The organism is Streptomyces sp. RK9 (genome assembly GCF_045070545.1).
Classification (GTDB): Bacteria; Actinomycetota; Actinomycetes; order Streptomycetales; family Streptomycetaceae; genus Streptomyces; species Streptomyces alboflavus.
In genome coordinates this window covers 4,483,028-4,593,408 of the sequence record NZ_CP173703.1, presented here as the reverse complement: position 1 = coordinate 4,593,408, position 110,381 = coordinate 4,483,028, and the positions used below count along the sequence as shown (strand labels likewise).

The following is a 110,381-nucleotide window of genomic DNA, read 5'->3' as shown; positions in this document are numbered from 1 at the left end:
GGAGCAGGACCTGCTTCAGGGTGGTCATCGCCGCGCGGGCGGGGGCCGTGGACGCCGTCCCGGTCACGGTCACCGGGCCCTCGCTGGTCTCGATCACCTCCTGGACCACCACCTTGCCCTCGCGCATCTTCGGCATGTCCTCGTCGTAGCCCTCACCGTCGCCCTTGGAGCCGTACTTCGACGGCTTGTCCTGGTACGTGACACCGGCGTCCGGCGGCGCCGCCACAGATCCGGCCTTCGCCTTCGCGTCCTGCGCCGCGACCTGCCGGGTGGACGCGGCCAGGCTGGAGTCGAGCGCGAGGAACAGCGCGAACGAGGCCAGGCACAGGGCCACCGCGACCGCGACCGTGGCGGTCAGCGTCGTCCGCAGTCGTACGCCCATGTCAGGCCTCCAGCCGGTATCCGGCGCCGCGCACGGTGCGCAGCGTGGTCCTGCCGAACGGCTTGTCGATCTTGCGGCGCAGCGCGCTGATGTAGACCTCGACGACGTTGGAGTCGCCGTCGTAGGCGAAGTCCCAGGCCTGGGCCAGCAGTTCGGACTTGGGGACGACTTCACCGGTGCGCCGGGCCAGGCAGTGCAGGATCGCGAACTCCTTGGGGGTGAGGGCGATCCGTACGTCGCCGCGGGCACAGGTCAGGCGTGCCGGGTCGACGCTGAGGTCGCCCACCCTGAGGACGGTGGGCCGTTGCCGGACGGCGCGGCGGGTCAGGGCGCGCAGCCGGGCGAGCAGCACGACGAAGGAGAAGGGCTTGGTCAGGTAGTCGTCGGCGCCGGTGTCCAGCGCCTCCGCCTCGTCGTACTCCCCGTCCTTCGACGTGAGCATCAGGATCGGGGTCCAACTCCCCCTGTCCCGCAGCTCTTTGCAGACCGCGTAGCCGCTCAGCGACGGCAGCATCACATCGAGGACGATCGCGTCGTAGAGCTGCTCGGTCGCGAGCCACAGGCCGTCGCGGCCGTCATGGGCGAGGTCGACGGCGAATCCCTCCTTGGCCAGGCCGACCTTGAGCAGCTCCGCCAACTGGACTTCGTCCTCCACCACGAGTATGCGCACGTCCCCAGGATGCCGTCGGCACATGAGACCAACCTGAAGATCCTTTACGGCGTCTTCAGGTTGGCCTCATGTGCCGCGGGCGAGTCTGTGCGCCGTCCGATCAACCCACCACCGGCAGCCCGCCCTCGGGCCGCCGGTCCACGGAAGGAATCCGACCGTGCGCACAACACGCGTCCTGGCGGCCACCGTCCTCACGGCGGGCCTCGGCCTGTCCGGAGTGGCCACCGCTTCGGCGAGCGGCACCGGCCACTCCCCCGACTCGCCGTCCCAGCAGGCGACCTCCGTCGCGAGCCGGAGTGACGGCGCGCCTGTCCACTGCATGACGACCGGCCGCCCGGCGAAGGACGGGCCGTCGAAGACGACCGTCAAGCTCGTCGACGGCAAGCTCCACGCCGGGGACCCGACCGCGCAGCGCACCTGGGACGCGCGCGCCACGTCGCGCACCGAGTGCGGCGAGCTGCCCCCGCTGCCCGGCCACGGCGTCGGCAAGGGCGAGATGATCACCTGCGTCGTCCTCGACGGCAAGGGCGTCCCCGCGCCGGGTGGCAAGCCCGGCAAGTCCACGGTCAGGGCCGAGAAGGGGAAGGTGTACGTCGACGGCAAGCTCGCCCCGAAGGGCAAGTTCAAGGCCGACTGCCCCGCCGAGCCGCCCGTCCTGGGCAAGGGCGGCAAGCCCGCCAAGGAAGTGACGGCGGGCAGCGCAGCCGCCGAGCGGAGTTTCGCGACGGGCACGACCCGCAGCGAGTGACACCTGGGGTCCACCCGCGTTCCCGACGTGGACCCGCACCTGGGGCATGCCCTGTCCTGACCGCCGCCGGGGGGCGGTCAGGACGGGCCCGCCCCGCTGCTCAGCCCGTCTCCTGGCCGAGTACCGCGTCGATCTCCACCTCGACGAGCCAAGCGGGGTCGATGAAGCGGGAGACCTCGACGACCGTGCAGGCGGGACGGATCGCGGCGAACCGCTCGCCGTGCGCGCGAGCGGCCTCCTTCCACTGCGTCACGTCCGTCAGCAGGAGGCGCGTGCGTACGACGTCGTCGAGCGACGCCCCCGCCTCCCGCAGCGCCCGCTCGGCGATGTCCAGGCACCGTACGGTCTGGGCGTAGACGTCACCGGGTCCGACGGTGGAGCCGTCGTCCCCGATCGGGGCGGTTCCCGCGACGACGACGTACGGTCCCGAGCGCACCGCGCGGGAGAAGCCGATCTGCGGCTCCAACGGCGAGCCTGAGCTGACGATCCGGCGCACATGTTCCATCGCGTCATCGTGTCAGACCGGCGCCGGACGGCCGGGCGGGGGGCGCGGACGGCGCTCAGCGGGTGAGGGTGGCGGGCGGGGTCGTGCCGCAGAATTCCGCGAGGAGCACGTACGCGGCCGCGTCGCTGTCGCCCGCCCAGTCGGTGTTGAAGTTGACCACCAGGCGGTGGCGTCCGTCGCGGGTGGTGTACGCCATGGACTGCGAACCGGGGAGGAATCCGGTGTGCCCCCAGACCACCTTTCCGCAGGGCAGCTCGGCGCGGAAGATTCCGAGGCCGTCGTCCTGGCCGTCGCCGAAGTCGGGTGAGGGGACGGTGGTCGTCATCTTCTGGAGCTGGGCCTCGGGGAGCAGTTCGCCGCGCATCAGGGCGGTGAGGAAGCGGTCGAGGTCGCCGGTGGTGGAGATGATCTCTCCGGCGGACCAGCCCCAGGAGGGGTTGAACTCCGTGATGTCGTGGACGGTGTGCTGCGGGTCGTCGGGGAACGTGGTGTACATCCGCCCGCTCGGCGCGGGAATCCGGACGCCGGTGCCGGGCAGGCTGGTGGCGTGCAGCCCGAGCGGCTCGAAGATCCGCCGCTCGGCCTCGGCGGCGTAGCTGCGGCCCGTGGCCCGTTCGACGACCATCGCGGCGAGGACGTACTCGGTGGTGGTGTAGTTCCAGCCGGACCCTGGCGCGAACTTGGGCTTGTGGCGCATGGCGAGCGCCACGAGCTGTTCGGGCCGCCAGGTGTCGTAGCGGTGGTCCAGGAAGACCTTGCCACCGAGGTGCAGGTCGGGGTCCTCGGTGTAGTCGTAGATGCCGCTGGTGTGGTTGAGGAGCTGGCGGAGGCTGACCTTGCGGCCGTCGTGGCCGTTGCCGCGGACCAGGCCGGGCAGCCATTCCTCCACCGTGTCCGACATGCTGAGCCTGCCCTCGGCCTCCAGTTGGAGCAGGACCGTGGCGATGAACACCTTGGAGATACTGCCCGCCCGGAACCGGTCGGCCGGCAGCGGCGGACGCCCCGTGCGCAGGTCGGCGACGCCCGCGCCCCCGTGCCAGGCACCCCGTGTGTCGTGCGCCCGCACCAGGACGCCGGGCACTCCCGCCTTCACCGCGGCGCCCATCGCGGCCCGGGTCGCCTCGTGCCCCCGGCCCGACGGCTGCTCCGCCTCGGCCGCCGCGGACGGGGCGCTCAGCCCGGCCCCGGCGACCATCGCGGCCGCCGCGACCAGGGTGGTCAGTGTGGTCCGTACCGTACGCAGCGTCATGCGAACCTCCCTCTCACCGACAGGGACCCATGCTTCCTGGGAAACGGTTGGCTCCGGGGCAGGGCGCGAGGAAGGCAACCCGTTCGGATCGGGGCCGCCCGCGGCCTCGCCGTGCGCCTCCGCGCCCCTCGCCCGGCGCGGCCTCGTCCGGCTCATCGAAGCGACTCGGCCGAGAGCCGCGCGGTGTCGTGCGTGGCGGTGAGGGCGTCGAGCATGGTGGTGAACTTGGCCTGGGTCTCGGCGAGTTCGGCGACCGGGTCGGACTGCGCGACGATCCCTGCGCCCGCGTACAGCCGAAGATGGGTGGCATCGAGGCGGCCGCAGCGCAGAGCGATCACCCAGTGCCCGTCGCCCGCCCGGTCCATCCACCCGACGAGACCGGTGTAGTAGTCGCGCGGCACGGGTTCGAGACGGCGGATCAGGCTACGGGCGTACGTCGTGGGGGTGCCGCAGACGGCCGGGGTGGGGTGGAGCAGCGCCGCCAGGCTCAGGGCGTCGGGGGGCGGATGGTGCAGGCGGGCCCGGATGACGGTGCCGAGGTGCCAGAGGCGGGTGGTGGCGTGAAGGGTCGGCGACGGCGGAACGTCCAGGCGGCTGCAGAGCGGGGCGAGGCGGGTGCGCAGCGCGTCGACGACGATCCGGTGCTCGTGGCGGTCCTTGGCCGAGCCGAGCAGGGAGCGGGCGGCTGCCCGGTCGCGGCCGGGGTGGCGATGGCGTGCGGCGGTGCCGGCGAGGGGGTGCAGGACCACGGTGTCGCCACGACGCGTGAGCAGCGTCTCCGGTGTGGCGCCGATGAGCACGTCGGGGCCCGCGCCGCCCGGGTGTCCTGGCAGGGTCGCCGCGAAGAGGTGGGCCCGGCGGTCCTGTGCGGCGAGGCGGGACAAGAGGGCGGGCGCGGCCTCAAGAGGCGGTGCGCCGACGGGGATGCGCAGCGTGCGGGCGAGGACGACCTTGGCCAGCGGCCCGTGGGCCATTGCCCCGCGGGCGGCTTCGACGAGCGCGGCGTAGACGTCCGGCGGCGGTTCGGGGGCGCCGGGGCCCGCGTCCGGGAGGCACGGGAGGCACGGAAGGCACGGGAGCCCGGGCCGCGTCGGGCTTCCGTGGCGCGGCTCGTTCCCGCTGTCCGTGGGGTGGCCGCCGTGGCGGGGCCATCGCTCGGGTCGGGCGAGGGAGAGGTGGGCGGGGGTGTCCTCGTCGAAGGGGATGAGTCCGGCGACGATCGTCCCGTCGGGGTGGCCTGCCAGGTGCCGCGCCGCGGTGCGGGCGAGGCGGGTGAACTGGCCGGGGCCCGGCGTGGTGGGCAGCGGCGTGCCGTCGTGTGCGGTGAGCGTGCGGCCCGGGGTCGACAGGAGCCAGCGGGTGGTGGCCCGCCCGGGGGTGGTGGGGGGCCAGGTGGAGTGGTCGGGCACGGTGGCTCCTGGCTTGGCGGTCAGGCGCGCAGGGCGGCGCCGCCGTCGACGTACAGGCTGTGGAGGGTGATGTGGCGGGCCTGGTCGGAGGCGAGGAACAGCACGGCGTCGGCCACGTCGGCCGGGGCGGCGACGCGTCCCAGCGGGATGCCGGTGCGGAAGGCCGCCGGGTCCCCGTCGACGACCGCGCGGAAGTCGGGGCCGTCGGTGAGCTCGCGGAGCATCGCGGTGTCCGTCGAGCCGGGGCACACGACGTTGCAGCGCACGCCGCGCGGGGCGACCTCCACACCGAGGCCGAGGGTGAAGGCGTGGGCGGCGGCCTTGGACGCGGTGTAGGCGGCAAGGCCCGCTCGGGGCACCCCGACAGCGTTCGAGGCGATGGTCACGATGGAGCCGCTGCCACGGCGCGTCATGCGCTCGGCTGCGGCACCCGCCCAGACGAAGACGCCCGTCGCGTTGGCGTGGAGCAGCGCGTGCCAGTCCTGGTCCGTGCAGTCGGCCGCGGGTCCGTGGCGCAGGACGCCCGCCGCGCTCACGAGCAGCCCGACGGGTCCGAGGGAGCGCTCGGTCTCGTCGAGGAGTTCACCGGCGGCTTCCCTGTCCGCGACGTCCGCCGTCCGTTCCCGGACCAGGGGGCGCAGGTCCGCCGGGACGCGCTCGCGCAGACGGCCGGGGGCGGCGCGGTCGACGGCGACCACCTGGGCGCCCGCCCGCGCCAACGCGAGCACGATCGCAGAACCGATGCCTCCGGCCGCGCCGGTCACCACCGCGGTGAGGCCGTCGATGCCGTGCAGCCGCACATCCAACCTCCGCCGTCGCGGCGCTCACCGGGGGTGTCGCCGACTGCTTGCCGTGCCTTCGCCCAGGCAAGCACACCGCCCGGAGTGCGGCATTCCGGGCAAGCGTGCCGAGCCACCGCGTTCCGATTGCGCGTGCAGGGGGCGCCGGAAGCGGAGCCGGTGCACGGCGGATTCAGCCCGCGTCACCCGAAGAGCCGACGCCCGCGCGCACCTCGGCCCAGGCCGCCCTAGCGTGGGCAACTGGGCCGTGTGGGGCCCGCGCACGGCGCTCGCGCCGACAGCCAGGCGCGCCCCGCCGCGCGGAGCCGACTCTCACGGGCGGCTTCGGCAGGCCTCCCCGCACACCGCCCCTCCACCAACCGAGGCCGTCGCCCTGGCGCGCCTCGCCCTGCCCCGGAGGAAGACCACATGATCCAGCTGTCCGAGACCCTGGCCCTGCACTCCGTCGAGGAGGCCCTCAGCCCCGAGGAGCTGCGACAGCTCCGCAAGATCGCCGACAACGAACCGCGGCCCGACTCCTCCTTCACCCCGGCCCCCGCTCTGGCCCGCGACATCCTCGACGCGGCCGTCGAGCGCGCCCTGCCCTCGATCCAGCGCCACATGCCCTCCGTCCGACGGGCCGCCTCCTGGATGTACGTGGAGCTGCGCGCCGGCCTGCACGTGGCCACGCACGTCGACGGCATACCCGACCCCGCCGCCCCGCTCCGACGCCTGGCCAGGATCGCCGTCACGCTGGAACAGGCGGACGCGGGCGGCGACTTCTACGTCGAGACCACCAGCAGCCCCCGCCTGTGGACCGGGGCCGTGGCGGGGGAACGCGAGGGCTTCGCCCCCGGCACCCCGCTCACCCACGCGCTGCCCCACTCGAACGAGCACAACTACGAAGCGAGTTGGCTCGCGAGCACCCCGCGCACCCGCTGGACCACCGACGCGGCCCCCGGCGCCTTCCTCGTCTACGGCGCCCAGATCCTGCACGGCGTCACACCCGTCCGCTCCGGCACCCTGCGCAAGTTCGTCGCCGACCTGGTCGACGCGTCCGACTGAACCCGGCGCGAGGGCTTCAGTCCCAGCCGACGCGGAATCAGTCCCAGCTGACGCGGAAGTCCAGCGGCAGCGCGCGCAGCGCGCTCAGCTCGGCGGCCAGCTCCGGCGCCGTTTGTTCGAGCTTCTCGCCGTCCACCAGCGGCGCCGAGCTGTAGATCTTCCGCAGGGAGAACCGCCACCCGGGGTGTTCGCCGGGCTCACCCTCGGGGGTGAGGGGCGTGTGGTCGAGGAGACGGCGGACGAGGCGCTGGACCACCGAGGTGGGGCCGACGTTGTCCCAGGACATGTGCAGGCGTGCTTCCGCGCGGATCAGGGCGACCAGCGCCGCGGCCGTCCCGGCGTCCGCCGACACCGTGTGGTCGCGGATGTCGAGGCGGCTCAGGAGTACCGCCGGATCGGTGTCGAGGCGGCCCGCGGAGCGCCCGCTGCGTACGTACGAGTCGAGGTGGTCGAGGTTCAGGAGGCCGGGGTGACCGGTGAGGGGTGAGGGGTGGCGACCGCGGAGTCGGTCGACGATGGCCTCGGCTTCGATCCCGTGGTCGCGCAGCACCGACCTGATCGGGTCGGAGCGCACCAACCGCAGCCCGATCTCGTGGTGATCGAGACCGGCGAGACCCTCGAAGGTATGACTCAGGGGCAGATGGCCGACGTCGTGCAGCAGCGCCGCGACTCGGAGGCTCGCGTCGTCGGGGGCGAAGTGCGCGGCCAACGAGAGCACGCCGAGGCTGTGTTCGAGCCGGGAGTATGTCTGAAGGGTGGCGAGTGTGGAGCTCCCGCCGTGTGTGACGAAGTGCAGGCGGCGGAGCGGTCGCGTGCGCAGCAGGTCCGCTTCCACGGGGTTCAGGCGGACGGGGGCGCGCCAGAGGGGGTCGGTGAACTCCCCGGTCAGGCCTGTCACGTTGGTCGGGACGGGTGGTGCGGTCGCGTACTCGGAACCGCTCGGCGAGGTCGGGTCCCTCCGGCTGTCCATCAGGAAACCCTAGGGGTGCGGTGCACGCGTGGGGACAGGTTCGTTGATCCGCGCCGGTCGCGTGCAGGCACCGCCGGTCGCTCGCCACCGCGCAGCCACGGGGGCTGTCCCCCACCACCGCCCTGAGGGCAGCGGGTCGACGCGTCCGGGGGAAAGCCGGATGGGCCGCTCCCCGCCCCGCTGGTGGGATGGTCGCCGACCACCGGCCGGGGGACGAAGCAGAGATGGGGATCACCATGCATGCGTTACGAAGGCGTCGGCGCGGCCTGCTCGTCCTGACAGGCTCGGTCGCCCTCCTCGTCGTCGCGTCGACCGGACCGACGGCGGTGGCGAAGCCGCAGCGGGCCGATCCGCTGCAGGAGCGGGTGAACGCGATCCGTGACAGCGGGGCCCTCGGCGTGTTCGCCGAGACAGCGGCACCGGGCACACGCGACAAGGCGCGCGCCGGGACCGCCGAGAGGGGCACCACGAGGCCGATGCCCCGGAACGGCAGGTTTCGGATCGGCAGCGCCACCAAGACCTTCACCGCCACGGTCGTGCTGCAACTCGTCGGCGAGGGGCGCCTGTCCCTGGACGACACCGTCGAGAAGTGGCTGCCGGGACTGGTCCAGGGCAACGGCTACGACGGCGGCGCCATCACCGTGCGGCAGTTGTTGCGGCACACCAGCGGCATCCGGGACACCCAGCCGGAGATTCCCGCGCTGAACAGTGCGCGGGGGTATCGGGCCGAGCGGTTCCGTACGTACGGCCCAAAGGAGTTGGTGGGGCTCGCGATGCGGACGTCGCCCGCGTTCCGCCCGGGCAAGGGCTGGTCGTACTCCAACACCAACTACGTGCTCGCAGCGATGATCATTCACAAGGTCACGGGCCGGAGTTGGGCACGGGAGGTCGACGCCCGGATCATCCGCCCTCTGGGCCTGAAGGACACCAGCACGCCCGGCGTCTTCCCGTTCGTCCTGGGCCCGCACGCCCAGGCCTACGCCTCGTTCGGCACCGGCACCGGCACCGGCACCGGCGTGGACGTCACCACGCTCAACCCGAGCATGGCCGTCGGCTCCGGGTCGATCATCAGCACCACGGGCGACCTGACGCGGTTCTACAGCGCCCTGCTCCGGGGTCGGCTCCTCGATCCGGCGCAGTTGGACCAGATGACGGCCACCGTGCCCGCGCCCGAGCTGGGTGTGAGGTACGGACTCGGCCTGGGCGAGCTGCCGTTGCCCTGCGGCGGCAGCTACTTCGGGCACCCGGGCGAACTGCTCGGCTATCACACCTGGAGCGGCGTCACCCGGGACGGCTCACGGACCGCCGTGGTGTACGTCAACAGTGACGGCGGCAAGGACACCCAGAAGGCCATGCGCGCACTCGTGGACGAGGAGCTGTGCCGGGCGCGTCCCTAGATCCCGGCAGCAGGTCCTCGTCCCGGCGTCGGCCCCTCGTCCCGGCCGCAGCGCTCGCTCCCGGGTGCTGCGGCCGGTGACGTCCTACTTCCAGGGGTCGGTGAACGCCCGGCCAGGCACCGGCTTGGCGATGAGCGCCGCCGCGGTGAAGAAGTTGACCTGGCCGATCGCGAACATCAAGGTGGCGAGCGCCTTGGGCTCGTAGTGCTCGGCGACCTCGGCGTACAGCGCGTCGGGGACCCGCTCACCGGACGTGGACGGCTGCAGCACGGCCTCCACGAGGGCGAGCGCGGCCCGCTCGGGGCCGGTGAAGTACGGCGAGTCCTGCCAGGACGCCACCGAGGTGATCCGCTCCTCCGACTGCCCCGCCGCGCGCAGGAATCCGGTGTGCAGCACCGTCAGATAGGTGCTGCCGACGATCTGTCCGGCCCGCAGGTGGACCAGGCTGATCGTGGGGCGCGGCACCGAGCCGTTGCCGACGACCTTGAACAGGGCCGCCGACACCTCCGCGACCTCAGGGACGAGCTGCGCGGGGTCCTCCGCCATGCGCGGGGCGAGCGGGATCTCAGCGGTGATCGAACGTGTTGCCATGGTCTTCTCCCTAGGTATCAGTCAGCCGTCGTGCGTTGTTCTCACTCAGCTGACGAATCCCGGCGGGGAAGTGTGACCGGTCGGCGGCAGAAAGTTCCGGGAGGGCTCAAGAGCTCTGCTCAAGGGCTCCGCTCAAGGGCTCTTCGGATAGAACTCCACGGCTTCCGGGATGACGGCGACGAGGTGTTCCTGCCAGCAGTCCGTCTTCCGCGTGGCGACTTCGGCGCCACAGCCGGCGCACACGAGGTTGGGGCCGTCGAGGCCGTCGGGTGCGCAGCAGCCGTTCTGCCGCCCGGGACCGCGGTGCTGGCGGGTGCCAGGGGCACCGTCGGGGTGCAGGGTGATCGCCCCCGTCTCAGGGTCGATCGCGTAGGTCCCCTGCTGCAACAGGGGCAGGCCCAGGCGCTCCCCCGTGAACTTCTCCGGGGTGGGCGGGAAGGGGACTTGGCTGAGTATGTCGGTCAGAAGCTCGCCGCAGTTCACGCAGGTGATGATGGACACCGGAGAATTTTCCCGCGCTCGGGCCGCGCCCGCCCAGGCTCTGGCGGCTACGGCTGAGTGCCCGTTGCCACAAGTGGGTCCCGGCGGCAACAACTGGGTCTCAGGGGTCTCCGTCCCGGCTCCCGCGGTTACGAGCGCTGCGGCGCCGGTGCGCGTTCGGGAGCGGCAGCGGCAGCGGGTACGACGGCGGGGGCGACGACCGGCGCCGCGGCACCCCCGCGTCCCGCCAGGCGGCAGCCCAGGCAGTCGGGATGGCCGCCGCGCGCCGCCGTGTCGCGTGCCCGCCAGGGCTGCTCCGCGACCGGCCGCGGCCCGCTGGGCTTGCCCCACCCGGTGAGGTGGAGGAACCAGGTGACGAGTGCGGCGAGGACGACCACCGCGGCGCCCGCCACCTGCACCACGGTCGAGCCCGCGGCGAGCCCCACCCCCATCACCACGCTGCCGAGCACGGCCGTGCAGGTGCCCGTCCAGCCCGCGACCGTGTGACCCATGTCGTGGTCTCCGTGCATGCTCATGGCCGTCTCCTCGGGAAATGGGATGCTGTGACGGGTGATCGGGACGCACCCGCGCGAATATGTCTTATCTCGCGAGATAATTTACTTAGATGCTAAGGGGATCTGTGGTGCAGGGCAAGACGCGTCCGGCGGCGACGGCCGACCAGGCGCTGTACGCGATGGACCGGATGATCGCCACGGCCCAGTTCGGGCAGCAGGACATCGCCCGGCGCATGGGCCTCAACGTCACGGACCTCACCTGTCTCGGCTTCCTCATCGAGGCGGCCAACGCCGGCGAGTCCCTGGTGGCGGGCGACCTCGCCGGGCGGGCCCGGCTGACCACCGGGGCGGTGACCGGTGTCCTCAACCGCCTGGAGAAGGCCGGCTACGTACGGCGCGAGGCCGACCCGAAGGACCGCCGACGCGTCCACGTGACCATGGAGGAGGCCGCGCGGAGCCGCATCCTGGAGGTCTACGGCCCCTTCTACGAGCGCCTGGGCCTGCTGTTCGCCGACTACGGCCCGGACGAGATCGCCGTACTCGCGGACTGGTTCACCCGCGCCAAGGCGCTGCTCCAGGACTCCCTGGACGAGATCCGCCAGGACGACGCCGAACCGTCCAAGGCCGAGGGCTGAGTCCTCCCGCCGCGCGCCCCCGTCAGTCCTTCCGGCCGCTCAGGTAGCGGTCGAGGCGGCAAGGGCCAGGAGTGCGGTCCCGGGCCCGGCCGCACGCACGGTCGTACGCATGCTGCTGTTCATGCGCGTCACTGTGGCGCTTGCGCGTGGTGGTGGCTCTATCGGCTCATGATGGGTGCGTAACAGCGGTACGCGACCCAGGACGTGACGCTCCCTCAGTCAGCGCTGCGCCCGAGCCGACGACGTCCGCCGCCTCGGGCGCGGCGACAGGGCGGCGCCGCCTACCGAGAAGCGCTCAGCCAGTCCTCGTAGCGGGTGGCGGCCAGGCGCGCGCCGGAGCGCGGGACCAGGACGTCGCCCTCGACGGCGGCGAACATGCCCGCCTTGTCGTCGGTGACGACGGTGCGCGGGTCCTTCTGGCGCTCCAGCGTGAGGCGGCCCAGGTCGTCCAGCGAGAAGGCGTCGGGGCCCGCGACGTCCAGCGTGCCGTTCAGGGGCGGGGCGGTGGCGACGTCGGCGAGGGCGGCGACCACGTCGGCCGAGGCGATGGGCTGGACGGGGGTGGCGGGAAGGCGGACGGTCTCGTCGTCGGACGTCCAGGACATGACCGCGTCCATGAACTCGTAGAACTGGGTGGCACGCACGATCGAGTACGGCGTGGGCCCGCCGCGCAGCAGCTCCTCCTGGAGCGTCTTCGCGCGGTAGTAGTCCAGCTGCGGCACCTGGTCGACGCCCACGATGGAGAGGATGACCTGGTGGGTGACGCCCGCGCGCTCCCCCGCGGCCAGCAGGTTCTCCATGGTGGTGCGGAAGAACGCCGGGGACGCCTCGTCGAACGTGGGCGAGTTCGACACGTTCACGACCGTGTCCGCGCCGTCGAGCGCCTCGTCGAGACCCGCGCCGGTGAGCAGGTCGAGCCCGGTCGACAGGGACGAGGCGACCACCTCGTGCCCGGCCTCGCGGAGCCTCGCGACCAGTTGCGAACCGATGAGGCCGGTGCCGCCGATGACGGTGATCTTCATGATCCTGCCCTTCCGTGAACCGAGCGCCACGCTCCTGTCACACGACGTAGCTAACTCGGATATTCGATGTCCGAGATAATACTCGGATACTCTGTGTCCGAGTCAAGCGGGCGAGCGCGTCACACGGGGAGAGCACATGAAGATGTCGGGCGGCGTGGAGTGGGCGGTGCACTGCTGCGTGGTGCTGACCGCCGCGAGCGAACCGGTCCCGGCCGCCCGGCTCGCGCAGCTGCACGACGTCTCGCCCAGCTACCTGGCCAAGCAGATGCAGGCCCTGTCCCGCGCGGGCCTCGTCAAGTCCGTCCAGGGCAAGACCGGCGGCTACGTACTGACCAGGCCTGCCACCGAGATCACGGTCCTGGACGTGGTCCGGGCGGTCGACGGGGCGGGCCCGGCGTTCGTGTGCACCGAGATCCGCCAGCGGGGCCCGTTCGGGACCCCACCCGAGGACTGCGCCAAGGCATGCCCCGTCGCCCGCACCATGGCCGCCGCCGAGGCGGCCTGGCAGGCGTCCCTGCGGGGCGTCTCCATCGCCGACCTCGTCGGCACCGTGGAGCAGGACAGCGGACCCGACGCCCTGCCCACGATCGGCGCGTGGCTCAACACGGCGAACAGCTCCGGCGACTGAGCGGCGACACGGTCGCGGGGGGGGGCGTCACGGCCGCGGTCCCTTCAGATCTGCGGCGCCTCCGGTGGCCGGTCCTCGTCGGTGGCGGGTGCGGCGCGGTCGTCGATGACGATGTGGACCGGTTCGGCGCCGGGGTGCGGTGAAGCGGTCAGGGAGCGCACGGTGTCGGCGACGCGCTCGTACAGGTGGCGGGCGATGGCCGCGGTGCCGGGGTCGACGCCTGGGGCGTGCTCGACACCGCGCAGGCTGGTGAGGGCGGCGACCAGGCTGAGGCCGGAGACGTCGACCGCGACGGTGCCCCGGTCCTCCGCGACGGCGCCGGGAATGTGGAAGTGCCGGTCCTGCCCCGCGTGTTCGACGAGGAAGGCCCAGGTGTCGCGGTGCACCGTGAGCCGGGCGGCGGAGACTCCGGCGGCCTTGCGGAGCAGGCCGAGGTGGTCGCGGTGGTCGCTGTCGGGTTCGTCCTGACGCACGCGCCCTGCCTCCTTGTGTCCGGGCTTCTCGGCCTCGGACGGCGGTTCCTCGTGGTCGGATGGTGACCCGTCAGCTCCCGGCCGCCCGCGGCCGATGTCGTCGAGCACGGCGCGGATGGCTTCCAGTTCCGTGCCGAGGGTCGCGAGCGGGTCGCGGAGCGTGTCGTGGCCACGGTCGAGGCCGTCGCGGACGACGGCCCGGATCTCGGCGAGACCGGTGGTGATGGCGGCGTTGGCGTCCTGGCGTGCCTGGTCGACTGCGTGGCGCTGGTCGTCGACGCGCTGCCGCAGCTCGGCGAGGTCGACGCGGATCCGGTTGAGGTGTTCGGTCATGTCGGGCCGCTTGTCGAAGATCGTCACATGCCCCCCTGCCTGGCGGAAACGGCCAGCGTGGCGAGAGGGCGACTTGTCGACAAGCGCGCGAACCGGACACATGGGCAGGACTCCGGCAGTGCCCTCCGGCGGCGCCCGAGCGCTTCACCGACCCCGCATTCCGTACAACTTCCGGGAGCAGAGGCTTTGTTGGCCGTGGGGCCGCTGTTCGCGCAGAGGTTCAGCGCTGTACCGTCTGGCACGACCCACAGCAGCAAGGAACGGAGCCCCGCATGTCCGGCCCCCTGGACCGAGTCGACACCTCCACCGCGCACTCCGCTCGGGTGTACGACTACATCCTCGGCGGCAAGGACCACTACCTCGTGGACATCGAGGCGGGCGACGCCATGTGCGGGCACTGGCCGTCGCTGCCGGTGCACATGCGGGAGAACCGCCGGTTCATGCACCGCGCCGGGCGCTTCCTGGCGCGGGAGAAGGGCATCCGGCAGTTCCTGGACATCGGCACCGGGCTGCCCACCGCCCCGAACCTGCACGAGGTGGTGCAGGAGGTGGCCCCGGAGTCGCACGTGGTCTACGTGGACAACGACCCCATCGTCCTCACCCACGCCCGTGCCCTGCTGCAGAGCTCCCCCGAGGGCGCGACCGCGTACGTCGACGCCGACATGCACGACCCCGACGCCATCCTCGACAGCCCGGAGACGCGCGCGCTCATCGACCTGGACCAGCCGGTCGGCCTGATGGTCATCGGCATGCTGCACTTCATCCTGCCGCCCGACGACGGGCAGTTGGTGCGGCGCCTCCTCGACCCGCTCCCCTCCGGCAGCTATCTGGCGATGACCATCGGCACCGCCGACTTCGCGCCCGATGAGGTCGGTCGGGTCGCCGAGGAGTACGCCCGGCAGAACATGCCCATGGTGCTCCGCGACCTGCCGACCACCACCTCGTTCTTGGACGGGCTCGACCTGGTCGAGCCCGGAGTGACGCAAGTCCACAAGTGGCGGCCGGGCAGCGGGCAACGGGACGTCCGCGACCGGGACATCGCCATGTACGGGGCGGTGGCGCGCAAGCCCTGAGACCCGCCGCCGCACCCTCTCCCCACACTCTCGGCCCCGCACGGGACCGAGGCCCCCCACAAGTGAAGGGACAGCAATGGTGCACTACATACGGCTAGGAATAGCCGGCACCGCCGCAGCGGTCGCCCTGACCCTGGCGCCCGCCGCGAACGCCTTGTCCGCGCCCGAACAGGACGCGGCGAAGAAAGCGTCGGCCGTCGTGACGCTCCGCTACGACGACAGCCGCGCCGCCGGCTGGGAGTCGGCCATCGCGGCCGGAGTCGCCACGTGGAACTCCAACGTCGACAACGTCAAGCTCGTCGAGGCCGCACCCGGCACCCGGGCGGAGATCCAGATCGTGGCCACCAGCGGCTGGCCGCAGGCCACCCTCGGCCCGGTACGCCCCGGCGGCAGGGCCCAGGTCCAGCTCGGCCAGCAGGCGGTCACGCAGGGCCACGACAAGACCCGCATCGCCGCCCACGAGATCGGCCACAACCTGGGCCTGCCGGACACCAAGCCCGGCCCGTGCTCCCAGCTGATGTCGGGCTCAAGCGCCGGCACAAGCTGCAAGAACGCGGTGCCCGACGCGGCCGAACAGGCCCGCGTCGAGGCCGCCTACCGCAATGGCGCCGCATCGCGCATCCCGACCGACGGCCGCACGCTGGTCGACGCGCGGTAGTCGACTCCCGTCGGTACAAAGGCTCGTAGCGCCCCGCACCATCACAGCACCACGCACCATCACAGCACCACGGTGCCTGGCCGCGCGCACGCGCGGCCAGGCACCTCGCCGTCGGCCACCTCGCGGTCGGCCCGAAGAACGGCTACGGCGCCATCTCGTACGCCCCTGCAAGCGCCTCCACGCGCTCCCAGACCCGCGCCGAGCGGGCCTCGTCGACGACCGGACGGCGGACCGCGCCGAGGGCCCAGGCCTGCTGCGCCTCGGTGGCGGAGTCCTTGCCGTGCAGCTCGACGGCGTACGCGGAGAAGTCCCGTACGAGCACGGCGAACAGCTCGTCGAGGACGTCCTGATCCAGACCGGTCAGGCGGGCCTGCTCCAGGATGAGCTGGCCGTGCACGACGAGCGCGAACAGCTGGCCGATGGCGAGCAGCAGGTCGAGGTCGCGGCTCTGCTTCTCGTCGGGGGCCGCGGTGGTGACGAACTCGCAGAGCGCGTCGGCCTGTTCGCGGAGCCGGGCGACGTTCGGCACCTCGGCGTACGCGTCGTAGGCCGTGCGCCAGTCGTGGAACCGGATGGCGCCGAGGCCGCGGGCGGGGCCCTGGCGGAAGAGGAAGTCGTCGTCGGTCGCGTCCAGGCGGGTGGGCACGGGCGCGTACTCGGCCGGGTTCAGGAGGTGGTTGCCCATGAACTTCAGGATCAGGGCGAGGTTGACGTGGACCGTGCCCTCCAGCTTCGGCAGGCCGCGGATCTCGGTGGCGGCCTGGGCGAAGTAGGTGTCCTTCTCGAAGCCCTTGGCCGCGATGACGTCCCACATCAGGTCGATGACCTTCTCGCCCTCCGTGGTCACCTTCATCTTCGTCATGGGGTTGAAGAGGAGGTAGCGGCGGTCGTCGGGGCCGGCGGAGCGGAAGTAGTCCACGGCGCGGTCGCTGAACAGCTTCATGCCGACGAGGCGGACGTAGGCGTCGGTCAACTCCCGGCGCACGTGCGGGAACGCGGTGACGGGGCGGCCGTAGAGGATGCGGTTGTGGGCGTGCGTGACGGCCTCGTACATCGCGTGCTCGCAGATGCCGATCGCGCCGGTGCAGAGGTTGAACTTGCCGACGTTGACGGTGTTCAGGGCGGCGTCGAAGGCGGCGCGGCCGGTGTGCAGGACGTCCTCGGCGCGGACCGGATAGTTCTCCAGGCGGAACTCGCTGACGTACTTCGAGGAGTCGACGACGTTCTTGACCAGGTGGTACGCCTCGTGACGGCTGTCGGCGGCGAAGAAGACGTAGCCGTCGGGGCCCTCGGCGTCGGTGCGGCGGCCGAAGACGGAGACGAGCCCGGCGGCGTTGCCGTTGCCGATGTAGTACTTGGAGCCGCTGGCCCGGAAGCCGCCGTCGCCGTCCGGCTCCAGGAGCATGTCGGTGGAGTAGATGTCGGCGCCGTGGGCCTTCTCGGACAGGCCGAACGCGAACACCTCGCCCTGGGAAAGGAGTTCGGCCGCACGGGCGCGGGCCGCGGCGTTGTCGCTCTGCCAGACCGGGCCGAGGCCGAGGATGGTGACCTGCCAGGCGTACCAGTAGTCGAGGCCGTAGAACCCGAAGATCTCGTTGAGGGCGGCGATCCGGGCGGTGTCCCAGCGCTTGTCGCCGTGGCCCTCCTGGGCGTCCGCCGCCGGGGTGAGGAAGGTCGCGAAGAGGCCCTCCTTCGCGGAGAACGCGAGGAAGTCCGCCAGCCAGGCGCGCGAGCGGTAGTCCTCGATCAGCTTGCGCTTGCCGCGCGCCTCGAACCAGTCGACGGTCGCGCGAAGGAGCCTGCGCGTCTCGGCGTCGAAGTGGGTCGGGTCGTACGTGCGCGGATTGAACAGCAGCGGGTCGGCCATGGCATTTCGCCTTTCCGGCTCGGGAGTTGAGAGAGCCCCGGGAGTTGAGGGACGCTCGGGAGTTGAGGGAGAGAGGACTTCGGGCATGGGAGGGCGCTCGGCCCGGTTCAGCGCTCGGGGCCGAGCCTCTGGAGGGTGGCGATCACGTCGTCGAGCCAGGCGAGCGTCATGCGTTCGTACGCGATGCCGCCGCGCAGCACGACGTGCTGGAGCTCCTGACCGGCGTCGGGCGTCCCGGGGGCGTCGGGTCCGGTGAAGTCGCGCCGCTCCCCCGCGAGATAGTGCGCGAGCCGGTCGGCGTGCGCCCGGCGGTGGCGCTCCACCTCGTCGATCAGGGCGACCGGGTCGTCGAAGGCGGCGCCGCGGATCTTCACGGCCAGCTCGTGCCGCACGCTCTCCGGCTCGATCGGCTCGTGCAGCCACCGCGAGAGCGCCGTCCGGCCCGGCGCGGCGACGGAGTACTCCTTCTTGTCCGGCCGGTCCGGCTGCGCGACCTCACGGACGTCGATCCAGCCGTCGCCCTCCATGCGCTTGAGGACGCGGTAGATCTGCTGGTGGGTCGCGGCCCAGAAGTAGCCGATCGACCGGTCGAAACGCCGGGCAAGCTCATAGCCGGAGCCCGGCTTCTCGAGGAGGGAGACGAGGATCGCGTGCTCGAGCGCCATGCCCGAATCCTTCTATGCAACTCGTTGCATAGACAAGTGGCCCTGCCCAGGTGAGACACGGCTCACCTGGGCAGGGCGGTATCCGGCCGGGCCGGGTCAGAGCACGGTCACGTACCCCGGGGCCGGGAGGCGGGTGGCCATCGTCGGCTCGTGGATGTCGGCGAGGGCCACGAAGAGCAGGGCGACGGCGAGCGCGCCCGGGTCCGGCACGCCGAGCGCGTGGTCGCCGACGTAGCTCGCGCGGCCGCGCCGGGGGCGCAGGGACGCGGTCGAGAGGGCACCGCGGATCGCGGCCTGCGCGGCGGTCGTGAGCGGGGCCTCCGCGCCCTCGGAACCGGCCTCGGCCCCGGCCGCGGCGGCCAGCGACTCGGCGGCGGGCGCCAGCGCGTCGACGATCGTGCAGTCGCCGACCCGCGCACCGCCCACGCGGTGGATGGCAGCGTGCGCGCCGGCCGTGGCCTCGGCGAGGGCCGCGATCGACGGCGCCTGCTCCGTGCCGGTCCCGGCGGCCGCCAGGTGCTTGAAGAGAAGGCCGAACAGCGGGCCGCTGGTGCCGCCGACGTCGTTGAGGAACGCCTCGGCGAGGGCGGCCACGCCGTCGGCGCCCGAGGTGTCGGCGAGCTTCACGGCGCGCCGGACGCCGCCGGAGAGGTTGTCGCCGAAGTCGCCGTCGCCGACGAGCTGGTCGAGCTTGGTGAGGTTGTCGCGGACCTGCGCCACGATGTCCGCGTAGCGGTCGAGCACGACGCGGCTGCCGGTGGCGAGGGCGGGCGCGGCGGCCGACGCGGCGGGCGCGGGCCGCTCGGGCGCGCTGTCCCCCGCCGTGGCGGCGCCGTCCGCGCTCATCGGCCGGGGCAGGACGAGCGGCGTCTCGGCCGGCGCCTGCCACAGATCGACCCAGCCCTCGTCGAGGCGGGTGAGGGTGAGCGAGAACCCGGACATGTCCAGGGCGGAGGTGTACGTCCCGGCGACGGTCACCACGGGACGCAGGCCGCGCTCGGCGAGCCGCTCGGTCAGCAGGACGCCGATGGCGTGCAGCTCGAGGTCGGTGGTGGCGCCGAGGCCGTTGACGAGGGCGAGCACCTCGTCGGGGCCCGGCGGCAGCGCGTCGAGGAGGTCGTCGGTCATCCGCCGGACGAGGTCGTCGACCGGGGGCCTGGCGATGGTGCGGGTGCCGCGCTCTCCGTGAATGCCGACGCCGTAGTCGAGGACTCCGGCATCCAGGGTGAAGGCGGGGGCCGACGTCGTGGGCGAGGTCTGGGCGCGGGCCGCGACGGCGATGCTGCGGGACTGGGCCACGACGCGGGTGCCGAGCTCCTGGAGTTCCGCCAGGGAGGCGCCCCGGTCGGCGGCGGCGCCGAGCAGCTTCTCCACGACGACCGTGGCGGCGGTGCCGCGGCGGCCGGTGGCGCTGTCGGCGGCGTCGGTGGCCAGGTCGTCGTCGACGAGGACGGTCGCGACCGGGATGCCGTCGTGCCGCAGGCGCTCGGCCGCGATCTGGAAGTTGATCACGTCGCCCGTGTAGTTCTTGACGACCAGGAGCACGCCCTCGCTCTTCGCGGCGGCGACGCCTGCCTCGTAGATCTGCCGGTTGTGCGGGGAGGCGAACACCTCGCCGGGGCACACCGCGTCCAGGCCGCCGCGCCCGAGCAGACCGGTGTGCAGCGGCTCGTGCCCGGAGCCGCCGCCCGACACCAGCGCCACCCGCCGGTCGGGGTGCGGGGCGCGCGCCCGCAGGAACAGCGGAGCGGCGTTGACCTCGACCTTGTCGGGGTGGACGAGGGCTAGACCGCGGGCGGCGGTCAGTACGGGAGCGGTTTCCGGCAGGAAGTAGGTCATCGGTCGTTCTCCATAGGTCAGGGCGCGGGGTCGGGGGCGGAGCGTCGTTGGCGCCGCCGGCCGTGCCGACCGGGCCCACCCTGGACGTCGTATCGCGCCCAAGATCGGAACTCCGGCGTTCCGGAACCGGGAGGTTCCGGTGCGGGCGTCCGGCATGCGATCCTGCCACCTGCGCCGAAAGGCCGCGAATCCACCATCGACACCGAGAAACCCCTGATCAGCCCAGTCATCTTTGCGAGGTCTTTACCCGTGACGAACGCGCGACGCGAGGACCTCGGCCGCATGCTCCGCGCCTGGCGCATGGCCCGCGACCCCGCACAGGTGCCCGGCATCGCCCCCACGCGCGGCCATCGCAGCTACCTGACACAACTCGACGTGGCACTGCTGCTCGGCGTCTCCGAGCGCTGGTATCGGGCCCTGGAGAAGGGCGAGGACCGGCGGTACAGCCGCGAGATGATCGCCGGGATCGCCCGGATCCTGGACCTGTCCCCGCGCCGGACGGCCGCGCTGCACCGGGGCACCGGCCACGAGCCCCCGGCGCGACCGGGAACGGGCGGCAACGGTGTCGGCGTCGACCCCGCGCTGGCCCGGCTCATGCGGGAGCAGCGCCACATCAGCTTCCTCTGCGACCAGGCCTGGGACGTGGTCGACGCCAACACCGTCGCCGCCCGCCACTGCCCCTGGCTGGTGCGCCCCGGCGCGAACGTCATGACCTGGGCGTTCTCGCACGAGGCCCGCTATCAGCTGCGCGACTGGGAGAGCCGCTGGGCCGTGCCTCTCCTCACCCGGCTGCGCCTGGCCTGGCAGCGCTGGCCGGACAACGCCCGGCTCGGCGAGGTCGTCGACGCGGTCCGCGCCGAGCCGGGTGTCGCCGCGTTCTGGGACGCCCCCGCGCCCGCCCCGCCGGAGCCGGACCCGTCCGGCGACGTCCGCCCGATGTACTTCCCGCTGCTCGCGCCGGACCCCGTGGACGTCCGCGTTCTCGCCTGCGGCCCGTACGACGACACGTCGCTGCGCTGGTACCTGGTGATCCCGGTCGACGGGACGCTCACGTTCCCGTGAGCCGCCGGTGCCGACCGTGCCGCCGTCGGCCTGTCACCCGGCGTCGCGGCACAGGGCGTTGTCGACCAGTTCGCGCATGAGGTCCTCGTGGCGGGCCGCGGCCTTCGGGTCGGCGGAGCGGCTGTGCGCGGAGACGGTGACGGTGCGTTCGCCGTCGGTGGTGGTGGCGGTCCGCATGACGTAGCCGAAGCCGCTGCCGCCGTGCGTGAGGTAGCTTCCGCCGCAGGACAGCGGGGTGGCGAAGAGACCGAGACCGTCCCCGGTCCCCGCCGGGTGGCCGCTCCCCTGCGGCACGGGGACGGTGGTCCGCATGGCGGCCAGCTCGGCGGGCTTCAGGAGCCGTCCGTCGGCGAGCGCGGCGAAGAAGCGGTTGGCCTCGTGTGCCGTGCCGGTCATCGCGCCGTCGGCTCCGCTGTCGAAGGGCCGGTAGGGGATCGTGGTGTCGACCCTCGGGCCGCCCTCGGCGAACTGCTGGTAGTTCACGGTGTGCGGGGCCGGCAGGAACGGTACGGCGCCGGTGTGCGTGCGGCGCAGTCCGAGGGGGCGCAGGACGCGGTCATCGACCTGCTGCTCCCAGGTCCGGCCCGTCAGCTTCTCGATGATCATTCCGGCGAGTACGTAGTTGGTGTTGGAGTACGCCCAGCCCTTGCCCGCCGCGAAGTCCGGCTTGTGGCGCATGGCCAGGGCGACCAACTGCTCGGGACGGTAGGACTGCCAGCGCTTGGCGAAGTACGTCCGGGCGCTGGGGTCGGGGAAAACGTCGCGCGTGTAGTCGTACAGGCCGCTGGTGTGCCGCAGCAGATCGCGAACGGTAATGGTCCGCCCGTCGTTTCCGTTGCCGGAGACGACACCGGGGAGGAGTTCCTCCACCGGCTGGTCGAGGGAGAGGCGGCGCTCGCCCACGAGTTGCATCACGACGGTGGCGACGTATGTCTTCGTGATGCTGCCGAGCCGCAGGTGGCCGTCCCGCGGGACCGGCCGCCCGCTCTTCAGGTCGCGGACGCCGGAGCGGGCCTTGACGGTCCCGCGCGGGGTTTCGAGGCGGACGGCCACGCCCGTGACCCCGGCGTCGCGCAGGGCGTCGGCGTCCCGTTGCAGGGCTTCGCGCGGACCGGCGTCGCGCTGCGCGGACCGGTCATCGGCGGCGGGGCGGGGCAGGGCCGAGGCCGCGGCGGACGGCAGGGCCGAAGCGGCCAGTGTCAACGCGCCGACCGACAGCCACAAACGACGAATGATCATGCCCCGAGGCTAGGAACCGCGCGGGCCCCGGCCCATCCGGCCGGCCCCCTGACGGAACGGGGGCCAGCCGGATGGACACCGTGGTCCGGGGCTACGACTGCGCTTGTGCGCCGGTGTGTTGGTACAGCTCGGGCACCGAGACCTTGATCGGCTCCTGGGTGGTGCGCGCGATCACGACGACCACGGGCTCGACCGGGTCGGGGTTCTCCTCCCGGTGCGGGACGAACGGCGGCACGAGCACGAAGTCGCCGGGATCGGCGGTGATCCGCACCTCCTGCGTGCCGTCGTGGAAGACGAACACGGGGTGGCCGCTGACCACGAAGATCCCCGCCTCCGACGCGCCGTGGTGGTGGTTGTCCGTCGAGCTCAGCGGCGGGTTCTCCACCCGGCCCATCCAGAGCTTCTTCGAGCCGACCGTGCCGCCGCTGATGGCGGCGTAGCCGTCGAGCTCGTCGGAACGGACGTGGTGGACCCGGTTGTTGAGCGGCGCGTCGCCGCCCGTGCCGAGCGCGGATCCGATGTCTTCGCGGGTGGTCATCGCCTGCCTCCTGATGGTGTACGAGGGCCCGTTGGCCGGACACCAGGTTGCGACGACCTTGGCCGGGATGACAACTAATGTTGCTGGTACGGCAAATCGCGCCGGGCGCAGAGTTCCCGGGTGACCATGCGGATCGCGGCGCGGTGCTGGGGCAGGGTGTCCGCGGCGGACGTGCTCCACTCGGTGGACATCGAGGCGGTGACGGCGACGCGCCCGTCGTCGGTGACGGCGTTGCGGCTCATGTAGCCGATCTCGTCGCCGCCGTGGCTCCAGTACCAGCCCCCGCACGGCAGCTTGTTCTTCATCAGGCCGAGGCCGTAGCGCGCCCCGGGGTAGGGCACTTGGAACTCCTTGTTCAGCGGGACGGTGCGCTTCATCTCCTTGAGCTGGGCGGGCTTCAAGACCTTCCCGCCGAGCAGGGCGCGGAAGAAGCGGTTCAGGTCGGCGGTGGTGCCGATGAGGCCGCCCGCGGCGTTGGCGTCCTTGAGGAGAGTGACGTCCACCAGCTTGGGCGCGGTGGCGAAGCGCTGGTAGCCGCGGGCGTGCGGCGTCCTGACGGAGGGTGAGCCGCCCGGGTGGTACGTGTGCCGCAGCCCGAGCGGCTTCAGGAGCCGCGCACGCACCTCGGCGTGCCAGGTGCGGCCGGTCGCCTTCTCGATGACCATGCCGAGCAGCATGTAGCCGACGTTGGAGTACGCCCAGCCCTTGCCGGGCCGGAAGTCGGGGCGGTGCCGCATGGCCCGCTCGACGAGCTGACGCGGGGTGTAGGGGTCGAAGCGCTTCTCGTAGTACCGCGCCGCGCTGTCGAAGCCGGGGTAGTCGTCGTGGATGCCGCTGGTGTGCTGAAGCAGGTGGCGCAGGGTGATGCGGCGGCCGTCGTTGCCGTTGCCGCGCACCAGACCGGGCAGCCAGCGTTCGACGGTGTCGTCCAGCGAGAGCTTCCGCTCGGCGGAGAGTTGCAGGACGACGGTGGCCACGAACGTCTTGGTGTTGCTCGCGATGCGGAAGTAGCCGTCGGCGGGGACCGCGCGGCCGGTGCGGATGTCGGCGGTGCCGCTGGTGACGGTGCGGGGGCCGGACGTGGGGGTGGTGCGTCCGCCGGTGACCCGGGCCTGGACGCCGACGGCTCCGGTGGCGCGCACGGCGTCGGCGTCGCGCTGGAAGTCCGCGTCCACGGCACGCGCGGGGCCTTGCGGGCCGGGGCGTCCCGTCCCGGCCGTCCCGCCCGGGCTCGCCGAGGCGAGGGCGGGCGGGAGAGCGACGGCCGCCGCGGCGAGGGTGGCCGTGACGGCCAGGGCGGTTCGGTGGCGTCGGGCGGTGGGCTGGTTCCGGGGCGGGTGTGCGGGCATGCGGAATCCTCCGGATCGTCTTCGTGGGGTCGCCGCCGACCGTTTTCCGGTCGTCTCGTCGGCTGTGGTCCGACGCTACGGACGGGGGCCTCGGCCCGACGTCCTGCGTGGGGAGGGGACGGCCGGGCAACTTTGGTTGGCCGCGCGTGCCGGGTGGGGAGGCCGGCCGTACGCTGACGCGAGGTTCCGGAAGCGCGGGGCGGAGGACGGGGGCTGCTCGTGACGGAGACAGGGATGGCGCCGGTACGGAAGGGGCCCGCTCCCCCACACGGCACGGACTCGCCTGTGCCGCCGGTCCGCGAGGGGCGGCGGGCCCGGAAGGGCGGCGCGGGGGCCATGGCATGGGCGGCAGCGGCATGGACAGGAGCATGGGCCCGGTGCGCACCGCTGCGGCGCAGGCTCTCCGGGCGCACCGGCGACGTACTGCTCGCGGCCGGGCTGACCGTCCTCGCGGTGCTGCTGCGCCTGGATCACCCGCTGCCGGCCGGTGTTGGGGCGTCGGTGCTCGTCGTGGGGCTGCTGGTGGGCGCGTCCGTGCCGTTGGCGTGGGGGCGCAGTCGACCGGGGCCCGTCCTCGCCGTGAGCGTGGGCTGCTATCTGCTCGGCGAACTGCTCGACCCGGCCGGTGACAACGCGCAGTCCCCGCTCCTGGCCTGCTACCTGGTGGCCCGCCGCACACCCGCACCGTGGAGCCTCCTCGCCCCCGCCGCCATGACCGTGGCCTTCCTCGCCCCCGAGCGCATCGGCGACCGCCTCCACCTGCTGCCGTCGCCCGCGCCCGAAGTGCCGCTGGCCTTCGCCGACATGGTGGTGGCCGCCGGGATCTCGACGGCCGTGTGGCTCCTCGGCGCCTCCCGGCGGCGGCTGTACGCGGACGCGGAGCGGCTGCGCGACCTGGCGGCCCGGCTCCGCGCCGAGCAACAGGTGAGCGCCCGCCGTGCGGTGACGGCCGAGCGCACCCGCATCGCCCGCGAACTGCACGACCTGGTGGCCCATCACATCAGCGCGATCGCCCTCCAGGCGCGCGCCGCGGGCGTCGTCCTGCCCGACGACCCGCACGCCGCGGGGCAGGGCGTGACGGCCATCGGCGAGGCCGCCGACATCGCCCTGGAGGAGATGCGCGGCCTGGTGTGCCTGCTCGCCGACCCGCCGCCGCCCGCCGACGGGGTGGCCCCCGGCGCGGGGGCCGACGCGTGCGGGGAGCGGTCGCCGGAGTTCGGCGGGGGCCCGCTGCCGGAGCCGTCCCTGCGCCACCTGGACCGGCTCGCTGCCGATTCCTCCGCCGTGGGCTGCCCCGTCGACCTCAAGGTGACCGGACCGGTCGCGAGCCTGGCGCCCGCCGTGCAGATGTCCGCGTACCGCGTGGTCCAAGAGGCGCTGTCCAACGTCCGCAAGCACGCCGGCGCGGTGCGCGTGCGCGTCGAACTGACCTGGCGGGACGGCCTGTTGACGGTCACCGTGGTCAACGCGGCGCCGACGGCAGCGGACCCGCCGCCCCTACTGCCCGGCTCCGGGCTCGGCCTGATCGGGATGCGCGAGCGCACCGCGCTGTTCGGGGGCAGGCTGCGCGCGGGGCCCGACGAGGGCGGCGGCTGGTGCGTCGTGGCGACGTTCCGTGCCGCGGCGCCGGACGCGGCGCGGGAACGTACCGGAACGGGGTCGGGCTGATGGGGGCGGCGGTCCGCGTCCTCACGGTGGACGACCAGGAGTTGGTCAGGACCGCGCTGCGGGCGATGCTCCGGCGCACCGAGGTGGACGTGGTGGGCGAGGCGGCGGACGGAGAGCGGGCCGTCGAGGCGGCGTTCGCGCTGCGCCCGGACGTGATCCTGATGGATGTGCGGATGCCCGGCATGACCGGGGTGGAGGCGACCCGGCGGATCCTCGACGGCTGGCCGCACCCGGGCCCGCGTCCGCGCGTGCTGATGCTCACCACGTTCGACCTGGACGAGTACGTGCACGCCGCGCTGCGCGCCGGGGCGAGCGGGTTCCTGCTGAAGAACACGACGCCGCAGGCGCTGGTCGAGGCGATCGGCGTGGTGGCGGCCGGTGAGGCGATGCTCGCGCCCACGGTGACCCGGCGCCTCATCCGCGCCTTCTCCGACCTGCCGCCCCCGCTGCTGCCCGGCGCCGCACGCCCCGCCCCGGCCCCGGGGACGGAAGGACCGCTCGGCGCCCTCACCGCCCGGGAGCGGGAGGTCGCCCGGCTCGTGGCGCAGGGCCTGTCGAACGCGCGGATCGGGGCGGTACTCGGCCTCGCGCAGCCTGCCGTCAAGAGCACGGTCAACCGGATCCTCACGCGCCTCGGGCTGGAGAACCGCGTGCAGATCGCCGTGCTGGTCCTCACGGCCGAGCCGGAGGGCGCGCCGGACGCCGAGGGTGCGGCGGGCACCCGGGGCGTGGCGCAAGCCGAGGGCACAGCGGGCGCTTAGGACGTTACTTGCGCACGTGGAAGCGCAGCATCGTGACCCCGCCCGACTGCATGGTGCTGAACAGCTCCAGGTCGATCGGGTCGAGGCCCGGCGGTGTGAAGCGGACGCCGTCGCCGAGCAGCACCGGCAGCACGTACACCAGGATCTCGTCGACGAGGCCGCGCCGCAGGCACTGGGCGGCCACGTCGGCGCCGAGGATCTCCAGGTTCTTGTCGCCGGCGGCGCGCCGCGCCGTGGCCACGGCCTCCTCGATGTCGCAGGTGAGGAAGGTGACGCCGGGGTCAGGATCGTCGGGCGGACGGTGGGTGAGGACGAACTGCGCACCGCCGTCGTAGCCGCCGTTCTCGTCGGACATGCGCTTGCCGACCTCGTACGTGCCCCGGCCGATGAGCATGGCGCCCGTGGCCGCCATGACCTCGGGGAACGTCGCCGACGTCATGTGCTCGAAGATCCAGTCCATCGTGTGGCCGGGTCCGGCGATGAAACCGTCCAGGGACATCGCCCTGTTCACGACCACTTTGCCGGTGCTCGCATCCGTCATGCGTCTTCTCCAAGCAGGTCACGGGCCGGGATCGCATCATAGGCCGGTGAGCGACATCTTCTCCGGCGGCAGCCACGACCTGGACCTGTCCAACGGCGCCGGCGCGGGTCCGCACTCCGCCCGGAATACCCTCCAGGCACCCGCAGTTGCAGGCGGCATGAGAGCCATAGGTGCCCATGACTTCGGCGGCCCGGAAGCACTGCGGGTCCTTGATCTGCCCGAGCCGCAGGCGGGCCCCGGCGAGGTCCGTATCCGGGTGCACGCCGCCGCCGTCAACCCCACCGACGTGATGCTGCGCACCGGCGGCCACGCCGTCCGCATGGCCGGTCGGCGGCCCCCGTTCGTGCCCGGCATGGACGCCGCCGGGGTGATCGACCAGCTCGGGCCGGGAGCCGACGGTCGGCTCGCCGTGGGCCAACGGGTGGTCGCCATGGTCCTGTTCACCGGACCGCACGGCGGGGCCTACGCCGAGCAGGTCGTCGTACCCGCCGCGTCGGTGGTACCTGCCCCCGAGGGCGCGGACTTCCCCGCCGCGTCCACCCTCCTCATGAACGCCATGACCGCACGCCTCGCCCTGGACGCGCTGGCCGTGCCGCGCGGCGGGACCGTCGCCGTGACGGGTGCCGCGGGGGCCGTCGGCGGGTACGCGGTCGAGCTGGCCAAGGCGGACGGGCTGACCGTGATCGCCGATGCCGCCGCGTCGGACGTCGAGGTGGTGCGCGGGTTCGGCGCCGACCACGTCGTCGGGCGCGGCGCCGATGTGGCCGCCCGGATCCGCGCGCTGGTCCCGGGAGGTGTCCCCGGTCTCGTGGACGGTTCGCTGCAGACCACCGAGGTGGTGCCCGCCATCGCCGACGGCGGGGCGATGGCCGAGCTGCGGGGCTGGTCCGGCCCGGCCGAGCGTGGCGTCCGGGTGCACCCGGTGATGGTGGCGGACGGCATCACTGACACCACCGGCCTCGACATGCTGCGCCGCCGGGCCGAGGACGGCACCCTGACGCTGCGCGTGGCCGAGGTGCTGCCCGCCGAGGAGGCGGCCAAGGCCCACCGCATGCTGGAGACGGGCGGGCTGCGGGGCCGGTTGGTCCTCGACTTCTCCTGAGGGCGGCGGCTTCTCCTGAGGGCGGCGGCTTCTCCTGAGGGCGTCGGGGCCCGGCCGGGCCGGCGTGTTCGGCCGGGCCCCGACGCCCGTCGTAGGGTGAGTCCCGCCCGTGACGGACAGGAGGCCGCCGTGCCCGAGACGACGCCGACCGGAACGACGGTCGCCGAGGTCCTTGCCGAGCTGGCCGAGTTGGAGGACCCCAAGGCACGCGCGGTGAACGAGAAGCACGGCGACGACCACGGCGTGAACCTCAGCAAGCTGCGCGCCCTCGCCGAACGGCTCAAGACACAGCAGGACCTCGTGAACCACGCGGTGAAGAAGAGCCCGCACGCCGAGCAGCCGCGCCTGGCCCGGATCGGCATCGACCACGCCGGGCACCGCGCCCGCGCCCTCACCATCGGCGAGCGCCTGGAGGTGCTCAAGGACCACCCGACGCCCCGGGCTGCACGTCCCCGTACGCCCCCGTCTGGATCGCGGAACCGGTGCGCCGGCAGGACGGCAAGGACCAGGCGTGACCGGCCATCACGCACAGGCCCACCCGGGGCGCGCTTGACCTTGACACGGTGACAAGGTCTTCACTGCGGTCAAGGTCATCACTGCGCCAAGGAGGTGGTCCCGATGACCCTGCCAGTACAGGACACCGATGCGATGCGGGCCCTGCGAGGGCTGGAGGACGGCCATGCGTCCGTGCGGCTGCGGGCGGCCCTCGCGGTCGGCACGAGGCCCGACCCGCGTTTCCTCGACGCCCTCGTCGAACGGTGCGCGGTCGAGCCCGAGTTCTCCGTACGGGAGATGCTGACGTGGGCCCTCACGCGCCACGCGGCGTCGGCGACGGTCCCGGCGCTGCTCGTCGAACTCCGCTCGGAGCGCGCGCAGGCACGGAGCCAGGCGCTGCACACGCTGTCCAAGATCGGCGATCGGCGGGCGTGGCCGGACATCACGCGGGAGCTGCTGTCCGACCCCGACGACGAAGTGGCGCGCAGCGCCTGGCGGGCGGCGGTCGTGCTCGTGCCGGAAGGTGCGGAGCCGGAGCTGACGGCGGTGTTGGCGACGCAGTTGGGCCGCGGCGGGCGCGAGACGCGGCTCAGCCTCAGCCGGGCGCTCATCGCGCTCGGTGCGGCGGACTCGCCGCCCCTGCGCGCCGCCATGACGGACCCCGACCCGCGTGTGCGTGAGCACGCGATCGCCACGGAGCGGCTTTCGCGCGACCCGGACGCCGGGTTCGAGTCCGCGATCGAGGAGGCCAAGCGCGTCATGGTCATGGGCGCGGGCCAGGAGGAGTGAGGGGTGAGGCGCAGTGCTGATCGGTGAGGTGGCCCGGCGGTCCGGGGTCAGCGCCCGCATGCTCCGGCACTACGAGTCGCTGGGACTGCTGCGGCCGACAGGGCGTACCGGTGGCGGCTATCGGGAGTACGCCGACGAGGACATCCGGCGCATCTTCCACATCGAGAGCCTGCGGGCGCTGGGCCTCTCGCTGCGCGAGGTCGGGTCCGCGCTGGACGACCCCGGCTTCACGCCCTCCGCCCTCATCGCCGACCTCGTGCGCCAGACACGCGAACGCATCACCCGTGAGACGGCGCTGCTCACGCGGCTCCGCCGGATCGGTGCGGCGGAGCCCACGGGCTGGGAGGACGTCCTGCAGACCGTCGCGCTCCTCCAGGCGTTGGGGTCGGAGAGCGCGGACAGGCGTCAGCGCGCCGCCCTGTCCTCGGTCGACGAGGTCCCGGTGCCCGTGGAGGCGCTGGTCGAAGCGGTACTCGGCGAGGCGGACACGAACGTCGCCGGAGCCCTGCGCTGGGCGCTGGCGCAGTCGGGCGACGGCGGCGTGCCGCTCCTCGCGGAAGGACTCGGCTCACCGGTCGCCGAGGTGCGCAAGCGTGCCGTGCAGTCCCTCGCCGAGATCCCGTACGACGAGGCCACCGCGGTCCTGCGGGACGCCCTCGCGCACGCCGACCTCGTGGTCCGCAGGTGTGCGGCGCTGGCGCTCGGCGCCCGGGAAGTCGCCGACGCGGTCCCCACGCTCATCGACATGGTCGTCGAGGAGGCGAACGACGTCGACGCGGCCGAGGCCCTGAGCGCGCTGGCGAGCGGTCCCGCGTCGGCGGACCGGATCACGGACGGGCTGGTCGCGTTCCTGGCCGACGGCGCCGTCGACGCGTCCACGCGGCTCCGCCTGACCCAGGCGCTCGCGGAGATCCCGGGCGCCGCGGCGTCGCGTGCCCTCGCGGACCTGTCCCGGGACGAGGACCGGACCATCGCCCTCACCGCCGCGTACGTCCTCAAGCTGCGTGAGGCCTCCTAGCGTTACGCAGCCGGGGTGCTGGGCAAGCGGGCGCACACCGAGTGGCACATCTTCCACCGACCGCAGGATTCCTGCCGCCCGTGGCACACTGCTGCGGTGCCGCCCTTCCAGAGCATCGCCGCGTACGCCCCGCCCGGAGTCGGCATGCTCGCCGTCGGCGTCGTCTGCGAGGTGTTCGCGCCTCGCGGGTCGGGCTTCCCCCGTTTCGACTTCGCCCTGTGCGCCGACCGGCCGGGCCGGCTGGCGACGGACTCGAACGTGCCGCTCACCGTCGAGCACGGCCTGGACCGGTTCGCCTCCGCGGACCTGCTGATCGCCCTGCCGGGCACCGACTTCCGCACGCCTCCCCCGCCCGCCGTGCTCGACGCGCTGACGGCCGCGCACGCGCGCGGCGCCCTGGTGGCGGCCCACTGCGTCGGCGCGTTCGCGCTGGCGGCCGCCGGGCTCCTGGACGGCCGTCGGGCGACCACGCACTGGCGGTTCGCGGAACTCCTCGCCGGCCGGCACCCGGACGTCACGGTGGAACCCGACGCCCTCTACATCGACGAAGGGCACATCGTCACGGGCGCGGGAGCTGCCGCGGGCTTCGACATGTGCCTCCATCTGCTGCGCCGGGAGTACGGCGCGGCGACGGCCAACGCCATCGCCCGCGACATGGTGCTGCCGTCCCACCGCGACGGCGGGCAGGCCCAGTACCTGTCCGCACCCGTCCCCGAGGACGGCCACGACGAACGCCTCGCCGACGTCCTGGCCTGGGCCCGCGAACACCTCCACGAGCCGCTCCCCGTCGCCGACCTGGCCCGCCGCGCCATGATGAGCAAACGCTCCTTCGCCCGCCGCTTCACCGCCGCGACCGGCACCACCCCGCACGCCTGGCTCCGCAACCTCCGGCTGAGCAGCGCCGAGGAACTCCTGGAGACCACCGACCTCCCGGTCGAGGAGATCGCCCACCGCGTGGGCTACGGCAGCGCGGCCGTCCTGCGCGAACAGTTCGTCCGCCGCCGGGGAGTGCCGCCGCGGTCGTACCGGCGCTCCTTCACCAGCGCGCTGTAGTTCCCCTCGGCACGGTCCGCACGCCCCCGACCTACGATGCGCCCATGACGATCACGTACGAATGGCGCGGTGGTTTCGACAACGCGGACGTCAACGCGCTGCACGCCGAGGCCTTCGAGCACGCCGTGTTGCCCATCGACTGGTTGGCGCAGGTGCGGCGGCACAGTCTCGGGTGGGTCTGTGCCCGTCGGGGCGGGGTGCTTGTGGGGTTCGTCAACGTCGCCTGGGACGGGGGTGTGCACGCGTTCGTGCTCGACACGATGGTCGTCCGGGACCTGCGCCGGGCCGGTGTCGGGACCCGGCTCGTGGCGGTCGCGGCGCGCGAGGCCCGTGCGGCGCACTGTGAGTGGCTGCACGTCGATTTCGACGAGGATCTGCGCGGGTTCTACGTCGACGCGTGCGGCTTCAGGCCGACGGACGCGGGGCTCGTCGCGCTGCGTTGAGGCGTCCCCGGACCGCGCGTGCCGTGCGAGGAACGGACCGCTCCCGCCCGGTGCGGGACCGGGCGGGAGCGGGCGGCTGTCCGTCAGTTCTTGCCCCACGGGCTCGGGACCGGCTCGCAGGCTGCGGCCTTGCCCCGGATGCCGTAGAAGCTCGTGTAGCGCATGTCGTCGCCGGGGTGGAAGCCGGTGCCGCGCTCCATCACCATGGTGTCGCCCCGGTGGAAGACCAGTTGCCACACCTTGCCCTTCGGGCCGGGCCTGCCCGGGCGCTTCTGGGCCTGGTCGGGCTGCTTCTCGCCCGCCTGTCCGCCCGCGCTGTCGCCGTCGTCCCCCTGGGCGGGGTTCAGCAGGCTGAGGACGGTGTCGCTGATCATCTCGCCACGCGGCATGCGGCACGCCTTGCCCTGGGGCGTCTCGTCCACCGACACCCGGACCCCGGCCGCGCGCAGCTTGTCGGCCAGAGCCTCCTGCTCGCCGGTGTCGAGCGTCAGGTCCTTGACGGTGACGCGCACCGCACCGCCGGAGAGCCGGTCCACGGCGTACGCCGACGAACCCCCTTCCTCGCCCGGCACGACGATCGCCGTCACGGTCGCCGCCGCGCAGGCCACCAGGACCGCGCCGACCCGCACCGGCGTCACGATCCTGCGGCGCACCGGCACCACCACCGGCCGCGGTGCGGCCCCGTCGGCCTGGAGCCGTGCTTCGTGCTGCAGTTCCTCAAGGAGCCGGTCCTCGAATGTCCGGGTGCTCATGACTCTCCCCCCGCGTAGACGATGTTGGTGGTACGCGACTCGGCCTGCCGCGTGTGCTCGACGTGCCCCGTGCGTTCGTCCTGCCGTGTGCGCGCGACCGGCTCGCCGTGCCCGTCCTGCCCGAACTCCGGCCGCAATGCCGCGAGTTCACCCGCGCCGCGCAGCTTCCTGCGCGCACGGTGCAGCCGTACGCGCGCCGCGACCTGCGTGGTCCCCAGGGCCGCCGCGGCCTCGCCGACCGTCAGCTGGTCGACCGCGACGAGTTCGAGCACGGCCCGCTCGCTCTCGGGCAGGTCCGCGAGGAGTTCCAGGGCGCGTCGGCCGCCCTGCTCGGCGTCGAGCTTCTCCTCCAGGCGCGCGATGTCGTCGTCGTCGAGCAACCGCCGCCCCGCGATCCGCGCCCCGAGTCCGGCCTGCCGCGAACTGCGCCGGTACTCGGCGGAGACGACGTTGCGGCCTATGCCGAACAGCCACGCCGCCTCGCTCCCGAGCCCGGGACGGTACCGGTCCGCGGAGTCGATCACCGCGAGAAAGACATCGGCGGTCAGATCGGCGACGGTGTGCGGATCACTCACCCGCCGCGCCACGAACCGCGTGACGGCGTCCACATGCCGCCGGTAGAACGCCTCGAACACCTGAGGATCCCGCAACCCGCCTCCGGCCGGCCCGCCTCTGCTTCTGCTCTCCGTCCCCATCACTCTCCTCGTCGCCCTGATCGATCTCATCCCTCGTGCGTACGACTGTTCTTGGCCGGAGGGGGCACGGGCGTTACATCCCCGCGGGCGCGGGATCTCTCGGCAGCGCCGACGGCGGGCGCTTCAGTCGGTGTAAGTGAAGCCGATGGACGCCGTCATCGCGTTGCCGCGGGCGGTGGCGATCTTGACGGGTCCGGCGTCCGGGTACGCGGGCGCGGTGAACGTGACCCGGGCGTCGTCGACGACCCGTACGTCCGTGGCCGCGACCCCGCGGAAGCCGCCCGCGGTCGGGGTGCCCACGAGGATCTGGGTGGTGCCGGTGAGTCCGCCGCCGGTGAGGGTGACGGTGAAGCCGCCGTCGACGGAGCCGGTGTCGGGGCTGACGGCGGTGAGCGCGGCCGGGATCGGGCTGAGGGGCGCGGTGCTCCTGACGAACTTCACGGCCACGTAGTGGTTGCTGTCCATCGTCACGCTCAGGGACGCCGCACGGGTCGGCTGCACCTTGCCGTCGACGATCCACCGGTCGATCTTGTGGCCGGAGTCCGGCGTCGCGGTGATCGTGACCTGGTCACCGGCGGCGAACAGGCCGGTGGATGCGGTGGTGACGGTGCCGCCCGTGCCGTCCTGCGGCACCGCCGTGAGGGCGTGGCGCTTGGGGGCGGTGCTGTCGGCGGGCGTGCGGTAGTTGGCGAGCACCGGGCCCGTGAGGTTCATGACGCGGGTGGAGTCGGCGGGTTCCGGCGATCCGAGGGCCACGCCGCGCGGCTTCCCGTCGTGGTCCTGGCGGGGGTTGGAGAACCACATCTTGTTCTCGCACTTGTCCTCGCTGGCGCAGCTCATGTCGTAGCCCATGATGTCGACCCAGGTGCGGTCCGCGGGCAGGAAGCCGTGGTTGTCGGGGTAGTACGGGTTGTAGTTGCCCTCGCGGTAGTTGGCGGCCGACGGGTCGACGGGGTCGGTGACGTAGTCGTGGTTGAGGCCGAAGTTGTGGCCGATCTCGTGGGCGAGGTGGTGGGTGCCGAAGGTGTCGGCCTGCTGCGCCCCGAAGCCGGTGCCGTCCGTGCTGTACCGGGCGTTGTCGCCGGGGACGAGCCGGGGCAGGGAGGGCGTCATGCCGGTTCCGGCCGTGTACGTGCCGGCGCCGGGGGTGAACCTGGACAGGACGTGCACGAGGTCGGCGCCCTTGGCGTCCCGGGTGGCGCGGACACCGGTGGCCCACTCGTCGGCGTACTCCGGGTCGTCCGGATCAGCGAGCGCGCCCGTCATGCCGTCCAGGTCGGCGGTGCTCCCCGACCACTCCGGCGTCTCGAACGTGCCGAGCAGGTTGAGCCGGGCCTTGACCTGGCTGTCGGCGTACGCCTGATTGGTGCCCTCGACGGCCGCCTTGGCCTGGAGCACGAGGGCGTCCGCGCCGCCCTCGGTGTCCTTCGCGGTCGCGGGCGTGTAGCCGATGAGCACGTCGATGACCGGATCCGCGGGTTCGGCACGTCTGCTGGGTGGCGCCGCCGGCCGCACCGTCCGCTCCAGGCGCAGCCCGTCGCGTACGAGGGGTGTCTGGCGCGCGGTGTCGAACGACCGGATGCGGGACACCCCGGGCCGCACGGCTTCCAGCGCGTACCGCACCTGGCCGGCCGTGATCTCACCGGCGACCCGCGGCCTGCCCCCGGCGCAGGCGCCGTCGACCGCGAGCGTGACGGGCCGGTCGGGGTGTCCGGCGAGGTGCCCGCTCCACAGCAGGGTGCCCTCACGGTCGCGGGTCACCTTCTCGGCGTGGGCGGTGACGCTCCTGCCGTCGAACAGCGGGAGGGCCCGCCGGTCGGGAGCCGCGACCGTGCCGCGGCGGCACAGGGCGCCGAAGGCGTTCGCGGCCCAGGTGACCTCGCCCGAGCGGAGCTGGCCGGGGAGGCCGGGCGTCGGCGCGGCGGCGGGGCCGGGGGCCGCGGGGCTCGGGGCGGCGGTCAAGGTGGCGGTGAGGGCGGCGACGGCGCCGATGACGATGAACCTGACGGGGACCAAGGAAGTGCTCCTTCACATACACATGCGAACAACTCGGACATGAGTACGGTCTCCCGGAGTGGGTGGGGGCGCGGGAGGAGCGGGGCCGAATGGCCGCCCGAGCGGGGTGAAGGCAGGGCGGAAAGCGGCGGTACCGGAGACGTGGAGTGGGCCTTTACCGGTCGAGAATCGGGCCTCTGGGCGGAACCGTCTGGTTCCCGGTTCCCCGGTGGGGCAGCATCGCGGGATGTCCACTCTCGACGAGACGTCAGAGCAGCAGGGGGACGTGGCGGGACCGGTGCTGAAGGTGAGTACCGACAGCATCCCGGCACCTGACCGGTTCGACTGGTGGGTCGAGATGGTCGGCAACGAGGTCATGCCCGTGACCGTGCGCAGCGCGCACGCGGCCGTCTTCCAGGGCCGGGCGAACGCCGTCGAACTCCCCGACAGCCAGGTGGCGTTCTTCGGTTTCTCCCCGATGACGGCCCATCGCTCCGCGGTGCAGATCCGCCGCTCCGATCCCGAGGTGTACTACCTCGTCCTGGTGCACGGCACTCCGATCCGCCTCGAGCAGGAGCGTGGCGTGGTCTGTCTCGGGCCGGGCGACATGGCCTTGTTCTCCACCTCGCACCCCCTGGCGTGCGACTTTCCCGACCGCGGCCGGCAGATCCGGCTCACCCTGATGAGGCTGTCCCGGTCGCTGCTTCCGCTGGCGGGCGGCAAGGCGGACCGGTTGCTGGCCGAACCCCTGTCCACCCGGGCCGGTTCGGCGCGGCTCCTTGGCTCCTACCTCGCGGGGCTGCCCGACGCCGCCCGCGACGGCGGCCCGCAGGAGCGGGCCCGGCTCGGCCGCATCGGTGTGGACCTGGCGGCCGCCGTCCTGGCGGGGCGCCTCGGCGCGCAGGGCAGCCTCCCCGCCGAGAGCCGCACGTCGGTGCTCCTTGCCCGCGTCAACGCGTTCATCGACGACCACCTCGGCGACCCCGAGTTACGCCCTGCCGCCATCGCCGCCCACCACCACATCTCCGTACGGACCCTCCATCTCCTCTTCCGCGACGAGCCGGACACCGTGGCCGCCACGATCCGGCGCCGCCGCCTGGAGCGCTGCCACGCCGACCTGACCGATCCCCATCAGCGCCGCCGCACGATCACCGAGATCGCCGCCCGCTGGGGCTTCCTCCGCCCCGCCGACTTCAGCCGGGCGTTCCGCAAAGCCTATGGACTGCCTCCGAACGAGGTGCGGGCGCTTGCGCTGGATGCGAAGGACTCGTGCGCTGAACGCTGAGGACTCCCCGGCCGCGCCGGGCCACAGTGGGCCCAGGCGCGGAACATCCGTTCGCCGGAGCATCGCGACATCCGGATCCGCGCCCCAACTCGCAGTCGAGGAAGGGAAGTTTCCTGTGCGTGCGACTCGTTCACTGTTCGTCGCCTCCATGGCCCTGGCGGCCACGCTCGGCACCGTTCCACTCGCGTCGGCGTCCCCGGCCCCCGCCCCGGCGGCGTACAACTGCCCCGCCGCGTACTTCTGCATCTACAGCGGCTGGAACGGCACCGGCGAGCGCTGTATCTGGCTGAGTGCGCAGCGCGCCAACACGGCCGATGACTGCGGCTTCATCCAGCGGGGGGTGAACGTGTTGTCGGTGGCGAACAAGGCCACCCATCGGAAGCAGTACTACAAGGCCACGAACTACAACCAGCGTGTGGGCTCCACTCCGGCGAACGCGGAGGGAAACCTGATGGGCAACTACCAGATCCGTTCCTTCAGGCCGCAGTAGCCCTCGGCACCAGGGCCCCTCACACCCTCATCAGTGTGGGGGGCTCGCTGTCGTCCGCCGCCCCTCCAGAGCCAGCACCCCCGCCACCACCCCCGCCAGCATCACGAGCGCGACCAGCGCCGGAATCGTCGCGACCACCGCCCCCGCGCAGAGGCAGAGCGCGCCGCCGGCGATCAGCGGCACCGACCGTTGCCCGGCGGTGCGCAGCAAGATCGCCGCGGCGGCGGCCAGGAACACTCCCACGCCGCCGGGCAGCGCCCAGGCCACCACTCCGTACAACGGCTCGGACAGGTCGTAGTGCCCGGTGTCGGCGACCTGCTTGAGCACCTTCTTCATCCCCAGCGCGGTGAGCACGACCCCACCGACGAGCGGCAGATGCAGGAAGGTGTAGACGTCACGTGCGAAGCGGATCTGGTCGTCACCGTCCAAGGCCTCGAGCCGATGCTCGGCCGCGGCGCTCACCCGCCCGAAGTAGACCCGCCACAGCCCCGCCACCACGAGCAGGCCCACCGCGGCCGCTCCCAGTACGGGCCAGGTCAGGGTGAACCCGGACACGCCCACGCCGATGGCGACGATCGACTCACCGAGGGCGATGATGACGATCAGGCCGTGCCGTTCGGAGAAGTGCCCGGGTGAGGCCACGCGCCAGCCGGAGCCGCCGACGAGGTAGATCCCGAAGTAGTCGACCGCGACGGCGCCGAGCCAGAGCAGCACCTGCGTCAGGCCGCTGAAGGCGCTGCCGGCCAGGAGCAGGACGAACGGCGGCGCCACGGACAGCAGCGCGGTCCGCCGCAAGGTGGCCCGGAGCACCGCGTCGTCCGGGGCGGACATCCAGTACGTGACGAGATGCAGCACCCGCACGGCCCCGTAGCACAGGACGAAGACGAGCGGCACCGGCAGCCCGCCGGCGGCGTCGGTGTACACCTCGGGCACGGTCAGCGAGACGACCATGACCACGGCCATGACCGCGACGAGCACCCCGAACACCGCCCCGGAGTCGGCTCGCACCACGTTCCCCAGCCAGGCGAAACAGCACCAGCACCACCACAGCAACGCGAGCACGACGCCCGCGCCGAGCAGCCGCAGCGGGGTCGGGTCGGCCGCCATAAGCGCGGTGACCTGTGTGATGGCGTACACGAAGACCAGGTCGAAGAACAGCTCTGCGGGTGTGACGCGATGCCCGTCCTCCGTCGGAACTATCCGCGCACGCTCACCACTTGTGGCCACGACTCCCCCTCCTGACCGGACCCGCCGCCCGGTCGAACCCGGCGGAACAATACCCAGTGCCGCGCAGCCTGGCTCTCACCGGCCGAGCAGTGGCAGGGCCGCGAAGGGATGGTCCTGCCACAGCAGGCGGGAGGTTCTCTCCGGGTCGGGGGCGACGGCCGGGTGGGTGTCGAAGAGCCGGGTGAGGCGGCGCTCGCTGTCGTACGCGGGCCAGCCCGGGTCGCCGTGGGCGGCGAACGCCGTCCAGGCGGCTCGGAGTTGCGCCGAGACCGGCTCGGCCTCCGGGGTGGGCCCTTCACCGAGGAGGGCGGCGGTCTGACCGCGGGTCAGGTTGCCGAAGACGAGCGGCACGTCGAGGCCGTGGCAGGCACCGAGTGCGCCGCCCATGCCCGGCGCGGACCAGGTCAGTTCGTAGACGTGCGCGCGGCCACCGGCCCGGATGTGGGCCTCGGCGAGGTGGAGCGACGGCATGCGGAACAGCCAGTCTGCGTGGACGCGTTCGTACAGTTCGTCCGGGCCCGCGTCGGGGAGCGCGTCGCGGTAGCGCCGGGGGCCGTCGGGGCCGGGGGCGAAGATCCGCAGGGCGGTCTCGGCCTGCTCCTCGGTGATCTGGCCGAGCGTGCCGTCGATCGCGCCGAACAGCCGGTGTTCGTCGCGCGTGTGACCGGCGATCAGCTCGATGTCCCGGGCGGCGCCCTCGGCCAGCGCCTGCCAGGGCGTGGCGGGCAGGACGTCGCCGTCGACGACGGGCGCGAACGGGATCGTGCGGTGTGCGGGACGGCCCCAGCGCCCCGCCCACTGGGCGATCTTCGCGGTGACGGCGTCGCCGGTGGCGGCCAGCCGGGCCGGGTCCACGGTGGCCAGGTCCGCCGCCGTGGTCCGGAGGGCCACCTCGGCGGCGCAGGCGGCCGTCACGTCGGCGGCGAGTTCCGGCGAGAAGCAGGTGCCCTGGACGCTCTGCGCGACGGCCCGGTGGAACAGCCCCCTCGCCCGGTCCATCGCCAGCAGCGCGGCGACCGAGCCGCCGCCCGCCGACTGCCCGAAGACGGTGACCCGGTCCGGGTCCCCGCCGAACGCGCGGATGTTGTCGCGCACCCACTCCAGCGCGGCGACCTGGTCGAGCAGGCCCCGGTTGGCCGGCGCCCCCTCGATCTGCGCGAAGCCCTCGACGCCGACCCGGTAGTTGAACGTCACGACCACGACGCCGCCCTCACGCGCGAGGCGGCCGCCGTCGTACTCGGGCAGCCCGGACATGCCGATCACATAGGCGCCGCCCTGGATCCACACCATCACCGGCAGCCCCGCGCCCGCGCCCGGGTCGGGCGACCAGACGTTCACCGTCAGCCAGTCGTCCCCGGGAGAATCCTGCGCGAGCCCGTCCATCCCGAACACCCCGGCCTGGGGCGGCGGCGGCCCGTAGGCGAGGGCCGGCCGCTCCCCGTCCCACCCGCGCGCCGGCCGGGGCGCGGCGAACCGCAGCTCCCCGACGGGCGGTTCGGCGAACGGGATGCCCCGGAACACCGCCACGCCCTCCTCGCTGCCGCCGCGCACCGCCCCGGCCTCCGTGCGGACCAGCGGAGCGGAGGGGGACCCGGACGACGGGGACGCGGCAACGGACATCACAGCCACCTCTCGGAAGGAAGCGAGTCGGGCAGGCAAGCCGAGCAAGCGAGTCGGGCAAGCGAGTCGGGAAATGAGGGGGAGGAACTCCGCATACCTCGCGGATCGCCTCACTCGATGCCTCGCGGATCGTCCCACTCGGCTGCCGACGGGCGCGAACGATTTAGGGGCCTCCTCAGCCGGGCCCGCCCGGGCCCCACCTGTCCACGTCGTGGGCACCGAAGTGGCGGATCTTCACCCTCGGTCGCCGATGTCCCAGGTCAGCGCGGCGCTCCAGGGGTTTCCAGGTGGCGCAATGCTGCCGCAACACCACCGTCGCGGGTGCGCCGGTACGTTTCCTGCCATGCCAGCCGAACGCATCCCCGCCTCGCTCCCCGTCGCCGCCGCGCGGCGCCGGCGGCTGCGTGCGGACCAGGCCCGGCAACTCGCCGACCTGCTGCGCCACCAGATCCTGACGGGCGGGTTCCCCCGCGGCGTGCTGCCCCTGGAGGACGTCATCGCCGCCGACTACCGGGCCAGCCGCAACACCGTCCGGCAGGCCCTGGACCTGCTGCGCGGCGAGCAGCTCGTCGACCGGAAGGCCGGTGTCGGCACCGTCGTGGTCTGCGAGAAGTTCCCGCACGGCCTCGACCGGCTGCAGGGCCTCGCCGAGACCCTGCACGAGCACGGCCGGGTCACCAACGAGGTCCGCACGGTCGGCCCCGTCAGCGCCCCCGGCCCGGTGGCGCACCGGCTCGGCCTGCCCGACCACACCGACGTGCTCTGTATCGAGCGGCTGCGGCACCTGAACGGTCTTCCGCTCTCCCTGGACCTCTCCTATCTGCCCATGGACGTGGGCGGTGAACTGCTCGGCTGCGACCTGGAGAACACGGACGTGTTCCGGCTCCTGGAGGCGCTGACCGGCGGGCCCCTCGGCCATGCCGAGATCACCCTCGAGGCCGTGAACGCCGACGCGCACTCCGCCGCCGTTCTCCAGGCCCCGCGCGGAAGTGCCGTGCTGATGCTGGAGCGGCTGACCCATCTGCCCGACGGGCGCCCGGTGGACCTGGAGTTCATCCGCTTCCGCGGCGACCGCATCACCATGAGCGGCGTCCTGCGCCGCCACTCCGTCTGACCCGAAGTCCTCTCCTCCGACCCGGAGTCTTCCCCTCCTCCGCCCGTACGTCCCCCGTACACGCCCTCCCTGGAGACAGCCATGCCTGTTGTCCCGCAGCGCGCCGACGTGCCCGTGACCATCGACGAGTCCCGCTGCATCGACGGCTGCACGCTCTGCGTCGACATGTGTCCGCTCGACTCGCTCGCGATCCGTGCGGACGACGGCAAGGCCTACATGCACGTCGACGAGTGCTGGTACTGCGGCCCCTGCGCGGCCCGGTGTCCCACCGGCGCGGTGACCGTCAACATGCCCTACCTGCTCCGGTGAAAGGCCCCGCCTCCATGACTCGCACGCTCCCCGCCCGACAACACACCCTCGCCCTGGCCCTGCCGATCGCCCTCCTGCTGCCCCTGGCCACCGCATGCGGCGGCGCGGCCGGTGCCGACGACTCCGACGCCGTCACGGTGACCGTCGGCTACCAGTCGAAGACGATCAACACCGTGACCGCGGGCACCCTGCTGCGCTCCCTCGGCTACTTCGAGGAGGAGCTCGCCGCCCGCGGCAAGAGGGACGGCAAGACGTACAAGGTGAAGTGGCAGGACTACGCGACGGGCGCGCCGATCACCGCGCAGATGACCGCGGGGAAGATCGACATCGGGTCGATGGGCGACTTCCCGCTGCTCATCAACGCGGCCCGCGGCAAGCAGCTAGGGCAACCGACCCGGCTCGTCTCAGTGACCGGCTACAACCTGCGCGGCGGCCTCAACACCGTGGTCACCAGGCCCGATTCGGCGCTGCGCACGCTGGCCGACCTGCGTGGCAAGAAGGTGTCGACCAGCGTCGGCTCCGCCGCCGACGGCACCCTGGTGCGGGCCCTGAAGAAGGCCGGGATCGATCCGGTCGACGACGTCAGGAAACTCAATCAGCAGCCCAGTGTCGGCGCGTCCGCCCTCTCCGGGGGCAGCGTCGACGCGCTGTCCCAATTCGTGGCCTGGCCCGGCCAGTTGGTCCACGCGGGCAAGGCGAGGGTCCTGTACGACGGGGCCGACCTGAACCTGCCGACATTCCACGGCGTCACCGTCCGGGAGAAGTTCGCCGAGGAGCGCCCCGGAGTCCTCGACGCCTTCCTCCAGGCGCAGCGGCGCGCCACCGACCACCTGCGCAAGCGGCCGGTCGCCGCCGCCGAGGCGGTGGCAGAGGAGACGGGGCTGCCCGCCGAAGCGGTCTATCTCTACAACGGCGCCCACGGCATCGCCACCTTCGACCCGGCGCTGCGCCCGGAGTTGATCGGCGCGCTCAAGAAGGACGTGCCGATCCTCAAGGCGGCCAAGCTGGTGGGCGACGTCGATGTGGACGCCTTCGTCGATCCGGCGCCGCTGGAGCGGGCCGTGCGGGCGCCCTCGTACCCGAAGGCGGGCGCTGCCCGCTCCGAGCTGTGGCTGAAGGGGCGCGACACCACCCGTGCGTTCGACAGCCCCAAGGAGCTTCTGAAGGCGGTCGCGGCGGCGAAGGGCGGCCAGGTGCGGGCTGCGTACGTACCGGACGCGCTGACCGGCACGCTGTGGTTCGCCGACAAGGCCGTGTGGGTCGCGGACGGCTCTGACCTGCGCGCCTTCGTCACCCGGAGCCATGCGGCGACGTACGTCGAGCGACACGCCGGGGCCCGGGTCGTCAGCTACGCGGACGCACTGGGGCGCGCATCATGAGCGCGGGCCGCCGGCTGGTCCGGGTGGCCTCGCTCGCCGCGGCGCTCGGCCTGTGGCAGCTCCTGACCGCCCAGGACGTCGAACTGTGGCTGCGGTTCGGGCAGTTCCCCACGGTCGGCGAGGTGGCGTCCGCGTTCGGCGACCGGCTCGGGACCGCCCCGTACTGGCAGGACCTCGGCCACAGCCTGCGCCGCATCGTGATCGGCTTCGTGCTCGCCGCGGTCCTCGGTGTCGCGGCGGGCACGGCCATCGCCCGGTCGCGGTGGGCGGCCGACCTCCTTGGCCCGCTGGTGGAGGTGGCCCGGCCGGTCCCGGCGATCGCCCTGGTGCCGGTCGCGATCCTGCTGCTTCCCACCAACGAGCAGGGCATCGTGTTCATCACCTGCGCCGCGGCGTTCTTCCCGGTCCTGGTGTCGACGCGGCACGCGGTGCGCGCGCTCACGCCGGTGTGGGAGGAGGCCGTGCTCACCCTGGGCGGCGGGCGGCTCCGGGTGCTGTTCTCGGTGGTGCTGCCGGGCGCCCTTCCAGGCATCTTCGGCGGGCTCTCGGTGGGGATCGGCGTCGGGTGGATCTGTGTGATCTCCGCGGAGATGATCTCCGGTGAGTACGGCGTCGGCTATCGCACGTGGCAGGACTACACGGTCGTCGACTATCCGGGGGTCTTCGTCGGCATGGCCACCATCGGCGCCCTCGGCTGGCTGACCTCGACCGCGGTGGAGTTCCTCGGCCGGCGCGCCACCGCCTGGCTGCCGCGTCCGCCCGAGCGGGCACCCTCACGCGCCGCGCGCCGGGCCGTCCGCGCGGCCACACCCCCGGCCACCCCCGCCCCGGCTCCCCTGCCCGCTCCCGCCCGCGACAAGGAGCCCGTCTCATGAGCCCCGCACGTTCCGTGGTCCCCGCACATTCCGTGAGCCCTGCACAGGCAACGAGCCCCGCACCTTCCGTGATCCCCGCATCGTCCGTGAACCCCGCCGCGAGCACCGCTCCCGCCCGCCACGGCGCCGAGCTGGCCCTGGACCACGTACGGCTCGGCCACCGCGAGGGCCAGGCGCTCCCCGGCACCGTGCGGCTGCGCGTCGCCCCCGGCGAACTCGTCGCCGTGCTCGGCCCGTCCGGCTGCGGCAAGTCCACGCTCCTGCGCACCCTCGCCGGGCTGCTGCCCCCGCTCGCCGGGCAGGTCACCCAGGACGGGGTGCCGGTCGGCGGGCCCGCGGCCGACCGGGCGCTCGTCTTCCAGGAGGACGCCCTGCTCCCGTGGCGGAGCGTGCGCGCCAACGTCGAACTCCCCCTGGCGATCCGCCGGGTGGCCAGGGCCGAGCGGCGGCGCACCGCCGAGGACTGGCTGGAGCGGGTCGGCCTCGCCGGGCACGCCCGCAAGCTGCCCCGGCAGCTGTCCGGCGGGCAGCGGCAGCGTGTCCAGCTGGCCCGGGCGCTGGCGGGGCGGCCCCGTGCGGTGCTGATGGACGAGCCGTTCGGCGCACTCGACCCGCGCACCCGCGCCGGGATGCAGGACCTGCTCGTGGACATCCTGCGCGGCACCGGCGCGACCGTCGTCTTCGTCACCCACGACGTCGACGAGGCCCTGTACCTCGGCGACCGGATCGCGCTGCTCGCGTCCGGCGAGGTCCTGGACGTCCCGCATCCCCGGCAGCGGGACGCGCGCAACGCGCCCGCCACGACCGGCCTGCGCCGCCGCGTCCTCTCTTCCCTCTGACCACCCGCATCCCCCGTGAAAGGCGCGCCCGTGGACACCCCCCTGGCCATCCCCGCCCTCGCCGACGCGACCGAACTCTCCTGCGACGTCCTCGTCATCGGCGGCGGCACCGCGGGCACCATGGCCGCCCTGACCGCAGCCGAGCACGGCGCGGACGTCCTGCTCCTGGAGAAGGCGCACGTGCGGCACTCCGGTGCGCTCGCGATGGGCATGGACGGCGTCAACAACGCGATCATCCCGGGCCGGGCCGAACCCGACGACTACGTCGCGGAGATCACCCGCGCCAACGACGGCGTCGTCGACCAGTCCACGGTCCGGCAGACCGCGACCCGCGGCTTCGCGATGGTCAAGCGCCTGGAGTCGTACGGCGTGAAGTTCGAGAAGGACGAGCACGGCGAGTACGCGGTCCGCCAGGTGCACCGCTCCGGGTCGTACGTCCTTCCGATGCCGGAGGGCAAGGACGTCAAGAAGGTCCTCTACCGGCAGCTGCGGCGCCGCGAGATGCGGGAGCGGATCCGCATCGAGAACCGGGTGATGCCGGTGCGCGTGCTCACGCGTCCAGGCGACGGCCGGGCCGTCGGCGCGGCCGGTTTCCACACCCGCACCGGCGAGTTCGTGACCGTCCGCGCGGGCGCGGTGATCCTCGCCACGGGCGCCTGCGGACGCCTCGGCCTGCCCGCGTCGGGCTATCTGTACGGGACGTACGAGAACCCGACGAACGCGGGCGACGGCTACGCCATGGCGTACCACGCGGGCGCCGCCCTGACCGGCATCGAGTGCTTCCAGATCAATCCGCTCATCAAGGACTACAACGGCCCGGCCTGCGCGTACGTCGCGAACCCGTTCGGCGGCTACCAGGTGAACCGGCACGGCGAGCGCTTCGTCGAGTCCGACTACTGGTCGGGGCAGATGATGTCCGAGTTCGCGGCGGAACTCGCCTCCGACCGGGGCCCGGTGTATCTGAAGCTCAGCCATCTTCCCGAGGAGACCATCAGCGCCGTCGAGTCGATCCTGCACACGACGGAGCGGCCCACGCGCGCCGCGTTCCACGAGGGCCGGGGCCACGACTACCGCACCCACGACATCGAGATGCACATCTCGGAGATCGGCCTGTGCGGCGGCCACTCGGCGTCCGGCGTACGCGTCGACGCACAGGCCCGCACGACCGTGCCGCGCCTGTACGCGGCCGGCGACCTGGCCTGCGTGCCGCACAACTACATGATCGGCGCGTTCGTCTTCGGGGACCTGGCGGGCGCGGACGCGTCCCGGTTCCCGGTGTACGAGGGCGAGTTGCCGAGGGAGCAGCTGGTGGCCGCGCACGAGCTGATCTACCGGCCGCTGCGCAACCCCGACGGGCCGCCGCAGCCCCAGGTCGAGTACAAGCTGCGGCGGTTCGTGAACGACTACGTGGCGCCGCCGAAGACCGGGGCGAAGCTGTCCCTGGCGGTGGAGGCGTTCGAGCGGATGACGGGAGAGATCGCCGGGATGGGGGCGCGCACCGCCCATGAGCTGATGCGGTGCGCCGAGGTGTCGTTCATCCGGGACTGCGCGGAGATGGCGGCGCGGGCCTCGCTGGCCAGGACGGAGTCGCGCTGGGGCCTGTACCACGAACGGCTCGACCACCCGGAGCGGGACGACGCGGGCTGGCTGCACCACCTCGACCTGTACAAGTCGCCTGCGGGCGGCATGGAGTTCAGGGCGCGGCCGGTCGAGCCGTACGTGGTGCCGGTGCCGGAGTTCGACCCGGTGGGCGGGGCGGAGCGGGTGCTCGGCGAGGTGGCGCTGGTGGCGGTGGCGACGGCGGGGCGACGGGACGCGGCTCCGGCGGCGCGCCCCGCGGCGGTGCCCGCGCCGACGCCCACGACGCCTACGACGCCCGCCGCCCCGAGCCCCACCCTCCTGCGCCTCCTCGCCCTCGCCGAGGAGTCCCCCGACCTGGACGCGCTCGCCCCCTACCTCGCGGACGACGACCCTGCGGTGCGCGCGGCCGCCGTCACCGTCGTCTCCGAGACGGTGCCCGCCGGGGCCGGACCGGCGCTCGCCGCCCGGCTCCGGGACAGCTCCCCCCAGGTCAGGTCGGCCGCCGCAGCCGTACTGCGGGAGCTGGTCGGAGTACTGCCCCCTGACGCCGACTTGAGGTCCGGTCTGCGGGCGGCGCTCGACGTGGCCGACCCGGCGGTGCGCGCCGCGGCGCTGGACGTGCTGCGGGCGCTGCGGCTCGGCGAGGCGCCCCTGTTCGCGGCCGCGCTGGCCGACGCCGACCTCGACGTCCGCATCCACGCCGTGCGGGCGCTGGTCTCGGTGGACGCGGCCGTCGACCTGGCGGCTGCCGCGGCCGACCCGGCCCGTGAGGTGAGGGTCGCGGTGGCCCGTGGTCTCGCCGCGGTCGGCGCCCCGGCCCCCGCTCCACTCGCACCCCTCCTCGACGACCCCGACCCGCTGGTGCGGGCGGCCGCCCTGACCGCGCTCCGCGACACGGGCTGCCCGCCCCCGTACGCCGACCGGGCCGTGGCCGCGCTCGACGACCCCGCCTGGCAGGTCCGCGCCGGAGCGGCGACCGCACTCCGCGCGGCCTCGCCGGAACTTGCCGTCCCCGCCCTGGCCAAGGCGTCGTCCGACCCCGACGCGGACGTCCGCAAGGCCACCGTCCTGTCCCTCCTCGCCCACCGCGCCGAGCCGGACGCCCGCACGGCCCTGGCGGCGGCGACCGCCGACACCGACGCGGACGTCCGCGCGTACGCGGCCCGCGCCGCGTCCTGAGGCCGCGGGCGGGGCCCGGTCCCGGCTCGTGCCTGTCGCAGCGGAGGGCGTACCTACTTCAGAGGTAATCGTCGTGCCGTGCCCGCGCCGACAGGATGGGTGATCTCACCGCGCCTGAGGGCGCGGACAAGGACGGAGGGATCAGTCATGGCGGAGAGGTCGGAGAGGTCCGCAGCCGTAGCCACGAGCACGCGCGGTGTGGTGGAGGAGTTGCTGCGCAGGATCGGCGAGGGCGACCCCGAGCGCATCGCCGAGCTGTACGCCGAGCAGGGCGACTGGAAGCTGTCCTGGCCGGAGGCCGAGCACGGCCGCGCCGCCACGCCGTGGATCCGGCACCGGTCCTCCCGGGCCGACGCGGCCGCCCACTATCGGGAGCTCGCCGAGCAGCACGTGCCGGAGCGTGTGGCGACCGAGGTCGAGCGCATCCTCGTCGACGGGAGCGACGCGGTCGTGCTCGGTGAGATCCGGCAGACCGCCCGGCCCACCGGACGTGCGTATCAGGCACGGTTCGCGCTGCATCTCACCGTCGAGGACGGCCTGGTCACGCGGCACCACGTCTACGAGGACAGCCTGGCCGTCACGCAGGCGTTCGCGCCGGAGGATCACTGACGCGGCCCGAACCGTTGCCCCCCGCGGATCGGGTCAGGCGGCTGCCCAGGCCGCCTCGACCATCTGGAAGATCTCGTCCACGGCGGCCTGCGGGTCCGCCGCGTCGCGGGCCAGCGCGTAGGCGTCGATCACGAATCTCGCGAGCGTCCGGCAGGCCGTCGCGCTCTGCGGCAGGCCGGGGTCGGCGACGAGGGCCGCCGCGAGGGACTCCGCGTGGCGCAGCCTCATCGACTCCTCGTACTCCCGCAGGGCGCGTGACTCGTCGATCATGCGGTAGATCGGGGCGCTGCCGTCCGCCGTGCAGTGCAGGACCATGGCGTGGATCTCGCGGCGCAGCGCGGGGACGAGTGGTTCGTCCGGGGCGCGGTCGGTGACCGCACGGGTGAGGCGCTCCTCGAAGTCGTCGTCCCGCTCGAAGACGAGGGCCTCCTTGGCGGCGAAGTGGGAGAAGAGCGTGGTGACGGCCACGTCGGCCTCGGCGGCGACGTCGCGGATGCCCACCTCGTCGTACCCGCGCTCCAGGAAGAGCCGCAGAGCGGTGTCGGCGATCTTCTGACGGGTCGCGGCCTTCTTGCGCTCACGGCGTCCGGTCGGCACGGTCATGCCCTGACGCTATCAGGTGCGAAACCGTAGCCGTCCCAAAACACTAACCGTTAGTGTTACGTTCGTCGGCATGAAGAGAGTGAGCTTCGCCGAGTTCGGCGGTCCGGATGTCCTGCACCTCATGGATGCCGAGGAGCCCCACGCGGGCCCCGGCCAGATACGCGTCGCCGTGCGGGCGGCGGGCGTGAACCCCGTCGACTGGCGGATCAGGGAAGGGCAGTTCCAGCAGGTCCGTCCGGTCGCGCTGCCCGCGGGCGTCGGGCAGGACGCCGCCGGGGTGGTGGACGAGGTCGGCGCGGGCGTCGAGGGGGTCGAGGTCGGCGACCGCGTGTTCGGGCGCGGCTCGGCCGCCTATGCCGAGTTCGCCGTGCTCGCGGCCTGGGCGCGAATGCCCGGGGGGCTGACGTTCGAGGAGGCCGCCGGGTATCCCTCGGTGGTGGAGACGGCGCTGCGCGTCATCGAGCAGGTCGGTGTGCGGCCCGGGGAGACGCTGCTGGTCAGCGGCGCCTCCGGAGGAGTCGGTTCGGCGGTCCTGCAGATCGCCCGCGACCGCGGGATCACGGTGATCGGCACGGCCGGTGCGGCGAACCAGGAGTATCTGCGCGGCCTCGGCGCGCTCGCCACGACGTACGGCGAGGGCTGGGTCGAGCGGGTGCGCGGGCTCGGGCGCGTCGACGCGGCGCTCGACCTGGCGGGTTCGGGCGTGATCCGCGAACTCGTCGGGCTGACCGGGGACCCGGGCAAGGTGATCTCCATCGCCGACCTCGGCGCGCCGGACCTCGGCGCCCGGTTCTCCGGCGTGACCGGGGACGTGCCGAAGGCCCTCGCGGAGGCCGTCGGCCTCATCGAGCGGGGCAGGCTGCACATCCCGGTCGAGAAGACGTACGCGCTCGCCGACGCCGCGGCGGCCCACGCCGACAGCCAGGCCGGTCACACGCGAGGGCGCAGGGTCATCGTCGTCTGAGCCGTAGCCCACCCGGGCGGGCCCGGCGTTTCGCCTCCCCTCCAGCGATCCCGCCGGGCCCGCCCGGCCGTCGACGCGACACACAAGGAGCACCATGCACACCCCTGTCACCATCATCGGCGCCGGACTCGGCGGCCTCTTACTGGCCCGCGTCCTGCACGTCCACGGCATCCCCGCCACGGTCCACGAGGCGGAGCCCTCGCCGACGTCACGCACGCAGGGCGGGATGCTCGACATCCACGAGCACAGCGGTCAACTAGCCCTCAGCGCCGCCGACTTGATGGACGAGTTCCGCGGCATCGTCCTAGCGGGCCGCCAAGCGACACGGCTCCTGGACCGTGCCGGGACCGTCCTGTCCGACCAGGCCGACGACGGCTCGGGCACGAGCCCCGAGGTGCAGCGCGGCGAACTGCGCCGGCTCCTGCTCGACGCGCTCCCCGACGGAACCGTCCGCTGGGGCCACAAGGCCACCGGCGCCCGCGCGCTCGCCGACGGCCGCCACGAGGTGACGTTCGCCGACGGCACCACCGCCGTCACGAGCGTGCTGGTCGGCGCGGACGGCGCCTGGTCGCGCGTCCGGCCGCTGCTCTCCACCGCCGTACCCGCCTACATCGGCCGGTCCTTCGTCGAGACCTTCCTGCACGACGCCGACACCCGCCATCCGGCCACGTCGAAGGCGGTCGGCGCCGGGACGCTCGCCGCGTTCGACCCGGACGGGCACGGCAAGTGGCTCGTGGCCCACCGGGAGAAGGACGGGACCCTGCACGCCCACCTCTCCCTGACGAAGCCTCAGGACTGGTTCGCCGACATCGACTTCACCGACGCCGTCGCGGCCTCCGCGCGGATCGCGCAGGAGTACGACGGCTGGGCGCCGGAACTCACCGCCCTGATCACCGCGTCCGGGCCGGTCCTTCGCCCCCTCTACGCCCTGCCGGTCGGGCACCGCTGGGACCGGGTGCCGGGAGTGACCCTGCTCGGCGACGCCGCCCACCTCTCGCCCCCCGACGGCGCGGGCGCCAACCTGGCCATGCAGGACGGCGCCGACCTCGGCCTGGCCCTCGCCGCGCACCCCGACGACGTCGAGGCCGCCCTCGCGGCGTACGAGCAGACGCTGTTCCCGCGCGGTGCGGCGGCCGCCGCCGTGGCACCCCGCGACCCCACACCCCAGGAGATCATCGACTTCTTCGCGCCCCCTGCACGGTAGGAACCACCATCGGGGTGTCCGTCACCGGATCCGGGATCACGACGCTCGGCAGGTCGAAGACGTCCTTGATCAGGGCGGCGTCGACGACCGTGCCGGGCTCGCCCTCGGCCACCACGCGGCCGTTCTTCATGGCGATCAGATGGTCGGCGAACCGGCAGGCCTGGTTGATGTCGTGCAGCACGGCGACGATCGTGCGGCCTTCGTCGCGCAACCCGGCGAGGAGGCCGAGGAGTTGGTACTGGTGCGTGATGTCAAGGAACGACGTCGGCTCGTCCAGGAGCAGGCAGGGCGTCTCCTGGGCGAGGACCATGGCCATCCAGACCCGCTGGCGCTGACCGCCGGACAGCTCCTGCACCGGCCGGTCGGCGAGGTCGTCGACACCGGCGGCGGCCATCGCGTCGACGACGGCGTCCTCGTCCCGCTGCGACCACAGGGCAAGGAGCGACTGGTGCGGGAAGCGGCCGCGGCCGACGAGCTGGCGGACCTTGATGTCGTCGGGGGCGAGGGGGTCCTGCGGCAGGAAGCCGAGTTGCTTGGCCAGTGCCTTGGTGGCGCAGGAGCCGATGTCGCGGCCGTCGAGCCGCACCTCCCCCGTGTCCGGGCGAAGCAGCCGGACGAGTGCGCGCAGCAGGGTGGACTTCCCGCAGGCGTTGGGGCCGACGATGGCGGTGAAGGCGCCGTCGGGCACGTCGAGGCTCAGCCGGGTGGACACCACCCGGTCTCCGTAGCGCAGGGTGATGTCCCGCGCGGTCAGGCGTGCGGTCACGCGCGCGCCACCTCCTTGGTGAGCAGCCAGATCAGATAGCAGCCGCCGATCGCGGTGCTGACCACTCCGACCGGCAGGGCGACGGGGGCGAGGAGCATCTGCGCGATCAGGTCGGCGCCCTGGAACAGGACGGCCCCGGTGAGCGCGGCGGGCAGCAGCGGTACGCCCGCCGCGCCCGCGAGCCTGCGGCCGATCTGCGGTGCGGCGAGCGCGATGAACGCGACCGGTCCGGCGACCGCGGTCACCGTGGCCGTGCAGCCGACGCCGACGAGGACCATCACCAGGCGCAGCCGGTCGAGGCTCACGCCGGTGGTCACGGCGACGGCGTCGCCGAGTGCCGCCTGGTGCATGGCGTGCGCGCGGGCGGCCATCAGGGCGAGGAGCACGCCGATCACCGTGAACGGGATGCCGAGGTCGCCCCAGCCGACACCGTTGAGCGAGCCCGCGCTCCAGCCGACGGCGGCGATCGCGACCTCCAGGTCGGCGCGCAGCACGATCCACGAGTTGAGCGCGGTCACCATCGCGTTGACGGCAACACCGATCACCACCAGGCGCAGCCCGGAGAACCCCCGGTCGTACGCGAGGACGTAGATCACGGCCGCGACGACGAGCCCGCCGAGCACCGAGCCGACGGCCAGTTGCGCGGACGTGCCCGAGAGGACGGTCAGGGCGACCAGGGCGCCGGTGTAGGCACCGGCGTCGAGGCCGATGACGTCCGGGCTGCCCATGGGGTTGCGGGTGAGGTTCTGGAAGAGGGCGCCGGCGACGCCGAGTGCCGCGCCGAAGACCAGGGCGGCGAGCACGCGCGGCAGCCGCCAGTCCTGGATCACGACGGAGGGCTCCGACCCGCTCAGCGCGGCGAACACCTCGCCGGGGCTCTTCCAGGACGCGCCGTAGCAGAGTCCGAGCAGGCCGAGCCCGACGATCAGGGCGGTGAGGACCAGGGTGAGGATCACCGTGCGGCGCTCGGGCCGCAGTCCGAGCGCGGTCAGGGGGCCGCGGCGCCGCGCGGGAGCGGCGACGGCCTCGCGCGCGGTCACAGCGCCCCCGCCCCGTGGCGGCGGACGGCCCAGATCAGCATGGGTCCGCCGAGGAACGCGGTCACGATCGCGACCGGCACCTCGCCCGTGGGAAGCAGCACCCGTGAACCGATGTCGGCGACGAGCAGCAGGATCGGGCCGACGACCATCGTGTAGGCGATCAGCCACGGCACCGAGCCCCCGGCGGGCCTGCGCACCAGGTGCGGCACGATCAGGCCGACGAACAGGATCGGCCCCGCCACCGCCGTCGCCGCGCCGCTGAGCACGGTGATCAGGGCCAGGGCGGCGATCCGCACCCGGCCCACGCTCGCGCCCAGCGTGTTGGCCACGCTCTCGCCGAGGGTCAGGACGTTGAGGGTCCGGCTCAGGAGCAGCGCGCCGACCAGGCACACCCCGATCGCGGTCAACGGCCACGCGAGCGGTGCCTGTTCGCGGGCCGCGAGCGAGCCGACCGACCAGAAGCGGTACGCGTCGAAGACGTCCGGGACCATCAGCCGCAGCCCCATGGCGACACCGCTGAGGACCGCGGTCAGGGCCACGCCGGTGAGCACGAGGCGCAGCGGCGAGCGGCGCCCGACCGCGGCGACGAGCAGCGCCGCGAGCACGGAGCCGACGACGGAGAAGCCCAGTTCGCCCGCCTGACCGCCGGTCAGGCCGAGCGCCGAGCCGAGGGTGATGGCGAACCCGGCGCCCGCGGTGACCCCGAGGATGCCGGGCTCGGCCAGCGGATTGCGGGCCAGCGTCTGGATGAGGGCGCCCGCCACGGCGAGCGCGGCACCCACGGCGACGGCGAGGAGCGCGCGCGGCGCCCGGACGTCCCGCACGATCACGTGGTCGTCGGTGCCCCGGAAGTCGAGGAGCGCGCGGACGACTTCGGCGGGCGGCACCGAGCGGGCGCCGATGCCGATGCTGACCACGGCGACGACCGCCAGGAGCACGAGTCCACCGACGAACAGGACGACACGTGAGGTGCCGTGCCCCGGACGCCCCGGACGCCCCGGCGCCTTCGCGCCGGACACGCGGTCTCCTTGTTCCGTCGCCCCGGACGCGCGGCCCGCTGCCGTCACCGCTTCAGGAGTGGAGCGAACGACTTGTCGATCGCGTCCAGGGTCTTCATGGCCGACCCGTAGGTCGCGGCCTCGGTGTAGCGCAGCGGGAAGGTCTTCCCGGCCTTGACGGCGGGCAGGTTCTTCCACAGCTTCGAGTCCATGACGTACCGCACCGCCTTGGGGACGCTGCCGTCGGCCTGGACCGAGTACGTGATGGCGTCGGCGTCGCGGAGCGAGGCGGGCAGTTCCTCGATGGAGGGGTACTCGCTGACCGCGTGCGAGCCGGGGCCGGGCTTCTTGACCTTGCCGTAGTACTTCGCGCCCATGTCCTCGGCGATGTTCGTGCCCCACGAGTTGCCGAACTCGCGCTGGAAGGTGCCCTTGGCGACCTCGCCGTACGCCCCGACGTGACCGAGCTTGAGCCGCGGCAGCACGCCCTTGTACTTCTCGGCGAGCTTCGCGGCCTTGGCCTCGTACTGCTCCTGCACGGCGTCGAACTTCTTGAGCGAGCCCGCGGCGTCGGACTGCTTGCGGGTCAGCTTGCGCCACGCGGACGGCACGGTCGGGCCGATCGCCACCACCGGGGCGATGGACTCCAGACGCTTGACGTCGATGTCGCCGAGGACCGGGGCCGGCACACCGATGACGATCAGGTCGGGTTCGGCCTCGGCGATGGCCTCGTAGTTGGTCTCCTTGGCCAGCTCGCCCGCCACCTTGGGGAGTTTCTTGTACGTGGCGAGGTCCTTCTTGCTCATCAGGGGCTCGCCGCGCTTCCACGACGAGATCCCGACCAGTGCCGCGTCGGCCTCGATCATGGCGGGCACGGCGTAACCCGTCGCCACCACGCGCTTCGGATCGGCCGGGATCGTGATCTTGCCGTTGTCCGCGGCGAACACCCGGGTCCCGCCCTTGCCCGCGGAGTCCGAGTCGTCCTTGGACGACCCGCACCCGGTCACGACCAGGGCCAGCGCCACGGCGCCGACCAGCGCCGACGATCTGCGGATGGACATGTGTTGCTCCTTGCTCGTGCGGGAGGGCGCGCCTGGTCCGGCGGCGTCGCCCCGCCCCCCGTTCGACGGATGGGTCAGTGGTGGTCGACGTGCTCGTGGCCGTGGTCATGGCCGTGCTCGTGCTCGTCGTCGAAGTCGGCGACGCCGCGCTTCCAGTAGCCGGTGATGTCGTGGTCGCCCTTCGCGAGGCGCAGGTCGTCGCGGACCCAGCGGCGCAGCGGTTTCATCTGTCCCGCCTCGCCCGCGGCCCACACGAAGACGCGCTCGCCCTCGGGCACGGTCACGGCGGTCACGGCGCGCGCGAGGGCGTCGCCGGTGCCGGGCGGGCGGTCGCCGCGGTGCAGCCACCGCACCTCGACGCCGTCGGGCGCCGACAGCTCGGTCTCCTCGGTGGCGTCGGCGACTTCTATGAACGCCCAGCCCTTGGCGCTCCTGGGCAGTTCCTCGAGCCAACGGGCGATGGCGGGCAGCGCCGTGATGTCGCCCGCGAGCACATAGCGGTCGTAGACGTGCGGGACGATCAGCCCGCCGGGCGGCCCGGCGACGTGGATGGCGGAGCCCACGTAGACGCCGTGCGCCCAGTCCGACGCGAGGCCGCCCTCGTGCAGGGCGATGTCGATGTCGATCTCGCCCGTGGCCGGGTCGTAGCGGCGCACGGTGTACTCGCGCGTGGTGGGCACGGGGCGCGGCCAGCGCAGCATGGTCCCGTTCGGCTCGGGCAGCCGCAGCGTGCCGTCGGGCTCCGGGAACAGCAACTTGACGTGTTCGTCGGGCACGTGGGCCTCGAAGCCCTCGGTCTCGGGGCCGCCCAGGGTCACCCGCAGCATGCCCGCGCCGACCATGGTGATGCCCACGACGTCGACCAGGCGGATGCCGATCGGGTAGCCCACCTTCTCGGCGTGCTCGCCCGCGCGGACCTCCGCGATCCGCTCCAGGTGGCGGTGCCGGTGGTCGATCAGGCTCATGCGGCACCGCCCGTCAGCGGCGCCGGTCCGGGCCGCTCCGCCCGGGCGCGGCCCGGCCGGGGTTGCGGTCGCCCCGCTGACCGGGGCGACCGAGCCCGCCCTGTCTCCGTGTTCCAAGTCGGCATGGAATCCCCTCCCCTGAGTGAAACCTAGGAAAGGCTAACCTAACTTAGATCTTGCTTCGGAGGTCAGGTCCCTCCCCCGTTCTCACCGGCGCCCGGAGACCCCCTCGACCACGAAGCTGGTGACCGACTCGGCGGGAACGGTGACCGTGGCCCGCCGGTCGGTGACCCGGACCGGGTCCTGTCGTTCCAGGGCGCCGTCCGCGCTGGTGACGACCGGTGTCACGGTCGCGTCCGGGCCCACGGAGGCGAACTTCGACAGGTCCACCGTCACCGAGCGCTCCGCTCCGGTGGAGTTGACGTGGACGACCGTGGCGCCCTTGCCGTCGGCGTCGAGCGCCGCCGCGCTGGAGGGCTCGTCCACCGTGATGAGACGGTCGCCCGGACGGATGTGGTGGGTGAAGTTCCTGGCCGTGTCGAACTTGGTGTTGGTCCTGATGGGGCAGGTCTTCAGGGTGTCCTTGGCGGTGCAGTCGAACGGGAGCTGGATGCTGCCCCAGTTGCCGCCCTTGGCGCTCTCACCGCCGGGCTTCATGTTGTTGTAGTCCTCGACGGGCTGCCAGAACACCCAGGCCGTGGGCTCCAGTTCACGCAGGTCGTCGACCATGTGCTGGGCAAGGCCGAGGCCCGACCTCATGTCCTCGAAGTCCTGCCCGTCCGGGTCCCACTCCCCCTCGACCTCGCTCATCCACAGCGGCTTGCCCGCCGCCCTGGCCAGGTCCCGCACGGTGGTGCGGCCCCCGGTGCCGTACGTGTGGACGTTGAGCTGGTCGACGAGGCGCCGCACGTCGTCCGGGTAGGCGTTCCAGTTCTCGGCGAACTTGGTGGGGTTGGTCTCGTCCATCGCCGAGATCTTCGTGCGGGACTTGGACTTGCGCAGCGCCGGGGCGAGCGAACGGATGACTTGTTGCTGGAGCCCCGGGCCCATGTGCGCGCCCTCCTGCCGACCGCCGACGGGCTGGCCGTCGGGGCCGAGCCTGGTGCTCCAGTAGTCGGTGTTGGGCTCGTTGAAGGGGTCGAGCGTCTTCACCTTGATGCCGTGGGCCTTCTCCAGGCGCCGGGTGGCGCCGGCGAGGTACGCGGTGAAGTCGTCGACGGAGTCCGGCTTGAGCTGGTCCTCGTTGGCGTCGAAGCCCCCGGAGACGTAGCCGCTCTTCGTCATGAACCACGGGGGCGAGTTGCTGAACGTCTCCCAGTGGTCGATCCGCGACTTGATCCGGTCGACCCACCAGCGCTGGGGCTTGTCCGCGTCGCCCTTCCAGTGGGCGGGGTTCGCGGGGTCCCACCACTCGGTGTCCTCGCGGGTGGTGCCCTCGGGGGCCCGCCACCAGCCCTGGACCGCGCCACCGGCCCGCAGGTAGTCCTTGACGTCGGGGGCGTTGCCGCCGCCGATGTTGTAGCGGGCGATGTTGAGGGCGAGTCCGTCGGCGCCGAAAAGGAGGTCCGCGAGTTCGTTGCGGATCTCGTCGGGATAGCCCCCGGTGGCGTTGGCGAACCAGACCAGGCTGGTGCCCCACCCCTCGAACCGCTGCTGCGCGTGCACGGGGTCGGGGCTGACCGTGACGGAGTCGGCGGCCGTGTGCTCGGCCGCGGGTGACGGTGGGGCGGCGGCGAGTGCGGTGACCGCGGCCAGGGCGGTGACGCCGAGGACGGTCGGCAGCGGTCGCTTGCGGGTGCCGTGTGCCATCGTGATCCTTTCTGGAGTTGTCACTTCGGTGGGGGCGGTGCTGTCACGGGGACGTGCCGTCAGGGGGCGGGCTGTCAGGGGGTCGTGCTGTCACAGGGCGGGCTCGCGCAGGACCGCGACTCCGCGTGGGGGCAGGGTGAGGTGCCCCTGTGGTATGTCTGCGTGGCCGCCGGGGAGTTGGTCTCCGGCGCCCGTGTGCGTGCCCCCGGCCCCTCCGGTGAGAACGTCCCCGTCCAGGCCTGGCAGGCTCACCGCCTCGTCGGTGCGGTTGACCAGGAACAGATAGCGGTCGCCCCCGGCCCGGCGGACGGTCAGCTCGACCCGCCCGCGCGCGGCAGCAGGTAGCTGGCTCCGCACATCGGCCGCCTCAAGCAGCCGGGGCAGGAGCCCGGTCAGCCCGTCCGCGCCCAGGCGGGTGGCGACGTAGGAGGCCGAACCACCCCCGACGGGACGGCGGGTGACGGCCGGGCGGCCGGTGTGCTCCCCCGAGCCGTAGCGGACGAGGACCTCCACCGCCGGGTCGGTGACGTCGACGCGGTCGGCCCACAGCGTGCCCGACAAGCCGCCGTCCAACGACACGGCGTCACCGTCGAGGAGCGGCCCGAACTCCTCGACCCGGATGCCGAGCAGCTCCCGCAGCGCGCCCGGGTAACCACCCAGCCACACATGGTCGTTCTCGTCGACGACGCCGGAGAAGTACGTGGCGACCAGGTGGCCGCCGCCCTCCGCGTACCGGGCGAGCCGGTCGGCGAGGCCGCCGGGCACCACGTGCAGGACGGGCGCGACGAGCAGCCGGTACGGGGTGAGGTCGGTGTCCGTCGTGATCACGTCGGCGCGGATCCCGAGGGCGAGCAGCGCGGAGTACCAGTCGAGTGCCTCCTGGCGGTAGTCGAGGCGGGACGTGGGATGGGAGTCCTGTTCGCCGGCCCACCACGACTCCCAGTCGAAGAGGATCGCGACGGCGGCCGGTTCACGCACGGAACCGGCGACCGGCGCCAACTCGGCGAGCGTGGAGCCGAGTTCGGTCACGCCGCGGAAGACCGCGCTGTCCTCCCCCGCGTGCGGGACCATCGCCGAGTGGTACTTCTCGGCTCCGGCCGCCGACTGGCGCCACTGGAAGAAGCAGATGCCGTCGGCGCCGTGCGCGACGTGCAGCAGCGAGTCGCGGGCGAGGTCGCCGGGGCGCTTCGCGACGTTGACGGGCTGCCAGTTGACGGCGCTCGTGGAGTGCTCCATCACGTACCAGGGCCGCCCGCCAGCGAGGCCGCTGACGAGGTTCGCGGAGAACGACAGCTCGTCGCGGTCCTGCGGGCCGGGGTGGACGTAGTGGTCGTTGGAGACGAAGTCGACCTCGCGGGCCCAGTCGGCGTAGTTCATGCCCTTGGTGCCACCCATCACCATGAAGTTGCTGGTCACGGGCGTCTCGGGGGTGAGGCGGCGCAGGATGTCCCGCTCGGCGCACAGATAGTCCTTCAGCGCGTCGGACGAGAAGCGCTTGAAGTCCAGCTGCTGGGTGGGGTTGGGGTGCGAAGCGGCGAGGCGGGGCGGCAGGATCTGGTCCCAGTCGCTGTAGCGCTGGGACCAGAAGGCCGTGCCCCAGGCGTGGTTGAGCCGGTCCAGGCTCTCGTAGCGCTCGCGCAGCCAGAGCCGGAAGGCGCGGGCGGCGTCGTCGGAGTAGTCGTAGACGTTGTGGCAGCCCAGCTCGTTGTTGACGTGCCAGGCCGCCAGGGCCGGATGGCCCGCGTACTGCTTCGCCATCGCGGAGACCAGCCGGAGCGCGTACTCGCGGAACACCGGCGACGTCGGCCGCCAGTGCTGCCGCGCGCCGGGCCAGACCGTCGCGCCCTCGGCCGTGACCGGCAGGATCTCCGGGTGCGCCGTCGTCAGCCACGGCGGGGGCGACGCCGTGGCGGTGGCGAGGTCGACGGCGATGCCCTGGGCGTGCAGAAGGTCCATCAGCTCGTCGAGCCACGCGAAGTCCCAGACGCCGTAGTCGGGTTGGACGCGCGCCCAGGAGAAGATCCCCAGGGAGACGATGTTGACCCCCGCCCGGCGCATCAGGCGGACGTCCTCCTGCCACACCTCCCGGGGCCACTGCTCGGGGTTGTAGTCGGCGCCGTAGGCGAGCCGGGCGCGGCTGCCGCCGTCCGGTGCGGGCAGCAGGCGGGGCAGGGTGGTACGACGGGTCATCGTCACTCTCGTCCTTCGAGCGTCGTGCGGGCGCCTGTCGAGGCGCAGGCGGCGGGTTGCGGGCGGCGTGTCCGAGGGCGCGTGGCGCGCGGTTCACTCGTGGACGGTGAACCCCTGCTGCTTGCCGTACTCGGCCGACTTCCGCTGCCAGGACTTCAGCCCGTCGGCGAGCGGCGTGCCCGACACGTACGCCTTGCCCGCGGTGTCGTTGAAGACGGAGTTGGAGTAGACCTGGAACGGCAGGTACGACCAGTCGTCGGGGACGCGCGCCGCCGACTCGGCGAAGACCTGGTTGGCCTTCTGCCCGCCGAAGTAGGGGAACTTGGTCTGCTGGAACGCGTCCGACGTCAGATCGGTGTTCGTCGCGGGGAAGGAGCCGTCCTTGACGCGGGTCTGGACCCCGGCTCCGTGGTTGGCGTACTTGACGAAGGCGTACGCGAGTTCCTTGTTCTTGCCGGCCGTGGGCAGGGCCAGGGAGCTGCCGCCGTTCTCCGCGCTGGTCTTTCCACCCTTGGTCCACTGCGGCAGCGGGGCCACGCGCCAGTCCCCCGCGCCGGACTTCACGCCGGAGGCGAGGTTGGCGGGCATCCAGGCGCCGATGGCCAGGGTCGCGATGGTGCCCTTGGCCATGCCCTGGTACCACTCGTCGCTCCAGGACGTGACGGGCGCGAGGAGCTTGTCGTCGATCAGCTTCTGCCACGTCTTCGTGTAGGCGGCGGCGCCCTTGTCCTTGAAGCTGATGCCGACGTCGGTCTTGTCCTTGACGTCGAAGGGCCGTGAACCCGCCTGCCACAGCAGGCTGGTGGTCAGGCCCGCGTCGCCGGTGTCGTTGGTGATGTACACCTCGGGGTCGGCCTTGTGCAGGGCGCGGGCGGCGTCGACGTACTCGTCCCAGGTGGTGGGCACGGCGATGTCGTGCTTGTCGAAGAGCTTCTTGTTGTAGAACAGCGCCATCGGGCCGGAGTCCATCGGCAGGGCGTACGTCTTGTCGCCGCCCTGGCTGACGGCGCTCCAGGGGCCGCGGGAGTAGCTGCTGGCGAGCTTGTCCGCGCCGAAGCCCGACAGGTCGGTGATCGACTCCTTCAGGGCGAACTGGCCGAGGGCGTAGTACTCGATCTGTGCGACGTCGGGGACGCCCTTGCCCGCGGACATGGCGTTCTCCAGGGCGGTGTACTGCTTGTCGTTCGTGCCCGCGTTGACGAGGTCGACCTCGACGCCCGGGTGCTTCTCCTCGAAGTCCTCCGCGACCTTCTTCAGGGTGGGCTCCCAGGCCCACACGGTGATCTTTCCGCCCTTCTTCAGGGCCGCGTCGATGTCCTTTCCGGATACGTTCTTCGGGCTCTCCCCGTCGTCGGAGGAGCCGCAGGCGGCCGCTCCCAGGGTCAGTGCGCAGACGACGGCGAGACCGCGCAGGGCACGGCGGGTGTGCAACGGCATGGACGTGTTCCCCTTGGCTGGACGTGCGGATCGGTGTGCGGGAGTGAGCGAGCGGGGCCGGGGCGGGCGCGGGGCGCTATTCCTTGACGCTTCCGGCGGCGAGGCCCGACTGCCAGAACTTCTGGAGCAGCAGGAAGGCGGCGATGAGCGGCAGGACGGTGATGAGCGAACCGGTGATCACCAGGTGGAAGACGGGCTCGCCGCCCGCCGTCGAGGCCTGGGCGTTCCAGCTGTTGAGGCCCAGGGTGAGCGGATACCAGTCGGGATCCTTGATCATGATCAGCGGCAGGAAGTAGTTGTTCCAGGTCTGCACCATCGTGAACAGCAGGACGGTCACCATGCCGGGCGCGAGCAGCGGCAGACACACCTGGACGAAGGTGCGCAGCTCCCCGGCGCCGTCGACGCGCGCGGCCTCGAGGAGCTCGGCGGGGATGGCCTCGGTGGCGAAGACCCACATCAGATAGAGGCCGAACGGCGAGATGAGCGAGGGGATGATGACGGCCCAGGGCGTGTTGGTGAGGCCCAGCTCGCCGAACATCAGGAAGGTGGGCACCGCGAGGGCGGTGCCGGGCACCGCGACCGCCCCGATGACCACGGCGAAGACGACGCGCTTGCCGGGGAAGTCGAACTTGGCGAGGGCGTAGCCGCCGAGGACGGCGAGGACGGTGGCCCCTCCGGCGCCGAGGACGACGTACACCAGGGTGTTCAGGAACCAGCGGGTGAAGACGCCGTCGTTGTAGGTGAAGGTCTCCCTGACGTTGTCCCACAGGGAGAAGTCGCCGCCGAACCACAGGCCGAACGAATCGGCCAGGCCCTCCTGGGACTTGGTGGCGCTGATGACGAGCCACAGCAGGGGCACCAGGGTGTAGAGCACGACCAGACCGGTGAGCAGGGTCAGCGGGACGCTGCGGCGGGGGCGGGCCAGGCTGTGGCGGGGGCGCCGGGTGGGGCGCAGACGCGGTGGCGGGGCGTGCTTCGCGCGGGGGGCGCGGGTGGTGCCGGCGGCGGTTCTGGTGGGGGTGGCCATGGGTCACGCTCCCTTGCGCATGCCGCGGAGCTGGACGACGTACGCGATGACCATGGTGATCAGGCCCATGATGATCGCGACGGTCGCGGAGTAGTTCTGCTGCTGTCCGTTGAACGACAGCGAGTAGGTGTAGAGGTTCGGGGTGTACGAGGTGGTGATGGCGTTGGGCGCGAGGTCCTGGAGGATGCTCGGCTCGTTGAAGAGCTGGAAGCTGCCGATGATCGAGAAGATGGTCGCGATGACCAGCGCGCCGCGGATCGCGGGGATCTTGATGGCGGTGATGACGCGCAGCTGCGAGGCGCCGTCGATCTCCGCGGCCTCGTACAGGGAGTGCGGGATCACGCGCAGCGCGGAGTAGAAGATCAGCATGTTGTAGCCGACGAACTCCCAGGTCACGATGTTGCCGATGGAGGCGAGCACGAAGTCGGGTGAGAGCGGGTCGGGCAGGTCGGTGCCGAAGGCGTCGTTCACGTCGCCGACGAGTCCGAACCGGGTGCCGTACATGAAGCCCCACATGAGGGTGGCGACCACGGCGGGAACGGCGTACGGCAGGAAGATCGATATCCGGAAGAAGCTCTTGCCGTAGAGCCGGCCGCTGTCCAGGGCGAGCGCCACGAGCAGCGCGATCCCCAGCATGATCGGCACCTGGACGGCGAGGAACAGCGCCACCCGGCCGAGCCCCTCCCAGAACTCCGGGTCGTCAAGGGCCCGTTGGTAGTTGTCCAGGCCCACGAAGGTGGTGCCGCCGATCAGCCGGTCCTGGAAGAGGCTCAGGTAGATCGAGTAGGCGATGGGGGCCAGGAAGACCAGGGCGAAGACCAGGGCGAACGGGGCGACGAACCCCCACCCCGTCCAGGACCGCCGCCGTCGCGGCGGGGGTGGGCCCGCGCGTCCGACGGCCGCGGATTGCAGTGTTGCCATGACAAGTCCCCTCGTGCTCGCCTCGCGCCCGCCGGGGGCGCGCCTTGCGATGTTTACGTAAACATCGATGGCCGGAAAGGGCCGCTGGTCGTGTTATGTTTACGTAAACATTGAGTGGGAGATGTCTACACTGCGCCGCAGCGGAGGGTCAAGGGGCTGCGCGAGACTCGACTTTGAGTGCGAGGAAGGGTGCAAGTGACAACCAGTGGAACACCTGCGGGCGGGCGTCGGACTCCGGGCCGCCGCGGCGGGGCACCTCGCCCCAGACAGGGCGCGTCCATGATCGACGTCGCGCGCCTGGCCGGTGTCTCCGGCCAGACCGTCTCCCGGGTCTCGAACGGCTTCCCCGGCGTCACCGAGGAGACCCGCGCGCGGGTCCTGGAGGCGATGACGGAGCTGGGATACCGCCCCAACAGCGCCGCGCGGGCCATGCGCCGCGGCGAGTTCCGCACGATCGGCGTCGTCACGTTCACGCTGTCGACGACGGGGAACGTCCACACGCTCGACGCCATCGCGCGCTCCGCGGCCCAGGAGGGGTACGCGGTCACGCTGCTCCCGGTCGCGGTCCCCACGCAGGACGAGGTGCGCGGCGCGTTCTCCCGCCTCGGCGAGCTGGCCGTGGACGCGATCATCGCCATCATGGAGGTGCACCTCCTGGACGCGTCCTCCCTGGTCCCGCCGCCCAACGTGCGGGTGGTCGTGGCCGATTCGCACGCCGGCGACCGCTACAGCGTGGTGGACACCGACCAGGCGGGCGGCGCCAGGACCGCGGTGGACCATCTGCTCGCCCTCGGCCACCGGACGGTGTGGCACCTGGCGGGACCCGAGGAGTCGTTCGCCGCCCAGGGCCGCGAGGGTGCCTGGCGCGCCACCCTGGAGGCGGCGGGCCGCGAGGTGCCGACCGCCCTGCGCGGCGACTGGACCGCCGAGTCGGGCTACCGGGCGGGGCTCCTGCTCGCCGAACAGCCGGACTGCACCGCCGTGTTCGCCGCCAACGACCAGATGGCCCTCGGCGTCATGCGCGCCCTGCACGAGAAGGGCCGCTCGATCCCCGGGGACGTCAGCATCATCGGCTTCGACGACATCCCCGACGCGTCCTCCTTCTTCCCGCCCCTCACCACCATCCACCAGGACTTCGACCAGGTCGGCCAGCTCCTCGTGGAGAGCGCCCTGCGGCAGATCCGCACCGGCTCCGGCGAGCAGGGGACGACGCTCGTGCCGACGCATCTCGTGGTGCGCGAGAGCACGGGGGCTCCGTCGGCGGGGCGCTGACGACTTCGCCAGGGGCGTTGACGGCGGGGGCCGGTGCGCAGGTCCGCCCGCTCACACGTGGAAGGCACGCGCGCGTAGGCGTGGGGGAACACTACGCGCGCGTGCCGGTCGAGGGTGCCGCCAACTCCGGTGCGCCTGCTGCTGATTGATGCCGCCTCAGCGGGCGGGGCCCGGCATGGACGGCAGGGCGTCGGCTCTGCCCGTCAGGGTGGCGCGGGTGCGGCCGGGGCGGGATGGACTTTCGCGTACGGCCCCATGGACTCTCGTACGCGAAGAACTCTCGTACACGAAAAAGTGTTGTCTCCGCGCGCTCAGCCGCTCTCCTGTACGCCGGACCGACCGGCGTACACCACAGAGCGGAGCAGACATGCACCTGGATCACGACGGCACGCAGGGCCGGACCCCCACCCCCGAGGCCGCCGACGGCGAGCGGCGCGGCCGTCACGGGCGGAGCACGCGCGGGCGCAAGGTCCGCGTCCTGGCCGGTGGCGCCGTGGCGGCTGCCGTGGTCGCCTCGGTGGGGACGTACGCGCTGGCCAACCCTTCCGGTACGGACGAGCAGCGCAAGGACGCGGCCGCCGACGCCGCCCCGCGCGCCAAGACCCCGCCGAAGCGCCCGGCGGTGAGCAAGTCCGCGAAGTACGCGAAGCAGCTCCTGGTCCTCGTGAACAAGGAGCGGGCCAAGGCGGGTTGCCGGGCTCTGCGCCTTGACCGCCGCGTGCAGACCGCCGCGATGGCGCACGCCAAGGACATGGCGGCCCGGAACTACTACGACCACACCAGCCCCGAGGGCGTGAGCGCGGGGGACCGGATGCGCAAGGCCGGCTACTCCGCCGGGGCCTGGGGCGAGAACATACACAAGGGCCCGAAGGGCCCCAAGACCGCGATGCGCGACTGGATGCGGAGTTCCGGGCACCGCAAGAACATCCTCAACTGCTCCTACAAGGACTTCGGCGCCGGTGTCAGCCTGAAGGCCAACGGCCCGTGGTGGGTGCAGAACTTCGCCACCAAGCGCTGACCCCGTAGCGCGCGAGGCAAGGGTGGGTTCAGGGCCTGAGGGGCAGGTCCTGAACCCCCACCGGGGCGCGGCTCGGGGTCAGCCCTTCAACGGACACCTGGTGAGCAGGGTGGCCGGGTCCGCCCCCGCGGGCCGTGGAACGGTGCGGCCGGGCGGCGGGCGTCGGCCCGTGCGGAGCCAGTCCTCGACGGCCGTGAACGCCGAGCGGTGGCAGGGCACGAGCGGGCGGAGCCGGTCGGGGAAGGTGTCGACGAGCGCGTCGGTGTGCGTGCCGCCCTCGACGCGGTACGAGCGGAACAGGTCCCCGCGGCCCGCGCCCCGGACCAGCCGGGCGTAGACGTCCGCGGTACGGCTGACGGGCAGCAGCACGTCGAGGGTGCCCTGCACCGTGATCAGCGGTTTCCCGATCCTGCCGGTCAGCTCGACCCGCTCGACGGCGCGGTGGACCCCGGCCGGACGGTTCGCGTAGTCGTAGTCCGCGTCGCAGCCGGGCGTGCCGGGCGCGCAGTACGGGGTGCCCGCCTCGGTCGGCCCGTCGAAGCCCGGGTCGAACTCCTCGCGGTAGACGCGCTGGGTCAGGTCCCAGTAGGTGCGGTGGTGGTAGGGCCACAGGAACTCCGAGCCCGCGGGGAAGCCCGCCGCGAGGATCTTCCGGTGGGCGCGGGCCGCCCCGGCGCCGCCCGCCGCGTACGTCGGGTAGGCGCGCAGCGCGGTCGGCAGGGACGTGAGCGGGTTCGGCCCGTCGGCGCGCCACAGGGTGCCCTCCCAGTCCACGCCGCCGTCGTACAGCTCGGGGTGGTTCTCCAGCTGCCAGCGCACGAGGTAGCCGCCGTTGGAGATGCCCGTGGCCAGGGTGCGGGCGGGAGGTCGCCCGTAGCGCTGGGCGGTGACCTCGCGGGCGGCCTTCGTGAGCTGGGTGACCCGCCGATTCCATTCGGCGACGGCGTCTGAGGGCCGTCGGCCGTCCCGGTGGAACCCGGTCCCGGTGTTGCCCTTGTCCGTGGCGGCGTAGGCGTAGCCGCGGGCGAGGACCCAGTCGCCGATCGCCCTGTCGTTGGCGTACTGCGCCCGGTTGCCCGGGGTGCCCGCGACCACCAGGCCGCCGTTCCAGCGGTCGGGCAGCCGGATGACGAACTGGGCGTCGTGGTCCCAGCCGTGGTGCGTGTTGGTCCGGGACGTGTCGGGGAAGTGGCCGTCGATCTGGATGCCGGGGACGCCGGTGGGCGTGGGCAGGTCCTTCGGGGTGAGCCCGGCCCAGTCGGCCGGGACGGTGTGGCCCGATCCGACGGTTCCGGCGGTGGTCAACTCGCTTAGACAGGAGGTGAGTTGGCGCTCGGCGCCGGGGACGTGCAGCTGGTCGACGCGGGTGCAGGTCGCGGACGTGGGGGCGTGTGTCCGGGCGTCGCTCGGGGCGGTGGTGAGGGCGAGCAGGAGGGCCGCGCCGGTGGCGGCGGTGCGCACGCGGTTGCCGCCCGGGGACCGGCTCACCGCTGGAGGCCGAAGAACTCGGTGATCCAGTGGCTGGAGCAGATCGACGCGACGAAGTGCGCCGTGCCCGTGGCCCCGCACTGCTGCGACCCGCTTCCGGGGTCGACCGGGGTGCCGTGGCCGACGGCCGGCACCCGGTCGACCTCGACGGCGACGCTCCCGTCGGCGGCGAGGTACTGCTCGCGTCGGGTGCCGTTGGGCCCGATGGTGGACGTGCGGTCGGGTGTCTGTTGCAGGCCGTGGACGGCCGTCCACTGGTCGCGCAGGGCGTCCGCATTCTTCGGTGCGACCGTGGTGTCGCGGTCGCCGTGCCAGACGGCCACGCGCGGCCACGGCCCGGTGTGGCCCGGGACGGCGTCCCGCACGCTCTTCGCCCAGGCCGCGGGGGTCCGGGTCACGCCGGGGTTCATGCAGGTGAACGCGGAGAGGACGTCGGTGGCGCAGCGGTGGGGCACACCGGCGACGACCGCTCCCGCCCGGAAGACGTCGGGGTAGGTGGCGAGCAGGGCCGAGGTCATCGCGCCGCCCGCCGAGAGGCCCGTCACGTACGTGCGCGAGGGGTCGCCGCCGTACGCGGAGCCGGCCTTGGCGACCATCTGCCGGATCGAGGTGACCTCGCCCTGCCCGCGGCCGGTGTCGGCGCTCTGGAACCAGTTGAAGCACTTGTTGAGGTTGTTCGACGTCGTGGTCTCGGCGAGGACCAGCAGGAACCCGTACTGGTCGGCGAACTTCGTCAGGCCCGAGTTGTCGGCGTAGAGCTGGGCGCTCTGGGTGCAGCCGTGCAGGGCCACCACCACGGCCGGATTCGTGGGCAGGGACGTCGGCCGGTACACGTACATGTTCAGGGCACCGGGGTTGGCCCCGAAGTCGGTCACCCGCTCCAGGGCGACCGCCGCGCGCGCCGCGGGGGCCGGGGCGTACAAGGACGCGCCGGAGGCGAGGGCGAGGGCCGCCACCAGCGTGCCGATCCTCCGCGTCCGGCGTCTGAGCCAGTGCGCCTGACGGGTCAACAGGTGGTCTCGGGTGGGTGGTCGGGCGATTCCGTACGCCATGGGGGGCCTCCTGCGAGCGGCGAGGTGCCGGTCACCCTAGGAGCGCCCCGGGCCCCGCGACATGGCGTCGGGCCCCACAACTGCCGTGCGCGCACAGGCCGTACGCCCCGTTGCGCAGCCGAGGCGGAGCACTCGCGGGAGCCGTCGCGGAGCACTCGCGCAGCCGTCACGGAGGCCGCCGCCGAGTCGTCACGTCCGGCGGACCGTAAAGCCCCTGTGGAACGGCTCGTGTTGAACGTATTGACGAACGGCGCGCACGCTCCTACGGTCCCGTTCCACAGAATCACACACGAATCAACAATTCAGAACGCAACGAAGGTTCCTTCATGTTGAGACGCACCCTCACCTCTCTCCTGGCCGCCGGCGCGAGCGTGCTCGCACTCCTCACCGCCGCTCCCCCGTCCCAGGCCGCACAGGCCGCCCCGGTCACCGTCACCAACGGGACGCAGTTCACCGACACCACAGGCGCGCCGGTCCACGCCCACGGCGGCGGGGTCATCAAGGTCGGCTCCGCCTACTACTGGTTCGGCGAGAACCGCGACGGCGGCAACAACTTCAAGGCCGTGTCCGTATACCGCTCCACCGACCTCAAGACCTGGGAGTTCAAGAAGGACGTCCTGACGCAGGAGTCCGCCCCCGAGCTCAAGGTCGCCAACATCGAGCGCCCCAAGGTCATCTACAACAAGTCCACCGGCAAGTTCGTCATGTGGATGCACAAGGAGAAGGGCAACGGCGACTACAGCGAGGCCCGCGCGGCCGTCGCCGTGTCCGACACCGTCGACGGCGACTACACCTGGAAGGGCAGCATGCGCCCGCCGGGCGACGTCACATCCAGGGACATGACCCTGTTCCAGGACGACGACGGCACGGCGTACCAGATCACGTCCGCCAAGGACAACGCCGACCTGCACATCTACCGGCTCACCGCCGACTACACCCGCTACGACAAGCTGGTCGCCAACCCCTGGGCGGGGACGTACCGCGAGGCGCCCGCACTGTTCAAGCGGGACGGCGTGTACTTCATGCTCACCTCGGGCAACAGCGGCTGGCAGCCCAACCAGCAGCAGTACGCCACCGCGACCAGCATCACGGGCCCGTGGAGCGAGATGAAGGACGCGGGCAACGACAACGGCTACCACTCCCAGACGACCTTCGTCCTTCCCGTGCAGGGGAGTTCGGGGACGTCGTACCTGTACATGGGTGACCGCTGGGGCAACTCGATGGGCGGCTCGGTCAACGACTCGCAGTACGTGTGGCTGCCGCTGTCGTTCCCGACGCGGACCCGGCTGACGCTGCCGTGGTACCCGAAGGTCGGCATCGACGCCGCCGCCGGGACCCTCAAGGGCGTGGAGGGCGGCCCGCACTTCGGCCTTCAGGCCCGGCACAGCGGCAAGTGTCTCGACGTGTCCGACGACTCCGCCGCCGACAACACGAGTGTCGTCCAGTACGGCTGCGGCTCGGGCCTCAACCAGCAGTGGCGCCTTGAGGACGTGGGCGGCGGGTACGCCCGCGTCCTCGCCCAGCACAGCGGCAAGTGCCTGGACGTGGCCGACGAGTCCACCGGGGACGGCGCCCCTGTGAACCAGTACCGCTGCGGCAACGGATCCCACCAGCAGTGGCAGTTCCAGGACCGGGGCGACGGGCGCTACCGCCTCGCGGCCCGGCACAGCGGCAAGTGCCTGACCGTCGCGGACGGGTCCACGCAGGACGGGGCACGGCTCGTGCAGCAGCCGTGCGGCAGCGGCGCCGACCAGCAGTTCCGGCGGCGCGCGGCCTGAGTCGGCGGGACGGCGCCCCGGGGGATCGGTCTGGTGCCCCGGGGCGTCGGCCGGGTGCTCAGGGGCGTCGGTTCAGGGGCCCGGGGTGCCGGTTCAGGCGCCCGGGGTGCCGGTTCAGGCGCCCCGGGGTGCCGTTCGGATGCCGGGCGTCGGTCAGGGGACGAGGACCAGGCCGCCGCGCCTGCCGTCGCGGTCCTCCAGTCGACGGTGGGCCCGCACCGCCTCGTCCAGGGGCAGGGTGTCGGCGACCCGGGCGGTGAGCCGGTCGGCCCCGGCGAGCGCGGCCAGGTGGGCGAGGGCCGCGCCGTCGGCGGCGACCCACTGCTCGGCCACCGTGATGCCGCGGAGCGGGGCCGGGGCGGCGCCGACGACGGAGACGAAGGAGCCGTGGTTGCGTACGGCACCCAGCGCCGCGATGCCGAGCGCGGCGGCGTCCAGGACGGCGTCCACGCCACCGGGCACCAGGGCGCGGACGTTCTCGGCGAGGTCGCGGGAGCGGGGGACGAACCACTCGGCCCCCGCGGCCCGTGCGAACTCCTCGTCGGCCGCTCCCGCGTACGCCACCACCCGCAGCCCGCGCAGCGCGGCCAGCTGCACCGCGAACCCGCCCACGGCTCCCGCCGCCCCGGTGACCAGCAGGGTCGCGCCCGGTTCCAGGGCCGCCCGGTCCAGGGCCTGGAGGGCGGTGAGTCCGTTCAGCGGCAGCGTGGCGGCCTCGACGGCACTCAGTCGCGCCGGGGCCGTCGCGACCGCGCCGACGTCCAGGACCACGAAGTCGGCGTACGTGCCGAGCGAGAGGTCGAGCCGGTCCCGCACTCCGATCACCTGGTCGCCCGGCGCGAACTCCGTCACCCCCGGGCCGACTTCGTCGACGCGCCCCGCGACGTCCCAGCCGATGCCGATCACGTCCCGGGGCGGCAGCAGTCCCGCCGCGCCGAGGTCACCGGACCGCGTCAGCGCGTCGACCGGGTTCACCGCGGCCGCCTCCACCCGCAGGCGGACCTGCCCGGCACCGGCGGCAGGCACCGGCACGTCCACGATCTCCAGGGCCTCCGGCCCGCCCACTTCCCGCACCACGACCGCGCGCACGCGCCGCTCCTCCCGTTGGACTCGTCCTCGCGTTCCGCGACGCGGCCCTCCGCCTCGTCCGCAACATCTGCCTCGTCCGAAACATCTGCCTCGTCCGCATCGCCGAACACCAGCGACCTTATGGAGAGTTACTCTCCATCGGGAAGAAGGCACTTCAAGGTGCCCACCGCACCGCGAGGAGAGCGAGGACCGCCATGAGCAAGCGCGCCGAGGAACGGGCCGCCTACGACGCCTATCTGGCCGAGTGCCCCGCACGGCACCTCCTCGACCGCATCGGCGACAAGTGGGTCAGCCTGATCGTCAACGCCCTGGCCGAGGGCCCCCAGCGCTACTCCGACCTGGCCCGGCGCCTCGCGAGCGTGAGCCAGAAGATGCTCACGCAGAGCCTGCGCAACCTCGAACGGGACGGCCTCGTGACCCGGACCGTCACGCCGTCCGTACCGGTGCGGGTCGACTACGCCCTCACGCCGCTCGGCGCGTCCCTGGTCCCGCTGATGCGGGCGATCAAGGCGTGGGCCGAGGAGCACATGGACGAAGTCCTGGCGGCCCGGACCGAGTACGACGCGGGGGCTTGAGCCCCACGGGCAGGCCGGGGGCGCCCGAGGTCACGCGGTCCTGCCTCACGTGTCGTCGGCGCACCCCGCGGCCAGGCGCAGGCTCTCGTCGACCGCGTGCGGGATGTCCACGACCGGGAACAACGTGTGGCGCACGGTCCGTTCGGCGTCGACGATCAGGATCAGGCGTTTGTGGCGCAGCCTGCCCGCGCCGCGGAAGGTCGGCAGGCGCAGGGCCGCGGCGAGCTGGTGGGCGGCGTCGGAGAGGAGGACGTACGGGACCTCCTCGGCGCGCGCGAACTCCGCCTGCTCGTGCAGGAGTTGGGTGCTGATGCCGCGTACATCGACGCCCGCCGCGCGGAAGTCGGGCCAGGCGTCGCGGAAGAGCCGGTTCTCCAGGGTGCAGCCGACCGCCCCGGGGATCGGTGGCTCGCCCCACTGGATGCCCGTGCCGGGGTAGGTGAACAGGACGGTCGCGGCGGCGCCCGGGGAGATCAGGGGGAGGTCGGCGCCCCGCGGTCCCGGCAGGTCGATGCCGTCGGGCACGCGGGTGCCGGTCAGGGCGTGCACGCGGGCGTGCTCCGCGCTGTCGGCCTCGGTGGTGCCGGTGAGGCTGCCGTCGCCGAGGACCCACCGGTCGCCCCAGTCCTGCATGGCGACGAGCAGCGGGAGCAGCGCGGCTCCGGCGTCGGTGAGCACGTACTCGTACCGCACGGGACGCCGTTGGTAGAGGCTGCGGCGCAGCACGCCCTGGGCGACCAAGCGGCCGAGGCGCTCGGTGAGTACCTTGCGGGACAGTCCGAGTTCGGCGGCGAGCGCGTCGAAGCGGACGTGGCCGCGGGCGACCTCGCGCAGCACCAGCACGTTCCACCAGTCCCCAAGGACCAGGGCGGCCTGCGCGATGCCGCAGGTCTCGTCAGCGTTGTGCATCCTCATGGACCCATAGTAGGTTCCTTTTCGGGACCCACTTTGTTTCTGCTTGAAACTTACCGCCCGCCGTGCGCGGGCCCTGCGTGAGGAGCTGCACCGTGACCGCCATCAGCCGGGTCGTCGCACGGGAGATCATCGACAGCCGGGGCAACCCCACCGTCGAGGTCGACGTCGAGCTCAAGGACGGCTCGCTCGGCCGCGCGGCCGTTCCCTCGGGCGCCTCCACCGGAGCCAGGGAGGCGGTGGAGCTGCGTGACGGGGACCCGGACCGGTACCACGGCAAGGGAGTACGGGCCGCCGTCGACGCCGTGAACGAGTCCATCGCGGACGCCGTGACCGGGCTCGACGCCGAGGACCAGGCGACCGTGGACCGCACGATGATCGACCTGGACGGCACGGCCACGAAGTCGCGGCTCGGCGCCAACGCCCTGCTCGGCGTCTCCCTCGCCACCGCCAAGGCCGCCGCGGCCGCCCACCGGCTGCCGCTCTACCGTTACGTCGGCGGGGTCGACGCCCGCATACTGCCCGTGCCGATGATGAACATCGTCAACGGCGGCGCGCACGCGGACAATCCGCTGGACTTCCAGGAGTTCATGATCGCCCCGATCGGCGCGGCGACCTTCGCCGAGGCCGTCCGGATGGGCTCCGAGGTCTTCCACACCCTGCGCGGCAACCTGATCGCCGCCGGTCACAGCGTGAACGTCGGCGACGAGGGCGGCTTCGCACCCGACCTGCGCACCGCCGACGAGGCCCTGGACTTCGTCGTGCGCGCCATCGAGCAGACCGGGTACAAGCCCGGCACCGACTTCACCCTCGTCATGGACCCGGCCACCTCGGAGTTCTTCCACGACGGGATCTACGACTACGCGGGCGAGGGCGTCCGCCGCACCCCCGCGGAGCAGGCCGACTACCTCGCCGCCCTCGTCGACCGCTACCCCGTCGCCTCCATCGAGGACCCGATGGCCGAGGACGACCACGACGGCTGGCGCGATCTGACGGCCCGCCTCGGCGACCGCTGCCAGCTCACCGGCGACGACGTCTTCTGCACCAACGAGGCGCTCCTGAGCGCCGGTATCCGTGACGGCGTCGCCAACTCGATCCTGGTGAAGGTCAACCAGATCGGCACGCTCACCGAGACCCTGGCCACGGTCTCCACCGCGCACCGCGCCGGGTACACCGTCGTGATGTCCCACCGCTCCGGCGAGACCGAGGACACCACCATCGCCGACCTGGCCGTCGCCACGGGCTGCGGCCAGATCAAGACCGGCTCCCTGTCCCGCTCCGACCGCACCGCCAAGTACAACCAACTGTTCCGGATCGAGGAGGAGTTGGGCGCGCAGGCCCGGTACGCCGGGCGGGAGGCGCTGGGGCTGCGCCCCTGACGTCCGCGGCTCCGCACGCCCACGGCCGCCAGCGGCCGTGGACGGCCGACCGGCCGCCTCAGCGCACCCGGTCGTAGATCAGGGCCAGCTCGCCGAGGTCGCCGGTCTCCTGCCGTACGAGCTTCCACTGCGAACCGGGCAGGCCGTCCTCGAACAGTCGCTCCCCTCCCCCGGCGATCTCGGGGCAGACCAGCAGATACAGCCGGTCGAGCAGGTCGGCGGCGAGCAGCGCCTTGATGACGCTCGCGCTGTTGTTGACGAGGATGTCGCCCTCGCCGGTGGACCTGAGCTCGGCGACGACGTCGGCGGCCGGGGCGTTCACGACGCGGGCACGTTCCCACGGGGCCTGGGTCAGAGTGCTCGAGAGGACCACCTTCTCCGTGTCGACCAGCCACTTCGCGTAGCCCCGATCACGCGGGTCGGCGTTCTCGTCCGCGGCGACCGTCGGCCAGTACGCCAGGAATCCCTCGGCGCTGACCCGTCCGAGCACGGCTGTCGTCGCGCCCTCCCAGATGCGGGTGAGGTGGTCGCGTGCGACTTCGGTGGTCGCGTAGCGGACGATCGCGCCGATGTCGGCGGATCCGCCGGGTCCGTTGTAGCGCCCGTCGAGGGTGAGGGCGAGGTTCGCGGCGACCTTGCGTGCGGTGGAGTCGGTCATGGCGGTGATTCCTCTTTCCGTGTGCTCGGCACGAAGTGCCTTGTTCGTGGGTTGAGGTGCCTGGTTCGTTGTTCTTGGTGTGAGGTGTCTTGCTCGTTGTTCTTGCTCTGAGGTGACTGGTTCGTTCACCTGGGTGTGCGGACTGCGGCGGCGAGCTTGTCGAGGCTCTGGCCGAAACCGATCTCGATGCCCGCGATGAAGTCCGCGGAGTCGACCGTGCTGCCGGTGATCCGGTACTGGACGTCGAGGTCCGTGCCGGTGCCGCTGGGCCGGAGGCCGAAGTCGACGTGGGCGGTGAAGGCGGCGCTGCCGTCGGGAAGGTGCGGGGAGAGCCGGTAGGCGAGGCGTTCGCCGGGGCGTGCGTCGACGACGACTCCCTCCCCGTGCCCCGCGACCTGGTCGGAGCCGTCGGCGTCGTCGGTGTCGCGGTACTGCAGGACGATCCGGCCTTCCGGGCGCGCCTCGAAGACGAGCTCGGAGACGCGCAGGTCGTCGGGCGTCCACCACCGGGTGAGCAGCGACGGCTCGGTCAGGTGGCGCCAGACCAGGTCGGGGCTCCCGGCCAGGGTCCGGTGGAAGTCGAACGTGCGGCCGTCGGCCCACCCCGGCTGCTCCGCGGCGCGGCGCTCGGTGTCGAGGCTCTGTCCGTAGCGGTCGTACGTCTCGCGCGGGCCGCCGGCCCGGTCCGCGGTGTCGGCGAGCCCTTCGAGCACGGCCGCCAGGTCCCGCAGGGGGGTGGACTTGAGGGCGTAGATACGGCGCTGGCCCGTGCGCTGCGACGTGACGACGCCCGCGCGCTCGAGGTGCTGCAGGTGCTTGGTCGTCTGCGGCTGGCGCGCCTCGGCGAGCTGCGCGAGGACGCCGACCGGGCGGGGCCGCTCGGCCAGGAGGGCCACGAGCCGCCAGCGCGCCGGGTCGGCCAGTGCGGTGAGGAGTGCGTCTGCGTCCATGGACAGCAGTATTCACCTTGACGAATATTCGTGTCAAGGAATATTCGTCGGAGCGGGGAGGGCGGTGATCGGCGCGTCACTGATCGCCCACGGGTGCCTGCCGGGCCAGGAACTCCTCGAACGCCGCCTTCTGCTTCGGGTCCATGAACCCTTGGCGGACGTTCCTGGCCTTCTCCTGGAGCCAGTGCGCCTCGTCGGGGTTCAGCAGCTCGGCGACCACCACGCCTTCGCGCGCGACCGCCGTGCGCCCTCCGACGCGGCGGCGGAAGAGCGTGAACGCGCCGAATGCGACCGGGTGAGCCAGTTCCGGCTCCTCCTCCGCGGCCCCGTGCTCGTCCCCAGCACCACTCGCGGGGTAGGCGGTCGGGGCCCAGTGCTCCCAGAGCGCCAGCGTGGCCGCGGGCACCAGCACCGAGCGCTCCCCCACGGTGCTCCCCTCCCACACGAACGTGACGGTGACGGGCTCACCGACCGCCTCGGCCAGCCCGAGCACCCTCTCCACCTCGTCGTTGATCGGGTAACTCACCACTGCGTTGATCTCAATTCCCATGGCGCCCGAGGCTACTTGCCCCCTCTGACAGGCCGACCCGCCGCTTCCGCGTGCCGTCGACGCCGGAGCCGCACCGGGACGCAGGGGTCCGCCCACTCAGTGTTCGGCCACCACGCGCGCCCGGTACCCGCGCTCGTCGTCCGACTCCCACGTCCCCGCGTACCCCTTCCACCTCGCCCGCTGCTCGCCGGTCGCGGGCACACCGAGCTGCTCGGCCAGGCGCGGGTCCGCCCCGGCCTCGCGGAACACGCACTGCGCGGCACCGAGCGCCTCGGACCTGGTCACCGCGTTGCTCATGGGCGCGGGGGTGACGACGCGGAGCGTGTCGCCGTCGGCCGAAAGATCGAAGAACTGGTCCGCCGTCAGCTTGTCGGTGAAGGCCTTGAGGGAGTCGGCGGTCTTGGCCTCACAGGTGTCCAGGACCTTCGCCAGGCCCTCCGGCTCGTCCGAGGCGGAGTCGCAGCCCAGCAGCAAGGCGGCGAGGAGGAGGGTGGGCGCGGCGGTCCGGAGTCTCGGCATGGCGCCCATCCTGCCGGGCGAGGGGGCCGAGCGTCCGGGGTTCCGAGTGGCCTACGGGCCGGGCTTCAGGCAGCGTTCGGGTCGGACTTCAGGCCGCGTTCGGGCCGGGCTTCGCGGCGGGCGCCGCACCCCGGCTACCTCCCGAACACCTGCGTCCACGTCCAGTCCTTCTCGACCACGCCGACGCCCATGGTGGTGAGGTCGCAGTTGAGGATGTTCTCGCGGTGGCCCTGGGAGTTCATCCACGTCTGCATGACGGAGTCCGGGGAGCTCTGGCCGCGGGCGATGTTCTCGGCGCCGGGCGAGGGGTAGCCCTGGGCCGTGGCCCGGTCGGCGAAGGAGCGGCCGTCCTGGCTGGTGTGGTCGAAGTAGCCGTTCTCGGACATGTCCTCGCTGTGGAGCTGGGCGGCGCGGGAGAGCCGGTCGTCGAGCTTCACGGGGCGGCAACCGGCCTTGGCCCGCTCGTCGTTGACGATGGCGAGGACCTTCCCTGCCGTGGTGTTCGCGGGGGCCGCCGTGGGTGCGGTCGGCGCGGTGGGGCGGGGCTTCGGTGTCTCGGTCCTGGTCGGCTTCGGGGCGGGCTTCGTCGTGCGCGAGGGCTTGGGCTTGGGCGCGGCGGACTTGCTGGGCTTCGCCTTCGGCTTGCGCGACGGCGAGGGCGAGGCGGTGGGCGAGGGCGAGGCGTCGGGGGCGGCGGACGTCTCGGGCGGCGCGTCGGCCGCGGAGGTCGACTTGTCGTCCTCCCCGTCGCCCGGGAGCAGGTTCAGGCCCGCCATCGTCCCTCCGGTGACGAGTACGGCGGCGGCGGCCGCGAGCACGGTGGCGCGCCGCCGCTTGGCTATTCGGCCCGGGCGGCGGTGGCTGCGGCGGCCGGGGGGCGGGGCGTCGCCCACGGTGGCGAGGACGGAGGTGTCGCCGGCGGGGGCGCCGGGCGGCGGGGGGACGTGGTCCAGGTGGGCGTCGGCGCCGAGGGGTCCGCCCGCGAAGCCGTCGTGTCCGGCCGGGGCGAAGTCCGAGCCGTGGGCCGAGCCCGGCCCCTGGCCCACGCCCGCGCCTTGGGCGAAGTCGGATCCGTGGACCCGATCTGCCCCCTGGCCGAAGTCGGAGCCGTGGGCCCAGTCGGCCCCCTGGGCGAAGTCCGAGCCAGGCCCCAGATCCGCGCCGTACGCGACATCCGTGGCGTCACCGAAGCCCGCCCCCGACCCCCTACCCCGCCCGAGCGCCGCAAGCCCCGCCAGCGCCACCGGCACAAGACCGAGGCCGACCAGCAGCCCCTCGGCCGGCACCAGCCCCGCCTCGTACCCGGAGCAGGCCGTGCAATCCCGTACATGGCGGGCGATCCGCTTGCGCCAGAGCCCGGACGGCTGCCCGTCCCAGACGCCGAGCACCGAGGTGAGCCCGGCGCACGACGGCTGCGCGGACAGCGCCCGTACGACCAGGCGAGCGGTCTCCAGCTGCGCCTTCATGCGCTGCACCCGCACCGCCGTGTGCTGCGGCGACAGACACATGGCGGTGGCCACGTCGCTGCGGCTCAGCTCCCCGGCCGCCTCCAGCCACCACAGCGAGAGGAGCGCGCGGTCGTCGGTGTCGAGCCAGCGGGTGGCCTCGGCCGCCTCCCGCCGCTGCCCCTCGAGACCCAGGCGCAGGATGGTCAGGTCCACGAAGTCGGCGCCCGGATCGGCCACGTCGTACGCGTCCTGGAGCCCGGAGCCGGTGGGCGCGGCCCGCTGCTTGTGCCAGTGCCCGCGGATCTGGTTCATCGCGATGGCCACCAGCCAGGACCGGAAGCTGCGCGGGTCCTGGAGCGAGCCGAGCGCGCCGAGCGCGCGGATCATCGTCTCCTGCACCACGTCGTCGACGTCGGCGTGCCCGTTCAGCGCCCGGCCCACGATGTTGTACACCAGCGGCAGATACTCGGTGACCAGCTCGTCCTGCGCCCACAGGGCACCCTGCCGCGCCGCCTCGACCACCGCGGCAAGGTGCTCCTCAGTCGCTGTCACAGCCGCCCACGTCCTTTCCCTGTCCCCCGCATTTTCCGTCCGACACCTGGGAGACCCGAGGGCGGGGGCGGGATAACAGAAAACAGGAGTGACGTCACCGCTCCCTGCTCAGCGGTCAGCGGTCAGCGGTCAGCGGTCAGCGGTGACTGATCAGCGCTCACTCATCATCGCTGTCGTGGAACAGCCCCACGTTCTCCTTGGTCACCAGCGGCGCGGACAGCTGGTCCTCGAGCATGCCGTTGGGCAGCCGAACGATGGTCGAGCCGTGGTCGGTGGGCCCGGGCTTGAACTTCTCCCCGTTCATCGCGGCCTTGATGTAGAACATCCCGTACTTCGCGTACGCGTCCGCGGGCTGCGAGACGGTCGCGTCGATCTGGCCCTTGCGGATGGCCTCGAACTCCTGCGGGATGCCGTCGTTCGACACGATCGTGATGTGCCCCTTCGTCCCCGCCTGCTTCAGCATGCCCTTCGCCTTGAGGGTCTGGAGCGTCGGCGCGAGATAGACGCCGCCCGCCTGCATGTAGATGCCCTCGATGTCCGGGTTCGCGTTGAGAAGGGTGTCCAGCTTGGACGCGGCCGTGTCCGACTCCCACTTCGCGGGGATCTCCAGGACCTTGACCTTCGGGTACTTCTCCTTCATGCACTGCCGGAAGGCCTTGGACCGGTCCCGGCCGTTCACCGACGCGAGATCGCCCATGATCTGGACGACCTTCCCGCTCTTGATCTCGTCGCCGAGGTAGTCACAGGCCTTCTGGCCGTACGCCACGTTGTTCGCCCGCACGACCATCGCGACCTTGCCCTTCTCCGGCGCCACGTCCACGGCGACCACGGGCACACCCTTGCGCTCCGCCTGGTCGAGCCCGGCGGAGATCGCGGCACTGTCGATCGGCGCGACGACCAGACCCTTCACACCCTGGTTGAGCTGGTTGTTGATGTCCGTGATCTGCTGCGCCGGGTCGCTGTTGGAGTTGACGGTCTTCAACGCGTCGACGTCCTCGGACTTCGCCATCTTCGGCACATAGTCGTTGTACGACTGCCAGAACGGCGAGGTCAGCAGCGGCAGGATCACGCCGACCTTGCCCTCCCCACCGCCCCCGCCACCGGATCCGGCATTGTCGTCCGTGCTGCCACAGGCCGAGAGCATCAGGGTGGCGCTGGCGCCAACTGCCGCCACACGCACGGCCCGTGCTCTGATCCCGAGGGTTGTTCTGGCCACGTATCGGCTCCATACAAGTGATGAGAGTGAGGGGTTCCGACATCCCGGCGTCGGTGGCTCTGAATGTTCATCGGATCACTCGGCGGAGTCAATGGCCCAGAGGTACTGATCTTCGTCATGATCCCGGTCATTGGTCTGATCACCCTCGTGGTTAGACTCGCCCGCAAGGGACTTGGAGGAGCAGCTGTGGAAGATCTGGACGTGCGCACCGCCCCGCAGAAGGGCACGGTGACACAGCGCGCCATCGACCAGATCAAGGCGATGATCGCCGACGGACTGCTCGGCCCGGGCCAACGACTTCCCACCGAGCGGGACTTGGCCGTACAGCTCGGAGTGTCGCGCAGCTCGATGCGCGAGGCCGTACGCGCGCTGACCTTCATGGGCGTCCTGGAGGCGCGGCACGGGTCGGGGGTGTATGTCACCCAACTGGCCGCCGGCGACCTCCTGGAGTCCTTCGGCGTCGTCGCCGACCTCTCCCGGGGGCCGCAGATGGTCGAACTCCTCGAGGTCCGCAAGGTGTTGGAGTCCACCGCGGCCGCGCTGGCCGCCGCCCGCATCGACGCCGACCAACTCGCGGAGGTGACACGGCACTTGCGGGCCATGGACACCACCGACGACACCGAGGAGATCCTCGCCCACGACGTGGCGTTCCACCGGGCCATCAACGAAGCCGCGGGCAACGACACCATGGCGGCGGTCCTCGAAGGCCTCTCCTCGCGCACCTTCCACACCCGGGTCTGGCGCGGCTACCAGGAAGAGGGCGCCATCGAGCGCACCCGCCGCGAACACGCCCGCATCCACCGGGCGTTGGTCGCCCGGGACCCGGAGGCGGCGCGGGTCGCGGCGGCGGTCCACGTCGGCGAGGTCGAGCAGTGGCTCCGCGAGAGGCTGGCCGAGGGCGTCTGAGGCCGCACCCCCGCACATCCTCCACGACCCGCACCGGCCCGCCCCGTCCGCTCCCTTCCCGCCGAGTCCTGCTCACTTTTCGGCCAGGAAGAGTTCGCCTGCGGGGGCCTCATCGTCCGGGTACGGCGACCTCTAGGTTCTCCTCGATGACCAGTCGGCTCGGTGCTCAACAGAGCGTTGTCCGCCCTTCATCGACGAAGGAGTAGTTGTGGAACGTCGTACCTTCCTGCGCGGAGCCGTCATCGGGAGCTCGGCCGCCGCGTTCGGCGGCACCCTGATGCACGGCGCCGCCTACGCGGCCCCGGCCCAGAACGGGCCCGGCCCGTACGGCGCGCTCGGAGCCGCCGACGCGAACGGCATCCGGCTGCCCGGCGGCTTCACCAGCCGGGTCATCGCCCGCTCCACCCAGGTCGTCCCCGGCACGTCCTACACGTGGCACAACGCCCCCGACGGCGGCGCGTGTTTCGCCGACGGCGCGGGCTGGATCTACGTCTCCAACTCGGAGATCAACCCCGGCGGCGGCGCGGGCGCCGTGAAGTTCAACTCCTCGGGCACCGTCACCGGAGCCCACCGCGTCCTCTCCGGCACCCGGCAGAACTGCGCGGGCGGCGCCACCCCGTGGAACACCTGGCTGTCCTGCGAGGAGGTGTCCCTCGGCTACGTCTACGAGACCGACCCGTGGGGCGTGAACGCGGCCACCCGGCGGGACGCCATGGGCCGCTTCAAACACGAGGCCGCGGCCGCCGACCCGGGCCGCCAGGCGGTCTACCTCACCGAGGACGAGGGCGACGGCTGCTTCTACCGCTTCCGGCCGACCACCTGGGGCAACCTGTCCGCCGGCACCCTGCAGGTCCTGGTGGCGGGCTCCGGCACCTCGGGCTCCTTCACCTGGGCGAACGTGCCCGACCCGGACGGCTCCCCCACCGCGACCCGCAACCAGGTCTCCGGCGCCAAGCGGTTCAACGGCGGCGAGGGCTGCCACTACGCGGGCGACACCGTCTGGTTCACCACCAAGGGCGACAACCGCGTCTGGCAGCTCAACCTCACCAACAGCACCTACGAACTGGCCTACGACGACAATCTGGTCAACCCCGGCCCCGCTCCCCTGACCGGCGTCGACAACGTCACCGGCTCTTCCTCCGGCGACCTGTTCGTCGCCGAGGACGGCGGCAACATGGAGATCTGCATCATCACCCCGGACGACATCGTCGCGCCGTTCCTGCGGATCAACGGCCAGTCCGGCTCGGAGATCACCGGCCCGGCCTTCTCGCCCAACGGCTCCCGCCTGTACTTCTCCAGCCAGCGCGGCACGTCGGGCAGTTCGTCGGGCGGCATCACCTACGAGGTGACCGGGCCCTTCCGCACCTGACGGTCGTACAGCGGTACGCGCGAGGGCACGTGAACGGTCCCGGCCCCGCGCGAACGGGGCCATCGGACCAAGGAGGCGCACGAGGACCCCACACCTCGCCCCCCGAACGATCAGCCGCGCGTGCCCTCGCGCGACCCGCCGGACTCGCCCCGGCCGCGCCGCCGGCCGGGGTTCAGCCGGATCTCGATGCCGTCCGACGTCGTCTCCTGGACCGGATCGGCGGTCACGCGGACGCCCAGCGCGCGGCCCGTGCCGGTCTCGACGAACGACAGGGGCGGGCGGCCGTCCTGCAGATGCCTGTCGCCCCACTGCATCAGCGACAGGAACACCGGCAGCAGGTCCTCGCCGGCCCCGGTCAGCCGGTACTCGTCGCGGGCCCGCCTGCCCGGCTCCTGATAGGGAACGCGCGCGACGACCCGCGCGGCCTCCAACTGCTTGAGCGCCCGCGACACCGCGGGCGCGGAGGTCCCGACCCGCGCCACGAAGTCCTCGAACCTCCGGGTCCCGTAGAAGCACTCGCGGACCACCAGGAACACCGTCTTCGTACTCAGCAGGCCGAGCACGCGCTCCGCCGAGCACCCGTCGCCGATCGACCAGGCGTCCCGGTCCCGCAGCCGCTCCTCGAACTCCATCGCCATGAGACCAGTGTAACTAACGCTTGCATTATCCAGGGGATGCGTGCTTGCATCTCACTAACGTCTTCGTTAGCCAGATGGAGGATGCTGTGGTTGCAGTAGCGGGCAAGGTGGCCGTGGTGACCGGCGGCCGGCGCGGCCTAGGGGCGGCGCTGGTGGACGAGTTGCTGGCGCGCGGGGCGCGGAAGGTGTACGCCACCGCGCGCTCGGCGTACGTCGACGACCGCCCCGAGGTGGTCACCGCCGAACTCGAGGTCCGCTCGGCGGAGTCGGTCGCCGCCCTGGCGGAGGTGGCCGCCGACGCCGAGATCGTGTTCAACAACGCCGGTGTCCTGCTGCCGGCCGCACTCCTGACGGGCGACCTCGACGACGCCACGAAGACCTTCGACGTGAACGTCCTCGGGCCCCTGCGGGTGGCGCGGGCGTTCGCGCCGGTCCTGGCCGCGGGCGGCGGGGGCGCGCTCGTGAACATGCACTCGGTGCTGTCCTGGCTGGCGGGCAGCGGCGCCTACGGAGCATCCAAGGCCGCGGCGTGGTCGGTCACGAACTCCCTCCGCGTCGAACTGGCCGCCCAGCACACCCAGGTCGTGGGCGTGCACTCCGGATTCATCGACACCGACATGGTCTCCGCCCTCGACCGGCCGAAGGCCTCCCCCGCCGAGATCGCCGCCCGGATCGTCGACGGCGTCGAGGCCGGGCACACGGAGGTGCTCGCCGACGACGTCACCGTCGGCGTCAAAGCGGCGCTCTCCGGCCCCGTGGAGCACCTGACCATCCCGGCCGCCTGACGCCCCGCCACCCCGTCCCCGCACACGAGGAGCACCGAACCGCCATGCCCCTGTGGACCATTCACCACACCCCCGGCGTCTTCACCGACGACGAGAAGCACCACCTCGCCGCCCGCGTCGCCGACCACTACGAAGCCGTCGGGCTGCCCCGCTTCTACGTGGTCACGCTGTTCCACGAAACCCGGCCCGAGGACTTCTACGTCGGCGGGGAGCCCGCCCCGGCCGGGGTCCGCGTCACCATCGACCACATCGCCCGGCGCAACCCCGACCAGGAGGCACGCCGCCGCACCGCCCAGTGGATCAAGCGCATGCTGCAGCCGGCCCTCGAACGGCACCCGGGGCTGCACTGGGAGTTCCACGCCGACGAGACCAGCGAGGACCTCTGGATGATCAACGGCATCGTGCCGCCCCCGGGAGGCTCCGACGCCGAGAGGACATGGGCGGAGTTGAACTCGGCGTCCCCGTACTGATCGGCGGCGTCGGATCCACGGGATCCGGGGCCGTCCGCAGGCAGTCCACCGGCAGCGCGGAGGCAGACCGGAGACAGACCGGAGACGGTCCGGAGGCAGCAACTACCGCTTGTGGCAACGGCGTTGACAGCCGACCTGGGCTGTCCCATCGTCGACAGCGGTGGGTGGCCGGACCGCGCAGGACCCATCGGCCGCCCGTGAGGAGACGGCCATGAGCGAGCCATCCGGACACGCACAGCGACCTCCGTCCCGGGGCGCCGGGGGCGAGAGCCCGGCGGTGCGTTTCGACGCCACGGTCCACCCCGGAGCGGCGAGCCGCGACCTGCGCGGCGTCGCCGATCTGGACCTGGACCGGATCCCCGACCCGGAGGGCGCTGTCCGGGTGCTCGTCACCGCCGACGAGTGCCGCCGCCTGCTGGAGCGCGGCTACGAAGTCCGCCTGCACGCCCCGGTGCGCGTGCGGCCCCTGCCCGCCGAGCTGGTGGCGCAGGACGACGCGGTGCGGGCCTGGCTGGAGGAACGGCTCCAGGGCATCGGGCGGGCGGGGGGTGCGTGATGTACCGGACGGTCCCCCAGCTCGACTCGGTGATCTCCCAGCTCGCCACCTCGTTCCCGCAGCTGTGCACGAGGGTCCAGCTGCCCGAGCCCTCCGTCCAGGGGCGCCCCGTGTTCGCGCTGCGGCTGCGCGGCGGCCCGGGCGGCAACCGCCGCGGCGTCCTGTTCGTGGGCGGCACCCACGCGCGCGAACTGATGAACCCCGACGCCCTGGTGGAACTCGCCGTCGACCTCATCACGAGCTACCTCGACGGCACTCCCGTCGTGTACGGCGGCCGGACCTGGACCGCCCTGGACGTCAAGCTCGTCCTGGAGAGCCTCGACGTGTGGATCGTGCCCTGCGTGAACCCCGACGGGCGCCACCGGGTGCTGACCGTCGACGACATGTGGCGCGGCAACCTCCGCGACAACCCGGGGACCCCGTGCGACGGCGTCGACCTCAACCGCAACGCGGACTTCGTGTGGGGCGTGACGGAGGGGCAGACCTCGTGCAACCCGTGCAGCGAGGTGTTCGCCGGGTCCGGCGCGTTCTCCGAACCGGAGACCCGCAACATCAAGCACCTCCTCGACACGCGGCACATCCACAGCTTCGCGGACGTGCACTCGTTCTCGGAGCTCGTCCTCTATCCGTGGGGCCACGCCCCCAGCCAGACCGACGACCCGGCGCAGCGGTTCACCGGCCTGCCCACCGGAACCTGCGCCCCGATCGGCGCCCCGGGCCACCGGGAGTACATCACCCCCCGCGACCAGCTCCGCTTCACGACGGTCGCGCAACGGGTCGTCGAGGCGATCGCGGCGGTGCGCGGGCGGACGTACACCCCGCAGACAGGCCGGGCGCTGTACGCCACCACCGGCACCCAGAGCGACTACGTCTACAGTCGGCACATCGCGAACCCCGCGCTGCACAAGACGTACGGCTTCACCCTGGAGACGGGCCCACGGGCCGAGACCGTCGAGGACTCCTTCCACCCCCGCGACCCCACCCTCATCAAGCGCGACGCCAAGGCGGGCGTGCTCGCCCTCGCCCAGCAGAGCGTCTGCGCCTTCGACCTGATCGGGGTGCGGCTGCTCGGACGCCGGGCCGAGGTGGACGCGGTGCGCCGGGTCCGCGACGAACAACTCGCGACGACGGAGCCCGGCAGGGAGTGGATCACTCTGATCGAGCGGGTCGAACTGCCCGTCGCCGGCTTGCTGTTGGCCGACGAACGGCTCGCGGGCCGGGCCGCCGCGCTGATCGAGCGCGCGGGGAAGCTGGTCGCGGACGAGAAGCTCTCGGTGACCGACGAGGACGCCGACCAGGGCCTCGCGCTCCTCGCCGAACTCGCCGAGCGGGCCGGGGCGAAGGACGAGCAGGTGCGCGTCGATCTGAAGGCCGTCGGTACGGCCCTGGACCGCGCGCGGAGGGTGCCGTCGGCCGAGGTGGTGCGGGACCTGATGGAGCGGGGCCCGTCGTCGAAGTGACGGGCCCCGGGACAGCAGGGCGCCGACCGGCCGCGCGAGACCGCCCGGCGCCTTCACCGGGTACCGGCGCCCCACTGGGGACCTCCCAGGCCTCGGCGCAGTTCCGCACGGGAACTCAACCCGGCAGCGCTTCCCCCAGCAGCGCCAACTCCCCTGCGCTCAGAACGAGTTCCGCAGCCCGCGCCGAGTCACTGATCGACGCCGGACGGCTCGCCCCCGGCACCGGGATCACCGCCGGGGACCGGCTCAGGAGCCAGGCCAGGGCGACCTGCTGCGGGCTGACGCCGTGCTCGGCCGCGACGCGGTGGAAGGCGGTGCCGACGGAGGACGGGCCGGAGGGTCCGTCGAGGGAGCTGCGGGAGATGCCGCCGAGGGGGCTCCACGGCAGGAACGCCAGGCCGAGCTCCGTGCTCAGCTCCAGTTCGGCCTCGCTGTCCCGGACGGCGGGCGAGTACTGGTTCTGTACGGAGACCAGTCCGTCGCCGAGGATCTGCCGCGCCTCGCGGATCTGGTCGACGGTCACGTTCGAGATGCCGGCGGCGCGGACGGTGCCCGCGTCGAGCAGCTCGCGCAGGGCGCCGACGGACTCCGCCCAGGGCACGGCGGGGTCCGGCTTGTGCAGCTGGTAAAGCCCGATCGCGTCGACCCCGAGACGCTTGGCGGAGGCCTCGGCGGCACGCTTGAGGTGGGCCGGGGTGCCGGTCACGGTCCAGCTGCCGTCGCCGGGCCGCCCGCGGCCGCCCTTGGTCCCGATGAGGACGTCGGAGGTGTCACCGCCGTAGCGGGCGAGGGCGCGGGCGATGAGGAGTTCGTTGTGGCCCACCTCGTCGGCGTGCCAGTGGTAGCTGTCGGCGGTGTCGATGAACGTGACACCGGCGTCGAGGGCGGCGTGGACGGTGGCGAGAGCGCGCGCCTCGTCCGGGCGGTGCTCGATGGACAGCGGCATGGCGCCCAGGCCGATGGCGCCGACGGCGGTGTCTCCGATGAAGCGGTGTCGCATGGCGGTTCGGGATCCTCAGGCAGTGGGGACGGCGGACGCGGTGAGGGCTTCGGCGACGGCGCCGGGCAGCCAGTCGGTCGTACGGGAGAAGGCGAAACCCAGCTGTTTCGCACGGGAGTTGCTCATGGCGTAGTGGCGGTCGATGGAGAACGGTGAGGCGGCGTCGCCCGCCCTGACGGTCTCGTGGACGGGCTCGCGGCCGGTCTGCGCGGCGACGGTCGCGGTCAGGTCGTGCACGTCGAGCAGCCCGTCGGAGCAGGCGTTGACGGGACCGGTGAAGTCGGTGGCGGTGGCCGCCCAGAGCAGCAGGTCGGCGAGTTCCTCGTGGTGGATGAACACCGTCGGCAGCGCGTCCGCGTGCACGGCGATGGCGTCGCCTCGGGCGATGCGCTCGGTGTAGTACGCCAGTCGGCCGGTGAACTCCTGCTCGCCGCCGCCCAGTACGTGCGCGCTGCGCACAGCGGTGAACGCGAAGCCGCCCGCCCGGGTGAGGACGGCCTCCGCCTGCCGCTTGCCCTCGGCGTAGTGCGCCTCCAGGTAGGCCTCGTCGTGCCAGGGCAGGTCCATGGCGACCTGCCAGGCGCGCGGGTCGACGGTCGCCTCGGGCACCGGGGTGCCCGCCGGCACCGTCGGCAGCGCGGCGGTCGCCGGGTCGTAGACCTCGATCGTGGAGGTCATGACGTAGCGCCGGGTGCGGTCGGCGAAGGCGCGGGCGGCGATCGCGGCCTGTACGGGGGTGTAGCAGACCTGGTCGACGACCGTGTCGAAGGTGCGGGGGCCGAGCGCGGCGACCAGGGCGGCCTCGTCGTCGCGGTCGGCGACCAGGTGCTCGACGCCGGCGGGCGGACGGGTGGAGCCGCGGTTGATCACGGTGACCTGGTGGCCGTCCGCCCGCAGGCGTTCGACCAGGAGCCTCCCGAAGTAGCGGCTTCCGCCGATGACACAGATCCGTTGCATGTCTCCACTCTGGACACCTACTGTCACCAGCAGAAGTGGTGGCTTACTGGAATCGCTTTAAGGAAAACTGTTGATCGATGTGCAGCGGCTCCGCGTCCTGCGGGCGGTGGCGGACCACGGCAGCTTCAGCAAGGCCGCCGCGGCCCTCCGCCTCACCCCCTCCGCCGTCTCCCAGCACGTGGCGGTCCTCGAACGCAGCCTCGGCGCCCAGGTCGTGGCGCGCAGCACGCGCGGGGTCACCCTCACCCGGGCGGGCCAGATCATGGTCGGGGCCGCCGAGTCCGTCGCGGCCGAGCTGGAACAGGCCAGGCAGCAGGTCGAGCGGCTGCGCACGGGCCGCGTGCAGCTCACCGTCGCCACCTTCAGCAGCGGCGGCAGGCACCTGCTGCCCGGCGTGCTCCCCCGGCTGACGGCGGCCCACCCCCACACCCAGGTCCACATCAGGGAGGGCGAGCCCGAGACCACCCTGCCGCTGGTCCGCCAGGGCGCCGTCGACCTCGCGCTCGCCTACCACTTCGACGGCCCGCTGCCCCTCGGGCCCGTCTCGGCCGGCCTGCGGTGGACCCCGCTCATGGAGGATCCCCTGCTCGTCGTCCTGCCCGAAGGGCACCGCCTCGCCGCCCGCGCGTCGCTCGGCATCGGCGAGCTCGCGGCGGAGCCCTGGGTGCTCGGCTGTCTCAAGACCGAGGCACACCTGCGCCGTTACGCCGAGCAGGCGGGCTTCGAACCGGACGTCCGCGGCACCACCACCGACTACTTCTTCGCCCGTTCGCTCGTCGCCGCGGGTCTGGGAATCTCACTGATCCCCTCCATCGCGCTCGTCCCGCCCGTGCCGGGTCTGCGCGCCGTCCCGGTCCAACCGCCCGCTCCGGCACGGCACATCGGCGTCGCCACGCTCGACCGCCGTCACGAAAGCCCCCACCTCACGACGCTCCTCGACGCACTCCGCGAGCAGGCCGACGGGGGTTAGCCCCCGCACCGAACCGGAGGGTCGCCTCATCGCGGCGGCTCCCCTTCCGGGGACATCGTGGGAACCGCAGGCACATGGAGCGCACGCACCTCACGCCCTCCGTGTCCGTCCTCACGACGACCCCAGGGAGCAGAAGTGAGCAAGCACAGGCGTGTGTGGCGAGGCGGAGTCACGCTGGTCGTCGCGGTCGGTGTCGCGATGGGCACACTGACGGCCGCCGACCTGCCACGCAAGGACACCACGGCTGCGGCCGAGTCCGCCGCTCGCACGAGCGTCTCGACGACCACCGGCACCGCCGACCAGGCGCGGCTGCGTGCGCTCCTGCGGCGACTGACCACGGTCGACGGCGGGCCGGGCGCGCTCATCGCGATGCGCGACCGGCGCGGCAGCACGGTGCTGACCAGCGGTGTCGCGGACGTGCGGAGTCACGCCCCGGTGCGCGGCGACAGCAGGTTCCGGATCGGCAGCATGACCAAGACGTTCGTGGCGACGGTCATGCTCCAGCTGGTCGGAGAGGGACGTGTGGTCCTGGACGCGCCGGTGGAGCGCTATCTGCCCGGTGTCGTACGCGGACACGGCAACGACGGCCGCCGCATGACGGTCCGTCAGATCCTCCAGCACACCAGCGGCGTACCCGACATCCTCACCTATCTGGACCCGCAGGAGATCATCAAGAACCCGCTCGCCCACCACGACACCCGCGACCTCGTGAAGACCGCGCTCGCCCATCCCCCGACCTTCAAGCCGGGCAGGGGCTGGCGCTACTCCAGCACGGGCTACCTCCTGGCAGGCATGATCATCGAGAGGGTCACGGGAGAGCCTTACGGCGACGAGATCCAGCGGCGCGTCATCGACCCGGTCGGCCTGCACGCGACCTACGTCCCGGGGGACGCGCCGGAGATCCCCGGACCGCACCCGCGCGGCTACGTACGGCCGGGCAAGGACGCGCCGCTCATCGACCTCACCGCCCTCAACCCCTCCGTCGCCGGGGCGGGCGGCGAGATGATCTCCAGCGGTGCCGACGTCAACCGGTTCCTGGACGCACTCCTGCGCGGCAAGCTGCTCCGCCCGGCCCAGCTCCGGGAGATGATGCGGACCCGCCCGACGGGCAACCCGGACGGCCGGGCGTACGGTCTGGGCCTGGAGAGCAGGCCCCTGCCGTGCGGCGGCCGCTACTGGGGGCACAGCGGCGACATGTTCGGTTACGAGACGGTGGCCGGGGCCACGGCCGGCGGCAGGCAGGCGACGGTCATGGTGAACGTCGACCCGGGCGGCACGGACGCGCAGAGCGCCGACATGAAGGCGGCTGTCCGGACGGCGCTCTGCAAGTGAGGCGGTCCGCCCCGAAGCAGAGGGGGGCCTCCTCGGTCACCGCGCACGAGAGGCCTCCGTCTCGCCTTCCTTCGCGACCGCCCGGGCGCGCGTCAGTCCGACCGGAGCTGGGTGAGCACCGCGTCGAGCAGGCCGGGGAAGCGGTCGTTCACGTCGTCGCGGCGCAGGCTGACGTACCGTGACCGGCCCTCGACCGTGGTCCAGGTGAGTCCGGCCTCGCGGAGCACGCGGTAGTGGTGGGACATCGTCGTCTGGTGGACGTCGATGGTCTCGCTGATGCCCGAGCAGCTCTCCCGGCCGCTGTCGGCGAGGCGGGCCAGGATCGCGAGGCGGACCGGATCCGCCAGCGCGTGGAGGATCTCGACGAGCTTGATCTCGTCCTTCGCCGGCTGGGTCACCGCACGCATGACCGGTCCGTCCGTCCTGTCCGTCGCCCTGTCCATGGCTGCACGGCCGTCAGGCTAGCCCACACATTGATACATGGACAACCATCCATGCGTTGGTTACGTTGTGGGCGCGTCGAACCGCCCGACGCACCGTGCCGCGGAATGGATGGCCCATGTACAGACGCCTGTTGCCCCTCGCCCTCGCGACGTTCGCCGTCGGCACCGACGGCTTCGTGATCGCCGGACTCCTCCCCGCCATCGCCGACGACCTGGACGTCAGCGTGCCCACGGCCGGGCAGCTCGTCACGGTCTTCGCGCTGACCCTCGCGGTCGCCGCCCCCGTCCTCGGCTGGGCGACCAGCGCCCTCGACCGCCGCACCGCCCTGCTCCTGGCGCTCGGCGTCTTCGTCGTCGGCAACGCCGCCACGGCCCTCGCGACCTCGTACGGCGCCGTCATGACCGCCCGCGTCGTGACCGCGGCCGGGGCCGGGATCATCTCCTCCACCGCCTCCAGCGCGGCGGTGGCCGTCGCGCCCCCGGAACGCCGGGGCCGGGCCCTCGCGTTCGTGCTCGGCGGGCTCACGCTCTCCAGCGCGATCGGCCTCCCGCTGGGCACCCTCATCGGGCGCGGCGACTGGCACCTGACGCTGTGGGCCGTCGCCGCGTTGGGTGCCGTGGCCGCGCTCGGCATCGCGTTCGGCATTCCGCGGATCACGCTGCCCGCCGCCACGTTCAGGGCCCGGCTCGCTCCCCTCAAGGACCGGTGGGTCCTCGGGGTCCTGACCGTCACCATGCTCGCCCTCACCGGGACCTACCTGCTCTACACCTACATCGCGCCCGCCCTCGCCGAAGTGACGGGCGGCTCCGAGGCCACGCTCACCGCCGTGCTCTTCGTCTTCGGGCTCGGGGTCCTCGGCGGCAACCTGCTCGCCGGGCGGCTCTCCGACCGGCACCGGCCCGAGCGGGTCCTGCTCGGGAGCCTCGCCGCCGCCGTCGTCGTGCTCGCCACCGGCCGCGCGGCCGTGGAGACGCTCGGGACCGCCTTCGTGTGGACGGCGGCACTGGGCCTGTGCGCGGGCATACCCGTGGTCCCGCAGCAGGCCCGGCTCATCGCCCACGCCCCGGCGGCCACACCGGTGCTCCTCGGCCTCAACGCCTCGGCGATCTACGTCGGCGTCGCCCTGGGCGGGGCACTCGGCGGGCTCGCGCAGCAGGCGGTCTCGCCCGCGTGGCTCGGCGTACCGGCGGCGGGAGTCACCGCTCTGGGGCTCCTCGTGGCCCTGGCCAGCACGCGCGGCAGGACCGGCGCGGGGCAGGACGGCACCGAGCGGGCCGCGACACGGCACGACACGGCTCCGACCGACCGCGGCCAGGTCACCTCGCCCAACTGAGCCCGGATGTCGGAGCCTTGGCCTACCTATCGCCGGGGACCCGCTCGCCGCCCGGTACCCCGACGCCGAGAACGAGATCGACAAGGTGGCGGTGGCGGTCGTCGACGGGCGCGTGGTCCTCGCCTCGGTGCGGGGCGAAGGACCGCCGCGATTCGTCACGGGCTCGCAGTACGTGGGCCAACTCCTGCTCCGGGAACCGTCCGGCCGCACCCCACCGGTCGAAGTCCCCAACGACCTCTACGACATCACGAGCCTCGCCGCCGCGTGGGTCGACGGCCGCTCACTGGTCGCGTCCGGCGGCGACCAGGTCGACGTATGGGATCTGGCACGCGACGAGCAGGTCGCGTCGTTCGACTCGTACGAAGGCGATGTCGTGGCCGCCTCCTTCGCGCGGCTCGGTGACCGCCCCGTCGTGGTCGCGTCCTGGCCTTGGACACCGCTGCCGTCGGCGCTCGGGCCATCGCGGTGACCGGCTCCGAGGAGCGGACGGCGGCGGCGCCGTGCACGTCTGGGACCTGGCCGCGGCGGTGTCGGCGCGCGGGTCGCGATGGCGGTGGGGACGGTGCGCGGGGCGCCGCGTGAGACGTACATCCGAGGGGTCACTCAGGCGGTCACCGGGGCGTCGCGTCGAGCCAAGGGCGGCGCCCCGGTCCGGTCGGGTGGGTGCCGGTGACGCCCATGACCACCGAGTAGAGGCTGGTCTCCGCCGTGATGAAGAGGCGGTTGCGCTTGACGCCGCCCCAGGAGATGTTGGCGACCGCCTCGGGGACGTCCAGCCGCCCGATCAACGTGCCGTCGGGGTCGTAGCAGTGCACGCCGTCGTCCATCGCGGCGGCCCACAGCCGGCCGCCGTCGTCGAAGCGGAGGTTGTCGAAGCGGGCGGCCTCGCGGGCGGCGGCCGCGGCGAAGACCTCGCCGTCGGACAGCGTGCCGTCGTCCCGTACGTCGAAGACCCGGATGAGGCCCGCCCGGGTGTCGGAGACGAACAGGCGCCGCTCGTCCGCCGAGAACACCAGGCCGTTCGGGGCGCCGAAGCAGTCCGCGACCAGCCGCACTTCGCCCGTGCCGGGATCGACGCGGTAGACGTTGTTGGCGCCGATCTCGCTCTGCGCGCGGTAGCCCTCGTAGTCACTGGTGATGCCGAAGTCCGGGTCGGAGAACCAGATCGACCCGTCGGACTTCACGGTGGCGTCGTTCGGGCTGTTCAGCCGCTTGCCCTGCCAACGGTCGGCGAGCACCGTGATCGTGCCGTCGTGCTCGGTGCGGGTCACCCGCCGGTTGCCCTGCTCACAGCTGATCAGGCGGCCCTCGCGGTCGAGGGTGTTGCCGTTCGTGTGCCCGGCGGACCGGCGGAAGACGCCGACCGCGCCGGTCTCCTCGTCCCACCGCAGCATGCGGTCGTTCGGGATGTCGCTCCAGACGACCTGTCGCCAGGCGGGCACATAGAGGGGCCCCTCGGCCCAGCGGCAGCCGGTGTACAGGACCTCGAGCCCGTCGTCGCCGTTCATGCACCGCCCGGTCCGGAACCGGTCGTCGAACATCTCGTACAACGCGGGGCGCTCGCTGCTCATGGCGCCTCCCCCTTCCACAGTGACATCCAGAAGAACCGAAGAATCTTCGGCCATGAGCATAGGTTGCAGAATGGCGTATGGTCACTGACAGTCCTCAATGAATGGAATGCAATGGATCACATCGACCGCGCTCTGCTGGAGCAGCTCCAGCAGGACGCCACCCAGCCCTATGCCGCCCTCGGCCAGGCCGTGGGCCTCTCCGCCGGTGCCGCCCACGAGCGGGTGCGGAAGCTGCGTGAGCGCGGCGTGATCCTGCGCACCGCGGCCGAAGTGGACCCGGCGGCGGTCGGCGGCGGCGTGCTGGCCTTCGTGACGGTCGACTCGACCTCCTGGATGGGCGACACCGCGGAGAGCTTCGCCGCGCTCCCCGAGGTCCTCGAGGCGCACGTCATCGCGGGCAGCGCGTCCGTCCTGGTGAAGGTCAGGACCGCGACCACACGGCAACTGCAGGACGTGCTGCGGCGGTTGTACGCGATCGACGGTGTCAGCGGCACGCAGGCGACGGTGGTCCTGGAGACGTTCTTCGAGCGCCCCGTGTCGCCCCTGACCGCAGCCGCCGAGCAGGACTGACCACGCGCCGGGAGGCCGCCGCGGCCCGGGGCCCCCTCCCGTGCCGCGTCAGCCATTCGGCCTCATCACATGGGGTGATCGTCGTCAGCCCCACCACGCCGACATCCTGCCAATGGGCGAATATCCCCCAACTCAGGGCATCGGAGGATGTATTGATTCATGTCTCCCTGACCGAAGCTCTGCACTGGAGTGACATGCACATCCGTAACCTCCCCTACGCCCTCAGCGTCGCCGCCATCGCCCTCACCGGGGCCACCGGGAGCGCCGCCGCCATCGGTGACGACGAGGGCACCTCCAGCCTGAGTGGCAACGGCGCCGAGCAGGCGTTCGGCAACAACGTCACCAAGGGGAACCTGAGCGCGCAGGGGGCCGCGGTCCAGGGCTCGTTGAACAAGCTCTGCCTCGGCGTGCCCGTCAAGGCGAACGCGGGCGCCATCGTCGGCATCCTCGTCCCGGTCGCGGTCCAGGACATCCCGATCCTCTCGGCCCCGCAGAACCAGCAGTGCGCCGAGAACTCCACGCAGGGCAAGGGCGACGAGCCGGGGTCGCACATCCTCGAGGACATCTCCGCGCTCTCCGGCAACGGCGCGAACAACCACTGAGCCGAGCGTCCTGCGGGTCGCGTGACGCGGCCCGCAGGGCGTCGCCCGAGGGTCAGCGGCGGGCTTCGACCACCATGTCGCCGTGGAGCAGCGTGCGGACGAAGTCACCGGCGAGCAGGGCGTGCGGGAACCCGAGGTCGATCGCGCTCGCCGCGTCGAGGCGGTCCAGTTGGGCGGCGGTGAAGTCGACCTCCAGGGCGCCGAGGTTGCTCCTCAGCTGGGCTGGGGTGCGGGCGCCGATGACGGGTGCCGTCACGGCCGGGTTCCGCAGGGTCCAGGCGAGGCCGACCTGGGCGGGCGTGCGGCCCAGCTCCGCGGCGACCTCCTTCACCACGTCCACGATCGCGAAGTTGCGCTCGCTCAGCGCGCCGCCCGCGACGGTGACGCTCTTGCGGGTGCCGTCGGCGGCGACGTCCGTCGCGGTCAGGTCCGCGCGGCTGTACTTGCCGGTGAGCACCCCGCCGCCGAGCGGTGACCACGGGACGACGCCCAGGCCGAGCTCGCGCGCCATGGGGATCAGGTCGCGCTCCCCGGCCCGCTCGATCAGGCTGTACTCGATCTGCAGCGCGACCAGCGGCGACCAGCCGCGCAGGTCGGCGACCGTCTGCATGCGCGCCACCTGCCAGGCCGGGGCGTTGGAGATCGCCACGTACAGGACCTTGCCCTGGCGGACCAGGTCGTCCAGGCCGCGCAGGATCTCCTCGACCGGCGTCACGGCGTCCCACAGGTGCAGATAGAGCAGGTCGACGTAGTCCGTCCGCAGGCGGCGCAGGCTGGTCTCCACCGAGGCGAACAGGTTCTTGCGGTGGCCGCCCCCCGAGTTGGGGTCGCCGGGGCGGCGCAGCGTCGAGTACTTCGTCGCGAGGACCAGGCTCTCGCGGCGGCCGTGGGCGAATTCGCCCAGCAGCCGCTCGGAGCTGCCCTCGGTGTAGGTGCTCGCGGTGTCGATGAAGTTGCCGCCGCGCTCGACATAGAGGTCGAACAGCTTGCGGGCCTCGTCCTGCTCGGCGCCCCAGCCCCACTCGGTGCCGAAGGTCGCCGCGCCGAGCGCCAGCGGTGAGACCCGCAGCCCGGAGCGGCCGAGGAGCCGGTAGGTGTCGAGAGTGAGCGGCATCGTGTCCTCCTGTGCTTGATCCGTTGCCGGGAACAAGCCTGTGACGGCCGCGAGCCAGGGGTAAGGGAGAGATCTTCCTGGGACTGCCGGTCCTACCCTGGACACCGGGGAACGGGGCGGTGCTGCGCGGGACCGTGGTGCGCGGTCAGAACCAGTGCAGGCAGTACGGGGCGCGGTCGGTGCGGAAGAGGGCGTCGGCGCGGGTGGCCGCGGCCGGGTGGTGGGCCCGGATGTGCCCGGCCCGTAGAAGCGTGCTCGGGGCGGTGCCGCCGAGGTAGAGCGAGGCCAGGTCGCTCACGTCCAGGGACAGGTCGGGTTCCCGGTCCGTCGGGACGCAGTCGGCCTTGCCGTCCCTGACGGTCAGGAGGTGGCGGCTCCGCTCGCCGAGGAAGGGGTCGTCGACGTCGAGGACCAGCTCGCCGTCCTCGAACCAGCCGCGGGCGGTGAGCGCGCGGGGGATGTCCAGGAGCCGTACCCAGAGCCCGTCGGTGTCGTCGCTCACCTGACCGGCCCGGAAGTCCGCGAGCTGCCAGCGCAGGGGATGGTCGGGCGGGAAGTTCTTGAACACGACCTGGGTGATCAGGTCGTGGCCCAGGACGAATCCGGCCAGGGCCGTGGCGGCGTCGTCGTCGACGGCGATGGTCTCGTCGACCGTCAAGGTGGTGTCGGGGTCGCCGAGCGCGTAACTGGCGTAGCCGTCCGGGACGCCGTCGGCGTCGCGGTGCACGGCGACGTAGCGGGGCGCCGGGGAGACCGGGGGCTGTCCCGCGCCCAGGGCCCACCAGCGGTGCGGCCGGGACAGGGCGCCCGGCTGGGCGCGGCGGTAGCGGTCGTACACCTCTTCGAGGATCTCGCCGCACTCGCTGCGCCGCAGCACCTCGACGGAGCCGGGGTCCGCGCCGGTCGCCGCGGACGCGACCGTTCCGTGCGCGCGGGGCCGGGCGAGAGCGGCCTTGTGGCGCGGCACCGTGAGGCGCTGTGTGCGGGTCGCCGGTCCGTAGCCGAACCTGCGGTAGATCACGGCTTCGGACGCGAGCAGCACCGAGAGGAACTCGCCGCGCGCCCGCAGCTCGGTGAGCTGGTGCCGCATCAGCGCGCTGAGCACGCCCTGGCGTCGGTGCGACGGCAGGACACCGACGCCGGTGACCCCGGCGGCCGGGACGAGGACCTCTCCGGGCAGGGTCAGGTCGAAGGAGTACGCGGCGGCGGTGCCGACAGGGCGTCCGTCCGCCGCCACGGCGAACAGGCCGCGGTCCATTTCGAGCGCCGCCCACCAGAGGCCGCCGCCGGGCAGGGCATCCCGAAACCGTCCGAACGCGGCGAGCATGGTGTCGACGAAGACGTCGAAGTCCTGGTCGGTCGTGGGGCGGATGTCCATGGCTGCCGTTGCCTCCCGAATACGCGCACCACTGCCCGTGGTGTCGCGCCTCAGTGCAACGTCACCCTGTGGCCGGGTCAATCGAATTACGGCCGGGCGGGCGTGAACGTCGCCCGCCCGGCCGCAGCACTCCGGTCTCGTCCTGTCCCGTCCGCTCAGGACGGGCGTTCCCGGTGGTACACCGACCAGTCGCTCGGTGGATACGTGGCCTCCGGTGCGGAGAGGGCCACGTCCACGGCGAGGCCGATGTCGTCGGAGAAGAAGTCGTCGAGGTCGCGGATCATCTCGAGGCCCCGCACGGTGCCCTCGCCGAGCGGACGCTTCATGCGGTCCACCCCTGAGGGCACGCCCACCGGCTTCCGGCGGGCCATCGACACCGCGTGGTCGGCCCGCTTGTCCAGGCCGAACGCGATGTACCCGGCGCCCAGAGCGAGGTACTTGAGCGCGTCCTGCACGCCGCGGGACAGTTCACCGATCCCGTGCATGGTCTGCATGGGGCTGCCCGCCGAGCTGTCCCCGTACGGTGCCGGGCCGTGCAGTTCCTCCAGCCGTCTCCGCTCGCCCTCGAACAGCTCCAGAGCCTCGTTCAGCGCCCGTCCCACGCGGCCGAGTTCGCCCAGGTCATGGATCATGCGATGTGCCCTTCCCGTCAACTGCTGCGACTGTACGGCCGATTGCGGTGCCCTCACGGGCTGTCGCGCACTGCAGACCGGTTGTAGTGACGGACTGCGGGATTTCGCACACAAACGGAACCGCGATTGATCCTTTCAGCGTCTCGGACTCGGGACCTGAGCAACAGGACTGGAATGGGGCAGGTGGAGATGGCGTCGCTCGCGGAGCTGCTTCGGGAGTTCAAGGAGCGGTCCGGGCTCAGCTACGGAGTGCTGGCCAAGCGGCTCCAGATGAGTACGTCCACGTTGCACCGGTACTGCAACGGGGACGCGGTGCCCACCGACTTCGGGCCGGTGGAGCGGTTCGCCCGGCTCTGCGGGGCGACGCCGGAGGAGCTGGTCGAGGTCCACCGGCGGTGGATCCTGGCGGACGCGGACCGGGGGCGCAAGACGGAACCTCCGGCGGCCGGCGCACCGGCGCCCGCGCCGAAGAAGGAACCGGAGCCGACGCCACAGCCGGAGCCGCAGCCGACGAAGGAGCCCGAGCCGAAGGCCGAGCCCCCGCAGAAGCCGGAGGCCGAGCCGCAGCCCGAGCCCGTGCCGAGCCCCAGCCCTCCGGCACCCTCCCCGCCCCCGTCCCCCGCACGCCGACGCCGCCGGACCCTCGTCCTCGCGGCCTCCGTCGCCGCGGTTCTGGGCATCGGCTCCGCCGCCGTCCTCATGAACGGCGGCGATGACGACGACAAGGGCCCCGCGGCCGGTCGCGCGCGGGGCGCAGACTCCGGCGCGCCGCTGACCGCCCGCACCGAGCCCTATGCGTACGAGGACGGCTGCGCGCCCAGCTTCCTGGTGAACCGGAAGCCGGACGAGGTGCCGCGGCCGCCCGTCGAGCAGGACGCGCCGGGCTGGGTGGGCGACCTCGGCGCCGTGCCGGCCGGCGACCAGTACGTCGAGGTCACCGTGCAGGGCCTGGGCAAGGAGACCGTCGTCCTGCAGGACATGAACGTCCGCGTGCAGGGCACGGACGCGCCGCTGGACTGGAACACCTACCAGATGGGGTCCGGCTGCGGCGCCGAGGCGTCCACCCGGTCCTTCGCCGTCGACCTCGACGAGGCGGCCCCGCGCGTCACGACCACGGCGGGCCAGCGCGACTTCCCGTACAAGGTCAGCGAGAGCGACCGCGAGGTGTTCCGCGTCAGGGCGAGCACGAAACTGCACGACGTGCGCTGGTACCTGGAGTTGGAGTGGTCCAGCGGCGACCGGCACAGTGTGCTGCGCGTCGACGACCAGGGCAAACCGTTCCGCACCAGCAGCAAGGCGGGGCGCCCCTCGTACAGCTGGCAGGGCGCGTCGACGTGGGAGCGGGAGGGGGCGCGGGACCGCTGAGTCCGTCTGCGGGGTGCTGCGGTGAAGGGCTCAGGGCGCCGGCTCGATGACGAAGACGTGGTGGGGCTTGGCCTCGCACGGCCGCATCACCACGGCGGTGTTCGCCGTCTTCTTCGCCCCCTTGACGGCCATGCACCCTTGGCCCTCCACCCGCAGGGTGTACCGGCGGCTGCCGTCCGCACCGGTGGGTTCGATGTGGAAGCGGCTGGCCTGGTCGCAGGCCTCCCACGGCTCCAGCAGACCGGCGACGGCCGTGCCGTCCAGGGCCTTCAGGCACGCGCGACCGTGATCGGGGTGGTACCAGCGGATCCGGTAGTTGCTCCCGCCCAGCGGTTCCAGCAGGGTCTCCTGCGGGGCCGTTTCGCCGCAGGGGCGCTGGACGGCCACCAGCGGTTCGTACCCGCGCACCCGGCCGTCCGTGACGCACATCCCGTCGGCGACGACGGGACGGATCTGCACCCGTCCGCCCGGCAGGCGCGGCCAGACGCTCGCGCTCGCCGCCGCCGGGCCGCCGTCTCCCCCGTTCCCCGCCTTCCCTCCGTCACCGGCGTCCCCGGTGGAGAGGACCGACCAGGCGGTGACGGCCGCGGTGAGGGCCGCCACCGCCATCGCGACCACCACGACGCGCGAGGGGACACGCAGCCGCAGTATGTTCACCAACACGTTCACAGGGAACCTGGCCCGCTCGTCGACTGCCGTGGGCCCGGCCCCCTTGCGCGCGAGGGCCTCCCACGCCTCGATCCACTCGTCCGCTCGCCCGGCGTCCCCGCACGCCCGCACGAACGCGCCCAGCAACTCGGGGCGGGGCGCACGCCGTCCGCCGAGCACCTCCGCGAGCGTGCTGCGCGCCAGCACCTCGCCCCGTTCGGCGGCCCGGTCCTCCAGCTGTCGGTACGTCAGGCCCGACCGCTCCTTGAGGTCCCGCAGGGCCGCGATGAACTCGTCGGCGGTGGTGGCCTGTTGAGGACCTGAGTCACCTTTCTCCCCCATGGCCGCCATAGTCGCCTCGCACGCCGCGTGCGGGCAACCCGCTGCGTCGACTCCCGGACAGCCTCCGGGGCGCGGCCGCGCTGTCGTCCGCTGCGGGGGCGCGGGGGTGGAGTGCGGCCTCCGACCACCGTGCCGAGGACGCGTTCCACGGCGAAGTAGCCCGCGTGGCGCGAGTCGTAGCTGTGCTCCGGGTTGTCGCCGAGCAGCACGAGGCGGCCGGGCGGCACGAGGGGGCCTGCCGCCGGGTCCAGGCCCGGTACGCGGTCCAGCGGGACCGGGTCGCCGGGGACGGCGGCCACGCGTTTGATGATCCACCGTCCGCCCGGCACCGTGTGGTCCACCGCTGCCGGACGCCTGCTCCCACGCGGCGGGTGGTCCGCGAGCACGACCACCCGCCCCACCGTGATGCTTCCGCCCCGGTGTACGAGGACCCGGGCTCCGTCCTCGTACACGGGCTCCATGCTGCTGCCGCGCACGGTCACCCGGACCACCGCGTGCCGCAGCAGCACCGCGACGCCCGCGAGGCCGAGTACGGCGGCGGACGCGGCCCGGTAGCCGCGGGCCGTCATCGGTGGACCGCTTCCTCGACGGCGGGGCCGCTCTCCGCGGTCCGGTAGCCCGACGCCTGCAGGGTGAACAGCCGCGCGTACTCCCCGCACACGGCCATGAGGTCGGTGTGGCTGCCCTGTTCGACGACCTGTCCCCCGGCCAGGACCACGATCACGTCGGCCTCCCTGACCGAGCCGAGGCGGTGGGAGATCAGCAGGCTGGTCCGGCCGCGGCGGTGCGCCCGCAGCGCCTCCTGGATCTCCGCCTCGGCCTGCGCGTCGAGGCCGGACGCCGGTTCGTCCAGGACCATCAGGTCCCGCTCGTCCCGCAGGAACGCGCGGGCCAGCGCGAGGCGCTGCCACTGGCCGCCGGAGAGCACGACGCCGGTGGCCGCCTCGCCGTCCTCCGACAGCGTGGGGAAGCGCCGGGACAGCAGGGTGTCGTACTGCCGGGGCAGCGTGGACAGCTTGTGGTGGATCCCGGCCCGCGCGGCCGCCCCCTGGATCCGTCCGGTGTCGTCGAAGGCGTCGAGGTCGCCGAGGCCGATGTTCTCGGCGGCCGTCATGTCGTACGCCATGTAGTCCTGGAACGCCGCGCCGATCCGCGTGCGCAGCTGCGCCGGGTCGGCGTCGCGCAGGTCGACGCCGTCCCAGAGGATCGTCCCGCGCGTCGGGTCGTAGAACCGGCACAGGAGTTTGACCAGGGTGGACTTGCCGGAGCCGTTCAGTCCCACGAGCGCGAGGGACTCGCCGTGCCGGAGCCGGAAGCTGACCCCGCGCAGCACCCAGGGGTGTTCGTCGGAGTACCGGAACCACACGTCGCGGAACTCGACGCCCTGACGCAGCGCGGGCAGCGGGGCCGGGGCTGCGGCCACCGGCAGGTCCGGGGCGCAGCCGACGATGTCCAGATAGTGCTCGAACAGCATCAGGGCCTCGTGGCAGCCCGCGACGTGTCCCGCGACGGCGGTGAGCGCGGCCTGCACCCCGGCCACCGCCGCGATGAAGATCGCGATGTCGCCCACGGAGAGGTGCCCCGAGCGCGCCGCGAGGACGGCCCACACCACTCCCCCGCCGGAGACCAGCGCGGCGAGCAGCGCGAGCCCGGACTGGACGAGTGCTTCCCGCCGGTCGAGGTGCGCGTTGGCCGCGTTGACCGTCCGGCGGTCCGTGAGCATCCGGCCCTGGAGGAAGGCGCCGATGCCGAAGAGCCGTACCTCCTTGGCGGCTTCGACCGTCGAGAGGAGTCGGCTGTAGAAGATCTCCCGTCGTTCCGTGGGCCCCATGTCCCAGTGCAGGCGCACCCGTTGGCGGGACAGGAGCAGTTCGGCGACGAGCGCGGGCACTCCCGCGAGGAGCACCAGCGCGGTCATGGTGGGGCTGAGGACGAAGAGCGAGCCGAGGAAGCCGGTGACCGTGAGCGCGGACTGGACGAGGCCGAGGATGCCGTTGACCGCCTGGCCGGGTCCGGTGCTGCTCGCGTACTGGGCGAGGCGCAGCCGGTCGAGGAAGGTGGGGCTCTCGAACCGTTCGAGCCCCACGAATCCGTTGACGGCCGTGGACAGGCGGGCCTGCGTCAGGAGGCCGACGGCGCGGTCGAGTTGGGCCCGCAGGTACTGGTTGACGTGCCCGGTCACCGCGGTCACCACGCCGACGCCCGCGAGTCCCGCCGCCAGGCCGACGAGCGTGGCCGCCGACGCGCCGCCGTCCGTGAGGCCGTCCAGGGCGAGCTTGGTGAGCCAGGCGCCCGCCACGGGCAGCGCGCCCGCGGCGAGCGTCAGGAGGACGTGGCCGGTGAAGACCGCGGGTGCCGACCGTGCCGCGAGGGCGACGGCCGCCGCCGCGTACCGGGGAAGGCGCGTGCGGCCCGCCCGCCCCGGGCCGGGGGCGGGGGGCATGGCTCCGGTCACGCGGGCAGGTCGGCCGGGCGGGTCAGCGTCACGTCGTCGTCCACGACGGCGTACCGGCCCTCGGCGTCACGGTCGGCGCGCAGGACGCTCGGCAGGGCGCGGATCCGGAACGCGGTGGCGAGGGCGCCGCCGGGCTCCTCGACGACGACGTGTGCGACGTCGCTCAGCTCGGCCACGAACGCGGCGGCCTCGTCGGCGTCGCCGACGACGGTGGCGATCACCGAGGAGCGTCCGCCCGGCTCCTGCCGCGCGTACTCGACGAAGCGGGGCAGCTTGTCCCGGCAGGGCTCGCAGGTCGGGGAGAAGAAGCCGAACAGCACGGGACCGGAAAGCAGGTCGCGCATCAGGGGTTCCCCGAGGGTGCTCGTCGTGTCGAACTCGCCCACCTCCTCGCCCACTTCGAGCTGGGACGGCTCTCCCCGCGCGGCGCCGAGCAACTGGGTGTGCTCCCGCAGCCGTTTGACGACACCGAGGGTGAGGACCAGGTTCAGCGCGCAGAGGATTCCGACGAGGGTCACAGCGGCGGACAGGACGGGCATGACGGCTCCTTGGCTCCTTGGTGGGCGTGCGGGGGCGGCGGGTGTGCGGGGCGGCTGCTTGGGTGCGCGGGTCGGCTCAGTGAGCGTGCGGTTCCGCGGTGCGCGGGGGCGCGGGCAGCGGCCGGAAGAGGGCGAGGAGGTGGTCGAGCTGGGTGACGAGGGCTCCGGCGACGAGCCCCGCGACCCCGGCCACCAGGCCACCGCCCGGCGGGGCGTCGGCGGCCGTCGGTGCGCCGAGTGCCCCGGCCAGCGCGAGGGCGCAGAGCACGGCGTTGCGTACGAGGTGGGGGGTGCCGAGCGGGGTCGAGGAGGCGCCGAAGCAGCGACAGGGGGCGGTGGCTCCCCGGCGCAGGGCCGCCGCGATGCCCACGGTGAAGGCCGTCAAGAGGGCGGCGGCGACGAGGAGTCCGGCCGTCGTGGCGCCCCGCGCCGGGACGGCGAGGAGCACGCACACGGCCGCTTCCCCGGCGATGACGGTCAGGGCGACCGGGCGGACGAGGGCAGGCGGTACGACGCGGAGGGACCGGACGGAGGCGAGGAAGGCGGCGAAGGCGTCGCCTCTGGTCCCACCCCGTGTCGCCCCGCCCTTGCCCCCACGCCGCGCCCGGTCCTTCGCCCCGCCCCGCCCCCCGTCCTTCGCCCCGCCGGCGACCTTGCCGACGAGGGACACCAGGAACACAAGCCCCAGCAGTGCGCGGGCTCCCGCGATCAGGTACTCCATGGGTCGTCCTCCGAGGGCACGGGGGTCGGGCGAGCCGGTGGCCACGGCGTTGTGGGCACGGGGCTCGCGCGGCGGGAGGGAGCCGTGCGGTGGGCGGGCACCCACCGCACGGCGGTCACGACGGGACAGTCGGATGTCAGGCGCACGTCCCCGAGCCGGGGGTGCAGTTGGCGCAGCGGTCGTAGACCCAGGGGCCGCCGCTGCACGGGCGCTTCTGGTACCACCTGTTCCCGGTAGCAGCACAGCCGGAGCTGCCCTGCACGCACCTGCGGCACGTACACGCCGCCTCCGCGGCGGACGCCTCCACCGTCGGCACCAGGCGGTCCAGCATCCTGCTGCCCAGCCCTTCGAGCTTTCGGAACATGTCTCGCTCCTTAGGGGTCGTGGGGACACCGTGTAGATGCCCCTGCCACGAGAGTGCGGGCACGGCTACGGGGCTGTCGTTGTCCCCGGGCGCAGGGCGGTTGTCGATGCGTGCAGGGTCGCGCGGCGCCGGAAGTCGCGCGGCGCGGCGCCGTACGCGGACCGGAACGCCCGGCTGAAGTGCGCCTTGTCGGGGAAGCCCCAGCGTGCGGCGATGGAGTGGATCGGCTGCCCCGCGAGGCGCGGATCGGCGAGGTCGCGCCGGCATCGTTCGAGCCGTTCCTGCCGGATCCAGGCGGCCACGGTCAGTCCGTCCTCCTCGAAGAGGCTGTAGAGGGTGCGCCGGGACATCTGGTGGGCCGCCGCGATGTCGTCGGGGGTGAGGGGGTCGGCGAGGTGGCGTCGGACGAACTGCCGGATCTGTGTGCGGAGGGCTTGTCTGCGGTCCTCGGGGAGCAGGGCATCGTCGGGGCTGACGGCGCCGCGGAGCACGGAGGCGATCAGGCTCGTGGTGACGTCGGTGAGGAAAGGCCCGTCGGCCTGGGCGAATTCGTGCGCGCGGGCCGTGATGTCGGACAGCCAGCGCGACAGCGCGACGCCCATGCCGGGACCGAGGGGGACGGGAGCGACGTGGAGCCGCTGGACGCTGCGCGGAGGCAACTGCAGGACGGCGCGCGAGAATTGGACGATCACGAAGGAGTGGGCTCCGGTGGGGCCGTCGAACTGCCCGCTGTAGGGCCGGGAGCTGTCCATCAACACCATCTGCCCGGCGCCGACGCGGGTGCGGCGCCGCCCGGTGTCGAGGGTGGCCTGGCCTCTGCGCATGTGGAGCACGTGGCAGACCTGCGGGTCGTAGCGGTGGATGAGCCGCAGCGTGCGGGCGAAGCTGGTCGATGGGCACGCCAGGGCCGCGACCCACACGCCGCCGAGGTGCAGGGCGCGAAGGCCCACTCGTAATCGCGGCGGCCCGGCGGACCGCAGCGCCGGTACGTGCCACAGCCCCGCGATCTCGTCCAGGACCGCGCGGTGCGGCCGGAGCGTTCGGGCCATGCGGATGCCTCCCTCCGGTGCCGTGGTGGTGGGGTGCGCACCCCGGGGAGGGGGCGCTGCCATCAGGCTGGAGGGAAGGGCGCCTTGAGGCACGGGATGATCTGTCCGGGACGTGTCCGGGACAGTGCGCACCCTCGTTCTGTCCCGGTTCGCCCCGGTACGGACCGGCCCCGGTTCCGGGCGGCGCCACCCGGTTGCGAGGCCCGGACCCGGCCCGCGCGGTCACCCGAGTGGTCTCGGTATGAGTGAGGGCCGTGGAGGACCCGGTCTACGGTGGGACGGCAGACGCGGGGGATGTGCGCCTCGGGCACCGGACCGGAAGGGTGCCGCGATGGCCCTGAGCCCCATCGACCCGCAGATCGCGGCGCTGCTGCAGCAGTTCGGGGTGGACGGGCCGCCGCCAGCCGCCGCGCCCACTGTGGCGGAGATGCGGGCGGGCAACCGGACGCTGTCGCTCGCGGTCGCGCCCGACCCGCCGATCGAGGCGGCTTCGGTGCGCGACGACCGCCTGGTCGGGGTGTCCGTGCGGATCTACCGGCCACAGGGGTCCGGTCCGGCGCCGACGGTCGCGGGACGAGGGTCTGGCCTACGCCGACACCCTGGCCGCCGCCGGTGTCCCGGTCCGCAGGCACCGGTATCCCGGGCTCATCCACGGGTTCATCAGCTACGACACCCGCTCCCGGGTGGTCGACGCCGCCGTCACCGAGATGTACGCCGAGCTGGGCGCACTCCTGCGGCCGTCGCGGTAGTCCCGGCGCGGGCTGCCGGTGCGGCGAGGTCGGCCAGGTGGGCCAGCGAGTCGGTGAGGTGTTCGGGGCCGAACGGCGGGAACTCGAGGTACGCACGGACGGACTGCGGGACGGCCGACCAGTCGTAGGTGAGCGTGACCTCGGTCGTGGACGGGCCGAGCGGTGTCAGGTCGTAGCGCCAGAACCAGCCGCCGAACTCCAGGTTGCCGTCGCCCTTGGGGTCGTACCCCGTCAGCCAGCCGATGGCGTGCGGCGGGTCGAGGACGTGGACCTTGTTGGCCACCTGGTAGTCGCCGTCGGGGTGGCCGGGGTGGTACATGTCCATCCGGAAGATCTGCCCCACCTCGCTCAACCGCGCCCGGTCCACAGGGTCCTGGACCCAGCCGGTGCCGTCGATCGCGGCATGGGTCGTCGGGTCCGCGAGGACCGCGAACACGCCCGCGATCGGCACGGTGATCGTGAGGGTGGCGCTCACGTTCTCCTCGGCCATGGTGCGCACGCTCCTTGTCGTCTCGTCGTCCCCCTGCCGCAGGCGCGTGGGGACGCGCCCACCATGCAGACGACTCGGCGCCGCAGAACTCATCGGTCGTCCCGTATGCCTTCACTCGATGCCCACATAATCGGCCGCGATATCCGGCTATCGGTCAATTCACCACGGAATACGCACTTCCCGTTGCCCGACCCAACAGGTCTGGACCAGTCTTCCTTCAGCCGGCGGAGCACGGACCCCGCCGGCCCCTGACCACAAAGGGAGGGCTCACCGTCATGCCCCTGCGCAAGCTGCTCGCCACCGCGGCCGCCGCCACTGCCATCGCCGGCGCCGGAGTGCTGGCCGCTCCGGCGGCCCAGGCCGACACGGTGTCGGCCGCGACCATCCGTCCGACGGCGTGGATCCCCTGGGGTACGTACTCGGATCTGGCCAGTTGCCACCACGCGGGCCAGTGGGCGGTCCAGAACGCCGGAGCGTCCAACTACACCTGCTCCCAGACCGCGCCCCACCAGTACGCGTTGTACATCTACCGCGTCTGACGCCCACACATGGACAGCGCGAGCGCCCGCAGCCGGTTCCCCGGCGGCGGGCGCGCCCTCGCCCCCCTCCCCCCGGTCCCGCTACTCCCGCCGCTCGGGTTCAGGAGCCGTCGGCGTGTCGGTGACGATCCGGGTGCAGCCGTGGGACTCGGCCATCCGGCCGTCCGGCGTGAAGGTGTAGAACGCCACGACCTCCGTCGCGATCCGCTTCCTGCGCGTCGCCGCGTGGATGGTGAGGCGTGCCGCGATCCGGTCGCCGTCCGCGATGGCCTCGTGGACCTCGAACCGGGCCTCGTCGTCCGGCGCCAGGTTCTTGCGCACGGGGCGGATGTGGGCGAGGAGCTCGTCCCAGTCCAGCCGGATGCCGTCGCTCACCATCACGATGTCGGGCGCGTAGAAGCGGGCCATGGCCGGGGCCGGGTCGTGGTCGCCCCGCACGACCTGCTCGTGGAACGTGGTGAAGAAGTCGGTGATGAACTGCTCGGGCGTGCTCTGGGCCAGTGGCTTCACGGCTGTCCTCTCCGGGCGCGCCGCATGACGCTCCCCTTCGGGCGCGGCGGGGCGGCCCGCACGGCACCGCCCCAGCAACTCTTACAGCCTGTAAGATATGGAGAACCCATCAACTTTGACAAGGTGTAAGAGTTGAGTTCTCCTCCACGGCGCCGCGCCGACGCCGAACGCAGCCGTACCGCCGTCCTCGACGCGGCCGTCCAGCTCCTCGGCGAGCGCCCCGACGCGGGCATGGCCGCCGTCGCGACCGCGGCCGGAGTCACCCGGCAGACCGTCTACGCCCACTTCTCCTCCCGGGACGACCTGCTCACGGCCGTCGTCGACCGCGTGACGGAGCGGGTGGCGGAGGCGATGGACGCCGCGGGCGCCGACGAGGGCCCGGCGCCGGACGCGCTCCTCCGGCTGCTCGACGCGGCCTGGCGCGCCGCCGAGACGTACCCGGCCCTGGTCAGCCTCGGCGCCCGCGCGGCACCGCCCGACGAGGACCGGGAGCGCCACCGTCCGATCGCCGACCGCATCGCGCACGTCCTCGAACGCGGGCGTGGCGGCGGCGCGTTCGACCCGGGGCCCGCGCTCTCCTGGCAGGTGGCGGCCGTGATCGCACTGAGCCACGCCACGGCGGAGGAGACCCGGGCAGGACGCGTGCCCGCCGCCGAGGCCACGGCCGCCCTCCACGCCGGGCTGCTGCGGCTCCTCGCCCCGGACGCCGCCGGGGGATCCTGACGCCGCGAGCCGCCGCCCGTCCCGCGGCGCCCTCCGCGTTGCGCCCGCACGCCCGACGCGACAAGGTCGAAGCATCGGGTGAGACCTACCAGGAGGGCAGGCGCATGCCCATCGCAACGGTGAATCCGGCGACCGGCAGGACCGAGCGGACCTTCGAACCACTGGGGGCCAATGAGGTCGAGGAGCGCCTCGCCCGGGCAGCGGCATCCTTCGCGCACTACCGCACCACCTCCTTCGCCGACCGGGCCGGCCTCCTGCACCGCGCCGCCCGCCTCCTCGACGAGGAGGCGGACACCGTCGCGCGCACCATCACCAGGGAGATGGGCAAGCCCCTGGCCGCCGCCCGGGCGGAGGCGGGGAAGTGCGCCAAGGCCATGCGCTGGTACGCCGACCACGCCGAGGGCCTGCTGGCCGACGAGCACCCCGCCGACGACGATGTGCGTGACTCCGGCGCCGGCAGGGTGTTCGTGCGCTACCGGCCGGTCGGCGTCGTCCTCGCCGTGATGCCGTGGAACTTCCCCCTCTGGCAGGTGGTCCGGTTCGCCGCGCCCGCCCTGATGGCGGGCAACGTCGGGCTGCTCAAGCACGCTTCGAACGTGCCGCAGACGGCCCTCTACCTGGGGGACCTCTTCCGCCGCGCGGGCTTCGACGAGGGCTGCTTCCAGACGCTGCTCATCGGGTCCGGCGCCGTCGAGGACGTCCTGCGCGATCCGCGCGTCGCCGCCGCCACGCTCACCGGCAGCGAGGGCGCGGGGCGGGCGGTCGCCTCCGTCGCCGGGGACGAGATCAAGAAGACCGTGCTGGAGCTGGGCGGCAGCGATCCGTTCGTCGTGATGCCGTCGGCCGACGTGGACGCCGCCGCGCGTACCGCCGTGACGGCCCGGGTGCAGAACGCGGGCCAGTCCTGCATCGCCGCCAAGCGGTTCATCGTGCACACCGAGGTCCACGACGCGTTCCTGGAGAGGTTCAGCGAGCGCATGGCAGCCCTGACCGTCGGCGACCCGATGGCCGAGGACACCGACGTGGGCCCGCTGTCCGGCGCGCAGGGCCGGGCCGACCTGGAGGAACTGGTCGAGGACGCCGTGCGCCGCGGCGCCGTCACACACTGCGGCGGACAGCGGCCCAAGGGACTCGACCCGAGCCTGAGCGACGGATTCTTCTACGAGCCGACCGTACTCTCCGGCATCACCCCCGAGATGCGCATCCACCACGAGGAGACCTTCGGCCCCGTGGCCACCGTCTACCGGGTCGCGGACCTCGACGAAGCCGTCTCCGTCGCCAACGACACGCCTTTCGGCCTGAGTTCCAACGTGTGGACCCGCGACGACGGCGATGTGGAGCGTTTCGTACGCGATCTGCAGGCGGGCGGCGTCTTCTTCAACGGCATGACCGCCTCGCACCCGGCGTTCCCGTTCGGCGGCGTCAAGCGTTCCGGCTACGGCCGTGAGCTGTCCGGCCACGGCATCAAGGAGTTCTGCAACGCCACCACGGTGTGGTTCCGCGCATGAGGCGCGCCACGGTCGGGAGGTGGTGCCGATGGAGCCCGTCGAGGCGCTGAGCAGGATCGCCTTCCTCCTCGAACGCGCCCAGTCCCCCACCTACCGGGTGCGGGCCTTCCGTACCGCCGCGGCCGCCGTCGCCGCCCTCCCGCCGGACGATCTCGCCGAGCGGGTGCGGACGGGGACCCTTGAGGCGCTGAAGGGCGTAGGACCGAAGACGGGGAAGGTGGTGCGGGAGGCGCTGCGCGGTGAAGTGCCCGCGTATCTCGCCGACTTGGAGGAGGCGTCCCGCAAGCCGCTGGTGACCGACGGCGGCACACGGCTGCGTTCCCTGCTGCGCGGCGACTGCCACCTGCACTCCGACTGGTCCGACGGCGGCAGCGGCATCGAGGAGATGGGCAGGACCGCCGCCGCCCTCGGCCACGAGTGGGCCGTGCTCACCGATCACTCGCCGCGCCTGACGATCGCGCGCGGACTCTCGCCGGACCGGCTGCGCGCGCAGCTGGACGTCGTGGCCGAACTCAACGCGAAGTGGGCGCCGTTCCGGCTGCTCACCGGCATCGAGTGCGACATCCTGCCGGACGGCACGCTCGACCAGGATCCCGAACTCCTCGCCCGGCTCGACGTCGTGGTCGTCTCCGTCCACTCCAAGCTGCGCATGGACGCGCCCGCCATGACCCGCCGCATGCTGAAGGCCGTGCGCAACCCGCACGCAGACATCCTCGGCCACTGCACCGGCCGCCTCCTCGGCGAGCGGGGCCGGCCCGAATCGGCCTTCGACGCCGACGCGGTGTTCGCCGCCTGCGCCGAGTCCGGGACGGCCGTGGAGATCAACAGCAGGCCCGAACGCAAGGACCCGCCGCGACGGCTCCTGCGCCGGGCGGTCGCCGCGGGCACTCT

General features: G+C 72.7%; 110 protein-coding genes and 2 pseudogenes (2 of these 112 running past the window's edge). 50 read left to right on the top strand and 62 right to left on the bottom strand.

The window, feature by feature from the left end:
- Nucleotides 1-382, bottom strand: partial view of an ATP-binding protein gene (locus tag AB6L24_RS18860; protein WP_405656624.1) — the 5' end (the start) only. Its footprint begins 866 nt before the window's first position; only the first 382 of its 1,248 coding nucleotides appear in the window; it begins with the start codon at nt 380-382; its stop codon lies off the left edge, out of view.
- Between the two features lies 1 nt (nt 383).
- A complete protein-coding gene (locus AB6L24_RS18855; protein ID WP_380833511.1) occupies nt 384-1,052 on the bottom strand; it encodes a response regulator transcription factor in 669 nt (222 codons plus the stop codon).
- A gap of 157 nt (nt 1,053-1,209) precedes the next feature.
- Between AB6L24_RS18855 and AB6L24_RS18850 the strand changes: the two genes are divergently transcribed.
- Nucleotides 1,210-1,800, top strand: coding sequence for a hypothetical protein (locus tag AB6L24_RS18850; RefSeq protein ID WP_405656622.1), 591 nt, complete (start codon nt 1,210-1,212; stop codon nt 1,798-1,800).
- A gap of 100 nt (nt 1,801-1,900) precedes the next feature.
- Here AB6L24_RS18850 and AB6L24_RS18845 read toward each other — a convergent pair whose 3' ends face one another.
- From AB6L24_RS18845 to AB6L24_RS18830, 4 genes are all read right to left on the bottom strand, one after another.
- Nucleotides 1,901-2,305, bottom strand: a complete 405-nt coding sequence (locus AB6L24_RS18845; protein WP_030356532.1) for a RidA family protein — start codon at nt 2,303-2,305, stop codon at nt 1,901-1,903.
- Between the two features lie 55 nt (nt 2,306-2,360).
- Nucleotides 2,361-3,554: a serine hydrolase domain-containing protein gene (locus AB6L24_RS18840; RefSeq protein WP_405656621.1), complete on the bottom strand. Its 1,194-nt coding sequence runs from the start codon at nt 3,552-3,554 to the stop codon at nt 2,361-2,363.
- Nucleotides 3,555-3,706: 152 nt separating this feature from the next.
- A complete protein-coding gene (locus AB6L24_RS18835; protein ID WP_405656620.1) occupies nt 3,707-4,963 on the bottom strand; it encodes an isochorismate synthase MenF in 1,257 nt (418 codons plus the stop codon).
- A gap of 20 nt (nt 4,964-4,983) precedes the next feature.
- Entirely contained in the window at nt 4,984-5,763 is a 780-nt protein-coding gene (locus AB6L24_RS18830) for an SDR family oxidoreductase (protein ID WP_405656619.1), read from the bottom strand.
- A gap of 408 nt (nt 5,764-6,171) precedes the next feature.
- Between AB6L24_RS18830 and AB6L24_RS18825 the strand changes: the two genes are divergently transcribed.
- Nucleotides 6,172-6,807, top strand: coding sequence for a hypothetical protein (locus tag AB6L24_RS18825; protein ID WP_405656617.1), 636 nt, complete (start codon nt 6,172-6,174; stop codon nt 6,805-6,807).
- A 37-nt stretch (nt 6,808-6,844) separates the two neighbouring features.
- Here the strand turns inward: AB6L24_RS18825 and AB6L24_RS18820 are convergent, their stop codons facing one another.
- Complete coding sequence (locus AB6L24_RS18820) at nt 6,845-7,777, bottom strand: HD domain-containing protein (protein WP_405656615.1); 933 nt, start codon at nt 7,775-7,777, stop codon at nt 6,845-6,847.
- Between the two features lie 236 nt (nt 7,778-8,013).
- On the opposite strand from AB6L24_RS18820, the gene AB6L24_RS18815 reads away from it, so the two are divergent.
- On the top strand, nt 8,014-9,174 hold the full coding sequence (locus AB6L24_RS18815) for a serine hydrolase domain-containing protein (protein WP_405656613.1): 1,161 nt from the start codon (nt 8,014-8,016) through the stop codon (nt 9,172-9,174).
- An 84-nt stretch (nt 9,175-9,258) separates the two neighbouring features.
- Here the strand turns inward: AB6L24_RS18815 and AB6L24_RS18810 are convergent, their stop codons facing one another.
- From AB6L24_RS18810 to AB6L24_RS18800, 3 genes are all read right to left on the bottom strand, one after another.
- Nucleotides 9,259-9,765 carry a carboxymuconolactone decarboxylase family protein gene (locus tag AB6L24_RS18810; RefSeq protein ID WP_380833504.1) on the bottom strand — a complete coding sequence of 169 codons (507 nt, stop codon included), beginning with the start codon at nt 9,763-9,765 and terminating at the stop codon, nt 9,259-9,261.
- A gap of 132 nt (nt 9,766-9,897) precedes the next feature.
- On the bottom strand, nt 9,898-10,266 hold the full coding sequence (locus AB6L24_RS18805) for a hypothetical protein (RefSeq protein ID WP_405656611.1): 369 nt from the start codon (nt 10,264-10,266) through the stop codon (nt 9,898-9,900).
- Between the two features lie 128 nt (nt 10,267-10,394).
- Entirely contained in the window at nt 10,395-10,781 is a 387-nt protein-coding gene (locus AB6L24_RS18800) for an HGxxPAAW family protein (protein ID WP_405656609.1), read from the bottom strand.
- Nucleotides 10,782-10,870: 89 nt separating this feature from the next.
- Between AB6L24_RS18800 and AB6L24_RS18795 the strand changes: the two genes are divergently transcribed.
- Nucleotides 10,871-11,395 (top strand): MarR family winged helix-turn-helix transcriptional regulator, encoded by a 525-nt coding sequence (locus AB6L24_RS18795; protein WP_380833501.1) that lies wholly within the window; start codon nt 10,871-10,873, stop codon nt 11,393-11,395.
- 281 nt (nt 11,396-11,676) lie between these two features.
- Here AB6L24_RS18795 and AB6L24_RS18790 read toward each other — a convergent pair whose 3' ends face one another.
- The gene (locus AB6L24_RS18790; RefSeq protein ID WP_405656606.1) at nt 11,677-12,417 is read right to left on the bottom strand and encodes an SDR family oxidoreductase; all 741 of its coding nucleotides are present in this window, start codon (nt 12,415-12,417) and stop codon (nt 11,677-11,679) included.
- Nucleotides 12,418-12,553: 136 nt separating this feature from the next.
- Between AB6L24_RS18790 and AB6L24_RS18785 the strand changes: the two genes are divergently transcribed.
- The gene (locus tag AB6L24_RS18785; protein ID WP_405656605.1) at nt 12,554-13,045 is read left to right on the top strand and encodes an RrF2 family transcriptional regulator; all 492 of its coding nucleotides are present in this window, start codon (nt 12,554-12,556) and stop codon (nt 13,043-13,045) included.
- Between the two features lie 44 nt (nt 13,046-13,089).
- On the opposite strand, the gene AB6L24_RS18780 is transcribed toward AB6L24_RS18785, so the two are convergent.
- Complete coding sequence (locus AB6L24_RS18780) at nt 13,090-13,878, bottom strand: hypothetical protein (protein ID WP_405656604.1); 789 nt, start codon at nt 13,876-13,878, stop codon at nt 13,090-13,092.
- A 245-nt stretch (nt 13,879-14,123) separates the two neighbouring features.
- Between AB6L24_RS18780 and AB6L24_RS18775 the strand changes: the two genes are divergently transcribed.
- Together AB6L24_RS18775 and AB6L24_RS18770 are read left to right on the top strand one after the other, a co-directional pair.
- Nucleotides 14,124-14,924 (top strand): SAM-dependent methyltransferase, encoded by an 801-nt coding sequence (locus AB6L24_RS18775; protein ID WP_405656603.1) that lies wholly within the window; start codon nt 14,124-14,126, stop codon nt 14,922-14,924.
- A gap of 76 nt (nt 14,925-15,000) precedes the next feature.
- Entirely contained in the window at nt 15,001-15,582 is a 582-nt protein-coding gene (locus tag AB6L24_RS18770; RefSeq protein WP_405656602.1) for a snapalysin family zinc-dependent metalloprotease, read from the top strand.
- Between the two features lie 142 nt (nt 15,583-15,724).
- Here AB6L24_RS18770 and AB6L24_RS18765 read toward each other — a convergent pair whose 3' ends face one another.
- The 3 genes from AB6L24_RS18765 to AB6L24_RS18755 all read right to left on the bottom strand — a co-directional run bounded on the left by AB6L24_RS18765 (nt 15,725) and on the right by AB6L24_RS18755 (nt 19,953).
- Nucleotides 15,725-17,449 (bottom strand): acyl-CoA dehydrogenase family protein, encoded by a 1,725-nt coding sequence (locus AB6L24_RS18765; RefSeq protein ID WP_405656600.1) that lies wholly within the window; start codon nt 17,447-17,449, stop codon nt 15,725-15,727.
- Between the two features lie 107 nt (nt 17,450-17,556).
- Nucleotides 17,557-18,114, bottom strand: coding sequence for a PadR family transcriptional regulator (locus tag AB6L24_RS18760; protein ID WP_405656599.1), 558 nt, complete (start codon nt 18,112-18,114; stop codon nt 17,557-17,559).
- Nucleotides 18,115-18,210: 96 nt separating this feature from the next.
- Nucleotides 18,211-19,953 (bottom strand): dihydroxyacetone kinase family protein, encoded by a 1,743-nt coding sequence (locus AB6L24_RS18755; protein ID WP_405656597.1) that lies wholly within the window; start codon nt 19,951-19,953, stop codon nt 18,211-18,213.
- A 249-nt stretch (nt 19,954-20,202) separates the two neighbouring features.
- Between AB6L24_RS18755 and AB6L24_RS18750 the strand changes: the two genes are divergently transcribed.
- On the top strand, nt 20,203-21,015 hold the full coding sequence (locus tag AB6L24_RS18750; protein WP_405656596.1) for a helix-turn-helix domain-containing protein: 813 nt from the start codon (nt 20,203-20,205) through the stop codon (nt 21,013-21,015).
- A gap of 33 nt (nt 21,016-21,048) precedes the next feature.
- On the opposite strand, the gene AB6L24_RS18745 is transcribed toward AB6L24_RS18750, so the two are convergent.
- The 3 genes from AB6L24_RS18745 to AB6L24_RS18735 all read right to left on the bottom strand — a co-directional run bounded on the left by AB6L24_RS18745 (nt 21,049) and on the right by AB6L24_RS18735 (nt 24,141).
- A complete protein-coding gene (locus AB6L24_RS18745) occupies nt 21,049-22,254 on the bottom strand; it encodes a serine hydrolase domain-containing protein (protein ID WP_405656595.1) in 1,206 nt (401 codons plus the stop codon).
- 91 nt (nt 22,255-22,345) lie between these two features.
- A complete protein-coding gene (locus AB6L24_RS18740; protein ID WP_087882538.1) occupies nt 22,346-22,792 on the bottom strand; it encodes a cupin domain-containing protein in 447 nt (148 codons plus the stop codon).
- Nucleotides 22,793-22,866: 74 nt separating this feature from the next.
- The gene (locus AB6L24_RS18735; protein WP_405656594.1) at nt 22,867-24,141 is read right to left on the bottom strand and encodes a serine hydrolase domain-containing protein; all 1,275 of its coding nucleotides are present in this window, start codon (nt 24,139-24,141) and stop codon (nt 22,867-22,869) included.
- A 336-nt stretch (nt 24,142-24,477) separates the two neighbouring features.
- Between AB6L24_RS18735 and AB6L24_RS18730 the strand changes: the two genes are divergently transcribed.
- Both AB6L24_RS18730 and AB6L24_RS18725 read left to right on the top strand, forming a co-directional pair.
- A complete protein-coding gene (locus tag AB6L24_RS18730) occupies nt 24,478-25,809 on the top strand; it encodes a sensor histidine kinase (protein WP_405656593.1) in 1,332 nt (443 codons plus the stop codon).
- Nucleotides 25,809-26,570 carry a response regulator gene (locus AB6L24_RS18725; protein WP_405656592.1) on the top strand — a complete coding sequence of 254 codons (762 nt, stop codon included), beginning with the start codon at nt 25,809-25,811 and terminating at the stop codon, nt 26,568-26,570. The genes AB6L24_RS18730 and AB6L24_RS18725 overlap by 1 nt, the downstream gene beginning before the upstream one ends.
- A gap of 4 nt (nt 26,571-26,574) precedes the next feature.
- On the opposite strand, the gene AB6L24_RS18720 is transcribed toward AB6L24_RS18725, so the two are convergent.
- Nucleotides 26,575-27,111 carry a dihydrofolate reductase family protein gene (locus tag AB6L24_RS18720; protein ID WP_405656591.1) on the bottom strand — a complete coding sequence of 179 codons (537 nt, stop codon included), beginning with the start codon at nt 27,109-27,111 and terminating at the stop codon, nt 26,575-26,577.
- 157 nt (nt 27,112-27,268) lie between these two features.
- On the opposite strand from AB6L24_RS18720, the gene AB6L24_RS18715 reads away from it, so the two are divergent.
- From AB6L24_RS18715 to AB6L24_RS18690, 6 genes and pseudogenes are all read left to right on the top strand, one after another.
- Nucleotides 27,269-28,213, top strand: a complete 945-nt coding sequence (locus AB6L24_RS18715; RefSeq protein WP_405657223.1) for an NADP-dependent oxidoreductase — start codon at nt 27,269-27,271, stop codon at nt 28,211-28,213.
- 129 nt (nt 28,214-28,342) lie between these two features.
- Nucleotides 28,343-28,728 (top strand): annotated as a pseudogene (locus AB6L24_RS18710) (hypothetical protein).
- 103 nt (nt 28,729-28,831) lie between these two features.
- On the top strand, nt 28,832-29,497 hold the full coding sequence (locus AB6L24_RS18705) for a HEAT repeat domain-containing protein (protein WP_405656588.1): 666 nt from the start codon (nt 28,832-28,834) through the stop codon (nt 29,495-29,497).
- Between the two features lie 13 nt (nt 29,498-29,510).
- The gene (locus AB6L24_RS18700) at nt 29,511-30,515 is read left to right on the top strand and encodes a MerR family transcriptional regulator (protein ID WP_405656587.1); all 1,005 of its coding nucleotides are present in this window, start codon (nt 29,511-29,513) and stop codon (nt 30,513-30,515) included.
- Nucleotides 30,516-30,659: 144 nt separating this feature from the next.
- On the top strand, nt 30,660-31,568 hold the full coding sequence (locus AB6L24_RS18695) for a GlxA family transcriptional regulator (RefSeq protein WP_405657222.1): 909 nt from the start codon (nt 30,660-30,662) through the stop codon (nt 31,566-31,568).
- A 44-nt stretch (nt 31,569-31,612) separates the two neighbouring features.
- Nucleotides 31,613-32,011, top strand: coding sequence for a GNAT family N-acetyltransferase (locus tag AB6L24_RS18690; RefSeq protein ID WP_405656586.1), 399 nt, complete (start codon nt 31,613-31,615; stop codon nt 32,009-32,011).
- A gap of 83 nt (nt 32,012-32,094) precedes the next feature.
- Here the strand turns inward: AB6L24_RS18690 and AB6L24_RS18685 are convergent, their stop codons facing one another.
- The 3 genes from AB6L24_RS18685 to AB6L24_RS18675 all read right to left on the bottom strand — a co-directional run bounded on the left by AB6L24_RS18685 (nt 32,095) and on the right by AB6L24_RS18675 (nt 35,474).
- Nucleotides 32,095-32,763 carry a hypothetical protein gene (locus AB6L24_RS18685; protein ID WP_405656585.1) on the bottom strand — a complete coding sequence of 223 codons (669 nt, stop codon included), beginning with the start codon at nt 32,761-32,763 and terminating at the stop codon, nt 32,095-32,097.
- Entirely contained in the window at nt 32,760-33,458 is a 699-nt protein-coding gene (locus tag AB6L24_RS18680) for an RNA polymerase sigma factor (protein ID WP_405656584.1), read from the bottom strand. The genes AB6L24_RS18685 and AB6L24_RS18680 overlap by 4 nt, the downstream gene beginning before the upstream one ends.
- Nucleotides 33,459-33,581: 123 nt before the next feature.
- Nucleotides 33,582-35,474 carry a reprolysin-like metallopeptidase gene (locus AB6L24_RS18675; protein ID WP_405656582.1) on the bottom strand — a complete coding sequence of 631 codons (1,893 nt, stop codon included), beginning with the start codon at nt 35,472-35,474 and terminating at the stop codon, nt 33,582-33,584.
- A gap of 226 nt (nt 35,475-35,700) precedes the next feature.
- On the opposite strand from AB6L24_RS18675, the gene AB6L24_RS18670 reads away from it, so the two are divergent.
- Complete coding sequence (locus tag AB6L24_RS18670; protein WP_405656581.1) at nt 35,701-36,738, top strand: helix-turn-helix domain-containing protein; 1,038 nt, start codon at nt 35,701-35,703, stop codon at nt 36,736-36,738.
- Between the two features lie 115 nt (nt 36,739-36,853).
- Nucleotides 36,854-37,228, top strand: a complete 375-nt coding sequence (locus tag AB6L24_RS18665; RefSeq protein WP_405656579.1) for a peptidase inhibitor family I36 protein — start codon at nt 36,854-36,856, stop codon at nt 37,226-37,228.
- 30 nt (nt 37,229-37,258) lie between these two features.
- On the opposite strand, the gene AB6L24_RS18660 is transcribed toward AB6L24_RS18665, so the two are convergent.
- Together AB6L24_RS18660 and AB6L24_RS18655 are read right to left on the bottom strand one after the other, a co-directional pair.
- On the bottom strand, nt 37,259-38,455 hold the full coding sequence (locus tag AB6L24_RS18660) for a low temperature requirement protein A (protein WP_405656578.1): 1,197 nt from the start codon (nt 38,453-38,455) through the stop codon (nt 37,259-37,261).
- 75 nt (nt 38,456-38,530) lie between these two features.
- The gene (locus AB6L24_RS18655; protein WP_405656577.1) at nt 38,531-40,075 is read right to left on the bottom strand and encodes a carboxylesterase/lipase family protein; all 1,545 of its coding nucleotides are present in this window, start codon (nt 40,073-40,075) and stop codon (nt 38,531-38,533) included.
- A 343-nt stretch (nt 40,076-40,418) separates the two neighbouring features.
- On the opposite strand from AB6L24_RS18655, the gene AB6L24_RS18650 reads away from it, so the two are divergent.
- The 7 genes from AB6L24_RS18650 to AB6L24_RS18620 all read left to right on the top strand — a co-directional run bounded on the left by AB6L24_RS18650 (nt 40,419) and on the right by AB6L24_RS18620 (nt 47,960).
- Nucleotides 40,419-41,189, top strand: a complete 771-nt coding sequence (locus AB6L24_RS18650) for a GntR family transcriptional regulator (RefSeq protein ID WP_405656576.1) — start codon at nt 40,419-40,421, stop codon at nt 41,187-41,189.
- Between the two features lie 81 nt (nt 41,190-41,270).
- Nucleotides 41,271-41,498, top strand: coding sequence for a ferredoxin family protein (locus AB6L24_RS18645; protein ID WP_405656575.1), 228 nt, complete (start codon nt 41,271-41,273; stop codon nt 41,496-41,498).
- Nucleotides 41,499-41,512: 14 nt separating this feature from the next.
- The gene (locus tag AB6L24_RS18640; protein ID WP_405656573.1) at nt 41,513-42,877 is read left to right on the top strand and encodes an ABC transporter substrate-binding protein; all 1,365 of its coding nucleotides are present in this window, start codon (nt 41,513-41,515) and stop codon (nt 42,875-42,877) included.
- Complete coding sequence (locus AB6L24_RS18635) at nt 42,874-43,752, top strand: ABC transporter permease (protein ID WP_405656572.1); 879 nt, start codon at nt 42,874-42,876, stop codon at nt 43,750-43,752. Before AB6L24_RS18640 ends, AB6L24_RS18635 begins: the two co-directional genes overlap by 4 nt.
- A complete protein-coding gene (locus AB6L24_RS18630) occupies nt 43,749-44,591 on the top strand; it encodes an ABC transporter ATP-binding protein (RefSeq protein WP_405656571.1) in 843 nt (280 codons plus the stop codon). Before AB6L24_RS18635 ends, AB6L24_RS18630 begins: the two co-directional genes overlap by 4 nt.
- Nucleotides 44,592-44,621: 30 nt before the next feature.
- Nucleotides 44,622-47,351, top strand: coding sequence for a fumarate reductase/succinate dehydrogenase flavoprotein subunit (locus AB6L24_RS18625; RefSeq protein ID WP_405656570.1), 2,730 nt, complete (start codon nt 44,622-44,624; stop codon nt 47,349-47,351).
- Nucleotides 47,352-47,498: 147 nt separating this feature from the next.
- Nucleotides 47,499-47,960, top strand: coding sequence for a nuclear transport factor 2 family protein (locus AB6L24_RS18620; protein ID WP_405656569.1), 462 nt, complete (start codon nt 47,499-47,501; stop codon nt 47,958-47,960).
- Between the two features lie 33 nt (nt 47,961-47,993).
- Here AB6L24_RS18620 and AB6L24_RS18615 read toward each other — a convergent pair whose 3' ends face one another.
- Complete coding sequence (locus AB6L24_RS18615; protein ID WP_405656567.1) at nt 47,994-48,563, bottom strand: TetR/AcrR family transcriptional regulator; 570 nt, start codon at nt 48,561-48,563, stop codon at nt 47,994-47,996.
- Between the two features lie 70 nt (nt 48,564-48,633).
- Between AB6L24_RS18615 and AB6L24_RS18610 the strand changes: the two genes are divergently transcribed.
- Both AB6L24_RS18610 and AB6L24_RS18605 read left to right on the top strand, forming a co-directional pair.
- Entirely contained in the window at nt 48,634-49,527 is an 894-nt protein-coding gene (locus AB6L24_RS18610; RefSeq protein ID WP_405656566.1) for an NADP-dependent oxidoreductase, read from the top strand.
- A gap of 94 nt (nt 49,528-49,621) precedes the next feature.
- Entirely contained in the window at nt 49,622-50,731 is a 1,110-nt protein-coding gene (locus AB6L24_RS18605; RefSeq protein WP_405656565.1) for an FAD-dependent oxidoreductase, read from the top strand.
- Here the strand turns inward: AB6L24_RS18605 and AB6L24_RS18600 are convergent.
- From AB6L24_RS18600 to AB6L24_RS18555, 10 genes and pseudogenes are all read right to left on the bottom strand, one after another.
- Nucleotides 50,700-51,497, bottom strand: coding sequence for an ABC transporter ATP-binding protein (locus AB6L24_RS18600; RefSeq protein WP_405656563.1), 798 nt, complete (start codon nt 51,495-51,497; stop codon nt 50,700-50,702). The genes AB6L24_RS18605 and AB6L24_RS18600 overlap by 32 nt on opposite strands.
- The gene (locus AB6L24_RS18595; RefSeq protein ID WP_405657220.1) at nt 51,494-52,489 is read right to left on the bottom strand and encodes a FecCD family ABC transporter permease; all 996 of its coding nucleotides are present in this window, start codon (nt 52,487-52,489) and stop codon (nt 51,494-51,496) included. The genes AB6L24_RS18600 and AB6L24_RS18595 overlap by 4 nt, the downstream gene beginning before the upstream one ends.
- Before the next feature lie 44 nt (nt 52,490-52,533).
- Nucleotides 52,534-53,493, bottom strand: coding sequence for a FecCD family ABC transporter permease (locus tag AB6L24_RS18590; RefSeq protein WP_405657218.1), 960 nt, complete (start codon nt 53,491-53,493; stop codon nt 52,534-52,536).
- A gap of 107 nt (nt 53,494-53,600) precedes the next feature.
- Nucleotides 53,601-54,596 carry an ABC transporter substrate-binding protein gene (locus AB6L24_RS18585; protein ID WP_405656562.1) on the bottom strand — a complete coding sequence of 332 codons (996 nt, stop codon included), beginning with the start codon at nt 54,594-54,596 and terminating at the stop codon, nt 53,601-53,603.
- A gap of 74 nt (nt 54,597-54,670) precedes the next feature.
- A complete protein-coding gene (locus AB6L24_RS18580) occupies nt 54,671-55,561 on the bottom strand; it encodes a siderophore-interacting protein (RefSeq protein ID WP_405656561.1) in 891 nt (296 codons plus the stop codon).
- A gap of 216 nt (nt 55,562-55,777) precedes the next feature.
- Nucleotides 55,778-57,370 (bottom strand): annotated as a pseudogene (locus AB6L24_RS18575) (glycoside hydrolase family 30 protein); the annotation flags it as partial.
- 90 nt (nt 57,371-57,460) lie between these two features.
- Nucleotides 57,461-59,560, bottom strand: coding sequence for a beta-galactosidase (locus tag AB6L24_RS18570; protein WP_405656560.1), 2,100 nt, complete (start codon nt 59,558-59,560; stop codon nt 57,461-57,463).
- 93 nt (nt 59,561-59,653) lie between these two features.
- A complete protein-coding gene (locus tag AB6L24_RS18565) occupies nt 59,654-60,997 on the bottom strand; it encodes an ABC transporter substrate-binding protein (protein ID WP_405656557.1) in 1,344 nt (447 codons plus the stop codon).
- A 76-nt stretch (nt 60,998-61,073) separates the two neighbouring features.
- Nucleotides 61,074-62,024: a carbohydrate ABC transporter permease gene (locus AB6L24_RS18560; protein ID WP_405656556.1), complete on the bottom strand. Its 951-nt coding sequence runs from the start codon at nt 62,022-62,024 to the stop codon at nt 61,074-61,076.
- Between the two features lie 3 nt (nt 62,025-62,027).
- Nucleotides 62,028-62,945, bottom strand: coding sequence for a carbohydrate ABC transporter permease (locus AB6L24_RS18555; protein WP_405656554.1), 918 nt, complete (start codon nt 62,943-62,945; stop codon nt 62,028-62,030).
- Between the two features lie 279 nt (nt 62,946-63,224).
- Between AB6L24_RS18555 and AB6L24_RS18550 the strand changes: the two genes are divergently transcribed.
- Both AB6L24_RS18550 and AB6L24_RS18545 read left to right on the top strand, forming a co-directional pair.
- The gene (locus AB6L24_RS18550; protein ID WP_405656552.1) at nt 63,225-64,217 is read left to right on the top strand and encodes a LacI family DNA-binding transcriptional regulator; all 993 of its coding nucleotides are present in this window, start codon (nt 63,225-63,227) and stop codon (nt 64,215-64,217) included.
- A 367-nt stretch (nt 64,218-64,584) separates the two neighbouring features.
- Nucleotides 64,585-65,235 carry a CAP domain-containing protein gene (locus tag AB6L24_RS18545; RefSeq protein ID WP_405656549.1) on the top strand — a complete coding sequence of 217 codons (651 nt, stop codon included), beginning with the start codon at nt 64,585-64,587 and terminating at the stop codon, nt 65,233-65,235.
- Nucleotides 65,236-65,313: 78 nt separating this feature from the next.
- Here the strand turns inward: AB6L24_RS18545 and AB6L24_RS18540 are convergent, their stop codons facing one another.
- Nucleotides 65,314-66,723 carry a 3-hydroxybutyrate oligomer hydrolase family protein gene (locus AB6L24_RS18540; protein ID WP_405656547.1) on the bottom strand — a complete coding sequence of 470 codons (1,410 nt, stop codon included), beginning with the start codon at nt 66,721-66,723 and terminating at the stop codon, nt 65,314-65,316.
- Nucleotides 66,720-67,775, bottom strand: a complete 1,056-nt coding sequence (locus tag AB6L24_RS18535; RefSeq protein WP_405656545.1) for an alpha/beta hydrolase family esterase — start codon at nt 67,773-67,775, stop codon at nt 66,720-66,722. The genes AB6L24_RS18540 and AB6L24_RS18535 overlap by 4 nt, the downstream gene beginning before the upstream one ends.
- A 326-nt stretch (nt 67,776-68,101) precedes the next feature.
- Here AB6L24_RS18535 and AB6L24_RS18530 point away from each other — a divergent pair, with 326 nt between their 5' ends.
- Nucleotides 68,102-69,553, top strand: coding sequence for an RICIN domain-containing protein (locus AB6L24_RS18530; protein WP_405656543.1), 1,452 nt, complete (start codon nt 68,102-68,104; stop codon nt 69,551-69,553).
- 153 nt (nt 69,554-69,706) lie between these two features.
- Here AB6L24_RS18530 and AB6L24_RS18525 read toward each other — a convergent pair whose 3' ends face one another.
- Nucleotides 69,707-70,642 (bottom strand): NADP-dependent oxidoreductase, encoded by a 936-nt coding sequence (locus AB6L24_RS18525; protein ID WP_405656540.1) that lies wholly within the window; start codon nt 70,640-70,642, stop codon nt 69,707-69,709.
- A 194-nt stretch (nt 70,643-70,836) separates the two neighbouring features.
- On the opposite strand from AB6L24_RS18525, the gene AB6L24_RS18520 reads away from it, so the two are divergent.
- Complete coding sequence (locus AB6L24_RS18520) at nt 70,837-71,217, top strand: winged helix-turn-helix transcriptional regulator (RefSeq protein WP_405656538.1); 381 nt, start codon at nt 70,837-70,839, stop codon at nt 71,215-71,217.
- 45 nt (nt 71,218-71,262) lie between these two features.
- Here AB6L24_RS18520 and AB6L24_RS18515 read toward each other — a convergent pair whose 3' ends face one another.
- On the bottom strand, nt 71,263-72,132 hold the full coding sequence (locus AB6L24_RS18515) for a winged helix-turn-helix transcriptional regulator (RefSeq protein ID WP_405656536.1): 870 nt from the start codon (nt 72,130-72,132) through the stop codon (nt 71,263-71,265).
- A 92-nt stretch (nt 72,133-72,224) separates the two neighbouring features.
- Here AB6L24_RS18515 and eno point away from each other — a divergent pair, with 92 nt between their 5' ends.
- Nucleotides 72,225-73,508 carry a phosphopyruvate hydratase gene (gene eno, locus AB6L24_RS18510; RefSeq protein WP_405656534.1) on the top strand — a complete coding sequence of 428 codons (1,284 nt, stop codon included), beginning with the start codon at nt 72,225-72,227 and terminating at the stop codon, nt 73,506-73,508.
- 58 nt (nt 73,509-73,566) lie between these two features.
- Here eno and AB6L24_RS18505 read toward each other — a convergent pair whose 3' ends face one another.
- The 6 genes from AB6L24_RS18505 to AB6L24_RS18480 form a co-directional block, all read right to left on the bottom strand.
- Nucleotides 73,567-74,166 carry a dihydrofolate reductase family protein gene (locus tag AB6L24_RS18505; RefSeq protein ID WP_405656532.1) on the bottom strand — a complete coding sequence of 200 codons (600 nt, stop codon included), beginning with the start codon at nt 74,164-74,166 and terminating at the stop codon, nt 73,567-73,569.
- A gap of 125 nt (nt 74,167-74,291) precedes the next feature.
- Nucleotides 74,292-75,116, bottom strand: coding sequence for a metalloregulator ArsR/SmtB family transcription factor (locus AB6L24_RS18500; RefSeq protein WP_405656531.1), 825 nt, complete (start codon nt 75,114-75,116; stop codon nt 74,292-74,294).
- Nucleotides 75,117-75,192: 76 nt separating this feature from the next.
- Entirely contained in the window at nt 75,193-75,666 is a 474-nt protein-coding gene (locus AB6L24_RS18495) for a hypothetical protein (RefSeq protein WP_405656529.1), read from the bottom strand.
- A gap of 96 nt (nt 75,667-75,762) precedes the next feature.
- On the bottom strand, nt 75,763-76,185 hold the full coding sequence (locus AB6L24_RS18490) for a hypothetical protein (protein ID WP_405656526.1): 423 nt from the start codon (nt 76,183-76,185) through the stop codon (nt 75,763-75,765).
- Between the two features lie 134 nt (nt 76,186-76,319).
- Complete coding sequence (locus tag AB6L24_RS18485) at nt 76,320-78,185, bottom strand: sigma-70 family RNA polymerase sigma factor (protein ID WP_405656524.1); 1,866 nt, start codon at nt 78,183-78,185, stop codon at nt 76,320-76,322.
- Between the two features lie 157 nt (nt 78,186-78,342).
- Nucleotides 78,343-79,329, bottom strand: coding sequence for a sugar ABC transporter substrate-binding protein (locus tag AB6L24_RS18480; protein WP_405657217.1), 987 nt, complete (start codon nt 79,327-79,329; stop codon nt 78,343-78,345).
- Between the two features lie 267 nt (nt 79,330-79,596).
- Between AB6L24_RS18480 and AB6L24_RS18475 the strand changes: the two genes are divergently transcribed.
- A complete protein-coding gene (locus tag AB6L24_RS18475) occupies nt 79,597-80,307 on the top strand; it encodes a FadR/GntR family transcriptional regulator (RefSeq protein WP_405657215.1) in 711 nt (236 codons plus the stop codon).
- 208 nt (nt 80,308-80,515) lie between these two features.
- A complete protein-coding gene (locus AB6L24_RS18470; protein ID WP_405656523.1) occupies nt 80,516-81,676 on the top strand; it encodes an alkaline phosphatase PhoX in 1,161 nt (386 codons plus the stop codon).
- A 110-nt stretch (nt 81,677-81,786) separates the two neighbouring features.
- On the opposite strand, the gene AB6L24_RS18465 is transcribed toward AB6L24_RS18470, so the two are convergent.
- Nucleotides 81,787-82,314: a winged helix-turn-helix transcriptional regulator gene (locus AB6L24_RS18465; protein ID WP_405656521.1), complete on the bottom strand. Its 528-nt coding sequence runs from the start codon at nt 82,312-82,314 to the stop codon at nt 81,787-81,789.
- 86 nt (nt 82,315-82,400) lie between these two features.
- Here AB6L24_RS18465 and AB6L24_RS18460 point away from each other — a divergent pair, with 86 nt between their 5' ends.
- From AB6L24_RS18460 to AB6L24_RS18445, 4 genes are all read left to right on the top strand, one after another.
- The gene (locus AB6L24_RS18460) at nt 82,401-83,099 is read left to right on the top strand and encodes an SDR family oxidoreductase (RefSeq protein WP_405656519.1); all 699 of its coding nucleotides are present in this window, start codon (nt 82,401-82,403) and stop codon (nt 83,097-83,099) included.
- Between the two features lie 44 nt (nt 83,100-83,143).
- Entirely contained in the window at nt 83,144-83,569 is a 426-nt protein-coding gene (locus tag AB6L24_RS18455; protein WP_405656518.1) for a tautomerase family protein, read from the top strand.
- A gap of 211 nt (nt 83,570-83,780) precedes the next feature.
- A complete protein-coding gene (locus tag AB6L24_RS18450) occupies nt 83,781-84,125 on the top strand; it encodes a hypothetical protein (RefSeq protein WP_405656515.1) in 345 nt (114 codons plus the stop codon).
- Complete coding sequence (locus tag AB6L24_RS18445; protein ID WP_405656513.1) at nt 84,125-85,585, top strand: M14 family zinc carboxypeptidase; 1,461 nt, start codon at nt 84,125-84,127, stop codon at nt 85,583-85,585. The genes AB6L24_RS18450 and AB6L24_RS18445 overlap by 1 nt, the downstream gene beginning before the upstream one ends.
- 115 nt (nt 85,586-85,700) lie before the next feature.
- On the opposite strand, the gene AB6L24_RS18440 is transcribed toward AB6L24_RS18445, so the two are convergent.
- Together AB6L24_RS18440 and AB6L24_RS18435 are read right to left on the bottom strand one after the other, a co-directional pair.
- Nucleotides 85,701-86,585: an aldo/keto reductase gene (locus tag AB6L24_RS18440; RefSeq protein WP_405656511.1), complete on the bottom strand. Its 885-nt coding sequence runs from the start codon at nt 86,583-86,585 to the stop codon at nt 85,701-85,703.
- Between the two features lie 15 nt (nt 86,586-86,600).
- A complete protein-coding gene (locus AB6L24_RS18435) occupies nt 86,601-87,542 on the bottom strand; it encodes an NAD-dependent epimerase/dehydratase family protein (protein ID WP_405656508.1) in 942 nt (313 codons plus the stop codon).
- A gap of 70 nt (nt 87,543-87,612) precedes the next feature.
- Here AB6L24_RS18435 and AB6L24_RS18430 point away from each other — a divergent pair, with 70 nt between their 5' ends.
- Nucleotides 87,613-88,512, top strand: coding sequence for a LysR family transcriptional regulator (locus AB6L24_RS18430; protein ID WP_405656505.1), 900 nt, complete (start codon nt 87,613-87,615; stop codon nt 88,510-88,512).
- A 135-nt stretch (nt 88,513-88,647) separates the two neighbouring features.
- A complete protein-coding gene (locus tag AB6L24_RS18425; protein ID WP_405656503.1) occupies nt 88,648-89,844 on the top strand; it encodes a serine hydrolase domain-containing protein in 1,197 nt (398 codons plus the stop codon).
- Between the two features lie 92 nt (nt 89,845-89,936).
- Here the strand turns inward: AB6L24_RS18425 and AB6L24_RS18420 are convergent, their stop codons facing one another.
- Entirely contained in the window at nt 89,937-90,251 is a 315-nt protein-coding gene (locus tag AB6L24_RS18420) for an ArsR/SmtB family transcription factor (protein ID WP_405656500.1), read from the bottom strand.
- A gap of 152 nt (nt 90,252-90,403) precedes the next feature.
- Here AB6L24_RS18420 and AB6L24_RS18415 point away from each other — a divergent pair, with 152 nt between their 5' ends.
- Complete coding sequence (locus AB6L24_RS18415) at nt 90,404-91,621, top strand: MFS transporter (RefSeq protein ID WP_405656498.1); 1,218 nt, start codon at nt 90,404-90,406, stop codon at nt 91,619-91,621.
- A gap of 91 nt (nt 91,622-91,712) precedes the next feature.
- A complete protein-coding gene (locus tag AB6L24_RS18410) occupies nt 91,713-92,090 on the top strand; it encodes a hypothetical protein (RefSeq protein WP_405656497.1) in 378 nt (125 codons plus the stop codon).
- A 142-nt stretch (nt 92,091-92,232) separates the two neighbouring features.
- On the opposite strand, the gene AB6L24_RS18405 is transcribed toward AB6L24_RS18410, so the two are convergent.
- Complete coding sequence (locus AB6L24_RS18405; RefSeq protein WP_405656494.1) at nt 92,233-93,192, bottom strand: SMP-30/gluconolactonase/LRE family protein; 960 nt, start codon at nt 93,190-93,192, stop codon at nt 92,233-92,235.
- Nucleotides 93,193-93,303: 111 nt separating this feature from the next.
- Between AB6L24_RS18405 and AB6L24_RS18400 the strand changes: the two genes are divergently transcribed.
- On the top strand, nt 93,304-93,762 hold the full coding sequence (locus AB6L24_RS18400) for an Lrp/AsnC family transcriptional regulator (RefSeq protein WP_405656492.1): 459 nt from the start codon (nt 93,304-93,306) through the stop codon (nt 93,760-93,762).
- A gap of 194 nt (nt 93,763-93,956) precedes the next feature.
- A complete protein-coding gene (locus tag AB6L24_RS18395; protein WP_405656490.1) occupies nt 93,957-94,364 on the top strand; it encodes a rodlin in 408 nt (135 codons plus the stop codon).
- Between the two features lie 52 nt (nt 94,365-94,416).
- On the opposite strand, the gene AB6L24_RS18390 is transcribed toward AB6L24_RS18395, so the two are convergent.
- The 3 genes from AB6L24_RS18390 to AB6L24_RS18380 all read right to left on the bottom strand — a co-directional run bounded on the left by AB6L24_RS18390 (nt 94,417) and on the right by AB6L24_RS18380 (nt 97,488).
- Nucleotides 94,417-95,478 (bottom strand): aldo/keto reductase, encoded by a 1,062-nt coding sequence (locus tag AB6L24_RS18390; protein WP_405656488.1) that lies wholly within the window; start codon nt 95,476-95,478, stop codon nt 94,417-94,419.
- Nucleotides 95,479-95,623: 145 nt separating this feature from the next.
- Nucleotides 95,624-96,856, bottom strand: a complete 1,233-nt coding sequence (locus tag AB6L24_RS18385) for a GNAT family N-acetyltransferase (RefSeq protein ID WP_405656487.1) — start codon at nt 96,854-96,856, stop codon at nt 95,624-95,626.
- Nucleotides 96,857-97,011: 155 nt separating this feature from the next.
- Complete coding sequence (locus tag AB6L24_RS18380; RefSeq protein WP_405656486.1) at nt 97,012-97,488, bottom strand: hypothetical protein; 477 nt, start codon at nt 97,486-97,488, stop codon at nt 97,012-97,014.
- A gap of 174 nt (nt 97,489-97,662) precedes the next feature.
- Here AB6L24_RS18380 and AB6L24_RS18375 point away from each other — a divergent pair, with 174 nt between their 5' ends.
- A complete protein-coding gene (locus AB6L24_RS18375; protein WP_405656483.1) occupies nt 97,663-98,853 on the top strand; it encodes a helix-turn-helix domain-containing protein in 1,191 nt (396 codons plus the stop codon).
- A 30-nt stretch (nt 98,854-98,883) separates the two neighbouring features.
- On the opposite strand, the gene AB6L24_RS18370 is transcribed toward AB6L24_RS18375, so the two are convergent.
- The 7 genes from AB6L24_RS18370 to AB6L24_RS18340 all read right to left on the bottom strand — a co-directional run bounded on the left by AB6L24_RS18370 (nt 98,884) and on the right by AB6L24_RS18340 (nt 104,971).
- Nucleotides 98,884-99,843: a helix-turn-helix domain-containing protein gene (locus AB6L24_RS18370; protein ID WP_405656482.1), complete on the bottom strand. Its 960-nt coding sequence runs from the start codon at nt 99,841-99,843 to the stop codon at nt 98,884-98,886.
- Entirely contained in the window at nt 99,750-100,412 is a 663-nt protein-coding gene (locus tag AB6L24_RS18365; protein WP_405656480.1) for a S26 family signal peptidase, read from the bottom strand. The genes AB6L24_RS18370 and AB6L24_RS18365 overlap by 94 nt, the downstream gene beginning before the upstream one ends.
- The gene (locus tag AB6L24_RS18360) at nt 100,409-102,286 is read right to left on the bottom strand and encodes an ABC transporter ATP-binding protein (RefSeq protein ID WP_405656478.1); all 1,878 of its coding nucleotides are present in this window, start codon (nt 102,284-102,286) and stop codon (nt 100,409-100,411) included. Before AB6L24_RS18360 ends, AB6L24_RS18365 begins: the two co-directional genes overlap by 4 nt.
- An 8-nt stretch (nt 102,287-102,294) precedes the next feature.
- Nucleotides 102,295-102,837 carry a TlpA family protein disulfide reductase gene (locus tag AB6L24_RS18355; protein WP_405656477.1) on the bottom strand — a complete coding sequence of 181 codons (543 nt, stop codon included), beginning with the start codon at nt 102,835-102,837 and terminating at the stop codon, nt 102,295-102,297.
- A 76-nt stretch (nt 102,838-102,913) separates the two neighbouring features.
- Nucleotides 102,914-103,558: a MauE/DoxX family redox-associated membrane protein gene (locus AB6L24_RS18350; RefSeq protein WP_405656475.1), complete on the bottom strand. Its 645-nt coding sequence runs from the start codon at nt 103,556-103,558 to the stop codon at nt 102,914-102,916.
- Nucleotides 103,559-103,694: 136 nt separating this feature from the next.
- Nucleotides 103,695-103,922, bottom strand: a complete 228-nt coding sequence (locus tag AB6L24_RS18345; RefSeq protein ID WP_405656473.1) for a hypothetical protein — start codon at nt 103,920-103,922, stop codon at nt 103,695-103,697.
- A 65-nt stretch (nt 103,923-103,987) separates the two neighbouring features.
- Nucleotides 103,988-104,971, bottom strand: coding sequence for a helix-turn-helix domain-containing protein (locus AB6L24_RS18340; protein WP_405656471.1), 984 nt, complete (start codon nt 104,969-104,971; stop codon nt 103,988-103,990).
- A gap of 416 nt (nt 104,972-105,387) precedes the next feature.
- On the opposite strand from AB6L24_RS18340, the gene AB6L24_RS18335 reads away from it, so the two are divergent.
- A complete protein-coding gene (locus tag AB6L24_RS18335) occupies nt 105,388-105,720 on the top strand; it encodes an alpha/beta hydrolase (protein WP_405657213.1) in 333 nt (110 codons plus the stop codon).
- On the opposite strand, the gene AB6L24_RS18330 is transcribed toward AB6L24_RS18335, so the two are convergent.
- Nucleotides 105,671-106,210 carry a polyketide cyclase gene (locus tag AB6L24_RS18330; protein ID WP_405656469.1) on the bottom strand — a complete coding sequence of 180 codons (540 nt, stop codon included), beginning with the start codon at nt 106,208-106,210 and terminating at the stop codon, nt 105,671-105,673. The genes AB6L24_RS18335 and AB6L24_RS18330 overlap by 50 nt on opposite strands.
- 275 nt (nt 106,211-106,485) lie before the next feature.
- Between AB6L24_RS18330 and AB6L24_RS18325 the strand changes: the two genes are divergently transcribed.
- Nucleotides 106,486-106,749 carry a hypothetical protein gene (locus AB6L24_RS18325; protein WP_405656468.1) on the top strand — a complete coding sequence of 88 codons (264 nt, stop codon included), beginning with the start codon at nt 106,486-106,488 and terminating at the stop codon, nt 106,747-106,749.
- A gap of 81 nt (nt 106,750-106,830) precedes the next feature.
- Here the strand turns inward: AB6L24_RS18325 and AB6L24_RS18320 are convergent, their stop codons facing one another.
- Nucleotides 106,831-107,259 carry a nuclear transport factor 2 family protein gene (locus AB6L24_RS18320; RefSeq protein WP_405656467.1) on the bottom strand — a complete coding sequence of 143 codons (429 nt, stop codon included), beginning with the start codon at nt 107,257-107,259 and terminating at the stop codon, nt 106,831-106,833.
- A 132-nt stretch (nt 107,260-107,391) separates the two neighbouring features.
- Between AB6L24_RS18320 and AB6L24_RS18315 the strand changes: the two genes are divergently transcribed.
- The 3 genes from AB6L24_RS18315 to AB6L24_RS18305 all read left to right on the top strand — a co-directional run.
- Nucleotides 107,392-107,982: a TetR/AcrR family transcriptional regulator gene (locus AB6L24_RS18315; RefSeq protein WP_405656466.1), complete on the top strand. Its 591-nt coding sequence runs from the start codon at nt 107,392-107,394 to the stop codon at nt 107,980-107,982.
- 104 nt (nt 107,983-108,086) lie between these two features.
- Complete coding sequence (locus tag AB6L24_RS18310) at nt 108,087-109,490, top strand: NADP-dependent succinic semialdehyde dehydrogenase (protein ID WP_405656465.1); 1,404 nt, start codon at nt 108,087-108,089, stop codon at nt 109,488-109,490.
- 28 nt (nt 109,491-109,518) lie between these two features.
- A protein-coding gene (locus AB6L24_RS18305) for a PHP domain-containing protein (protein ID WP_405656463.1) crosses the window boundary here: on the top strand, nt 109,519-110,381 show its 5' portion. It continues 172 nt past the right edge of the window; 863 of the gene's 1,035 nt are visible here — the first part of the coding sequence; the start codon lies at nt 109,519-109,521; its stop codon lies off the right edge, out of view.

Excerpts from the sequence above, each read along its gene's own strand:
- AB6L24_RS18450 (WP_405656515.1), top strand. The coding sequence starts at position 83,781 with ATGAGCGAGCCATCCGGACACGCACAGCGACCTCCGTCCCGGGGCGCC.
- AB6L24_RS18730 (WP_405656593.1), top strand. The coding sequence starts at position 24,478 with ATGGCATGGGCGGCAGCGGCATGGACAGGAGCATGGGCCCGGTGCGCA.
- AB6L24_RS18310 (WP_405656465.1), top strand. The coding sequence starts at position 108,087 with ATGCCCATCGCAACGGTGAATCCGGCGACCGGCAGGACCGAGCGGACC.
- AB6L24_RS18815 (WP_405656613.1), top strand. The coding sequence starts at position 8,014 with ATGCATGCGTTACGAAGGCGTCGGCGCGGCCTGCTCGTCCTGACAGGC.
- AB6L24_RS18760 (WP_405656599.1), bottom strand. The coding sequence starts at position 18,114 with ATGGCGCTCGAGCACGCGATCCTCGTCTCCCTCCTCGAGAAGCCGGGC.
- AB6L24_RS18375 (WP_405656483.1), top strand. The coding sequence starts at position 97,663 with ATGGGGCAGGTGGAGATGGCGTCGCTCGCGGAGCTGCTTCGGGAGTTC.
- AB6L24_RS18490 (WP_405656526.1), bottom strand. The coding sequence starts at position 76,185 with ATGCCGAGACTCCGGACCGCCGCGCCCACCCTCCTCCTCGCCGCCTTG.
- AB6L24_RS18755 (WP_405656597.1), bottom strand. The coding sequence starts at position 19,953 with ATGACCTACTTCCTGCCGGAAACCGCTCCCGTACTGACCGCCGCCCGC.
- AB6L24_RS18370 (WP_405656482.1), bottom strand. The coding sequence starts at position 99,843 with ATGGGGGAGAAAGGTGACTCAGGTCCTCAACAGGCCACCACCGCCGAC.
- AB6L24_RS18465 (WP_405656521.1), bottom strand. The coding sequence starts at position 82,314 with ATGGCGATGGAGTTCGAGGAGCGGCTGCGGGACCGGGACGCCTGGTCG.
- AB6L24_RS18455 (WP_405656518.1), top strand. The coding sequence starts at position 83,144 with ATGCCCCTGTGGACCATTCACCACACCCCCGGCGTCTTCACCGACGAC.
- AB6L24_RS18695 (WP_405657222.1), top strand. The coding sequence starts at position 30,660 with ATGCTCGCCGTCGGCGTCGTCTGCGAGGTGTTCGCGCCTCGCGGGTCG.
- AB6L24_RS18385 (WP_405656487.1), bottom strand. The coding sequence starts at position 96,856 with ATGGACATCCGCCCCACGACCGACCAGGACTTCGACGTCTTCGTCGAC.
- AB6L24_RS18325 (WP_405656468.1), top strand. The coding sequence starts at position 106,486 with ATGCCCCTGCGCAAGCTGCTCGCCACCGCGGCCGCCGCCACTGCCATC.
- AB6L24_RS18365 (WP_405656480.1), bottom strand. The coding sequence starts at position 100,412 with ATGACGGCCCGCGGCTACCGGGCCGCGTCCGCCGCCGTACTCGGCCTC.
- AB6L24_RS18620 (WP_405656569.1), top strand. The coding sequence starts at position 47,499 with ATGGCGGAGAGGTCGGAGAGGTCCGCAGCCGTAGCCACGAGCACGCGC.
- AB6L24_RS18740 (WP_087882538.1), bottom strand. The coding sequence starts at position 22,792 with ATGACCACCCGCGAAGACATCGGATCCGCGCTCGGCACGGGCGGCGAC.
- AB6L24_RS18650 (WP_405656576.1), top strand. The coding sequence starts at position 40,419 with ATGCCAGCCGAACGCATCCCCGCCTCGCTCCCCGTCGCCGCCGCGCGG.
- AB6L24_RS18645 (WP_405656575.1), top strand. The coding sequence starts at position 41,271 with ATGCCTGTTGTCCCGCAGCGCGCCGACGTGCCCGTGACCATCGACGAG.
- AB6L24_RS18390 (WP_405656488.1), bottom strand. The coding sequence starts at position 95,478 with ATGCCGCTCACTCTCGACACCTACCGGCTCCTCGGCCGCTCCGGGCTG.
- AB6L24_RS18515 (WP_405656536.1), bottom strand. The coding sequence starts at position 72,132 with ATGAGGATGCACAACGCTGACGAGACCTGCGGCATCGCGCAGGCCGCC.
- AB6L24_RS18505 (WP_405656532.1), bottom strand. The coding sequence starts at position 74,166 with ATGACCGACTCCACCGCACGCAAGGTCGCCGCGAACCTCGCCCTCACC.
- AB6L24_RS18775 (WP_405656603.1), top strand. The coding sequence starts at position 14,124 with ATGTCCGGCCCCCTGGACCGAGTCGACACCTCCACCGCGCACTCCGCT.
- AB6L24_RS18530 (WP_405656543.1), top strand. The coding sequence starts at position 68,102 with ATGTTGAGACGCACCCTCACCTCTCTCCTGGCCGCCGGCGCGAGCGTG.
- AB6L24_RS18330 (WP_405656469.1), bottom strand. The coding sequence starts at position 106,210 with ATGGCCGAGGAGAACGTGAGCGCCACCCTCACGATCACCGTGCCGATC.
- AB6L24_RS18785 (WP_405656605.1), top strand. The coding sequence starts at position 12,554 with ATGAAGATGTCGGGCGGCGTGGAGTGGGCGGTGCACTGCTGCGTGGTG.
- AB6L24_RS18550 (WP_405656552.1), top strand. The coding sequence starts at position 63,225 with ATGATCGACGTCGCGCGCCTGGCCGGTGTCTCCGGCCAGACCGTCTCC.
- AB6L24_RS18545 (WP_405656549.1), top strand. The coding sequence starts at position 64,585 with ATGCACCTGGATCACGACGGCACGCAGGGCCGGACCCCCACCCCCGAG.
- AB6L24_RS18535 (WP_405656545.1), bottom strand. The coding sequence starts at position 67,775 with ATGGCGTACGGAATCGCCCGACCACCCACCCGAGACCACCTGTTGACC.
- AB6L24_RS18395 (WP_405656490.1), top strand. The coding sequence starts at position 93,957 with ATGCACATCCGTAACCTCCCCTACGCCCTCAGCGTCGCCGCCATCGCC.
- AB6L24_RS18800 (WP_405656609.1), bottom strand. The coding sequence starts at position 10,781 with ATGAGCATGCACGGAGACCACGACATGGGTCACACGGTCGCGGGCTGG.
- AB6L24_RS18680 (WP_405656584.1), bottom strand. The coding sequence starts at position 33,458 with ATGGGGACGGAGAGCAGAAGCAGAGGCGGGCCGGCCGGAGGCGGGTTG.
- AB6L24_RS18845 (WP_030356532.1), bottom strand. The coding sequence starts at position 2,305 with ATGGAACATGTGCGCCGGATCGTCAGCTCAGGCTCGCCGTTGGAGCCG.
- AB6L24_RS18440 (WP_405656511.1), bottom strand. The coding sequence starts at position 86,585 with ATGCGACACCGCTTCATCGGAGACACCGCCGTCGGCGCCATCGGCCTG.
- AB6L24_RS18610 (WP_405656566.1), top strand. The coding sequence starts at position 48,634 with ATGAAGAGAGTGAGCTTCGCCGAGTTCGGCGGTCCGGATGTCCTGCAC.
- AB6L24_RS18400 (WP_405656492.1), top strand. The coding sequence starts at position 93,304 with ATGGATCACATCGACCGCGCTCTGCTGGAGCAGCTCCAGCAGGACGCC.
- AB6L24_RS18345 (WP_405656473.1), bottom strand. The coding sequence starts at position 103,922 with ATGTTCCGAAAGCTCGAAGGGCTGGGCAGCAGGATGCTGGACCGCCTG.
- AB6L24_RS18615 (WP_405656567.1), bottom strand. The coding sequence starts at position 48,563 with ATGACCGTGCCGACCGGACGCCGTGAGCGCAAGAAGGCCGCGACCCGT.
- AB6L24_RS18810 (WP_380833504.1), bottom strand. The coding sequence starts at position 9,765 with ATGGCAACACGTTCGATCACCGCTGAGATCCCGCTCGCCCCGCGCATG.
- AB6L24_RS18420 (WP_405656500.1), bottom strand. The coding sequence starts at position 90,251 with ATGCGTGCGGTGACCCAGCCGGCGAAGGACGAGATCAAGCTCGTCGAG.
- AB6L24_RS18820 (WP_405656615.1), bottom strand. The coding sequence starts at position 7,777 with ATGGACAGCCGGAGGGACCCGACCTCGCCGAGCGGTTCCGAGTACGCG.
- AB6L24_RS18380 (WP_405656486.1), bottom strand. The coding sequence starts at position 97,488 with ATGATCCATGACCTGGGCGAACTCGGCCGCGTGGGACGGGCGCTGAAC.
- AB6L24_RS18635 (WP_405656572.1), top strand. The coding sequence starts at position 42,874 with ATGAGCGCGGGCCGCCGGCTGGTCCGGGTGGCCTCGCTCGCCGCGGCG.
- AB6L24_RS18495 (WP_405656529.1), bottom strand. The coding sequence starts at position 75,666 with ATGGGAATTGAGATCAACGCAGTGGTGAGTTACCCGATCAACGACGAG.
- AB6L24_RS18565 (WP_405656557.1), bottom strand. The coding sequence starts at position 60,997 with ATGCCGTTGCACACCCGCCGTGCCCTGCGCGGTCTCGCCGTCGTCTGC.
- AB6L24_RS18570 (WP_405656560.1), bottom strand. The coding sequence starts at position 59,560 with ATGACCCGTCGTACCACCCTGCCCCGCCTGCTGCCCGCACCGGACGGC.
- AB6L24_RS18350 (WP_405656475.1), bottom strand. The coding sequence starts at position 103,558 with ATGGAGTACCTGATCGCGGGAGCCCGCGCACTGCTGGGGCTTGTGTTC.
- AB6L24_RS18745 (WP_405656595.1), bottom strand. The coding sequence starts at position 22,254 with ATGATCATTCGTCGTTTGTGGCTGTCGGTCGGCGCGTTGACACTGGCC.
- AB6L24_RS18630 (WP_405656571.1), top strand. The coding sequence starts at position 43,749 with ATGAGCCCCGCACGTTCCGTGGTCCCCGCACATTCCGTGAGCCCTGCA.
- AB6L24_RS18435 (WP_405656508.1), bottom strand. The coding sequence starts at position 87,542 with ATGCAACGGATCTGTGTCATCGGCGGAAGCCGCTACTTCGGGAGGCTC.
- AB6L24_RS18560 (WP_405656556.1), bottom strand. The coding sequence starts at position 62,024 with ATGGCCACCCCCACCAGAACCGCCGCCGGCACCACCCGCGCCCCCCGC.
- AB6L24_RS18355 (WP_405656477.1), bottom strand. The coding sequence starts at position 102,837 with ATGCCCGTCCTGTCCGCCGCTGTGACCCTCGTCGGAATCCTCTGCGCG.
- AB6L24_RS18445 (WP_405656513.1), top strand. The coding sequence starts at position 84,125 with ATGTACCGGACGGTCCCCCAGCTCGACTCGGTGATCTCCCAGCTCGCC.
- AB6L24_RS18605 (WP_405656565.1), top strand. The coding sequence starts at position 49,622 with ATGCACACCCCTGTCACCATCATCGGCGCCGGACTCGGCGGCCTCTTA.
- AB6L24_RS18585 (WP_405656562.1), bottom strand. The coding sequence starts at position 54,596 with ATGTCCATCCGCAGATCGTCGGCGCTGGTCGGCGCCGTGGCGCTGGCC.
- AB6L24_RS18520 (WP_405656538.1), top strand. The coding sequence starts at position 70,837 with ATGAGCAAGCGCGCCGAGGAACGGGCCGCCTACGACGCCTATCTGGCC.
- AB6L24_RS18480 (WP_405657217.1), bottom strand. The coding sequence starts at position 79,329 with ATGCTCTCGGCCTGTGGCAGCACGGACGACAATGCCGGATCCGGTGGC.
- AB6L24_RS18795 (WP_380833501.1), top strand. The coding sequence starts at position 10,871 with ATGCTAAGGGGATCTGTGGTGCAGGGCAAGACGCGTCCGGCGGCGACG.
- AB6L24_RS18415 (WP_405656498.1), top strand. The coding sequence starts at position 90,404 with ATGTACAGACGCCTGTTGCCCCTCGCCCTCGCGACGTTCGCCGTCGGC.
- AB6L24_RS18405 (WP_405656494.1), bottom strand. The coding sequence starts at position 93,192 with ATGAGCAGCGAGCGCCCCGCGTTGTACGAGATGTTCGACGACCGGTTC.
- AB6L24_RS18500 (WP_405656531.1), bottom strand. The coding sequence starts at position 75,116 with ATGGACGCAGACGCACTCCTCACCGCACTGGCCGACCCGGCGCGCTGG.
- AB6L24_RS18765 (WP_405656600.1), bottom strand. The coding sequence starts at position 17,449 with ATGGCCGACCCGCTGCTGTTCAATCCGCGCACGTACGACCCGACCCAC.
- AB6L24_RS18705 (WP_405656588.1), top strand. The coding sequence starts at position 28,832 with ATGACCCTGCCAGTACAGGACACCGATGCGATGCGGGCCCTGCGAGGG.
- AB6L24_RS18715 (WP_405657223.1), top strand. The coding sequence starts at position 27,269 with ATGAGAGCCATAGGTGCCCATGACTTCGGCGGCCCGGAAGCACTGCGG.
- AB6L24_RS18790 (WP_405656606.1), bottom strand. The coding sequence starts at position 12,417 with ATGAAGATCACCGTCATCGGCGGCACCGGCCTCATCGGTTCGCAACTG.
- AB6L24_RS18360 (WP_405656478.1), bottom strand. The coding sequence starts at position 102,286 with ATGCCCCCCGCCCCCGGCCCGGGGCGGGCGGGCCGCACGCGCCTTCCC.
- AB6L24_RS18555 (WP_405656554.1), bottom strand. The coding sequence starts at position 62,945 with ATGGCAACACTGCAATCCGCGGCCGTCGGACGCGCGGGCCCACCCCCG.
- AB6L24_RS18655 (WP_405656577.1), bottom strand. The coding sequence starts at position 40,075 with ATGTCCGTTGCCGCGTCCCCGTCGTCCGGGTCCCCCTCCGCTCCGCTG.
- AB6L24_RS18825 (WP_405656617.1), top strand. The coding sequence starts at position 6,172 with ATGATCCAGCTGTCCGAGACCCTGGCCCTGCACTCCGTCGAGGAGGCC.
- AB6L24_RS18690 (WP_405656586.1), top strand. The coding sequence starts at position 31,613 with ATGACGATCACGTACGAATGGCGCGGTGGTTTCGACAACGCGGACGTC.
- AB6L24_RS18340 (WP_405656471.1), bottom strand. The coding sequence starts at position 104,971 with ATGGCCCGAACGCTCCGGCCGCACCGCGCGGTCCTGGACGAGATCGCG.
- AB6L24_RS18580 (WP_405656561.1), bottom strand. The coding sequence starts at position 55,561 with ATGAGCCTGATCGACCACCGGCACCGCCACCTGGAGCGGATCGCGGAG.
- AB6L24_RS18685 (WP_405656585.1), bottom strand. The coding sequence starts at position 32,763 with ATGAGCACCCGGACATTCGAGGACCGGCTCCTTGAGGAACTGCAGCAC.
- AB6L24_RS18840 (WP_405656621.1), bottom strand. The coding sequence starts at position 3,554 with ATGACGCTGCGTACGGTACGGACCACACTGACCACCCTGGTCGCGGCG.
- AB6L24_RS18640 (WP_405656573.1), top strand. The coding sequence starts at position 41,513 with ATGACTCGCACGCTCCCCGCCCGACAACACACCCTCGCCCTGGCCCTG.
- AB6L24_RS18725 (WP_405656592.1), top strand. The coding sequence starts at position 25,809 with ATGGGGGCGGCGGTCCGCGTCCTCACGGTGGACGACCAGGAGTTGGTC.
- AB6L24_RS18770 (WP_405656602.1), top strand. The coding sequence starts at position 15,001 with ATGGTGCACTACATACGGCTAGGAATAGCCGGCACCGCCGCAGCGGTC.
- AB6L24_RS18720 (WP_405656591.1), bottom strand. The coding sequence starts at position 27,111 with ATGACGGATGCGAGCACCGGCAAAGTGGTCGTGAACAGGGCGATGTCC.
- AB6L24_RS18735 (WP_405656594.1), bottom strand. The coding sequence starts at position 24,141 with ATGCCCGCACACCCGCCCCGGAACCAGCCCACCGCCCGACGCCACCGA.
- AB6L24_RS18670 (WP_405656581.1), top strand. The coding sequence starts at position 35,701 with ATGTCCACTCTCGACGAGACGTCAGAGCAGCAGGGGGACGTGGCGGGA.